The organism is Amycolatopsis sp. lyj-23, from assembly GCF_046549135.1.
GTDB lineage: Bacteria > Actinomycetota > Actinomycetes > Mycobacteriales > Pseudonocardiaceae > Amycolatopsis.
In genome coordinates, this window is the sequence record NZ_JAJPWN010000022.1 from 115,344 (window position 1) to 226,294 (window position 110,951).

The 110,951-nt window shown below is 71.0% G+C and carries 111 protein-coding genes, 1 tRNA gene, 1 pseudogene and 1 riboswitch (1 of these 114 only partly in view); of the genes and pseudogenes, 47 read left to right on the forward strand and 66 right to left on the reverse strand.

Annotation, left to right across the window (positions count from 1 at the left end):
• From ACLJPY_RS42305 to ACLJPY_RS42320, 4 genes are all read right to left on the reverse strand, one after another.
• Window positions 1-197 carry the 5' end (the start) of a lectin gene (locus ACLJPY_RS42305; RefSeq protein ID WP_410596612.1) on the reverse strand. 1,129 nt of this gene lie to the left of the window's left edge, so only the first 197 of its 1,326 coding nucleotides appear in the window; it begins with the start codon at window positions 195-197; the stop codon falls past the left edge of the window.
• A 195-nt stretch (window positions 198-392) separates the two neighbouring features.
• Entirely contained in the window at window positions 393-1,727 is a 1,335-nt protein-coding gene (locus tag ACLJPY_RS42310; protein ID WP_410596613.1) for an NAD(P)/FAD-dependent oxidoreductase, read from the reverse strand.
• Window positions 1,728-1,811: 84 nt separating this feature from the next.
• Window positions 1,812-2,495, reverse strand: a complete 684-nt coding sequence (locus ACLJPY_RS42315) for a uracil-DNA glycosylase (protein ID WP_410596614.1) — start codon at window positions 2,493-2,495, stop codon at window positions 1,812-1,814.
• Window positions 2,492-3,151: an endonuclease V gene (locus ACLJPY_RS42320; protein ID WP_410596615.1), complete on the reverse strand. Its 660-nt coding sequence runs from the start codon at window positions 3,149-3,151 to the stop codon at window positions 2,492-2,494. Before ACLJPY_RS42320 ends, ACLJPY_RS42315 begins: the two co-directional genes overlap by 4 nt.
• Window positions 3,152-3,199: 48 nt before the next feature.
• Here ACLJPY_RS42320 and ACLJPY_RS42325 point away from each other — a divergent pair, with 48 nt between their 5' ends.
• Window positions 3,200-4,693 carry a S10 family peptidase gene (locus ACLJPY_RS42325; protein WP_410596616.1) on the forward strand — a complete coding sequence of 498 codons (1,494 nt, stop codon included), beginning with the start codon at window positions 3,200-3,202 and terminating at the stop codon, window positions 4,691-4,693.
• On the opposite strand, the gene ACLJPY_RS42330 is transcribed toward ACLJPY_RS42325, so the two are convergent.
• The 16 genes from ACLJPY_RS42330 to ACLJPY_RS42405 form a co-directional block, all read right to left on the reverse strand.
• Entirely contained in the window at window positions 4,671-4,913 is a 243-nt protein-coding gene (locus ACLJPY_RS42330) for a hypothetical protein (RefSeq protein WP_410596617.1), read from the reverse strand. The genes ACLJPY_RS42325 and ACLJPY_RS42330 overlap by 23 nt on opposite strands.
• A gap of 565 nt (window positions 4,914-5,478) precedes the next feature.
• Complete coding sequence (locus ACLJPY_RS42335; RefSeq protein WP_410596618.1) at window positions 5,479-5,745, reverse strand: hypothetical protein; 267 nt, start codon at window positions 5,743-5,745, stop codon at window positions 5,479-5,481.
• The gene (locus ACLJPY_RS42340; protein WP_410596619.1) at window positions 5,742-6,167 is read right to left on the reverse strand and encodes a hypothetical protein; all 426 of its coding nucleotides are present in this window, start codon (window positions 6,165-6,167) and stop codon (window positions 5,742-5,744) included. The genes ACLJPY_RS42335 and ACLJPY_RS42340 overlap by 4 nt, the downstream gene beginning before the upstream one ends.
• 28 nt (window positions 6,168-6,195) lie before the next feature.
• Window positions 6,196-9,807 carry an ALF repeat-containing protein gene (locus ACLJPY_RS42345; protein ID WP_410596620.1) on the reverse strand — a complete coding sequence of 1,204 codons (3,612 nt, stop codon included), beginning with the start codon at window positions 9,805-9,807 and terminating at the stop codon, window positions 6,196-6,198.
• Window positions 9,808-10,086: 279 nt separating this feature from the next.
• Window positions 10,087-11,811: a S8 family serine peptidase gene (locus tag ACLJPY_RS42350; RefSeq protein ID WP_410596621.1), complete on the reverse strand. Its 1,725-nt coding sequence runs from the start codon at window positions 11,809-11,811 to the stop codon at window positions 10,087-10,089.
• A 73-nt stretch (window positions 11,812-11,884) separates the two neighbouring features.
• Window positions 11,885-12,922, reverse strand: a complete 1,038-nt coding sequence (locus ACLJPY_RS42355; RefSeq protein ID WP_410596622.1) for an ABC transporter ATP-binding protein — start codon at window positions 12,920-12,922, stop codon at window positions 11,885-11,887.
• Window positions 12,909-13,910, reverse strand: a complete 1,002-nt coding sequence (locus tag ACLJPY_RS42360) for an ABC transporter ATP-binding protein (protein WP_410596623.1) — start codon at window positions 13,908-13,910, stop codon at window positions 12,909-12,911. Before ACLJPY_RS42360 ends, ACLJPY_RS42355 begins: the two co-directional genes overlap by 14 nt.
• Before the next feature lie 4 nt (window positions 13,911-13,914).
• The gene (locus tag ACLJPY_RS42365; protein WP_410596624.1) at window positions 13,915-14,868 is read right to left on the reverse strand and encodes an ABC transporter permease; all 954 of its coding nucleotides are present in this window, start codon (window positions 14,866-14,868) and stop codon (window positions 13,915-13,917) included.
• Entirely contained in the window at window positions 14,861-15,790 is a 930-nt protein-coding gene (locus tag ACLJPY_RS42370; protein WP_410596625.1) for an ABC transporter permease, read from the reverse strand. The genes ACLJPY_RS42365 and ACLJPY_RS42370 overlap by 8 nt, the downstream gene beginning before the upstream one ends.
• A gap of 79 nt (window positions 15,791-15,869) precedes the next feature.
• Window positions 15,870-17,495 (reverse strand): ABC transporter substrate-binding protein, encoded by a 1,626-nt coding sequence (locus ACLJPY_RS42375; RefSeq protein ID WP_410596626.1) that lies wholly within the window; start codon window positions 17,493-17,495, stop codon window positions 15,870-15,872.
• A gap of 325 nt (window positions 17,496-17,820) precedes the next feature.
• A complete protein-coding gene (locus ACLJPY_RS42380; RefSeq protein WP_410596627.1) occupies window positions 17,821-18,774 on the reverse strand; it encodes an exopolyphosphatase in 954 nt (317 codons plus the stop codon).
• A gap of 24 nt (window positions 18,775-18,798) precedes the next feature.
• A complete protein-coding gene (locus ACLJPY_RS42385) occupies window positions 18,799-19,974 on the reverse strand; it encodes a lytic transglycosylase domain-containing protein (RefSeq protein ID WP_410596628.1) in 1,176 nt (391 codons plus the stop codon).
• 139 nt (window positions 19,975-20,113) lie between these two features.
• A complete protein-coding gene (locus ACLJPY_RS42390) occupies window positions 20,114-20,623 on the reverse strand; it encodes a DUF501 domain-containing protein (RefSeq protein WP_410596629.1) in 510 nt (169 codons plus the stop codon).
• A gap of 24 nt (window positions 20,624-20,647) precedes the next feature.
• A complete protein-coding gene (locus tag ACLJPY_RS42395; RefSeq protein WP_410596736.1) occupies window positions 20,648-21,010 on the reverse strand; it encodes an FtsB family cell division protein in 363 nt (120 codons plus the stop codon).
• A gap of 182 nt (window positions 21,011-21,192) precedes the next feature.
• Window positions 21,193-22,479: a phosphopyruvate hydratase gene (gene eno, locus ACLJPY_RS42400; RefSeq protein WP_410572877.1), complete on the reverse strand. Its 1,287-nt coding sequence runs from the start codon at window positions 22,477-22,479 to the stop codon at window positions 21,193-21,195.
• Window positions 22,480-22,544: 65 nt separating this feature from the next.
• Complete coding sequence (locus ACLJPY_RS42405) at window positions 22,545-23,006, reverse strand: VOC family protein (protein ID WP_410596630.1); 462 nt, start codon at window positions 23,004-23,006, stop codon at window positions 22,545-22,547.
• Window positions 23,007-23,078: 72 nt separating this feature from the next.
• Between ACLJPY_RS42405 and ACLJPY_RS42410 the strand changes: the two genes are divergently transcribed.
• Window positions 23,079-23,483, forward strand: coding sequence for a tetratricopeptide repeat protein (locus ACLJPY_RS42410; RefSeq protein WP_410596631.1), 405 nt, complete (start codon window positions 23,079-23,081; stop codon window positions 23,481-23,483).
• Window positions 23,484-23,715: 232 nt separating this feature from the next.
• Here the strand turns inward: ACLJPY_RS42410 and ACLJPY_RS42415 are convergent, their stop codons facing one another.
• Window positions 23,716-24,462 carry a lytic murein transglycosylase gene (locus ACLJPY_RS42415; protein WP_410596737.1) on the reverse strand — a complete coding sequence of 249 codons (747 nt, stop codon included), beginning with the start codon at window positions 24,460-24,462 and terminating at the stop codon, window positions 23,716-23,718.
• 367 nt (window positions 24,463-24,829) lie between these two features.
• On the opposite strand from ACLJPY_RS42415, the gene efeU reads away from it, so the two are divergent.
• The 6 genes from efeU (at window position 24,830) to ACLJPY_RS42445 (ending at window position 30,272) form a co-directional block, all read left to right on the forward strand.
• Window positions 24,830-25,675 (forward strand): iron uptake transporter permease EfeU, encoded by an 846-nt coding sequence (gene efeU, locus ACLJPY_RS42420; RefSeq protein ID WP_410596632.1) that lies wholly within the window; start codon window positions 24,830-24,832, stop codon window positions 25,673-25,675.
• Window positions 25,672-26,817, forward strand: a complete 1,146-nt coding sequence (efeO, locus tag ACLJPY_RS42425) for an iron uptake system protein EfeO (RefSeq protein ID WP_410596633.1) — start codon at window positions 25,672-25,674, stop codon at window positions 26,815-26,817. The genes efeU and efeO overlap by 4 nt, the downstream gene beginning before the upstream one ends.
• Window positions 26,814-28,073: an iron uptake transporter deferrochelatase/peroxidase subunit gene (gene efeB / locus ACLJPY_RS42430; RefSeq protein ID WP_410596634.1), complete on the forward strand. Its 1,260-nt coding sequence runs from the start codon at window positions 26,814-26,816 to the stop codon at window positions 28,071-28,073. Before efeO ends, efeB begins: the two co-directional genes overlap by 4 nt.
• Before the next feature lie 62 nt (window positions 28,074-28,135).
• Window positions 28,136-28,705, forward strand: a complete 570-nt coding sequence (locus ACLJPY_RS42435; protein ID WP_410596635.1) for a TetR/AcrR family transcriptional regulator — start codon at window positions 28,136-28,138, stop codon at window positions 28,703-28,705.
• Entirely contained in the window at window positions 28,702-29,844 is a 1,143-nt protein-coding gene (locus ACLJPY_RS42440) for an SGNH/GDSL hydrolase family protein (protein ID WP_410596636.1), read from the forward strand. The genes ACLJPY_RS42435 and ACLJPY_RS42440 overlap by 4 nt, the downstream gene beginning before the upstream one ends.
• 17 nt (window positions 29,845-29,861) lie before the next feature.
• Window positions 29,862-30,272, forward strand: a complete 411-nt coding sequence (locus tag ACLJPY_RS42445; RefSeq protein ID WP_410596637.1) for a PPOX class F420-dependent oxidoreductase — start codon at window positions 29,862-29,864, stop codon at window positions 30,270-30,272.
• Between the two features lie 59 nt (window positions 30,273-30,331).
• On the opposite strand, the gene ACLJPY_RS42450 is transcribed toward ACLJPY_RS42445, so the two are convergent.
• The 7 genes from ACLJPY_RS42450 to ACLJPY_RS42480 form a co-directional block, all read right to left on the reverse strand.
• A complete protein-coding gene (locus tag ACLJPY_RS42450; RefSeq protein ID WP_410596638.1) occupies window positions 30,332-30,895 on the reverse strand; it encodes a hypothetical protein in 564 nt (187 codons plus the stop codon).
• Window positions 30,892-32,232: a hypothetical protein gene (locus tag ACLJPY_RS42455; protein ID WP_410596639.1), complete on the reverse strand. Its 1,341-nt coding sequence runs from the start codon at window positions 32,230-32,232 to the stop codon at window positions 30,892-30,894. The genes ACLJPY_RS42450 and ACLJPY_RS42455 overlap by 4 nt, the downstream gene beginning before the upstream one ends.
• Window positions 32,229-33,020, reverse strand: a complete 792-nt coding sequence (locus ACLJPY_RS42460) for an ABC transporter ATP-binding protein (RefSeq protein WP_410596640.1) — start codon at window positions 33,018-33,020, stop codon at window positions 32,229-32,231. Before ACLJPY_RS42460 ends, ACLJPY_RS42455 begins: the two co-directional genes overlap by 4 nt.
• 17 nt (window positions 33,021-33,037) lie before the next feature.
• Window positions 33,038-33,862, reverse strand: coding sequence for a zf-HC2 domain-containing protein (locus ACLJPY_RS42465; protein WP_410596641.1), 825 nt, complete (start codon window positions 33,860-33,862; stop codon window positions 33,038-33,040).
• Window positions 33,863-34,148: 286 nt separating this feature from the next.
• Window positions 34,149-34,706, reverse strand: coding sequence for an RNA polymerase sigma factor (locus ACLJPY_RS42470; protein WP_410596642.1), 558 nt, complete (start codon window positions 34,704-34,706; stop codon window positions 34,149-34,151).
• Between the two features lie 54 nt (window positions 34,707-34,760).
• Complete coding sequence (locus ACLJPY_RS42475; protein ID WP_410596643.1) at window positions 34,761-35,684, reverse strand: MazG family protein; 924 nt, start codon at window positions 35,682-35,684, stop codon at window positions 34,761-34,763.
• The gene (locus ACLJPY_RS42480) at window positions 35,681-36,706 is read right to left on the reverse strand and encodes a hypothetical protein (protein WP_410596644.1); all 1,026 of its coding nucleotides are present in this window, start codon (window positions 36,704-36,706) and stop codon (window positions 35,681-35,683) included. The genes ACLJPY_RS42475 and ACLJPY_RS42480 overlap by 4 nt, the downstream gene beginning before the upstream one ends.
• 85 nt (window positions 36,707-36,791) lie before the next feature.
• Here ACLJPY_RS42480 and ACLJPY_RS42485 point away from each other — a divergent pair, with 85 nt between their 5' ends.
• The gene (locus ACLJPY_RS42485) at window positions 36,792-37,199 is read left to right on the forward strand and encodes a hypothetical protein (protein WP_410596645.1); all 408 of its coding nucleotides are present in this window, start codon (window positions 36,792-36,794) and stop codon (window positions 37,197-37,199) included.
• Here the strand turns inward: ACLJPY_RS42485 and ACLJPY_RS42490 are convergent.
• The 4 genes from ACLJPY_RS42490 to ACLJPY_RS42505 form a co-directional block, all read right to left on the reverse strand.
• The gene (locus ACLJPY_RS42490; RefSeq protein ID WP_410596646.1) at window positions 37,183-37,344 is read right to left on the reverse strand and encodes a DUF397 domain-containing protein; all 162 of its coding nucleotides are present in this window, start codon (window positions 37,342-37,344) and stop codon (window positions 37,183-37,185) included. The two genes, ACLJPY_RS42485 and ACLJPY_RS42490, sit on opposite strands and share 17 nt — an antisense overlap.
• Window positions 37,334-38,173 (reverse strand): helix-turn-helix domain-containing protein, encoded by an 840-nt coding sequence (locus ACLJPY_RS42495; protein ID WP_410596647.1) that lies wholly within the window; start codon window positions 38,171-38,173, stop codon window positions 37,334-37,336. Before ACLJPY_RS42495 ends, ACLJPY_RS42490 begins: the two co-directional genes overlap by 11 nt.
• Window positions 38,174-38,297: 124 nt before the next feature.
• Window positions 38,298-41,852 (reverse strand): transcription-repair coupling factor, encoded by a 3,555-nt coding sequence (gene mfd, locus ACLJPY_RS42500; RefSeq protein WP_410596738.1) that lies wholly within the window; start codon window positions 41,850-41,852, stop codon window positions 38,298-38,300.
• Between the two features lie 246 nt (window positions 41,853-42,098).
• Window positions 42,099-43,016 (reverse strand): LLM class flavin-dependent oxidoreductase, encoded by a 918-nt coding sequence (locus ACLJPY_RS42505; RefSeq protein WP_410596648.1) that lies wholly within the window; start codon window positions 43,014-43,016, stop codon window positions 42,099-42,101.
• A gap of 74 nt (window positions 43,017-43,090) precedes the next feature.
• Here ACLJPY_RS42505 and ACLJPY_RS42510 point away from each other — a divergent pair, with 74 nt between their 5' ends.
• Window positions 43,091-43,864, forward strand: a complete 774-nt coding sequence (locus tag ACLJPY_RS42510; RefSeq protein ID WP_410596649.1) for a helix-turn-helix domain-containing protein — start codon at window positions 43,091-43,093, stop codon at window positions 43,862-43,864.
• Here the strand turns inward: ACLJPY_RS42510 and ACLJPY_RS42515 are convergent.
• On the reverse strand, window positions 43,840-44,319 hold the full coding sequence (locus tag ACLJPY_RS42515; protein WP_410596650.1) for a DedA family protein: 480 nt from the start codon (window positions 44,317-44,319) through the stop codon (window positions 43,840-43,842). The genes ACLJPY_RS42510 and ACLJPY_RS42515 overlap by 25 nt on opposite strands.
• Window positions 44,291-44,887, reverse strand: a complete 597-nt coding sequence (locus ACLJPY_RS42520; RefSeq protein WP_410596651.1) for a class I SAM-dependent methyltransferase — start codon at window positions 44,885-44,887, stop codon at window positions 44,291-44,293. Before ACLJPY_RS42520 ends, ACLJPY_RS42515 begins: the two co-directional genes overlap by 29 nt.
• 146 nt (window positions 44,888-45,033) lie before the next feature.
• Here ACLJPY_RS42520 and ACLJPY_RS42525 point away from each other — a divergent pair, with 146 nt between their 5' ends.
• The 3 genes from ACLJPY_RS42525 (at window position 45,034) to ACLJPY_RS42535 (ending at window position 48,038) form a co-directional block, all read left to right on the forward strand.
• The gene (locus tag ACLJPY_RS42525) at window positions 45,034-46,137 is read left to right on the forward strand and encodes a sensor histidine kinase (RefSeq protein ID WP_410596739.1); all 1,104 of its coding nucleotides are present in this window, start codon (window positions 45,034-45,036) and stop codon (window positions 46,135-46,137) included.
• Window positions 46,134-46,790 carry a response regulator gene (locus ACLJPY_RS42530; protein WP_410596652.1) on the forward strand — a complete coding sequence of 219 codons (657 nt, stop codon included), beginning with the start codon at window positions 46,134-46,136 and terminating at the stop codon, window positions 46,788-46,790. The genes ACLJPY_RS42525 and ACLJPY_RS42530 overlap by 4 nt, the downstream gene beginning before the upstream one ends.
• Before the next feature lie 66 nt (window positions 46,791-46,856).
• Window positions 46,857-48,038, forward strand: coding sequence for a PQQ-dependent sugar dehydrogenase (locus ACLJPY_RS42535; protein ID WP_410596653.1), 1,182 nt, complete (start codon window positions 46,857-46,859; stop codon window positions 48,036-48,038).
• A gap of 206 nt (window positions 48,039-48,244) precedes the next feature.
• On the opposite strand, the gene ACLJPY_RS42540 is transcribed toward ACLJPY_RS42535, so the two are convergent.
• Window positions 48,245-48,973: an SDR family NAD(P)-dependent oxidoreductase gene (locus ACLJPY_RS42540; protein WP_410596654.1), complete on the reverse strand. Its 729-nt coding sequence runs from the start codon at window positions 48,971-48,973 to the stop codon at window positions 48,245-48,247.
• A 36-nt stretch (window positions 48,974-49,009) separates the two neighbouring features.
• Between ACLJPY_RS42540 and ACLJPY_RS42545 the strand changes: the two genes are divergently transcribed.
• Complete coding sequence (locus ACLJPY_RS42545) at window positions 49,010-49,402, forward strand: NUDIX hydrolase (RefSeq protein ID WP_410596740.1); 393 nt, start codon at window positions 49,010-49,012, stop codon at window positions 49,400-49,402.
• A 37-nt stretch (window positions 49,403-49,439) separates the two neighbouring features.
• Here the strand turns inward: ACLJPY_RS42545 and ACLJPY_RS42550 are convergent, their stop codons facing one another.
• Both ACLJPY_RS42550 and ACLJPY_RS42555 read right to left on the reverse strand, forming a co-directional pair.
• Window positions 49,440-50,033, reverse strand: coding sequence for a TetR/AcrR family transcriptional regulator (locus ACLJPY_RS42550; RefSeq protein WP_003062116.1), 594 nt, complete (start codon window positions 50,031-50,033; stop codon window positions 49,440-49,442).
• A gap of 95 nt (window positions 50,034-50,128) precedes the next feature.
• A complete protein-coding gene (locus ACLJPY_RS42555) occupies window positions 50,129-51,094 on the reverse strand; it encodes an acyl-CoA desaturase (protein WP_410596655.1) in 966 nt (321 codons plus the stop codon).
• 204 nt (window positions 51,095-51,298) lie between these two features.
• On the opposite strand from ACLJPY_RS42555, the gene ACLJPY_RS42560 reads away from it, so the two are divergent.
• The 5 genes from ACLJPY_RS42560 to ACLJPY_RS42580 all read left to right on the forward strand — a co-directional run bounded on the left by ACLJPY_RS42560 (window position 51,299) and on the right by ACLJPY_RS42580 (window position 56,696).
• A tRNA-Gln gene (locus ACLJPY_RS42560) sits at window positions 51,299-51,370 on the forward strand.
• A gap of 36 nt (window positions 51,371-51,406) precedes the next feature.
• Window positions 51,407-53,161, forward strand: coding sequence for a diguanylate cyclase domain-containing protein (locus ACLJPY_RS42565; protein ID WP_410596656.1), 1,755 nt, complete (start codon window positions 51,407-51,409; stop codon window positions 53,159-53,161).
• A 151-nt stretch (window positions 53,162-53,312) separates the two neighbouring features.
• Window positions 53,313-54,785, forward strand: coding sequence for a bifunctional UDP-N-acetylglucosamine diphosphorylase/glucosamine-1-phosphate N-acetyltransferase GlmU (glmU, locus tag ACLJPY_RS42570; RefSeq protein ID WP_410596657.1), 1,473 nt, complete (start codon window positions 53,313-53,315; stop codon window positions 54,783-54,785).
• Entirely contained in the window at window positions 54,782-55,762 is a 981-nt protein-coding gene (locus ACLJPY_RS42575; RefSeq protein WP_410596658.1) for a ribose-phosphate diphosphokinase, read from the forward strand. Before glmU ends, ACLJPY_RS42575 begins: the two co-directional genes overlap by 4 nt.
• A 64-nt stretch (window positions 55,763-55,826) precedes the next feature.
• Entirely contained in the window at window positions 55,827-56,696 is an 870-nt protein-coding gene (locus tag ACLJPY_RS42580) for a TIGR03621 family F420-dependent LLM class oxidoreductase (RefSeq protein ID WP_410596659.1), read from the forward strand.
• Here the strand turns inward: ACLJPY_RS42580 and ACLJPY_RS42585 are convergent.
• Together ACLJPY_RS42585 and ACLJPY_RS42590 are read right to left on the reverse strand one after the other, a co-directional pair.
• Window positions 56,690-57,331, reverse strand: a complete 642-nt coding sequence (locus ACLJPY_RS42585; protein WP_410596660.1) for an NAD(P)-dependent oxidoreductase — start codon at window positions 57,329-57,331, stop codon at window positions 56,690-56,692. The genes ACLJPY_RS42580 and ACLJPY_RS42585 overlap by 7 nt on opposite strands.
• 98 nt (window positions 57,332-57,429) lie before the next feature.
• The gene (locus ACLJPY_RS42590) at window positions 57,430-58,548 is read right to left on the reverse strand and encodes a hypothetical protein (RefSeq protein ID WP_410596661.1); all 1,119 of its coding nucleotides are present in this window, start codon (window positions 58,546-58,548) and stop codon (window positions 57,430-57,432) included.
• 330 nt (window positions 58,549-58,878) lie between these two features.
• Here ACLJPY_RS42590 and ACLJPY_RS42595 point away from each other — a divergent pair, with 330 nt between their 5' ends.
• The 4 genes from ACLJPY_RS42595 (at window position 58,879) to ACLJPY_RS42610 (ending at window position 60,959) form a co-directional block, all read left to right on the forward strand.
• On the forward strand, window positions 58,879-59,481 hold the full coding sequence (locus tag ACLJPY_RS42595) for a 50S ribosomal protein L25/general stress protein Ctc (protein WP_410596662.1): 603 nt from the start codon (window positions 58,879-58,881) through the stop codon (window positions 59,479-59,481).
• Window positions 59,482-59,490: 9 nt separating this feature from the next.
• A complete protein-coding gene (pth, locus tag ACLJPY_RS42600; RefSeq protein WP_410596663.1) occupies window positions 59,491-60,084 on the forward strand; it encodes an aminoacyl-tRNA hydrolase in 594 nt (197 codons plus the stop codon).
• Between the two features lie 21 nt (window positions 60,085-60,105).
• Complete coding sequence (locus tag ACLJPY_RS42605; RefSeq protein ID WP_410596664.1) at window positions 60,106-60,426, forward strand: DivIVA domain-containing protein; 321 nt, start codon at window positions 60,106-60,108, stop codon at window positions 60,424-60,426.
• Between the two features lie 173 nt (window positions 60,427-60,599).
• Window positions 60,600-60,959 (forward strand): DivIVA domain-containing protein, encoded by a 360-nt coding sequence (locus ACLJPY_RS42610; protein ID WP_410596665.1) that lies wholly within the window; start codon window positions 60,600-60,602, stop codon window positions 60,957-60,959.
• Window positions 60,960-61,019: 60 nt separating this feature from the next.
• On the opposite strand, the gene ACLJPY_RS42615 is transcribed toward ACLJPY_RS42610, so the two are convergent.
• From ACLJPY_RS42615 to metG, 10 genes are all read right to left on the reverse strand, one after another.
• The gene (locus tag ACLJPY_RS42615; protein WP_410596666.1) at window positions 61,020-62,708 is read right to left on the reverse strand and encodes a fatty acyl-AMP ligase; all 1,689 of its coding nucleotides are present in this window, start codon (window positions 62,706-62,708) and stop codon (window positions 61,020-61,022) included.
• Between the two features lie 24 nt (window positions 62,709-62,732).
• Window positions 62,733-63,320 (reverse strand): adenylate kinase, encoded by a 588-nt coding sequence (locus ACLJPY_RS42620; RefSeq protein ID WP_410596667.1) that lies wholly within the window; start codon window positions 63,318-63,320, stop codon window positions 62,733-62,735.
• Window positions 63,317-65,083: an ABC-F family ATP-binding cassette domain-containing protein gene (locus ACLJPY_RS42625; protein ID WP_410596668.1), complete on the reverse strand. Its 1,767-nt coding sequence runs from the start codon at window positions 65,081-65,083 to the stop codon at window positions 63,317-63,319. The genes ACLJPY_RS42620 and ACLJPY_RS42625 overlap by 4 nt, the downstream gene beginning before the upstream one ends.
• 4 nt (window positions 65,084-65,087) lie before the next feature.
• The gene (locus tag ACLJPY_RS42630; RefSeq protein WP_410596669.1) at window positions 65,088-65,495 is read right to left on the reverse strand and encodes an ASCH domain-containing protein; all 408 of its coding nucleotides are present in this window, start codon (window positions 65,493-65,495) and stop codon (window positions 65,088-65,090) included.
• Complete coding sequence (locus ACLJPY_RS42635) at window positions 65,492-66,454, reverse strand: 4-(cytidine 5'-diphospho)-2-C-methyl-D-erythritol kinase (protein WP_410596670.1); 963 nt, start codon at window positions 66,452-66,454, stop codon at window positions 65,492-65,494. The genes ACLJPY_RS42630 and ACLJPY_RS42635 overlap by 4 nt, the downstream gene beginning before the upstream one ends.
• 69 nt (window positions 66,455-66,523) lie before the next feature.
• Complete coding sequence (locus tag ACLJPY_RS42640; RefSeq protein ID WP_410596671.1) at window positions 66,524-67,537, reverse strand: methionine ABC transporter ATP-binding protein; 1,014 nt, start codon at window positions 67,535-67,537, stop codon at window positions 66,524-66,526.
• Between the two features lie 209 nt (window positions 67,538-67,746).
• A riboswitch (SAM riboswitch) is annotated at window positions 67,747-67,837 on the reverse strand.
• 125 nt (window positions 67,838-67,962) lie between these two features.
• Window positions 67,963-68,799, reverse strand: coding sequence for a 16S rRNA (adenine(1518)-N(6)/adenine(1519)-N(6))-dimethyltransferase RsmA (gene rsmA, locus ACLJPY_RS42645; protein ID WP_410596672.1), 837 nt, complete (start codon window positions 68,797-68,799; stop codon window positions 67,963-67,965).
• Window positions 68,800-68,923: 124 nt separating this feature from the next.
• On the reverse strand, window positions 68,924-70,351 hold the full coding sequence (locus tag ACLJPY_RS42650) for a transglycosylase family protein (protein WP_410596673.1): 1,428 nt from the start codon (window positions 70,349-70,351) through the stop codon (window positions 68,924-68,926).
• Window positions 70,352-70,560: 209 nt separating this feature from the next.
• Entirely contained in the window at window positions 70,561-71,397 is an 837-nt protein-coding gene (locus tag ACLJPY_RS42655) for a TatD family hydrolase (RefSeq protein ID WP_410596674.1), read from the reverse strand.
• Between the two features lie 9 nt (window positions 71,398-71,406).
• Entirely contained in the window at window positions 71,407-73,203 is a 1,797-nt protein-coding gene (gene metG, locus ACLJPY_RS42660) for a methionine--tRNA ligase (RefSeq protein ID WP_410596675.1), read from the reverse strand.
• 53 nt (window positions 73,204-73,256) lie between these two features.
• On the opposite strand from metG, the gene ACLJPY_RS42665 reads away from it, so the two are divergent.
• The 5 genes from ACLJPY_RS42665 (at window position 73,257) to ACLJPY_RS42685 (ending at window position 77,629) form a co-directional block, all read left to right on the forward strand.
• A complete protein-coding gene (locus ACLJPY_RS42665; protein ID WP_410596676.1) occupies window positions 73,257-73,853 on the forward strand; it encodes a PadR family transcriptional regulator in 597 nt (198 codons plus the stop codon).
• Window positions 73,854-73,936: 83 nt separating this feature from the next.
• Window positions 73,937-74,914, forward strand: coding sequence for an ATP-binding cassette domain-containing protein (locus ACLJPY_RS42670; RefSeq protein ID WP_410596677.1), 978 nt, complete (start codon window positions 73,937-73,939; stop codon window positions 74,912-74,914).
• On the forward strand, window positions 74,904-75,668 hold the full coding sequence (locus tag ACLJPY_RS42675) for an ABC transporter permease (RefSeq protein ID WP_410596678.1): 765 nt from the start codon (window positions 74,904-74,906) through the stop codon (window positions 75,666-75,668). The genes ACLJPY_RS42670 and ACLJPY_RS42675 overlap by 11 nt, the downstream gene beginning before the upstream one ends.
• Before the next feature lie 79 nt (window positions 75,669-75,747).
• Window positions 75,748-76,362 carry a glycoside hydrolase family 25 protein gene (locus ACLJPY_RS42680; protein ID WP_410596679.1) on the forward strand — a complete coding sequence of 205 codons (615 nt, stop codon included), beginning with the start codon at window positions 75,748-75,750 and terminating at the stop codon, window positions 76,360-76,362.
• Window positions 76,363-76,381: 19 nt separating this feature from the next.
• On the forward strand, window positions 76,382-77,629 hold the full coding sequence (locus ACLJPY_RS42685) for an aminodeoxychorismate synthase component I (protein WP_410596680.1): 1,248 nt from the start codon (window positions 76,382-76,384) through the stop codon (window positions 77,627-77,629).
• On the opposite strand, the gene ACLJPY_RS42690 is transcribed toward ACLJPY_RS42685, so the two are convergent.
• On the reverse strand, window positions 77,606-78,562 hold the full coding sequence (locus tag ACLJPY_RS42690) for a quinone oxidoreductase family protein (RefSeq protein ID WP_410596681.1): 957 nt from the start codon (window positions 78,560-78,562) through the stop codon (window positions 77,606-77,608). The two genes, ACLJPY_RS42685 and ACLJPY_RS42690, sit on opposite strands and share 24 nt — an antisense overlap.
• Window positions 78,563-78,605: 43 nt before the next feature.
• On the opposite strand from ACLJPY_RS42690, the gene ACLJPY_RS42695 reads away from it, so the two are divergent.
• A complete protein-coding gene (locus tag ACLJPY_RS42695) occupies window positions 78,606-79,139 on the forward strand; it encodes a QsdR family transcriptional regulator (protein ID WP_410596682.1) in 534 nt (177 codons plus the stop codon).
• 62 nt (window positions 79,140-79,201) lie between these two features.
• Here ACLJPY_RS42695 and ACLJPY_RS42700 read toward each other — a convergent pair whose 3' ends face one another.
• From ACLJPY_RS42700 to rsmI, 3 genes are all read right to left on the reverse strand, one after another.
• Window positions 79,202-80,176 (reverse strand): hypothetical protein, encoded by a 975-nt coding sequence (locus tag ACLJPY_RS42700; protein WP_410596683.1) that lies wholly within the window; start codon window positions 80,174-80,176, stop codon window positions 79,202-79,204.
• Complete coding sequence (locus ACLJPY_RS42705) at window positions 80,173-80,538, reverse strand: hypothetical protein (protein ID WP_410596684.1); 366 nt, start codon at window positions 80,536-80,538, stop codon at window positions 80,173-80,175. The genes ACLJPY_RS42700 and ACLJPY_RS42705 overlap by 4 nt, the downstream gene beginning before the upstream one ends.
• A gap of 76 nt (window positions 80,539-80,614) precedes the next feature.
• The gene (gene rsmI / locus ACLJPY_RS42710) at window positions 80,615-81,457 is read right to left on the reverse strand and encodes a 16S rRNA (cytidine(1402)-2'-O)-methyltransferase (protein ID WP_410596685.1); all 843 of its coding nucleotides are present in this window, start codon (window positions 81,455-81,457) and stop codon (window positions 80,615-80,617) included.
• Window positions 81,458-81,525: 68 nt separating this feature from the next.
• Here rsmI and ACLJPY_RS42715 point away from each other — a divergent pair, with 68 nt between their 5' ends.
• Window positions 81,526-83,094: a dolichyl-phosphate-mannose--protein mannosyltransferase gene (locus tag ACLJPY_RS42715; protein WP_410596686.1), complete on the forward strand. Its 1,569-nt coding sequence runs from the start codon at window positions 81,526-81,528 to the stop codon at window positions 83,092-83,094.
• On the opposite strand, the gene ACLJPY_RS42720 is transcribed toward ACLJPY_RS42715, so the two are convergent.
• A complete protein-coding gene (locus ACLJPY_RS42720) occupies window positions 83,095-83,808 on the reverse strand; it encodes an AraC family transcriptional regulator (RefSeq protein ID WP_410596741.1) in 714 nt (237 codons plus the stop codon).
• A 77-nt stretch (window positions 83,809-83,885) separates the two neighbouring features.
• Between ACLJPY_RS42720 and ACLJPY_RS42725 the strand changes: the two genes are divergently transcribed.
• Window positions 83,886-84,455 carry a class I SAM-dependent methyltransferase gene (locus tag ACLJPY_RS42725; protein ID WP_410596687.1) on the forward strand — a complete coding sequence of 190 codons (570 nt, stop codon included), beginning with the start codon at window positions 83,886-83,888 and terminating at the stop codon, window positions 84,453-84,455.
• Here the strand turns inward: ACLJPY_RS42725 and ACLJPY_RS42730 are convergent.
• Window positions 84,452-86,224 carry a serine/threonine-protein kinase gene (locus ACLJPY_RS42730; RefSeq protein WP_410596688.1) on the reverse strand — a complete coding sequence of 591 codons (1,773 nt, stop codon included), beginning with the start codon at window positions 86,222-86,224 and terminating at the stop codon, window positions 84,452-84,454. The genes ACLJPY_RS42725 and ACLJPY_RS42730 overlap by 4 nt on opposite strands.
• Before the next feature lie 141 nt (window positions 86,225-86,365).
• Between ACLJPY_RS42730 and ACLJPY_RS42735 the strand changes: the two genes are divergently transcribed.
• Both ACLJPY_RS42735 and ACLJPY_RS42740 read left to right on the forward strand, forming a co-directional pair.
• Window positions 86,366-88,276, forward strand: a complete 1,911-nt coding sequence (locus ACLJPY_RS42735; protein WP_410596689.1) for a propionyl-CoA synthetase — start codon at window positions 86,366-86,368, stop codon at window positions 88,274-88,276.
• Window positions 88,277-88,342: 66 nt separating this feature from the next.
• A complete protein-coding gene (locus tag ACLJPY_RS42740; RefSeq protein WP_410596690.1) occupies window positions 88,343-89,908 on the forward strand; it encodes a beta-N-acetylhexosaminidase in 1,566 nt (521 codons plus the stop codon).
• Between the two features lie 2 nt (window positions 89,909-89,910).
• Here the strand turns inward: ACLJPY_RS42740 and ACLJPY_RS42745 are convergent, their stop codons facing one another.
• The 4 genes and pseudogenes from ACLJPY_RS42745 to ACLJPY_RS42760 all read right to left on the reverse strand — a co-directional run.
• Window positions 89,911-90,504, reverse strand: a complete 594-nt coding sequence (locus ACLJPY_RS42745; RefSeq protein WP_410596691.1) for a TetR/AcrR family transcriptional regulator — start codon at window positions 90,502-90,504, stop codon at window positions 89,911-89,913.
• Window positions 90,494-91,177, reverse strand: coding sequence for an MOSC domain-containing protein (locus ACLJPY_RS42750; RefSeq protein ID WP_410596692.1), 684 nt, complete (start codon window positions 91,175-91,177; stop codon window positions 90,494-90,496). The genes ACLJPY_RS42745 and ACLJPY_RS42750 overlap by 11 nt, the downstream gene beginning before the upstream one ends.
• Window positions 91,178-91,217: 40 nt before the next feature.
• Entirely contained in the window at window positions 91,218-91,694 is a 477-nt protein-coding gene (locus tag ACLJPY_RS42755; protein ID WP_410596742.1) for a YybH family protein, read from the reverse strand.
• Between the two features lie 125 nt (window positions 91,695-91,819).
• Window positions 91,820-92,302 (reverse strand): annotated as a pseudogene (locus ACLJPY_RS42760) (NADPH-dependent FMN reductase); the annotation flags it as partial.
• Between ACLJPY_RS42760 and sigJ the strand changes: the two are divergent.
• The 5 genes from sigJ to ACLJPY_RS42785 all read left to right on the forward strand — a co-directional run bounded on the left by sigJ (window position 92,290) and on the right by ACLJPY_RS42785 (window position 96,411).
• Window positions 92,290-93,147, forward strand: coding sequence for an RNA polymerase sigma factor SigJ (sigJ, locus tag ACLJPY_RS42765; protein WP_410596693.1), 858 nt, complete (start codon window positions 92,290-92,292; stop codon window positions 93,145-93,147). The pseudogene ACLJPY_RS42760 and the gene sigJ overlap by 13 nt on opposite strands.
• 75 nt (window positions 93,148-93,222) lie before the next feature.
• Window positions 93,223-94,020, forward strand: coding sequence for an SGNH/GDSL hydrolase family protein (locus tag ACLJPY_RS42770; RefSeq protein WP_410596694.1), 798 nt, complete (start codon window positions 93,223-93,225; stop codon window positions 94,018-94,020).
• Window positions 93,999-94,586: a TetR/AcrR family transcriptional regulator gene (locus ACLJPY_RS42775; protein WP_410596695.1), complete on the forward strand. Its 588-nt coding sequence runs from the start codon at window positions 93,999-94,001 to the stop codon at window positions 94,584-94,586. Before ACLJPY_RS42770 ends, ACLJPY_RS42775 begins: the two co-directional genes overlap by 22 nt.
• Window positions 94,587-94,604: 18 nt before the next feature.
• Window positions 94,605-95,324 carry a DUF2786 domain-containing protein gene (locus tag ACLJPY_RS42780; protein WP_410596696.1) on the forward strand — a complete coding sequence of 240 codons (720 nt, stop codon included), beginning with the start codon at window positions 94,605-94,607 and terminating at the stop codon, window positions 95,322-95,324.
• Between the two features lie 166 nt (window positions 95,325-95,490).
• Window positions 95,491-96,411, forward strand: coding sequence for a DMT family transporter (locus ACLJPY_RS42785; protein ID WP_410596697.1), 921 nt, complete (start codon window positions 95,491-95,493; stop codon window positions 96,409-96,411).
• Here ACLJPY_RS42785 and ACLJPY_RS42790 read toward each other — a convergent pair.
• Together ACLJPY_RS42790 and ACLJPY_RS42795 are read right to left on the reverse strand one after the other, a co-directional pair.
• Window positions 96,354-98,492 (reverse strand): putative bifunctional diguanylate cyclase/phosphodiesterase, encoded by a 2,139-nt coding sequence (locus ACLJPY_RS42790; RefSeq protein ID WP_410596698.1) that lies wholly within the window; start codon window positions 98,490-98,492, stop codon window positions 96,354-96,356. The genes ACLJPY_RS42785 and ACLJPY_RS42790 overlap by 58 nt on opposite strands.
• Window positions 98,492-98,617 (reverse strand): hypothetical protein, encoded by a 126-nt coding sequence (locus ACLJPY_RS42795; protein WP_410596699.1) that lies wholly within the window; start codon window positions 98,615-98,617, stop codon window positions 98,492-98,494. Before ACLJPY_RS42795 ends, ACLJPY_RS42790 begins: the two co-directional genes overlap by 1 nt.
• 180 nt (window positions 98,618-98,797) lie before the next feature.
• Here ACLJPY_RS42795 and ACLJPY_RS42800 point away from each other — a divergent pair, with 180 nt between their 5' ends.
• The gene (locus tag ACLJPY_RS42800; protein WP_410596700.1) at window positions 98,798-100,096 is read left to right on the forward strand and encodes a cytochrome P450; all 1,299 of its coding nucleotides are present in this window, start codon (window positions 98,798-98,800) and stop codon (window positions 100,094-100,096) included.
• Here the strand turns inward: ACLJPY_RS42800 and ACLJPY_RS42805 are convergent.
• The gene (locus ACLJPY_RS42805; protein WP_410596701.1) at window positions 100,044-101,006 is read right to left on the reverse strand and encodes a helix-turn-helix transcriptional regulator; all 963 of its coding nucleotides are present in this window, start codon (window positions 101,004-101,006) and stop codon (window positions 100,044-100,046) included. The two genes, ACLJPY_RS42800 and ACLJPY_RS42805, sit on opposite strands and share 53 nt — an antisense overlap.
• A 62-nt stretch (window positions 101,007-101,068) precedes the next feature.
• Between ACLJPY_RS42805 and ACLJPY_RS42810 the strand changes: the two genes are divergently transcribed.
• The gene (locus ACLJPY_RS42810) at window positions 101,069-101,911 is read left to right on the forward strand and encodes an SDR family oxidoreductase (RefSeq protein WP_410596702.1); all 843 of its coding nucleotides are present in this window, start codon (window positions 101,069-101,071) and stop codon (window positions 101,909-101,911) included.
• Here the strand turns inward: ACLJPY_RS42810 and ACLJPY_RS42815 are convergent, their stop codons facing one another.
• Window positions 101,912-102,385: a M15 family metallopeptidase gene (locus tag ACLJPY_RS42815; protein ID WP_410596703.1), complete on the reverse strand. Its 474-nt coding sequence runs from the start codon at window positions 102,383-102,385 to the stop codon at window positions 101,912-101,914. It abuts the gene before it with no gap.
• Between the two features lie 88 nt (window positions 102,386-102,473).
• On the opposite strand from ACLJPY_RS42815, the gene ACLJPY_RS42820 reads away from it, so the two are divergent.
• Complete coding sequence (locus tag ACLJPY_RS42820; protein ID WP_410596704.1) at window positions 102,474-103,151, forward strand: response regulator transcription factor; 678 nt, start codon at window positions 102,474-102,476, stop codon at window positions 103,149-103,151.
• The gene (locus tag ACLJPY_RS42825) at window positions 103,144-104,256 is read left to right on the forward strand and encodes a sensor histidine kinase (RefSeq protein WP_410596705.1); all 1,113 of its coding nucleotides are present in this window, start codon (window positions 103,144-103,146) and stop codon (window positions 104,254-104,256) included. The genes ACLJPY_RS42820 and ACLJPY_RS42825 overlap by 8 nt, the downstream gene beginning before the upstream one ends.
• Here ACLJPY_RS42825 and vanX read toward each other — a convergent pair.
• From vanX to ACLJPY_RS42840, 3 genes are read right to left on the reverse strand one after another with little or no spacing between them, the layout of a single operon-like run.
• Window positions 104,220-104,828 carry a D-Ala-D-Ala dipeptidase VanX gene (gene vanX, locus ACLJPY_RS42830; protein WP_410596706.1) on the reverse strand — a complete coding sequence of 203 codons (609 nt, stop codon included), beginning with the start codon at window positions 104,826-104,828 and terminating at the stop codon, window positions 104,220-104,222. The two genes, ACLJPY_RS42825 and vanX, sit on opposite strands and share 37 nt — an antisense overlap.
• Entirely contained in the window at window positions 104,825-105,853 is a 1,029-nt protein-coding gene (gene vanA / locus ACLJPY_RS42835) for a D-alanine--(R)-lactate ligase (protein WP_410596707.1), read from the reverse strand. The genes vanX and vanA overlap by 4 nt, the downstream gene beginning before the upstream one ends.
• A complete protein-coding gene (locus ACLJPY_RS42840; protein WP_410596708.1) occupies window positions 105,846-106,817 on the reverse strand; it encodes a D-isomer specific 2-hydroxyacid dehydrogenase family protein in 972 nt (323 codons plus the stop codon). Before ACLJPY_RS42840 ends, vanA begins: the two co-directional genes overlap by 8 nt.
• A 360-nt stretch (window positions 106,818-107,177) precedes the next feature.
• On the opposite strand from ACLJPY_RS42840, the gene ACLJPY_RS42845 reads away from it, so the two are divergent.
• The 5 genes from ACLJPY_RS42845 to ACLJPY_RS42865 are packed head-to-tail and all read left to right on the forward strand — an operon-like array spanning window position 107,178 to window position 110,919.
• On the forward strand, window positions 107,178-108,122 hold the full coding sequence (locus ACLJPY_RS42845) for a hypothetical protein (protein WP_410596709.1): 945 nt from the start codon (window positions 107,178-107,180) through the stop codon (window positions 108,120-108,122).
• Window positions 108,119-108,766 (forward strand): HD domain-containing protein, encoded by a 648-nt coding sequence (locus ACLJPY_RS42850; protein WP_410596710.1) that lies wholly within the window; start codon window positions 108,119-108,121, stop codon window positions 108,764-108,766. The genes ACLJPY_RS42845 and ACLJPY_RS42850 overlap by 4 nt, the downstream gene beginning before the upstream one ends.
• On the forward strand, window positions 108,759-109,427 hold the full coding sequence (locus tag ACLJPY_RS42855) for a hypothetical protein (RefSeq protein WP_410596711.1): 669 nt from the start codon (window positions 108,759-108,761) through the stop codon (window positions 109,425-109,427). Before ACLJPY_RS42850 ends, ACLJPY_RS42855 begins: the two co-directional genes overlap by 8 nt.
• A gap of 42 nt (window positions 109,428-109,469) precedes the next feature.
• Entirely contained in the window at window positions 109,470-109,853 is a 384-nt protein-coding gene (locus ACLJPY_RS42860; protein ID WP_410596712.1) for a hypothetical protein, read from the forward strand.
• A complete protein-coding gene (locus ACLJPY_RS42865; protein ID WP_410596713.1) occupies window positions 109,846-110,919 on the forward strand; it encodes a hypothetical protein in 1,074 nt (357 codons plus the stop codon). Before ACLJPY_RS42860 ends, ACLJPY_RS42865 begins: the two co-directional genes overlap by 8 nt.
• Window positions 110,920-110,951: the final 32 nt, after the last annotated feature.

Sequence of the window (110,951 nt, forward strand, 5' to 3'; positions counted from 1 at the left end):
GTGTAGAACTTCGTGCCGGTCGCGTTCAGGTCGGCGGCCAGCTGGCCGGCGTCGGCGTCGCTGATCTGCAGGTACGGCGCCGCGTAGTGGGCGGGGAAGGCGCCGCCGGCCGCGGCGGCGGTGGACGGCGGCAGGACGAGGGCGGCGGCGATCGGCAAGGCCGCCGTCAGCGCCGCTTTGGTACGGGAAAACGACATGACGAGCTCCAGGGGACCGAGGGAGGGAGCCGGGAGCGGACTTATTCCGCGTTGTGAAGAAAGGGTTTACCCGCCCACCGGTCCAGTTGTCCAGACCATGTCGCTCACCGGTACACAGCCGGGCATTCCCAGCAATAGCCCCGAAAACGACGAAAGCCCCCGGCCGCAACGGCCGGGGGCTCCGCGAAACGAGCGTCAGGACTTCGAGACGCGCGCGAACTCGTCCTTCGGGTTGTTGATCTGCCCGAGCGAGATCACCTCACGCCGGAACAGGCCACCGAGGATCCAGTCGAACAGGATCCGGATGCGGCGGTTCCACGTCGGCATCGCCTTGAGGTGGTAGGCGCGGTGGAACAGCCACGCCGGGAAGCCCTTGATCTTCAGGTTCAGCGCGTCCGCCACGCCCTTGTGCAGGCCGAGGCTCGCCACCGCGCCGAGGTTCTTGTGGTAGTAGTCCTTCGGCTTGCCGCCGCGCAGGACCTTGATGATGTTCTTCGCCAGCAGGCGGGCCTGGCGGACGGCGTGCTGCGCGTTCGGCGGGCAGGTGGCCGTCGGGTCCTCTTCGGTGCGCGATAGGTCCGGGATGGCCGCGTTGTCGCCCGCGGTCCACACGTCCGGGTGGCCGACGACCTGCATGGCGGCGGTCGCCTCGAGCCGGCCGCGCTTGTCGACCGGCAAGTCCGACTGGCCGACCACCGGGTTGGCCTTCACACCCGCGGTCCAGATGATCGTGTCGGTGTCGAACTCGGTGCCGTCCGAAAGCACGACGTGGCCGTTCTCGAACGACTTCGCCGCGGTCGAGAGGTAGACCTCGATGCCGCGCTTCTCCAGCTGCTCGACCGTGTAGACGCCGAGGGTCTCGCGGACCTCGGGCAGGATCCGGCCGGCGGCCTCGACGAGCACCCAGCGGATGTCGGAGACCTTGATGTTCGGGTAGTAGTTCTCCACCGCGAACCGGGTCATGTCCTCGAGCTCGGCCAGCGCCTCGATGCCGGCGAACCCGCCGCCGACCACGGTGAACGTCAGCAGGCGCTTGCGCAGCTCGGGGTCGAGCGTGCTGGCCGCCTCGTCGAGCTTGGTCATGATGTGGTTGCGCAGGTAGATCGCTTCGCCGATGGTCTTGAAGGCGATGCCCTCCTCGACCAGGCCCGGGATGGGCAGGATGCGCGCGACGGCGCCGAGGGCGACGACCAGGACGTCGTAGCCGAGCTGCTCGATGTGGCCGTCGGCCGCCTCGACCGTGACGGACTTCTTGTCGTTCTCGATCTTGGTGACGCGCGCGGTCAGCACGTGGCAGCGCTTGAGCACCCGCCGCAGCGGCACGACCACGTGCCGGGGCTCGATCGCGCCGGCCGCGGCCTCCGGGAGGAACGGCGCGTAGGTCATGTGGGGCTGCGGGTCAACGACGGTCACGGAGGCCTCGTTGGCCCGGAGCATCTTCTGGAGGCCGTACGCCGTGTAGAGCCCGACGTACCCACCACCGAGGACGAGGATCCGAGTCGGTTCCGACTTCGACTTCGCAGCAGCCATGTCCTCATGGTGACACCTCCGCCGCGACCCCGCTCGGGGGCCCCATCCGGCTGTGACCAGCGTCGCTGCGGTTTCCGTAACGATTCAGTCCGGCCGAGTCACCGAGGTCGCGGCACGGAACACGTCGGCCACCATGGCGTGGGTCACGCGATGAGTCTGGACATTGCGCGGCGAGACGTGATAACAGCCGAAAACACGCAGGTCGCCCAGCTCCAGGACGACTCCGTGGCCGAACGCCGGCCGCGGCTGCGGCACCGGCCAGCCGGCCGCGTCGAGCACGGGCAGTAACGCCTGCCAGCCGAACGCCCCGAGCACCACGATCGCCCGCAGTGTCGGACGTAACAGCGTCAGCTCTTCGGCCAGCCACGGGCGGCACGTGTCCCGCTCGGCCGGCGTCGGCTTGTTCTCCGGCGGCGCGCACCGGACGGGCGAAACGAGCCGGGTGCCGTACAGCTCGAGGCCGTCGCCGATGGCCGTCGACGTCGGCTGCGAAGCGAGCCCGACCTCGTGCAGGACGCGGAAGAGGAAATCACCCGATGGGTCGCCGGTGAACATCCGGCCGGTGCGGTTCGCGCCGTGCGCCGATGGCGCCAGCCCGACGACGGCGAGGGAGGCGTCCGGTGGGCCGAAGCCGGGCACCGGCCGCGCCCAGTACTCCTCGCCGCGGAAGGCCGCCTTGGTGCCCGCGACGCCCTCCCGCCAGGCGACCAGCCGCGGGCAGGCGCGGCAGCCGGCCACCGCGGCGTCCAGCTCGCGCAGGGACCTCATCGCAGCGCCGCCCGGGAGAGCCGGTCGGCGTGGCGGGTGGTCTCCGGCAGCCGGTAGCGCGGGGTCAGCGCCAGGGTGAGCCGGCCGGCGTGGGCCAGGCCGATCCGGTGCCCGGCCGAGACGTACACCGGCTTGACGCCGTCCTGGGTGCGCACGACCGCGCCGACCTCTTCCCCGGCGTCGACCAGCGGCACCGACGCCCCGCGCGACGCACCCGGCTCGTCGTGCGAGCCGACGAACCGCGTCTTGCCGACGCCGAACGCGGGCAGCCCGGTCAGCACGCCGAGGTGGCACGCCAGGCCGAAGCGGCGCGGGTGCGCGAGGCCGTGGCCGTCGCAGACCAGGACGTCGGGCGTGCGCTCCAGCCGGTCGAGCGCGGCCAGCAGCGACGGCAGCTCGCGGAAGGCGAACAAGCCCGGCTCGTACGGGAAAGCGGCCTGCGCGCGGTGCGTCCGCTGCTCGACCACGGTGAGCCCGGCGGTCTCGAGGGTGACGGCCGCCGCGGCGATGTGGCCGGTCTCGTCGTAGGCGACGTCGAGGCCGGTGACGGTCGGCGGCAGTTCGGGGAGGTCGTCGGTGAGGTCGACGAGGCCGCGCAGCCGCTCCTGCACGGCGAGCGCCTCCTCGGCCGTCGCGGGCCAGTCCTCGGTGTGCACCAGGTCACCCTGCCACAGCCCCCCGGCCCCGCCGACTAAGTTGGGGCCATGGCGGACACCACCCCCGAAGAGGCTCCCGAGAAGAAGGCCGCGGAAACCACCGAGATCCCGGCCGAGCCGACCGACGACATCGTCACGACCCAGCACACGCTGACCGTGAAGCGCAAGAAGCTCGCGTACACGGCGAAGGCGGGCCGGGTCGTCCTCCGCAAGGAGGTCGTCAAGGACGGCAAGTCCGAGGGCGTCAAGGCGACAGCGGAGGTGTTCATCACCTCCTACACCCTCGACGACGCCGACCCGGGGTCGCGGCCGGTGACGTTCGCCTTCAACGGCGGGCCCGGCTCGTCGAGCATCTGGCTGCACATGGGCCTGCTGGGGCCGCGCCGGGTGCTTTCGGGCGACGTCGACGACCTGGTGCCGCCGCCGTACGGGCTGGCCGACAACCCCGAGACGCTGCTGGTGCACAGCGACCTCGTGTTCATCGACCCGGTTTCGACCGGTTACTCGCGCGCGTCCGAAGGCGGCGAGACGAAGGACTTCCACGGGTTCAAGGGCGACATCGAGTCGGTCGGCGAGGTCATCCGGCTGTGGGTGTCGCGCCACCAGCGCTGGCTGTCGCCGAAGTTCCTGGCCGGCGAGTCGTACGGCACGCTGCGCGCCGCCGGGCTGGCCGCGCACCTGCAGGACCGGCACGGGCTGTACCTGAACGGCCTGCTGCTCATCTCCTCGGTGCTCGACCTCGGCACGCTGCGGTTCACGGAGGGCAACGACCTCCCGTACTCGCTGTACGTGCCGACGTACGCGGCGATCGCGCACTACCACGGCCTGCACGGCGAACGCCCGCTCGACGACGTCCTCGCCGACGCCGAAGACTTCGCGGCGAAGGACCTGCCGTGGGCGCTGTCCCGCGGCGCCCGGCTGTCCACTCAGGACCGGACGGAGGCGGTGGCCACGCTGGCGTCGCTGACCGGCCTCTCGGAGTCCTATGTGGACCGGGTGAACCTGCGGATCGAGCACGTCCGGTTCTTCACCGAGCTGCTGCGCGACCGCGGCCTGGTGGTCGGCCGGATGGACGGCCGCTTCACGACGTGGGAGCCGGACGGCGGCCGCGAGCACATGAGCGACGACCCGTCGATCTCCCGGGTGATCGGCGCCTACGCGGCGGCGTTCAACCACTACGTGCGCGCGGAACTCGGGTACGCCAACGACCTGCCGTACGAGCTCATCCACGAGGACACGTTCAAGGCGTGGTCGTACAAGGAGTTCGAGGGCCGCTCGGTGTCGGTGGTGGACTCGCTGGGCGCGGCGATGCGCGCGAACCCGCACCTGCAGGTCCACGTGGCGTTCGGCCACTACGACGGCGCGACGGCGTACTTCGCGGCCGAGCACGTGCTGGCCCACCTGCAGATCCCGGAGGAACTGCGGGAGAACATCGACACGGCGTACTACCCGGCGGGCCACATGATGTACGTCCACGAGCCGACCCGGCTGCAGCAGTCGAAGGACCTGGCGAAGTTCGTCAAGAGGGCGTCGAACCGCTGAGGTCCGGGGGCCGGCCGGGGTGCCGGCCCCCGGACCCCGTCCCGTAGCTGCCCGGCGGCAGGTGCCGGTACCGGGCGCGGAACCGGGCGATCGCCCACGTCCCCATCGCCAGGACGAGGTAGCCCATCCGGAGCGTTTGCACCGACGTTTCCGCCCCGGGCGAGTACCAGTGCGCTCCGGTGAGCGGCGGCTCGGCGAGGAACGCCGCCGCGCACAGCACCGCCCACCGACGAAGGTGACGGCCACCGCGCTCAGGGAGCAGTAGCCGACCTGCCGGGCCGCTGCTCGCAGCGAGGGCGGGCGGCCGGGTTCGACGAGACCCTCGGCGACCCGATCGCGGGACTGCATCCGCCGCCAGCGCAGCACCAGGACCACGGCGAACCAGGCGCCCTTGCCCGGCAGGTCCGTCCGGCCGACCACGACCGAGCCGGAGAGCGCCACGAGCGCGGCAGCGACGGCGTAGACCGGTCGTTCGCGCAGCCCGAAGCCACGCGCGCCGATGCGCAGCGCCAGCAGCCGCGTCGGCAGCCACACCGCCACCCCGCGGCCCGCCAGCCACCCCCGCGCGCCGGCGACCTCGAGCACCGTCGGCTCGCCGGGCAGTCTCGGGTCCTTCGGCAGCGCCGGTTCACGAACGATCAACGGACACCCCCAGTCGTACACGCGAACCGCGTCCGGAAGGTTGCCCGGTTCAGGTGCCGAAGTACCGTTCGGGCGGGGGCAGCGCTTCAAGGGAGCGGATGGCGCCGCAGCGCCGACGACCGGTCGTCGGCGACCACCAACGATCATTCCCGCCGGTGAGTTTCGTCCTCCAGTTGCCGGTGGAACTCATCGGTCGGCTCGCGCACGTCCGCCCACGCCGGGCTGACGTGGACGGTCTCCTTGGCCTCGGCCAACGAAGCGCCGGTCAGCACGCGGACCGCCCGGATGCTGTCGACCGGCGAGAAGCCGTCCCGCCGCAGCCGGGCCAGCACCTCGTCGAGCCCGCTGCCCGCCGCGAGCGCGGTCCGGGCTTCCGCCACGAGCCGTTCGTACCCCGCCGGGTCGATCACGCCGCGAACACCGGTCTGCCGCCGGTGCCGTCGAGGAGCACGCTTTCCTTGCCGGTCGAACCGTCCGGGTCGTCCGTCCAGTACACCGCTCCCGCAACCACGTACCCCACCGGCCCGCCGAACGAGCTGCGCAGGACGTAGAGCTTGCGGTCGCCGAGTTCGCAGTTCAGCAGGCCGTGCAGGCCCGCGAACTCGGCGCCGCCGCCCAGCGCCACCTCCAGGGGGTGGTAGCTCTCGGCCACCGCCAGCACCGAGACGTTCTTGAACAGCACGTCGGCCACCGAGTCGTACTTCAGGTACTCGCCGTCGTGGTAGGCACTGCGGCCGCTGCGGAACAGCAGTTGTGCGTGGCTGCTCTCGTACTTCGCCAGGTGGAACTTCCGGTTCAGCACGAGAGGCAGCTGTCCGGGCACGGTCTGCACAGCGGTTTTCCCTTTCCGTCCGGGTGTGCTACCCACCGTACGGGTTCGGGATGCGCACGCCACCTTGGTAGAACTCGACCTTGTCCAGTACTCCGGCGTACTTGTACGTCGTGAGCTCCCACTGGGTCGCGTTGGCGGTTCCGCGCATGTCGGCCACGACTGCCTGGTAGAGGATGTCCGCCGGGGTTTCCCCTTCCAGTCCGTCCAGCGCGAACGACACCTTGATGTCGGCGTCCCCGAGCTTGAGCAGGTCGGCGGAAACCTGCACCTGTTCCCGCCAGTCCAGATCGGACAGCAGGTTGCGGCCGCCGAGCTTGGCCGTCAGGTCCTCCAGCCCGTGGTAGCGGGACCCCAGCACGATGTGGTCGCCGAGCCGGCGGCCCGCGACCTCCTGCGCGGCTTCGGCGAGCCGCGCGTCCTGGCCGACCAGCCGCTCGCCGGTGGCGGCCTCGTTCACCGCACTGGCCAGCTTGCTCGCCTCGGCGGCGACCGAGAGGGCTTCCGCACCTTCTGCCGCGATACCGAGCAGTTCCTCGAACCCGCCGATCGCCGCGGCTTCCCCGGGCGGCCCGATGACGGTCTGGGCGGCCATCGCGGCGGCCGGGTCGGGCAGCGCGTTGAAGTTGGGGTCCCACAGGTTGTTCGGGTCCAGGCACCGGTTGACGAGGTCGTTGTCGCCCGCGTTCAGCCGGCGGCACGCCTGTTGCATGACCCCGAAGATGCGTTCGCGGTCGGCGTCCGTGCCCGTCACCAGCAGGATGCAGTCGGCGGCGCTGACCACGTAGATGCCCTGGGGCTTGCGGTTCTGGCACGCCGTGGTGCGGTCGTCGATGATCTTCTGCTTTTCGGCGTTCGCCTTGGTGACCACGGTCTGCCACGCCTGCTGCGCGGCCAGCTCGGCGGCGTGGGCGTCGAGGCCCGCCTGCACGGCGGCGTCGAACGCGGTGCGGGCCGAGATGGCCGCCTGGGCGGCGTAACCGGCCGCGATGTCCGCCGAATGCTGGGCGGACAACGCCGAACGCGCCGCTCGGTCCGCCGAGGCGACGGCCGAAGCCGCGGCCCGGGCGGCAGTGTCGGCCGACTGCTTGGCCTGCGCCGCCGAGGCAGCCGCGCGAGCTGCCGCTTCCTGGGCCTGGTTGGCGAAGCCGGCTGCCTGGTTCGCCGCGTCCGCGGCCTGGTTGGCGTAGTCCGCGGCCTGCTGAGCCGCGTTGCGGGCCCGCGCGGCCGCGGCCTGGGCGTCGTCGGCGTTGTGCGTCGCTTCGGCGGCCGCACGCGAAGCCTGCGCGAGCAGGCTGTCGATCGCCGCGTAGTGCGCCGCGGTGTTCTGGTCCCGACGGGCGGCCGTGTACTGGCCGACGGTCAGGAACTGGTGCAGCAGCTGGGCCGGCCCGTCCAGCGCGGCCTGGGCCGCGGCGGCCAGCTCCCGCGAGCCCGACGACTGCGCGGCGGCCATGATCTGGTTCGCCGCGACGTGGTCGTCGATGTCCGCGGCGGAGAACTGACCCGTCTCGAGGAACTGCCGCAGCGGCTGGTCACCACCGGCGTCGAGAGCCTTCTGACCGTTGGCGACGACCGTGAGGTGCCCGTCCGCGCGCGCCGCGGCCATGATCTGGTCCACCTGGATCCGGTCGTCCTGCTCGCGTCCCGGGTAGTCGCGGCTGCGCAGGAAGTCGCGGACGCCGGCGTCCGGCCCGGCCAGGACCGTGGCCGCCGCGTCCTTCAAGGCCTGCGTCCCGGCCGCGGCCAGGTCCCCGAGGATCACGCGGTCGTCCTGCCCGGCCGCGGCGAGCAAACCGCCGTTGACGAACGAAACAGCTTCGTCGTCGGACCCGGAGAGGGCCGACTCGGCCGCCGCCCTGGTCCACGGTCCGCCGGTGGTGCTGAGGTTCAGGGCGATCTTCCGCGCGTCGGTCAGCACCGTTGCCCGTTCCGCACCGGGCGTGGTGGCTTCGGTCAGCAACCGGGTCGTCTCGGCGTCCCAGGTGGACGCCTGGTCCCGGTCCCACCGCGGTGTGGCGGGAAGCTGCGCCGCGGCCGCAAGGGCATCGCGGGCCGCGTCGTCCTCCTGCTGCGCCGCCAGTGCGATGCGGTCCGCGTCCGACTGACGCGCCGCGGCGGCGATCTGGGCGGCCTGGTGCGTGGCGTTGGCCGCGGTGGTGGCGGCGGCGGTCGCGGCGTTCGCGTGGTCGGTCGCCTGCTGCGCCGCGTCCGCGGCTTGGCCGGCGTGCGCGGCGGCGTCCTCGGCGGCGGCCGCGGCGTTCGTCGCGTCCGTGCCCGCGGCCCGGGCAGCCGCGGCGGCCTGGCCGGCCTGGTCCGCCGCCTGGTTCGCCCAGGCACGGCTCGCACCGGCCGCGGCGACGGCGCGTGCGGCCTGCGCCCGGGCCCGGGCGGCAGCGGCCTTGGCCTCGCGCGCGTCCGCGCCCGCGGCGGCGGCCTTGTCGGCCGCTTCGGTCGCCGCATTGGCGGCGTTGACCGACTGGGTCGCCGCGTCGTTGGCGGCGTTGCCGGCCAGTCCGGCCTGCTGGGACGCCGTCCTGGCCCAGTCCGCCGCGTTGGCCGCCGTGGACGCGGCGTTGGCGGCGTCCCGGGCGACCTGCGCCGCGAACTTCGCGTCGCCGGCCTTCTTCTGGTCGCCGACCGCGAGCGCAGCGGCGTCGTAGGCGTTGGAGGCCGCACGTCCCGCCGCAGCAGCCGCGGCCGCGGCGCGCGAAGCTGCGGCGGCCGCGGTGTTGGCCGCCGAGGACGCCGCATTGGCCGCGCCGATCGCTTCGCGCGCGGTCGCGGCCGCTTGCTTGGCGGCGAAAGCGGCACGGGACGCGGCGTCGGTGGCCTGCTGCGAATGCCCCTGCGCCGCCGCTGCCGCGTCCTTCGCGGCCTGCGCGGCCGCCTGGGCCGCCGCCGCCTCGGTGACCGCGCGATCGGACGCCGCCTGGGCCGCCTGGGTCTCGGTCGCAGCCGTCGACGCCGCACTGCTCGCCGTCGCGGCGAGCTGGGCGACGTCCGTCGTCTCGGCGTCACGGGCCTGCGCGACCGGCAGGTCGGCGTCCAGGAAACGGTTGTACGCGTCGACGGTCCCGTCGTCGAGCGCCTGCTGCGCGACGGCCTGGACCTCCGGGCCGCCGGCGGCCATCGCCTGGTTGACCCGCAGCCGCTGGTCCGTCGCGAACGGGGCACGCCACCCGGCCTGCAGGAACGCGGTCAGTGCGTCGTCGGTACCGGCGTCGAGCGCCTTCTGCGCCGCCTGCCGCAGCTGCGACCCGCCGACGGCCATCACCTGGTCGACCCGGACCCGCAGGTCACTCGTGTAGGGCGCCTGCCAGCCCGACTGCAGGAACTTGACGAGCGCGTCGTCGGTGCCGGCGTCGAGCGCCTGCTGCGCCGCGTTCCTCGTCGCCGGTCCACCGGCCGCCATGAGCTGGTTGACGTGCACGTCCCGGTCGATGGCGGCATCGCGTTGCCGCAGCGTCGTCAGGAAGGCGGTGACGTCGGCGCCGGATCCGGCAAGGGCCGCGGCGGCGTCGGCCCGGGTGACCGGACCGCCGTACTTCCACAGCACTTCGGCCTGCGCCCGGTCCGGTGGCGGCGCCTCGGCCGCCCCGGCCACCGGGGCGGCGATCGAACCCGCCGTCACGGCGACCACGGCGGTTGTTATCAGGGCAGCACGAAATCGGCTCAGCGCGGTGCGCACAGTGAATGTCCCCCTCGAGCGGATGTCCGAAGAACCGGGTCCCCGACCGCATTTCTCCGCTCCGGACATTTCCCGATCCGCACCCGGCTGTCAACGGCCGGACGGGTCAATGATCACGCTCCCACCACCGGAAACGCCGAAATGCGGCGGAACCGGCGGATCCGGCGGAAATGGACCGAAATACGCGAAACGGCCCACCTTCCGAAGAAAGTGGGCCGTTTCGGGCAAAACCTACTTCAGGTACTGCGACCCCCGGGTCACCGCCGCGTACGCGTCGACCGCGCCGTGGCCGTAGAAGCCGTTGAACGACGGGTCACCCTCGCACGTGGCCGTGAACGTCGCGTCGCGGCCTTCCTTCAGGTAGTCCACCGTGCGCGGGACCGGGCAGGCGATCTTCGCCGCCGTGCCTTCGAGGACGCGCTGGACCTTGTCCGGGTCCAGGCCGAACTCGCCGTGGGTCTTCTTGCCGTACTGGGAAATGATCAGCGCCGCGACGCCGGTGGCGTGCGGGGTGGCCATCGATGTTCCCTGCAGCCACTGGTAATAGCCCACGCGGCCGTCGGGTGCGGTCGCCTTCTCGACGCCCGCCGCCAGGCCCGCTTCGGTGATGTTGCCGTCCGCGTCGATGTTGCCGTCGGCGACGCCCACGTTCTTCGGGTACGTCGACAGGATCTCGTTCTGCACCGTGCGGTACCACGGCGTGCCGAAGCCGTCGCGGAAGAAGCCGCCCGGGGCCGAGACCGAGATCTGCTCGAGGCCGTAGTTCGAGTAGTCCGCCTTCTTCTGGGACGGCCCGAACGAGCTCACGCCGATCGTGTGGTTGCCCTCGACCGGCAGGTTGAGGCAGGTCGAGTTGTCGACCGTGCGCGGGTGCGTGCTGTTGGCCGGGTAGTCGGGGCTCGTGGTGTCCGGCTGCGGCGCGCCGAGGTCGGTGTGCTGGTTGCCCAGCGCGACCACCATCGTGACGCCCTTGCGGTGCGCGTAGTTCAGCGCGCGCTGGGTCGCTTCGATGATCGTGCGCTGCTCGGCCTGCTCGGCGGGCGAGTCCGCCGGGTTGGCCGTGCAGTTGTACAGCCACGGGTCGGTGTAGAACGACATGTTGACGACGTCGATGCCCGCGTCGCCGGCGTAGGTCAGCGCGTCGACGGTCGGCTGCAGGAAGAAGTACCCCGAGTCCTGGCCGGCGCGGATGTTCACCAGCGTCACGTTGGGCGCGACACCGGAAACGCCGAAGCCGTTGGCCGCCGCCGCGATCGTGCCGGCGACGTGCGTGCCGTGGCCGCCGTCGTCGTGGTTGACCGGGTCGACGCAGCCGCGGAACTCGCAGGGGCCGTCGACCTCGACGCCGTTGACGTCGGTCGGGATGTCGCGGGTGAAGTTGCGCGAGTCGGCCTCGTCGAAGTTCGGCGCGATGTCCGGGTGCGTGCCGTCGATGCCGGTGTCGATGACGCCGACCTTGACCTGCTTGCTGCCCGGCTGCTTGGTGCGCGAAAGGTCCGAGCGGACGGACTTCAGGCCCCAGAGCTGGTCGTCCAGCGGGTCCATCCCGACGGCCTTGTTCGCGGCCGCCTTCTTCGAAGCAGCCGCGCCGCGGCCTTCCTTCTCGACGTTGTCGCTCTTGGTCTTCTTGCCGTTCTTCGGCACCGAGCCGATGACCTGCGCCTTGGCCGCGCCGAACACGGCGTGGTCCGTGGTCACGCGCTCGGTGAAGCCGGTGGCCGGCGCGCTGGCCTTGATGAGACCGACCGCGGTGTTGGTCTCCAGGACCGTGCCGCCCGCGGCCTTGATCGCCTGCTGGGCGCTGCCGATGCTCTGGAGGTCCTTGGCGAGCACGGTGAACTCGGTCGCCGGACCGGACAGCGCGGGCTGCGCCGACGCGGCCGGGACCGCGACCGCCGACACCGTGCCGAACAGCGGCACGGCCAGCACGGCGGCCAGAAGCCTGGATCTCTTCACGTTTCTCCTCCTCGCGAAAGCGGTTCCTGCACCGTATAGACCGGACAATGCACGTACAACGGCCAAACGTACGTTATGGAACAACCGACTTCTGTTCGGCGAAGTGACAAGCTGACAAGTGCCCGTCCGTCCGGGGCACCAGCTCCGGCACCTCGGTCGCGCACCGGTCCTGGGCCTTCCAGCACCGCGTGCGGAACCGGCAACCGGACGGGGGATCCAGCGGGCTCGGCACGTCCCCGGTCAGCCGGATCACCTGACGGCGTCCGCGCACCGCCGGGTCCGCCACCGGCACCGCGGACAGCAGCGCCTGGGTGTACGGGTGCGAAGGCCGTTCGTAGATCTCCTCGTCGGTGCCGAGCTCGACGATCTTGCCGAGGTACATCACCGCCACCCGGTTCGACAGGTGCCGCACCACCGACAGGTCGTGCGCGATGAAGACGTAGGACAGGCCGAACTCGGTCTGCAGGTCGCCGAGCAGGTTCATCACCTGCGCCTGGATCGAGACGTCCAATGCGGACACCGGCTCGTCGCAGATGATGACCTTGGGCCGCAGCGCCAGTGCCCGCGCGATGCCGATGCGCTGGCGCTGGCCGCCGGAGAACTGGTGCGGGTAGCGGTTGAGGTGCTCGGGGTTGAGCCCGACCACCTCCAGCAGCTCCCGCACCTTGCCCGCCCGCGAACCCTTCGGCGCGACTTCGGGGTGGATCTCGAACGGCTCGCCGATGATGTCGCCGACCGTCATCCGCGGGTTGAGCGAGGTGTACGGGTCCTGCAGCACGATCTGGATCTCGCGCCGCAGCTTCCGCAGTTCGTTGCCGCGCATGGCGAAGATGTCGCGGCCCTCGAACTTCGCCGTGCCGCCGGTCGGTTCCTCCAGCCGCATGAGGACCTGGGCGAGCGTCGACTTGCCGCAGCCGGACTCGCCGACCACGCCGAGCGTCTCGCCCGGCATCAGGTCGAACGAGACGCCGTCGACCGCCTTGACCTGGCCGATCGTGCGCTTGAACAGGATGCCGGTGCGGACCGGGAAGTACTTCTTCAGGTCGGTGACCGAAAGGATCGGCTCCGCCGACGTGCTTTTCCCAGCGGAGGCGGCCTCAGATACTGCCACGCGAACTCACCACCTCTTCGGCGAAGTGGCACGCGCTGGTCCGGCCGAAGCCGATCGCGTGCTGCGGCGGAACCTCTTCGGAACACCGCGCTTCGGCCCGCTTGCACCGCGGGTGGAACGGACAGCCCGGTGGGATGTTCAGCAGGCTGGGCGGCAGGCCCTTGATGGTTTCCAGCGTCTGTCCTTTGAGGTCGAGCCGGGGCAGGGAGTCCATCAGCGCGGCGGTGTACGGGTGGGCCGGCGCGCGGAACAGCTCGACGGCGTCGGCCTGCTCGACGATCCGTCCCGCGTACATCACCGCGATCCGGTCCGCGACCTCGGCGACCACGCCCAGGTCGTGCGTGATGAGCACGAGCCCCATCTTGCGTTCGGCCTGGATCTCGTGCAGCAGGTCCATGATCTGGGCCTGCACGGTGACGTCGAGCGCGGTGGTCGGCTCGTCGGCGATGAGCAGGTCCGGGTCGAGCGCCAGCGACATCGCGATCATCGCGCGCTGGCGCATGCCGCCGGAGAACTGGTGCGGGTAGTCCTTGATCCGGCGTTCGGCCGCCGGGATGCGGACGGTGTCGAGCAGTTCGACCGCGCGCTTCCGCGCGTCCTTCTTGGACATCCCGAGCCGGACGCGCAGCTGTTCTTCGATCTGGAACCCCACGGTGAACACCGGGTTCAGCGCGGACAGGGCGTCCTGGAAGATCATCGCGATCTCGCTGCCGCGCACCTCGCGGCGGCGTTCCTCGGACGCGGTCAGCAGGTCCTCGCCGCGCCAGCGCACCGCACCCGCGGTGATCACGCCGGGCGGCGTGTCGAGGATGCCCATCACCGTCTGCGCCGTGACGCTCTTGCCGGAGCCGGATTCGCCGAGCACGGCCAGGGTTTCCCCGGCGTGCACGGTGTAGCCGACGCCGTTGAGCACGTTGGCCACGCCGTCGGACGTCCGGAATTCGACGTGCAGGTCTTCGACCTCGAGCAGCAGTTCGTTGTCGGACAAGGACTTACCTCGACTTCGGATCGAGCGCGTCGCGGATGCCGTCGCCCAGCATCACGAAGGCCAGCACGGTCAGGGTGACGAAGGCGCCGGGGAACAGCAGCATGTGCGGGTCGTTGCGGAAGTAGTCCCGCGAGTCGCTGATCATCACGCCCCAGGAGATCACCGGCGGGCGCACGCCGATGCCGAGGTAGGCCAGCGTCGCTTCGGCGCCGATGAACGCGCCGAGCGCGATGGTCGCGTACACCAGCACCGGGGCGACCGTGTTCGGCAGCAGGTGCCGGAAGATGATCCGCGGGGTGCTCGCGCCGAGACCACGGGCGGCCTTGACGTAGTCGAGCTGCTTGGCCACCAGCGTCGCCGACCGCATGATGCGCATGGCGACCGGCCAGCTCAGCACCGCGATCGAGCAGACCACCTGGACGATGATGGTGACCACACCGGGGTTCGAGCCGGGCGCGTTGAACGTCGTCAGGATGACGATCGCGCCGAGCACGAACGGCAGGCCGGCGAAGATGTCGCCGAAGCGCGACAGCAGGCTGTCGACGAGCCGGCCGTAGTAGCCGGCGAGGATGCCGACCACCGAGCCGATGAGGACGGTCAGCAGCGTCGCGAACACCCCGACCAGCACCGAGGCGCGGGTGCCGTAGATCGTGCGGGCGTAGACGTCCTGGCCCTGGTTGTCGTAGCCGAACCAGGCGTCCGCGGACGGGCCTTCGTTGGCGTGCGCGAGGTCGCTGAAGCCCGCCTCGCGCGAGCTGAACAGGCCGGGCGCGACCGCGATCAGCACGATCAGCACGATGATCACGGCCGAGGCGACGAACGCGGGCTTGCGCCGCAGCTGGCGCCACGCGTCGCTCCACAGGCTGCGGGGCCGCTGCGGACCGGTGGCGGAATCGTCCACACGGGACAGTTCCGCCGCGTCGGCCCCGCCGCCGGCCACCAGGTTCGGGTCAGTCATAGCGGATCCTCGGGTCGAGAACGGCGTAGAGCAGGTCGACGATCAGGCTCATCAGCAGGTACACCAGCACCAGCAGGACGACGACGCCGACGACGGTGGCGCTCTCCCGGTTCTGGATGCCGCGGAAGATGAGCCCGCCCAGTCCGTTGATGTTGAACACGCCTTCGGTGACGATCGCGCCGCCCATCAGGGCGCCGAGGTCGGTGCCGAGGAACGTCAGCACCGGGATCACCGAGTTGCGCAGCAGGTGGACGAGGACGACCCGACTCTGCGGCTGGCCCTTCGCGATGGCCGTCCGGACGTAGTCGGCGTGGCGGTTCTCGGCGATGCTCGTGCGCGCCAGCCGGGCCACGTACGCCATGGACAGGCTGCCGAGCGCGATGCCCGGCACGATCAGTTCGCCGATGCCCGGGTCGTCCGAGACGCTGGCCTCGATCAGGCCCAGTCCGTTGGCGCCCAGGGCCAGCTGCAGCACGATCGCGGTGACGAACACCGGCAGCGAGATCAGGAACGTGGTCGAGACCAGCACGAGGTTGTCGAGGAAACCCTTGCCGCGCAGGCCGGTCAGCACGCCGGCGGTCAGCCCGATGACGGCTTCGATGACCACCGCGATCACGGCCAGGCGCAGCGTGATCGGGTACGACGTGGCGATCAGGTCGCCGACCGAGGTGCCGTTGAAGGTTTCGCCCCAGTCGCCGGTGAAGAGGCTGCCGAGGTACTTGAAGTACTGGACGAAGATGTTGTCGTTCAGGTGGAACTTCTCGGTCATCTGGGCGATGTAGGCCGGTGGGCAGACGACCTGCCCGCACTTGCCGGAGAACGGGTCGCCGGGCACGGCCCAGACCAGGACGTAGATGAGGAACGTGGTGCCGAAGAACACCGGGACCAGCTGCAGCAGCCGTCGCAGGACATAGCGGATCATGACGAGTTCCTAGTGCGCGCCGGGCGCCGTGGGCGGGGGTGCGTCCTCGCCCACGGCGCCGTGGTGGTGGGAGCCGCAGCTACTTCTTCAGGACCTCGATGGACGGGTAGTCCGGCATGCGGCGGAAGTCCAGGGCCGCTGCCTTGAGGTTCTTCGACTTCGCCGCGACACCCTTCTCGTCCCACACCGGAATGGTCGGCAGGTCCTGCGCGATCAGGTCCTCGGCCTGCTGGTACAGCTTGACCGCGGCGGCCTTGTCGGCCGTCGAGTCGGCCTGGGTGAGCAGGGCGTCGACCTTCGGGTTCGAGTACGTCGAGTCGTTCGAAGAGCCGCCGGTCCGGAAGATCGGGTTGAGGAAGTCCTCGATGGACGGGTAGTCCGCCGACCAGTCCGAGCGGCCCATGCCGGTCAGCTTGTGGCCGGTCACGATGCTGCGCCACTGGCCGAAGTCGGTGGCGGGCACGAAGTCGCACTCGACGCCGAGGGTGTTCTTGATGCTGTTGCACGCCGCGACCAGCGGTTCCTTGCGGCCGCCGTCCGCGTTGGACGCGATGGTCAGCTTGCCCTTGAAGCCGGACTTCTGGAAGGCGTCCTTGGCCGCCGCCGGGTCGAAGTGGCAGAACTTGCAAACGCCTTCGCGCGCACCCTGGATGCCCTGCGAGATGTAGCCGTCGGCCGGCACGTAGGTGTCGTTCATGACGGTCTTGGTGATCTGCACGCGGTCGATCGCCATCGAGATGGCCTTGCGCAGCTCGAGGTTGTTGTAGCCGGGCACGTAGTACGGGATGTTGATGGTGCTGATCCCGAGCAGGTGGCCGGTGACGAGCCGGTCGCCGAGGTCGTTCTTGTACTTCCCGCCCGCGACCGCCGACGGCGGCAGCGCCTCCATGAAGTCGAGCCGCCCGCTCAGCAGGTCCTGGTAGGCGGTCTCCTGGCTGGAGTAGATCTTGATGTCGAGGTTCTTGAAGTGGACCTTGTCGTCACCCTTGTAGTCGTCGAAGCGGGTGAGCTTGATGTCCTGGTTCGGCGTCCGCGAGACGAACTTCAGCGGGCCGTTGCCGATCGGGTGCTGCTCGAAGCCCTTGGGGTCCTTGAAGAACGAGTCGGGCAGCGGCGCGAAGGCCTGGTAGCCGATCTTGACGTCGAAGACGGAGAAGGGCGCGTTGAGCGTCACCTGGAACTCGTAGTCGCCCTTGGCGACCAGGCCGGACATCTTGTCCGTGGTCGGCTTGGCGTTTTCGGCCTCGGGGTGGACGTCCTGGTAGCCCTGGATGTTGGCGAAGAAGTCGGTGTTGAGCTGGCCGTTGGGCGCGTAGGCGCCGTAGTTCCAGGCGTCGATGAAGTTGTGCGCCTTCACCTCGGTGCCGTCGTGGAACTTCCAGCCCTGCTTGATCTTGATGTCGTAGACCTTGGAGTCGGTCGTGGTGATCGAGTCCGCCATCAGGTTGAAGGGCTGCGCGTCCGCGCCCTTGAAGCCGACGAGCGTGGCGAACATCGGCTGGACCGCCTTGGTGCCGCCGAGGTCGTTGATGTTGGTCGGGACCAGCGCGTTCTGCGGTTCGGTGCCGTAGACGCTGACGGTGCCGTCCGGGTCCGTCCCGCCGGCGCCCGCGGAGCTGCCCGAGCCACCGCCGCACGCGGCGAGCGCGAGCGCCAGCGAGGTCATCACCACCGTGGGTCCCCAGAGCCTGCGCGAACGACGCATGATCCCCTCCATTTCCGGTGTGTCCGAAAGGTGAGACGCACGCTATCGGGGCCGGTGAAGCCGATCACAGGACTGCGGTGTTGCAAATGTGTGACGGTCGTCGGGACCACCTGGTTGGAGCACAACAAACGTAGGAATCCGGATACTCCGGACGGCCCAGCGCGGACAGCAGGTAATAGCGCGCTCACCCACGGTTTGCTTGCGGCGCAAGCCCTTTCGGGCGGCCGAACGGTCGGTCAGGCAACCCAGCGCTGATCACGCGTGATGCCCCTCGGCGCACGCGTGATGCCCCGCTGATCACGCGAGATGCCTCGGCGGGCCGCTCTCAGGCGAGGGAGAGGGCGATGCCGTCGAGGATGTCGTGTTCGCTGACCACCAGCTCGGTCGGGCCGCCCCGGGCCGCCAGTTGCTCCGCGAGGGTCTGGACCACCACCGCGCCGCCGCCGATCACGTCGACGCGGCCCGGGTGGATCACCGGGTTGGCCGCGCGCGTCGCGTGGTCCTCCGACAGCAGGCGGGACGCCAGGCTGTCGATGTCCGCCGCGCTCAAAGTGGACAGGTGCACCCGGTCGCTGTCGTACTCCGGGAGGCCCAGCGCGATCGCCGAGAGCGTCGTCACCGTTCCGGCCACACCGACCCACGTGCGGGCGCGGGACACGTCGACGACGTCGAACGCCTCCGTCAGCACCTTGCCCGCCAGGTCGCGGGCCGTCGCGATCTCGCTCGCCGTCGGCGGGTCGCCCTTCAGCGCGCGCTCGGTGATGCGGACGCAGCCGATGTCCACCGACTTCGCCGCGAGCACCTCGGCCTTCTTGCCGTCCCACGTGCCGAGCACCAGCTCGGTCGAGCCGCCGCCGACGTCGGCGACCACGAACGGGCCGTCGTCCGGGTCCTGCTCGCCCACCGCGCCCGTGAACGACAGCCGCGCCTCTTCGTCGCCGCTGATCACCTCGGCCTCGACGCCGAGGGTTTCGCGCGTCATGCGGAAGAACTCGTCGCGGTTCCTCGCGTCCCGGGTCGCCGAGGTCGCGACCATGCGGACCTTCTCCACGCCCTTGCGCCGCGCGGCGATCGTGTAGTCGGCGAGCGCGACCCGGGTCCGCTCGAGCGCCTCGGGGGCCAGCTCGCCGGTCGCGTCGACGCCCTGGCCGAGCCGGACGACCCGCATCTCGCGGTGCAGGTCCCGCAGGTCGACCGTGCCGTCGTGGCGCGGCGTCAGCTCGGCGACGAGCAGGCGGATGGAGTTGGTCCCACAGTCGATCGCGGCAACACGAGGCATGCGATCACCCTAACCGGCGCCCGCTCAGCCGGTGGTGGTCGGCGGCAGCGTGGTCGTGCTCACGACGACCGTCGTGCTGATCTGGGTGACCACCTCGCCGCACGTCGGGTCCGCCGGTGTGGGCTTCGTCGGCGTGGTGGTCTCGCTGGCGGGTGTGGTGGTCGGCGACGGCACGGTCGTGACGCTGATGACGGTCGTCGGGATCACCGTCGTCGTCGGCGGCTTGGTGCACGACGGCGACTCCGTCGTGGCCGGCGGCGTCGAGGTGCCCGTCGTCGGCGGCGGCGGGGTGGAGACCGTCGTCGTGGGGACCGGCGGAGGCGGGATCGACGGCGGTGCGGGCAGTGCGGCCGCGTTCGGGGCGCCGACCGGCACCGTGCTGTCCGGCACCTGCATGATCCCGTTGCGGTAGGCGTCCGCCCAGAGGACCACCGTGTTCACGTACGTGTCGGAGTTGTTGTACCGGTAGACGGCCCCGCGCAGCTGGTCCGGCTTCGCCAGGTCGAACCCGCCCGAGCACAGGTACCGGCCGGTGGCCAGCGCCGCGTCGAAGATGTTGTTCGGGTCCGACTTGCCGTCGCCGTTGCCGTCGGAGGCGTACGCGCGCCAGGTCGCCGGGATGAACTGGGTCGGCCCGACCGCGCGGTCCCACACCGGGTCCGTGTCGAGCTCGCCGTGGTCGGTGTCCGGGATCGCGGCGAACCCGCCCTGGCCGTTGAGCTGCGGGCCGAGGATCGGCTCACGCGTGGTCCCGGCGCTGTCGACGTACCCGCCGCGGGCGTGGTTGGACTCGATCCGGCCGATGCTGGCGATCAGGGCCCAGTCGATGTGGCACGCGGGCTGCTCGCGGCCGAGGATGCCGGCGGCGTTCTTGTACGCGGCGAGCGCGGTGGCCGGGATGCCGAGCGGGCCGTCCGGCAGCTCGTAGGCCGGCAGCGGCAGCGGGGTGGGCGCGCCGGGGAGGGTGCCGTCGACGGCGACCTGCTGGATGGCCGCCTGCGCGGGGTCGTAGCCCTGGCCGAGCGCGGCGTCGCGGGTGTGGTCACCGCTGCCGCCGAGCCAGCCGAGGGTGCCACCGCCGGCGACCAGCGCCGGGACCACGGCCAGGATGCCGGTGATCAGGGGGTACGCGGCGCGGTGGCGGATCCCGAACCTCCGGGTGTAGCTCCCGACTGCGTCTGGCAGCCGCCGCACACGCATGCTCAGAGCCCTCCTGGCCGGATCTCTCACGCTTTCGGGTGACAGCCTGCCGCAAGTGCGGCGAGGTTTCAGCCCATCGAGAGTCGTGATCGAGCTTTTCGCTCACCCGGACCAGTTATCTGTTCACAAGGCGCGAGTGTTACGCGGCGCAGTCCCCCGAAGGCCACCCGTTGGCCTTAAGCATGGCGAGCGTCTCGTCACCGAACGGATTCACGCCAGGGCCGGCGGCGAGGGCGTGGGCGACGTGCACGTGCAGGCACTTGACCCGGCCGGGCATGCCACCGGCGGTGACCTGGTGGCCCAGCGGCTCGATGGCGTCGCGCTCGGCGAGGTAGGTCTCGTGGGTGCGCTGGTACTGCGCGGCGAGCTCGGGATCGGTGGTGAGCCGCTCGGTCATCTCCTTCATGATCCCGGACGCCTCGATGGTGCCGATCATCGAGTTCAGCTTCGGGCAGGTGAGGTAGTAGAGCGTCGGGAACGGCGTGCCGTTCTCCAGCCGCGGGCTGGTCTGCACCACGGACGGGTGCCCGCTCGGGCACCGCGCGGCGATGGCGCGCAACGCCCGCGGCGGCCGCCCGAGCTGCTCCGCGATGATCTCGCGGTCGGCGTCGGTGACGGGCTCGAACCGGTGCTGCTGCGCGTTGTTCACGCGGTCAAGGTTAGAGCGTGCCCCTCAGCCGCCGGAGACCTGGTTCCAGAGGTTCTCGTACCACGAGGTGCCCGCGACCTGCTGCGGCCCGGACGGCGGAGCCGCGTCCGGCGCTTTGTCCTCCGGCAGCTGGACGATGTACGGCGTCTCGCCCGGCTTGACGTACCGCAGCCGCCGCCGGGCTTCGGCCTCGATCTGCGCGGGGTCGCTCAGCTCCGCCTTGCGGCCTTGGAGCTGAGCGACCTCCTGCTGCAGCTGGGCCTGCTGCGCCTGCTGTTCGCGGACCTCGGTCCGCTGGGAGAGGTACGTGCGCAGGGGCACGGCGATGGTGAACGCCAGCGCGCACACCACGATCGCCACCACCGCCGCGCGGCGGGTGGTGGACATGCCGAGCACCTTCGCCGCCCCCGACGCGCGCTTCGCCGCCAGGCCCCGGCGCAGCCGGGCCCTGGTGGTGTCCGCGTCGGCGCTGCGGCGGCGCGCCGCTTCGGGGCGGCGGGCCGGTGCGGGCCGATCGGCCCGCGGTGCCCCGCCGCCGGGGCGGCCGCGCGTCCTCCCCCGGTCCGCCATCAGGCCTCGGCGGTGAACCGCGGGAAGGCCAGCTCGCCGGCGTACCGGGCGGCGTCACCGAGGGTCTCCTCGATGCGCAGCAGCTGGTTGTACTTGGCGATGCGCTCGCCGCGGGCCGGGGCACCGGTCTTGATCTGGCCGACGCCGGTGGCGACCGCCAGGTCCGCGATGAACGTGTCCTCGGTCTCGCCCGAGCGGTGGCTCATCATCGACTTGTAGCCGAACGACGTGGCCAGCGAAATCGCGTCGAGCGTCTCGGACAGGGTGCCGATCTGGTTGACCTTCACCAGCAGCGCGTTGGCGGCGCGGCGGGTGATGCCCTCCTCCAGGCGGTCCGGGTTGGTGACGAACAGGTCGTCGCCGACGATCTGGACCTTCTCGCCGACCTCGGCGGTCAGGGTGACCCAGCCGTCCCAGTCGTCCTCGCTCAGCGGGTCCTCGATCGACACGAGCGGGTAGTCGCGCAGCAGTTCGGCGTAGTACGCCGACATCTGCTCCGCGCTCTTCTTGCTGCCTTCGAAGGTGTACGCGCCGTCGCCGAAGAACTCCGTCGCGGCGACGTCGAGGGCGAGCGCGACGTCGCGGCCCGGGGTGTAGCCGGCCTTCTCGATGGCCTGCAGGATCAGGTCGAGCGCCTCGCGGTTGTTCGCCAGGTTCGGCGCGAAGCCGCCTTCGTCGCCGAGGCCGGTCGACAGGCCGCGGCCCTTCAGCACCGACTTCAGCGAGTGGTAGACCTCGGTGCCCCAGCGCAGGGCCTCGCGGAAGGTCTCCGCGCCGATCGGCGCGATCATGAACTCCTGGATGTCGACGTTGCTGTCGGCGTGCGAACCGCCGTTCAGGATGTTCAGCATCGGCACCGGCAGCACGTGCGCGTTCGGGCCGCCCAGGTAGCGGAACAGCTCCAGCTCGGCCGACTCGGCGGCGGCCTTCGCGACGGCCAGCGAGACGCCGAGGATGGCGTTCGCGCCGAGGCGGGACTTCGCCGGCGTGCCGTCGAGGTCGACCAGCTTCTGGTCGACGATCCGCTGGTCGACGGCTTCGATGCCGACCATCTCCGGGCCGATCTCGTCGAGCACCGCGGCGACCGCGCGCTCGACGCCCTTGCCGTTGTAGCGGCCGGTGTCGCCGTCCCGCAGCTCGACCGCTTCGTGCTCACCGGTCGACGCGCCGGACGGAACCGCGGCCCGCGCCAGGGTGCCGTCGTCGAGAGCCACCTCCACCTCGACCGTCGGGTTGCCACGCGAGTCCAGAATCTCGCGCGCGCCTACCTGCTCGATGAGAGCCACGCCATGCTCCTCGGGTGAATCGTTCCTGCCTGCGGTGACGCGCCCAGCCTAGCCGTCGCCGCGGTTCACCCGTTGGAGGACTCACCGCCCGCGCGCACCTCCTGCCAGCCGGGCGGCAGTTCGACGGTTTCCGACGTCTGCTGCCAGAACGTCCAGCTGTTTCCGCCGAGATCGGCGACGGTGAACACCCGGGCGCCGTACGGCTGGTCCTGCGGCGGCTCCAGCTCGCCCTCGTCGCCGAGGGCGGCCCCGATCCGCTCGTAGGCCTCGTCGACGTCGTCGACGTAGAGGATGTTGAGCTGGCCGACCGGCCCGTCGACGCCCTTGGCCTGCCAGTAGTCCGGCCCGACGCCCGCGAGCTGGATCCGCGCGTCGCCCGCCCGCAGCGTCGCCTGGAAGACCTCGCCCGCCGCGTCGCAGAACCGGACTTCCTCGGTGAACCCGAAGACCCTGGTCAGCCACGCGAGCGCCGCCGTGGCGTCGGAGTAGTAGAGGTAGGGCGCCAGGCCCCGGTACCCGCTGCTCATGGCGGGACAGTCCATCACGTCCCGTTCGGAGGCGTGTGCATCACCCTCCCCGGGGGTAACGTGGGAGTGACCATGACGGACGCCGCAGCTGCTTCGCAGCCTCCCGAGGAGTCGCGGTTCCATGCCTTCCGCCAGGCCGAAGACCTGGTCGGCCGCCGTCGTCCGCTCGACGCGCTGAAGGCGCTCCAGCCGCTGCTGGAATCCGAAACGGACAAGCCGTCGGTGCACCTGCTCGCCGGGCGCGCGTACTTCCACTCCGCCCAGTTGCGGCGCGCCGAAGAGGCGTTCACCCGCGTGCTGGAGCTGGACCCGACGGACCACTACGCGCGGTTCGTCCTGGGCCGGACGCTGCAGCGGCTCGGCCGGTTCGTCGAGGCCCTGGGTCAGCTGCGGATCGCCTCGGCGATGAACCCGGTGCCGGAGTACCTCGAAGCGATCAGCGAGGTCAAGGCCCACATCGCCCTGCGCGAACCCTGAGGCGAACCCTGAGCCGGCAGGGCCGAACGGCCCGGGTCACCTCAGCCTTTCGGCCGATCGGAACGGGCCCCTCGACCGATCCGCGGCACCCCCGCCACCGGCGATGCTGGGTGCAGACCGAAAACCGGAGGGACCACGATGTCGATCTTCGCCACGCTGGGTGCGTACGCCGGGCTACTGCTGCTCGTGCTGATGGCCGTCACGCCGCTGTTCGCCGACCGGGAGCTCTGACTCAGGGCGCGACGCTCGCCTCCGCGTAGGCGTCCGCCGCGCTGAAGACGTCCTGGCCGTAGGACACGGCCTGGTTGTAGAACAGGATCGCCCGCCACCAGCCGGACGGCGTGCCGAGGTCGTCGCCGCCGGAGCAGAGGAAGCGGGCGGCCGTGAAGGCCGCGTCGTCGATGTTCTGCGGGTCCGGGGTGCGGCCGTCGCCGTTCGCCCGCTCCTGGTACTTCTTCCACGTCGACGGCAGGAACTGCAGGGGGCCGATCGCGTGGTCCCACGACTTGTCGCCGTCGAGCTTGCCGCCGTCGCTGTCGCGCACGGCCGGGACACCCGGCGAACCGTCCAGCGGCGGGCCGACCACCGGCTTCGCCAGCCGGCCGTCCGAGCCGACCGCGGCGAGGTCGAAGTCCCCGCGCCCGGTCTCGACCCGGCCGATGCCCGCCAGCGTCGCCCACGACAGGTGGCACGTCGGCTTCTGGCGCTGCATCCACATCTCCGCCCGGCCGTAGGCCGCCAGTACGCGCGCCGCGACGTGCGTCTTGTCCGCCACGCGGGTGGCCCACGCGTCCAGCTCGGCCCGGTCGGACACCTGCGGCCGGTCGACCGGCGCGGCCAGCCCGGCCCGCGGCGCTTCGGCGCCCGGCTGCGGACGCTGTTCGGGGATGGCGAGCGCCGGCTGGACCGGCGGCGACGCGGTCGGCGCGTCCGGGTTCCGGACACCGATGGTCACCAGGAGGAGCACGCCGGTGACCACCAGGCCGAGCGCGAGCGCCACCCGGCCGAGGTACCGCCTGGGCGGGCCACCCGAAGGCGACGACGAAGGCGTGACGGTCGGCTGAGCGGTATCGGCCACTCGAACAGGTTACGGAGCCACTCAAGAGGGTGGTCCCGAGCCGCCGAGCAGGCAAGCGGACGGTAAACCCGGAGCCGCTGCCTGCGACATCACAAATTTCGTTATCGAGTCGACGCGCAGGCCGCTGACCTGCGGTTACCCTAACCTAACTTCTTTTCGCCGTCCCTTTTGTCCGGTTGGCTTGCTCCGAGTCGCGCGGCGCACACTGGACTTACAGGTGAGCCTTACCTAAAACCATCACGGAAGCAGAACTCAGGGAGGCGGACCGGTGTTGTTCTCGAGCGCGCTGATCGGGCTGCGCGAAGGCCTGGAAGCCGCGCTGGTCGTCAGCATCCTGGTGGCCTTCCTGGTGAAGACCGACCGCCGGCACGCGCTGCGCTGGGTCTGGCCCGGCGTGGGCGCCGCGGTGCTGCTGTCGATCGCCGTCGGCGCGATCCTCACCTTCACGACCGCGCAGCTGTCCTTCGAGCACCAGGAGCTGCTCGGCGGGAGCCTGTCGATCGTCGCCGTCGTGTTCGTCACGGCGATGATCTTCTGGATGCGCAAGGCGGCCAAGAGCATCGCCGCCGAACTGCGCGGCAAGATGGACGACGCGCTGGACGTCGGCCCGGCGGCCGTGCTGCTGCTGTCGTTCCTCGCGGTCGGGCGCGAGGGGCTCGAGACCGCGGTGTTCTTCTACTCGACCGTCCAGGCCGCGCAGACCGACACCGTGCAGCCGCTGATCGGTTTTTCGGTCGGCATCGCGGCCGCCGTCGTGCTCGCCTGGCTGCTCTACCGCGGCGCGGTGCGGTTCAACCTCTCGAAGTTCTTCACGATCACCGGCGTGCTGCTGGTGTTCGTCGCCGCCGGCGTGCTCGGCTACGGCCTCCACGACCTGCAGGAGGCCGCGTTCCTGCCCGGCATCGGCACCCTCGCGTTCGACGCTTCGGCCACGCTGCCCGAGACGTCCTGGTACGGCGCCCTGCTCAAGGGCATCTTCAACTACTCGCAGCAGACGACCGTGCTCCAGGCCGTGGCCTGGGTCGCCTACGTCGCCGTCGTGCTGCCGCTGTTCCTCAAGCCCAGCAAGAAGACCGCGCCGGCACCCGCCGTCGCGGCCGCCTCGAAGGAGTGACCGTGCGCAAGACCCCCTCGCTGGCCGTGCTGGCCGGCGCCGCCGTACTGGTGACGCTGGCCGCGTGCGACAGCAAGAGCGACACTTCGGGTGCCGCGGCCGCCGGCGGGCCGATCAAGGTCGCGGCGTCCGACACCGCGTGCGAGGTCTCCGCCACGACGGCCGGCGCGGGCAACCTGACCTTCGAGATCACCAACAAGGGCACCAAGGTCACCGAGTTCTACCTCTACGCCGAGGGCGACCGGATCATGGGCGAGGTCGAGAACATCGCCCCCGGGCTGAACCGGCGGCTGATCGTCGAGGTCGCCGACGCCGGCAAGTACCAGACGGCGTGCAAGCCGGGCATGGCGGGCACCGGCATCCGCGGCGACTTCACCGTCACCGGCGGCGCCGCGAAGCAGAACGACAGCAACGCCCAGAAGGCGCAGGCCACCAAGAGCTACGCCGGCTACATCGCCAACAACACGTCCGCGCTGCAGGACGAGACGGTGAAGTTCGCCGACCTGGTCAAGGCGGGCAAGGTCGACGAGGCCAAGGCCGCGTACGCGCGCACCCGGACCTACTACGAGCGGATCGAGCCGGTCGCCGAGAAGTTCGGCGACCTCGACCCGGCCATCGACGTCCGCGAGGCCGACCTCGAGCCGAACCAGCAGTTCACCGGCTTCCACCGGCTGGAGAAGGACCTGTTCAAGACCGGCCTGCAGCCCGACAGCGGCCAGATCGCCGACAAGCTCGTGACCGACGTCAAGACCCTCGTCGCCAAGACGAAGACGCTGGAACTGTCCGCCCTGGACCTGGCGAACGGTGCGAAGGGCCTGCTCGACGAGGTCGCCACCGGCAAGATCACCGGCGAGGAAGAAGCGTTCTCGCACACCGACCTGTGGGACTTCCAGGCCAATGTGGACGGTTCGAAGGGCGCGATCGCCTCGCTGCGGCCGATCCTGCAGGCCAAGGACGCCGCGCTCGTGTCCACACTGGACAAGGAGTTCGCGAACGTCCAGGGCCTGCTCGACAAGCAGCGGGCCGGTGACGGCTTCAAGTCCTACACCGACCTTTCCCAGGACCAGGTCAAGGAGTTCGCCTCGGCCGTCGACGCGCTGAGCGAACCGCTGAGCAAGGTTGCGGAGGTTGTCTCGAAGTGACGTCCACAGAGGGCACGCGCGTCTCGCGGCGGAAGCTCTTCGGCCTGGCCGGCGCGGGTGTCGCGCTCGCCGGGGCCGGCGCCGCCGCCGGCATCGGGATCGACAAGGCGACGAGCGGCAACGCCGAAGCCTCGACGAACGTGGTCGACTTCCACGGCGAGCACCAGGCCGGGATCGCCACGCCGGCGCAGGCGAACCTGCACTTCGCGGCCCTCGACGTCACCACGAAGGACCGCGAGAAGCTGCGGCAGCTGCTCAAGACGTGGACCGACGCCGCCCGCCGGATGACCGCGGGCCAGGAGGTCGTCGCGAACGGCGCGGTCGGCAGCGGCGCGTACGCTCCGCCCGGCGACACCGGCGAGGCGCTCGACCTGCCGCCGTCCAACCTGACGCTCACCATCGGGTTCGGGCCGTCGCTGTTCGACGGCCGGTTCGGTCTCGCGGGCAAGCGCCCGGCGCAGCTGATCGACCTGCCGCTGTTCCCGAAGGACAAGCTCGACCCGGCCCGCAGCGGCGGCGACCTGTGCATCCAGGCCTGCGCGGACGATCCGCAGGTGGCGGTGCACGCGGTCCGCAACCTGGTGCGGCTCGGCTTCGGCGTCACCGAGGTCCGCTGGTCGCAGCTCGGGTTCGGCCGCAGCTCGTCGACGTCGCGGGCGCAGCAGACCCCGCGGAACCTGTTCGGTTTCAAGGACGGCACGAACAACATCAAGGCCGAGGAACCCGACGTGCTGCGCGACCAGGTCTGGGCCGAGGCCGGCGACGGGCAGGCGTGGATGGCCGGCGGCACGTACCTGGTGGCCCGCCGGATCCGGATGCACATCGAGACGTGGGACCGCGAAACCCTCGACGGCCAGGAGAAGATCATCGGCCGCACGAAGGGCACCGGTGCCCCGCTGGGCCAGACCGCGGAGTTCGACGAGCTGGACCTCGACGTCGGCGGCGCGGGCGGCGAGAAGCTGATCCCGGAGAACTCGCACGTCCGGCTGGCCTCGCACCAGTCGCTCAACGGCGTCCGGATCCTGCGTCGCGGCTACAACTTCGTCGACGGTTCCGACGGCGTCGGGCACCTCGAGGCGGGGCTGTTCTTCCTGGCGTTCAACCGGGACACCCGCAAGCAGTACGTGCCGATGCAGCAGGCGCTGTCGTCGAAGGACGCGATGATGGAGTACGTCCAGCACACCGGCTCCGCGCACTTCGCGGTTCCGCCGGGCGTGACCCGCGACTCGAGCTGGGCGGACGCGCTCTTCGCCTGACCCCGGTTGCCTAAAGCCTTTAGGTTGATCTACTCTGGCTTTAGGTGAACGGGAGAAGGTTGATGGTTCGAGCGGGCTTGACCACGGAACGCGTGGTGCGCGCCGGCGCGGAGCTGGCCGACGAGGCGGGTTTCGACCGGCTGACGCCGTCGGAGCTGGCCCGGCGGCTCGGTGTCCAGGTCGCCAGCCTGTATTCGCACGTCAAGAACGCCCAGGACCTGCGGGTCAAGGTCGCGCTGCTGGCGCTGGACGAGCTCGCCGACCGGGCGGCCGCCGCGCTCGCGGGGCGGGCCGGGCGAGACGCGCTCGTCGCCTTCGCCGACGTCTACCGCGACTACGCCCGCGAGCACCCGGGCCGGTACGCGGCCGCGCAGCTGCGGCTCGACCCGGAGACCGCCGCGGCGAGCGCCGGCCCCCGGCACGCCGAGATGATGCGCGCCATCCTCCGCGGCTACGACCTGACGGGCCCGGACGAGACGCACGCCGTACGGCTGCTCGGCAGCGTCTTCCACGGGTTCGTCGGCCTCGAAGCCCAGGGCGGGTTCGACCACAGCTCACCCGCGGCGCCCGAGAGCTGGGTCCGCATCCTCGCCGTCCTCGATTCCCTTCTGCGTGATTGGCCACGGTCGTGATCGACATCCCCCTGACCGGCGACGTCGTCCGCGGCGCCCTCGAACTCGAACGCACCGGGCGCGGCCTGGTGCCGCACCGGCTGCCCGCTCGCGCGCGGACGCAGAACAGCGATCCGCGGCTGGCCATGGCCGAGGCGCAGCCCGCGGGCGTGCGGCTGCGGTTCCGGACCCGGGCGGACGTCGTCGAACTGGAGACGCTGCCGACCAAGCAGGTGTACGCCGGTGCCCCGCCGCGCCCGGACGGCTTGTACGACCTGCTCGTCGACGGTTCGTTGACCGCACAGGCGAGCGTGGCCGGCGGCAACGTCCTGAACGTCGACATGACGACCGGCGCGTCCTCGATCACGGCGGGCTCGCCCGGTGTCGTGCGGTTCGCCGGGCTCGGCGGGCACGCCAAGGACGTCGAGCTCTGGTTGCCGCACAACGAACTCACCGAGCTCATCGCCCTGCGCGCCGACGCACCGGTCGAGCCCCTGCCCGAGCGCCGGGTCTGGCTGCACCACGGCAGCTCGATCAGCCAGGGCTCGAACGCGGCGAGCCCGGCGACGACGTGGCCCGCGCTGGCCGCCACCGCGGCCGGTGTCGACCTGGTGAACCTCGGGTTCAGCGGCAACGCGCTGCTCGACCCGTTCACCGCCCGCGCCCTGCGCGACGCGCCCGCCGACCTGATCAGCGTCAAGCTGGGCATCAACGTGGTCAACGCGGACCTGATGCGGCTGCGCGCGTTCGGGCCGGCCGTGCACGGGTTCCTCGACACGATCCGCGACGGCCACCCGGACACCCCGCTCGTGGTCGTCTCACCGCTGTACTGCCCGATCCACGAGCGCACACCGGGGCCGGGCGACTTCGACCACGAGGCGCTGGCCCGCGGCGAGGTCCGTTTCCGCGCGACCGGCGACCCGGCCGAGCGGGCGGCGGGCAAGCTGACGCTGGAGGTCATCCGGGCCGAACTGGACCGGATCGTCACGCAGCGGCAGGTGTCGGACCCGCACCTGCGCTACCTCGACGGTTGTTCGCTGTACGGCGAGGCGGACTGTGCCGAGCTGCCCCTGCCGGACGACCTCCACCCGAGCCCGGCGGCCCACCACCGGATCGGGGCCCGGTTCGCCGCGCTGGTCCTTGACTTCAAGGCCGCTTGAAGTTGGAGGCTTCGGGCATGTTCACCGAAGCAGAGCTCGCCTACCTCGCCGCCCAGCCGCTGGGCCGGCTGGCGACCCAGCAGCCGGACGGGACCCTCCAGGCCAACCCCGTCGGCTTCCGCTACAACCCGGACGAGCGGACGATCGACGTCACCGGGCACAACCTGCGCAACAGCAAGAAGTTCCGCAACATCGCGACGCACGACCGCGTGGCGTTCGTCGTCGACGACCTGCCGTCGACGAACCCGTGGCGGGTCCGCTGCCTGGAGATCCGCGGCCGCGCGGAGGCGCTCGTCGGGGTGAACCTCCCGGACAACCACTTCGACGACGCGGTGATCCGGATCCACCCGGAACGCATCCTCGCCTTCGGGGTCGAGGACTGGGACCGGGAGCCCCTGGAACTGGAGACGAACATCCGCAACGTGTGAGCCGCGGCCCGGCTGGCGGACGCGCCACACGTCAGTCGCACGGGCGGCCACGGCGACCGCTACCGGCGGCCGCCCCAGGTCGTGTACGCCGCCGCTCCGGTGGCCGCCAGGAGCACCGCCGTCCAGGTGGCGGCCGGGGTTTCGGGAGGTTGCAGGAGCCAGGCCGCGACGCGGCTCAACGTGGAGCCGTCCTGGGGGACGAACGGGCTGACCAGCGAACAGGCCAGCGGCAGCGTCCAGCCGAACTGGCCGCCCGCGAGCGTGGCCGCCAGGCCGGCCAGCCCGGCCAGACCGGCCGCGTCGCGGATGATGACCGACCCGGCGACCGCCGACGGGCCCAGTTCCTGCACCCCCAGCACGACCGCCCCGGCCACGACCGCGACCAGCGCCAGGTGGGCGAGCCGCCGGACCGGCCACGGCCGGGCCGCGGTCCGGTCGAGGTCGGGGTCCTGGCCGCTGAGCCCGACCGCCGCCAGCGCGACCGCCACCGCCAGCGCCAGCGCGGCGAGGAGCTCGCTCCAGGCGTCCCGGCCCAGGAACCACACCCCGGAGGTCGCGACCAGCACCGCCGCGAACGCCGCCGGCAGCTGCCGCGAGCGGGCGTACAGCATCGCCCACCTCATCGGGGCACCAGCGTTTCGAGCGGGTCGCCGTGGCAGGTCAGCAGCACCTGGCGCAGGGCGGCGATCCGGGCGGACTGGACGTCCGCGGGCAGGGCGCGGAACCGCGTCCAGGCCTGTTCGATGGGGCCCAGCTGGCTCCGGAACCACCGCCCGGAGTATTCGGGCAGGAGTTTCAGCTGCCCGGTGAAGTAGGCCGCCGCGATCATCCGGGCGCCGGTGTCGGACACGCTGGGTGCGCTTGGCCGTTCGCAGGACGGCACACCGACCCCGGACAGCACCGCCACCCGCAGGTCGCTCGCGTCCGCCGTGAGGAGCGCGTCGTTGCGCTGGAAGTCGAGCAGGACCACCCCCGGGTCACGCTCGGGACGGTCGACCGGGGAACTGGGCCCCACCTGCTCCTCGACCCGCGTCGGCGCGCCGGGGACTTTCGCCAGCATCGCGAGTGCTTCGCGCGCGGGGCCGGCCAGCGCGGCCAGCCTGTCGCGGTGCAGTTCGGCCACGCAGACGGGCCCGTCGCACACCTTCCGGGCGGCGACCGAGTCGGCCGTGAAGATGTCCACGGGGAACAGCGGCAGCGCGACGGCGACCCCGGCGGCCAGCGGCAGCAGGCTCAGCAGCCGCGCTCGCACGGAGTGCACCGACAGCAGCAGGAACCCGGTGACGGCGAGGCCGAGGAACCAGACGGCCTGCCCGGCGTCGAGTGCCCCGGCGGCCGTCACCATCGAGCCCCGTGGCTCGGCCAGCGCCGGCGCCAGCGGACCGGCCCGGCGCGGCAGGACGGCGTAGAGGTCTTGTTCGAGCGATATCCCGCAGAGGACCGACCCGACGAAAGCGAGCAGAGCGAGACCGGGCGCGGTCAGCGGGTGCGGCAGCAGCCGCCCGACGGCCAGCCCGAGCCAGCCGCCGGCGACCACGCCGAGCACCCCGACGAGCAGGACGGGGACGAAGGCGGCCGAGACGAACCCGTCGTGGGCCAGCACTTCGCCGACGCCGACGCCGAACACGACCAGGTAGCCGAGCCCGGTCAGCGCACCGACGGCACCGGCCAGCCGGACCGCCCGCTGCCACGCGGGCCGCGGGGTCGTCGCGAGGAGTTCGGTCATGCCGGAGCGGCTGTCGCGCATGCCCTGGATGGCCCCGGCGCCGATGACGACGGGCCAGAGGAACTGCAGCAGGTACCGGACCCACAGTGCGGTCGTGGTGGTGTTCGCGGTCCAGGCGGCGGGGATCTTCCACCACGGCCCGGTGAGGAGGAAGAGGTACGCGAGCGCGAAGACGACGAGGGCGAGGCCGGCCCAGGGCGCGATCGAGCGCCGGAGTTCGATGCGGAAGATCACCACGCCCCCTGGCCCGGATCGTGGTTCAGCAGCGCGGAATAGCCCCGCTCGATCGGGCTGTCGCCGACGTCCTCGAGGGTGCCCGCGGCCGCCAGTTCGTCCGGCGTGCCTTGGAACACCAGCTTCCCGGCCGCGAACAGCACGACGTCCGTGCACGCGGTGGCGACGTCCTCCACCAGGTGCGTCGAGATGAGCACGCAGGAGTCGCGGCCCAGTTCCTGGACCAGCTCGCGGAAGCGGACCCGCTGCGCCGGGTCGAGGCCGGCCGTCGGCTCGTCGAGGAGCAGGATGTCCGGGTCGTTGACGATCGCCTGGGCGATGCCGACCCGGCGCACCATGCCGCCCGACAGCGTCTTCATGCGGTCGTCCGCGCGGTCGGCCAGGCCGACCCGCTCCACCGCCCGCTGGACCGCGCCCGGGATGTCCTCTTTGGACATCTCCTTGAGCCAGGCCAGGTACTCGACGAACTCCCGGACGGTGAACCGCTTGTAGTACCCGAAGTCCTGCGGCAGGTACCCGATCCGGCGACGCAGCTCGCGCCGGCTCCCCGAATCGCCGAGCAGCGAGAGGCGGCCCGACGCCGGCCGGAGCACGGTGGCCAGTGCCCGGATCAGGGTCGTCTTGCCGGCGCCGTTCGGGCCGAGCAGCCCGTGGACGCCCTTGCCGAGGGACAGGTCCAGCCCGTCCACGGCCATCGTCCGCCGCCCGACCCGCACCTTCAGCGCTTCCGCCTGGATTTCCCAGGCGTAGCCGGTCGGTGCGACCTCGGCGGCCCCCACTGCGCGCATGATTCCTCCCTGAAGAGCTAGTGACGGGCACCGAGCCGGGTGAAGGCCGCCCCGCGCAGGGCGACGACCACCGTGGTCAGCACGAAGATCCCGGCCCAGACCGGCAAGGCGCCGGTGCCGAGCGCAAAAGCCTGTTCCCGCTGGACGAACGCGGGCACGACGATGATCGCCACCCACACCGCGACCAGCGCGTACGCCGCCCGGCTGACGCCGATCAGCCCGCCGAGCGCGAGCGTGCCGCTGGTGAAGGCCAGGCTCGGCAGCAGCCAGAGCGCGGCCGCGGTCCCGCTCAGCCACCCGGCGACCCCGAGCACCGGCAGGACGACGGCGAGCACGGCGACGGTCCGCCGGGCGACCAGGTAGAGCCCGGCCCGCGGAGTCGCGGTGACGACCTCGTAGGCCGGATCGAGCCCCCGCGCCCACGACGCGGCCACCCCGAGAACGGGAAGCACGGGCGCGAGGAGCTGGACGGCGGTCACGTCGAGGACGGCGTGCCAGACGCTGTCGAGGACGACCGCGGCCAGCGTGACGGCCACGATCATCGCCAGCCACGGCGCCATCGCCGGGGTGATCCAGGTGTCGAGCCACCGGATCCGGCGGCGGCGGCGCTGCGGGGCGGGCGGGGTGTAGGGCTCGTGGAAGGGGCCGCTCGGGAGCACGAATTCGACCGAGAGCCGGTTCCAGACCAGGTCGACGACGGGCTGGACCGGCGCGACTTCGGCGAGCCTGTCCCGGCAGGGCCGGCACGTGTCGAGGTGAGCTTCCAGACCCCACAGCTGGTCACCCGGGAGGTCATCGCCCGCCACGTAGGCGGCGATCAGCCGCTCCGGCGCGTGGTTCACGACAGTGCCTCCCGCATCACCGGCAGAACGAGAGGCGCGTCGAGCACCGACGTCTGCAACACCCGCGCATGGTCCATGACGGGAACCCGCAACTTCGAGTGGATGGCGGCCTCCCGCCACGCGCGCCGCCCGTCCCGCCGCACGCTCCCCACGACAGCGACTCCCGCAACGCGTGCCGCCCGCCCCGGCACGAGCGCAGCCTCCCGCAACGCGCGCCGCGCCTCCCGCCGCACACTCCCCACGACAGCGACTCCCGCAACACGCCGCTCCTCTCGCCGCACACTCCTCATGACAGCGCCTCCCGCAACGCGATCCGGGCCCGGCGGGCGCGGGTCTTCACCGTTCCCTCCGGCAGGCCCAGCAGGACCGCCGTCTCGCGGACCGTCAGGCCGTCCAGCACCATCGCCTGCAGCACCGCCTGGAGCTCCGGGGCCAGGTCGCGCAGGGCCGATCCGACCTCGTCGCCGATCGTGGCCGCCAGGAGTTCCTCCTCGGCCGCCGCCACCGGGGCGACGTCGAGGGCCACCTCCGGGGGTGGCTGGGCGTGGTGGGCCCGGCGGCGGAACGCGTCGACCAGCCTGCGGGCGGCGATCGTCCACAGCCAGCCGACCGCGCTGCCCCCGGTGGCCGCTCCGGCGAACGACTCCGCCGCCCGCCAGACCGCCAGGTACGTCTCCTGCATGACCTCCGCGACGATCTGCTCGTCGGCGCACCGGCGGCGCAGGCGCACGGCGAGCCACGGCGACGTGCGGCGGTAGAGCTCCTCGAACGCCGCGCGGTCGCCACGGGCCGTGCGCCGGACGAGGTGCTCCTCGTCTGCGGTCTCCAGTGACGTCTGCCTCACACCCAGCTAGACGCCGGATGATCGGAAACGGTTCTCAGACGAATGTGACCTGCGTCACATGGGCCAGAACTTCCGCCAGCCGTCGGCTTCCAGGGTCGTCGGCTCGAGCCCGGCGTCGCGGGCGGCCTGCTCGGCGGCCTGGATGTCCTTCGCGAACTGCTTCGCCACGGCCCTCAGCTCGCCCTCGGCGTCGACACCCGCCCGGCGCGCGGTGGCCGCGATGCGGAACAGCTGCGCCGGAGCCGCGGCGCCTTCGGGGAACAGGTCGAGCGGGATGCCCGCGCGCCCGGAGCGCTGCCCCAGCTTGCCCGCCAGCGCGACCGCCGGCTGGCCGAGCGCCACGCCGTCCACAATGGACATGCGCTGCTTCTCGCGCTGCTTCAGCTCTTCCCACTTGACGTTCTGGTGCTCGACGGTGTGCACCTCGTCGGCGCCGGCGAAGACGTGCGGGTGCCGCCCGACCAGCTTCGCGACCAGCGCCGCGGCGACGTCGTCGATGTCGAACGGGTCGTCCGCGTCCTCCGCCGCCACCCGGGCGTGGAAGAGCACCTGGAGCAGGACGTCGCCGAGCTCTTCGCGCAACGCCTCGCGGTCGCCTTCTTCGATGGCGTCGAGCAGCTCGTAGGTCTCCTCGACCAGGTACTGCCGCAGCGAATCGTGCGTCTGCACCGCGTCCCACGGGCAGCCGCCCGGCGAGCGGAGCCGGTCCATCACCTCGGCGGCCTCGACCAGCGGCGGCACGGGCGTCTCGATGACCTCGGCGCCGGTCGCGATGAGCAGCGACGCCGCGGGTTCGTCGCGGGACGCGGCGAGCAGCACGACGTCCTTCAGCGAAGGTGCTTCGATGACGGGCGGGACGCCGAACGCGGCCGGGTCGACGTCCGTGGCCGCGTACACGGCCGGTGATTCACGCAGGACCTTCAGCGCCGCGCCGGGCAGCGTCGTCCCGCGGACGACTACGACGACACCCGTGCTCACTGCTGCGCGCGCGCAGCACTGCGAATGGGCAGCACGACGCCCTGGGCGGCGCCGGAGTTCGGCACGAGGTTCATGCCCACAACATCCCACACGCCGTACCGCGGGTTGACGCGCAGGCCGCTCTGGCCGAGGTACGGCTGCAGCAGCCGGGTGCCGATCGCGGTCAGCTGCGCGTCGGTCGGCTTCTGCGCTTCCTGGTCGGCCGGCACGGCCTTGTCGGTGCCGCGGGCGCGGATGACGAAGACGAACCAGTCCGGGCTCTGCGGCTTCTGCGCCTGGAAGACGACGACGCTGTTCTTGTCGGAGCCGAACAGCGCGGTCTGCGCCAGGCCGGGGTACTGCGCGGCGCCGAACAGTTCGGTGAGCTGGCCCGCGGAGTACCCGCCGGCGGCGGGCGCACCGGTCTGCTGGGCCTGCTGCGCTTCCTTCTGCGCCTCCTGGACGACCCCCGGGACCTTGCCGGGGTCGTCGGCGAACTCCTTCGCGAGGTCGAACGCGCGGGTGCGGGCCGCCTGGTCGTTGTCGGCGGTCGCGCTGATGCCGACGTAGTCCGCGCCGACCGCCAGCTTCGGCAGCACCTTGCGGGCGAGCTCCTGCTCGAGGACGACGTCGCCCGCGACATCGTTGCGGTCGCGCAGCTTCGAGACGATCTGCGTGATGGCGACCTGGTCGCCCTGCCCGGTGTCGGTGACCGGCGCGGGGGTCAGCTGCGCGGCCAGCCCGGCGACCTTCGCCTGGTCGGCGACGAGGTTTTCCTGCGCGGCCGCGCGGGTGGTGAGTTCGTGGAGGACGTCCTGCCGGACGATCTCGCGGCCCAGCACGTCGAGCTTGTGCTCGCGCGCGAGCTTCTGCGCGTACGGGTGGTCACGGACGGCCTGGTCGATCATCGACTGGACCTGGTCGATGGACACCGACCGATCGCCGACGACGACGGCGCTGCCGACCTGGCTGGGGCCCGAGCCGCACCCGGCGAGCAGAAGTGCACCGGCAACGACCGCGACCAGCGCGCGAGGGCGCCCCATGATCCGCATCACAGGCCATAGCCTCTCACACCATCGCCCCCGAAACGCAACACCCATCGGGTCGCGGCGGCGGTAATGTCGACTTATGGACCATTGGCTGACCATCGAAGTGTTCGACGGGGAGCATTCGGCTTCGCAGTGGCGCCTGGCTCAAGGGGACGCGCTCACCGAAGCGGCGCTGACGAACGGCGCTGAGCAGTGGGTTTGGCACGAGCACCGGTGGGGCGTGGTGCTGGAGATCGAGTTCGCGACCGAGGAGCGCCGGGACGCGTTCCGCGAGCTGCCGGTCGTGACGGCGGCTCTCGACGCGGTCCCGGACCCGACGCGCGGGCTGCTCGTGTACCCGGGCCGGGGTGGGGGCGCGGGGTCGCGGATGCCGCGGAGACCCCGGCCGTTGCCGATGGCGGGGGCCGGGGCGGTTCCGGTGCCGGTCGAGTCGGTGCGGATGGGGTTGGCGGAGGCGTTGCCGCCGATGTTCAGCGAAGTTTGCTGAGCAGTTCGCGCCAGGTTGCGGTGGAGGCGGTGAGGGTGCCGCCTTCACGGTCCTTGGTGTCCCGGATCAGGACGGGGCGGTCGAGGGCCACTTCGACACAGTCGCCTTGACTGCTGTAGGTGCTCTTGCGCCACTTAGCGAGCATCTGCTCCTCCGATGAGGTCGGCGATGAATTGCTTCGATTTTGCCTCATCGAGGGCCTTGGCTTCCAGGCCGCGCAGCACTTTCCGGTAAGCCTTGATCTCCCGCGGTTCTTCCAGGTACAGCGAGGTCACCTCACTTTCGATGCAGACGACCGGCTGGTACGAGCCCGACTCCATCATCTGGAAATGCCCAGCCGATGCGGCATGCCCACCCAGCTTCGCGGGGACGATCCGGACAGTTGTGTTCTGCTGAGCGGATACCCGCAAGAGCTGCCTGAGCTGGCCGGTCATCACGCTGGAAGAGCCGACCGGGAGGAGAAGCACGAATTCGTGCAGGAAGAACCGGAACCGCACGTGCGGCCGGGCGAGGATCGCCTGCCGTGACAGCCGGGCGAATATGTGCTCATCGAGCTGGTCGGGATCCGGCTGGTTGCCCATCTCGATCGCCAAGTTGCGGGCGTAGTCGCCTGTTTGCAACAATCCCGGCACCACATTCGCCTGGAAAACCGCGATGGCATCGGCATGCTCCTCGAGACCGATCAGAGTACGGATGTTCTCAGAGCGCTCGAGCAGGCCCGGCTTGCGCATTTCGTCGCCCATGGCCATTAACTCACGGTATTCCTCACCCCGGAACCCGAGAACCGTCAAGAACCGAGCGAGCTTGACCGGGTCGGGCCGGGCGCGGCCGCGGGTCACCGACGATACCCACTGCGCACTCATCTCCAGGCGCCGGGACATTTCCCGGACGCCCCAGCCCTTCTCCGCCATGCGCTCGAGGAGCCGTTCGCCCAGCTGCCGGGCCCGGATGTTCGGCTCGCGATATTCCGCCATGCGCGGAACCTAAAACCTCCGCGGCGAGAAACCCACACGCCACAACGGAAAGTCCCCCGATGTGGCGCCGGGTGTCCAGCGCTCCTTACACCGTAACCCTGAACAGCCGACCTAAACAGCCGACCTAAACAGCCGCCGGTTTCTTCGTCAGCTGGAGCAGCAGCTTCGTGCACCACTCCAACAGCTCTTCGTCCCGCAACGTCGGCGCGCCGATCCGGCCGCCGGCCGGCCCTTCCGTCGGCTTCGGCACCGACACCGTGTTCGTCACCGCCTTGTACACCGCCTTCGGGTACAGCCGCTTCAACCGGACCATCTGCGAGTCCAGCAACGGCAGCGGCGCGAAGCGGATCGTGTTGCCCTGGACCGCCACCTCCGTCACGCCCGCCTCACGGCACGTGTGCCGGAAGCGCGCCACCGCCAGCAACCTGTTGACCGGCGCGGGCGGCTGGCCGTAGCGGTCGATGAGCTCTTCGCGGACCGCGTCGAGCCCCTCGGTGTCCGGCGCCGCCGCTATCTTGCGGTACGCCTCCAGGCGCAACCGCTCCCCCGGCACGTAGTCGTGCGGGATGTGGGCGTCGATCGGGAGGTCGACGCGGACTTCCGCCAGTTCCTCCTCCTCCGTCGGCTCCGCACCCGCGTGCCGCCGGAACGCGTCGACCGCTTCACCGACCAGGCGCACGTACAGATCGAACCCGACGCCCGCGATGTGCCCCGACTGCTCCGCGCCCAGGATGTTGCCCGCGCCGCGGATCTCCAGGTCCTTCATCGCGACCGCCATGCCCGCGCCGAGCTCGGTGTTCTGGGCGATCGTCGCCAGGCGGTCGTGCGCGGTCTCCGTCAGCGGGGCTTCCGGCGGGTACAGGAAGTACGCGTACCCGCGCTCCCGCCCTCGTCCGACGCGGCCGCGCAGCTGGTGCAGCTGCGCGAGACCCAGCAGGTCACCGCGCTCGACCAGCAGCGTGTTGGCGTTCGAGATGTCGAGCCCGGTCTCGACGATCGTGGTGCACACCAGGACGTCGTACTCGTTCTCCCAGAAGCCCTGGATGATCTTTTCGAGCTTTTCCTCGTTCATCTGGCCGTGCGCGGTGACGACTCGCGCCTCGGGCACGAGCTCGCGGATCCGTCGCGCCGCCTTCTCGATCGACGACACGCGGTTGTGGACGTAGAAGACCTGGCCGTCGCGCAGGAGCTCGCGGCGGATCGCCGCGCCGACCTGCTTGTCGTCGTACGCGCCGACATACGTGAGGATCGGGTGGCGGTCCTCCGGCGGGGTCAGGATCGTCGACATCTCGCGGATGCCGGCCAGCGACATCTCCAGCGTGCGCGGGATCGGGGTCGCCGACATCGTGAGCACGTCGACGTGCGTGCGCAGCGCCTTGATGTGCTCCTTGTGCTCGACGCCGAAGCGCTGCTCCTCGTCGACGATCACCAGCCCGAGGTCCTTGTAGCGGATGCCCGTCTGCAGCAGGCGGTGCGTGCCGATGACGATGTCGACCTCGCCCGCGGCCAGCTGCTCCAGGATCAGGTCGGACTCGGTCTTGTTCGTGAAGCGGGACAGGCCCTTGATCGTCACCGGGAACGAGCGCATGCGCTCGTGGAAGGTGTTCAGGTGCTGCTGGGCGAGCAGGGTCGTCGGCACCAGCACCGCGACCTGCTTGCCGTCCTGGACCGCCTTGAACGCCGCCCGGACCGCGATCTCCGTCTTGCCGTAGCCGACGTCACCGCAGATCACACGGTCCATCGGGACGCCGCGTTCCATGTCGGCCTTGACTTCGTCGATGGCCGCGAGCTGGTCGTTCGTCTCCGTGAACGGGAAGGCGTCTTCCAGCTCACCCTGCCACGGCGTGTCCGGGCCGAACGCGTGGCCGGGCGCGGCCTGGCGCGCCGCGTACAGCTGGACGAGCTCCGCGGCGATCTCCTTGACCGCCCGCTTGGCCTTGGCCTTGGTGTTCTTCCAGTCCGAGCCGCCGAGCTTGTTCAGCGTGGGCAGCTCGCCGCCGACGTACCGGGAGACCTCGTCGAGCTGGTCGGTGGGGACGAACAGCCGGTCACCCGGCTGGCCGCGCTTCGACGAGGCGTACTCCAGGAGCAGGTACTCGCGGGTGGCGCCGGCGACGGTCCGCTGGACCATCTCGACGAACCGGCCGATGCCGTGCTGGTCGTGCACCACGTAGTCGCCGGCCTTGAGCGCCAGCGGGTCGACCGCGTTGCGCCGCCGGGACGGCATCTTGGTGTTCAGGTCCTTTGTGGACGTTCCGGCGCCCGCGCCGCGGCCGGTGAGGTCCGCCTCGCTCAGCACGACCAGGGCGCGCTCCGGCGAGACGAAGCCGTCGGTGAGGCCGCCGCAGGTGACCGTGACCATGCCCGCGGCCGGTGCGTCCTGGAGGCCGTCGCCGGCCTGGGTCGCCGGGACGTCGGCGCCCGTGAGCTGTTCGACCGCGCGGCTCGCGGTGCCGTGCCCGGCGACGACGAGCACCGCTGTACCGCCCGAGGCCGTGTGGGCGCGCAGGTCCGCCATCGCGCGCTCGAGCTCGCCGCGGTAGGCGGGCGCGGCCTCGACCGAGACGCGGTAGACGTCCGGGTCTTCGCTGGTCAGCTGGGTGAGCGTCCACCAGGCGCGCTTGGTGTCCTGCGCGTGGGAGGCGATCTCGTCGAGCCCGCGGTACGCCGACGCGCCGAGGTCGATCGGGGCCTGGCCGCCCGCCGCGGCCGTCGTCCAGGACGCTTCGAGGAACTCCTGGCCGGTGCGGACGAGGTCGGCGGCGCGGGCGCGGATCTTCTCCGGGTCGGTGAGCAGGACGTGGGTGCCCGCCGGCATCGCGTCGGTGAGCAGCTCCAGCTCACCCTCGCAGAGGACCGGGATGAGCGCCTCCATGCCCTCGACCGGGATGCCGTCGGCGAGCTTGGTGAGCATCTCGGCCAGGTGCGCGTCGGCTTCGTACGTCTTGGCCAGCTCCGCGGCCTTCTCCTTGACCGGCCGGGTGAGCAGCAGCTCGCGGCACGGCGGCGCGGTGACCCGCGGGATGTCGCCACGCAGGGACCGCTGGTCGGAGACGGCGAACGCGCGGATCTCGCTGACCTCGTCGCCCCAGAACTCCACCCGGACGGGGTGCTGCGCGGTGGGCCCGAACAGGTCGAGGATGCCGCCGCGGACGGCGAACTCGCCGCGCTTCTCGACCATGTCGACGCGGGTGTACGCCAGCTCGACCAGGCGTTCCAGCAGTTCGTCGAACGGGGTCTCCTCGCCGACGACGAGGTCGATCGGCGGCAGCGAGCCGAGGCCGGGGGCCATGGGCTGGATCAGGCTGCGGACGGTGGCGACGACGACGCGCAGGTCGTCTTCCTGCGTCTTCAGCCTGTGCAGCACCTCGAGACGGCGGCCGACGGTGTCCGCGCGCGGCGAGAGGCGCTCGTGCGGGAGGGTCTCCCAGCTGGGGAAGTCGGCGACCCGGCCGTCGCCGACGAGGGCCTTGAGGGCCGCGGTCAGCTCGTCGGCCTCCCGGCCGGTGGCCGTGACGGCGAGGACGGGCTTGGCCGCCCCGGCGTCGGCGGCGATGGCGGCGGCCACGAGCTGCCGGGCGGCGATCGGGCCCTGCAGCTCGAGCAGCGGCGCGCCGGCGCGCTCGACCACGCCGCGCAGGGCCGGGTCGGGGAGGATGGCGGTGAGGAGTCCGGACAGTGGAGCGTCGGTCACGGGTCCCAGCCTACGTGCCACCCCCGACAGTTTTCCGATCACGGCGCCTCCGCACCCCGATGTCACCAGGTCGCGCCCCGAGCGCCCCGATGTGGCCTTGGTTGCGTCAGACGCACCGAAGGCCGCCTTGGGTGCGTTGAACTAGCACTGCGGTGCGAAGCGCCTCCTTTGAGGGCGGCGGTGGGGGCATGGGAGGAGCACCGAAGGCCGCCTTGGGGTGCTGGCAGCTGGTCAAGAGCGCAACAGGTTCACCACCTCCGCGAGGCGGGGCAGCTGCTCGTCGAACACCTTTGGGTCGGTGCTCGCGATGCGCAGCAGGAAGTGCTCCACGCCTTCGTACTCGCGCAGCTGCGCGGCCACTTCCGCGGCGCTGCCGCACACCTGCATCTGGATGCCCTGCACGAACGCCGCCGGGCGGCCGTAGTTGCGCAGGCAGTACTCCTCCAGCAGCTCGCTCCCGCGGTCCGGGTCGTCCTCCACCAGGACCGTCGCGAACAGGGCCGGGGTCACCGGGCGGGACGCCGTCGCGCGGATCCGGGCCAGGCCGGTGCCGTAGTCCGCCGGGTCCGGCGGGTAGGGCAGCCAGCCGTCGTACAGCCGGCCGACCCGCTCCAGCGCGCCCGGCGTGTACGCCGCCAGCCACACCGGCGGGCCGCCCGGCCGGGCCGGGGCCGGGAACGCCGGCAGCGAGTCGTGGTGCAGCACCGAGCCGTGGAAGGACTCCGCCCCGCTCCACGCGGCGCGCCAGAGGGCCACGATGTCGTCCAGCCGGGCACGGCGGCGCTCCCACGGGACGCCCGCGAACGCGAACTCCGGTTCGCTGCGCCCGGCGAACCCCGCCCCGACGGCCACCGTGAGCCGGCCTTCGCTGAGCAAGTCGATCGACAGCAGCTGGTTCGCCGTCAGGATGGGGTTGCGCAGGGCCGGGAGCAGCGCGGCCGTCCCCAGTGTCACCCGGGACGTCCGGGCGGCGAAGGCGGAAAGGACCGCGAGCGCGTCCAGCGGCGCCCGGGCGAGGGTGTCGCCGACCCAGACCGAGTCGAGGCCGAGTTCTTCCGCTTCGACGGCGGTGGCGACCAGCTCGGGCGCGGTCCGCCCGGCGTCGAGGATGGGCTGGTAGGTCGGGATGACCAGGCCGTAGTTCGTCATGGCCGCAGCGTCGCGGAAGCGGGGTATGCCCTCAATTCCCCGCGGGGAATGGCCGCCGCGAGCAGGATGGACCCGTGGACTTCGGAACGGCGCTCAAGGACTGGCGCACCCGGCGGCGGCTCAGCCAGCTCGACCTGGCGTTGCGCGCGGGCACGACGCAGCGGCACGTCAGCTTCATGGAGAGCGGGCGTTCGGTACCCGGCCGGGGGATGGTCCTGCGCGTCGCCGAGTCCCTCGAGCTGCCCCTGCGCGAGTGCAACGGCCTGCTCCACGCGGCCGGGTACGCACCGACGTACCCCGAAACACGCCTCGACGACCCGGCGGTCCGCCCGGTGATCGACGGCCTGCGGCGGCTGCTCGACGGCCACCGGCCCTACCCCGCGATCGTCGTCGACCGGTACGGCGTGCTGGTCGCGGCCAACGACGGGTTCCGGCTGCTCACCGAGGGGGTGGACCCCGAGCTGCTGCGCGAACCGGTGGACACGCTGCGGCTGGCGCTGCACCCACACGGGATGGCACCACGCGTGGCCAACCTCGACGACTGGGCGCGGCACATCCTCGAGCGGCTCCGCAACGACCTGGCCCGAACACCGGACGACCGGCTGGCGGCGCAGCTCGCCGAGCTGGAGGGGTACCTGCCACCGGCGTCCCCGCCGGGCCCGGAGCACCTGGGGTTCGCGGTCCCGGTCCGGCTGACGACTTCCGTCGGGGAGCTGCGGCTGATCACCGCGATCACGACGTTCGCGACCGCGGCGGATGTGACCGTGTCGGAGCTCAAGCTGGAGACGTTCCTGCCCGCGGACGCCGAGACCGCGGAACGGCTTCACAGCACCAGCGCCGTCGTGTGACCCACCAGCAGCTCCACGCTCGCCCACACCACCGCCGCCACCACGCTCGCCGGCGCGAAACGGCCGTACGGCATCGACGCCGAACCTGCGGCGCGCGGGACCAGCGTCCGGGCGCCCGCCAGGCAGCGGCCCGCGATCACCGCCGGGACGCCGTAGCGCGCGACTGCCCGCTCCGCTCGCTTCCACCCGTTCCGGTGAGACAGCCGCGGCCCCCAGCGGCGGCCCTCGAGGTACGCGAGCTGGTCGCCGAGGACCGCGGCCGCGACCGCCACCGTCCAAGCGATTCCGAGGTCGAGCGTGCCGCGCTCGGCGAGGAACCCCATCAGCAGCAGCGCCGACAACGTCGGGAGCACGATCCCCGGCAGCAGGGCCGTTTCCGCCATGACCAGCAGCGCGCAGACGAGGTAGACGACCACCGGGGGCGCCTCAAGCAGGGGCCGCAGCAGGGTGTCCACGCCAGGTCCTCCCCACCGCCACCGGGAGCGCCGCGCGGTACACGAACGCCGGGGGCAGGTTCCGCCACACCACCTTCGTTCTCTCCACCACCGCGAAGCGGCTTCGCAGCGTCGCCGCGAAACGGCGGGCGGGTGGCGTCCATGCCGTGTGGGTGTACGCGAACGTCGTGAACCGGCCGTTCGGGGCCAGGGCCGCCGTGACCGCGGCCAGGGTGCGCTGCTGCCGGGCCGCGGTCATCGCCGTCCACGGCAGGCCCGAGACCACCACGTCGACGTCCTCGAGAGCCAGGTGTTCCGCCGCACCGGTGACGACGTCGACCTGCGGGAAGCGCTCGCTCAAGGACGCCGCGAAACGCGGGTTGATCTCGAAAGCCGTCAAGCGCGCTTCGGGAGACAGCAACGCGAGGATCGCTTCGGTGAACACGCCCGTGCCCGGGCCGAGCTCCGCGACGCACGACGCGTGTTCCAGGCCGAGGCCGGCCGTCATCTCTTCGGCCAGCCGCGGCGAGCTCGGCGCGATCGCGCCGGTCAGCACCGGGTGGCGGAGGAATTCTCTGGTGATCGACATGAGCCCGACGCTAGGAACGGCCCGGGTCGCCGCGAATCCGCCGGATCGGCCGTCCGCGTCCTCCCGCAGGAGGATGAGAACCGGCCGCACGACCGACGCCAGGGGCGGGGTTCCGGCGTTACGTTCGGCGGGTGGAACGACTCGTGATGTGGGTGCGCCGCCACCGGTGGACGGTGGATCTGCCGCTGTACGGCGTGTTCCTCTTCCTCGCGCCCCACTGGAACGGCGCCGGTCCGTACCCCGTCCGGATGCTCCCGATGCTGTTCCTGCTCCCGCTGCTGCTGCGCCGCCGGTACCCCCGCACGGTGGCCGTGCTGATCATCGCCGGGGCGGTGGCGGTGTACTCCGACGAAGTCTGGGCCTACGACCGCGGCCGCACCGAACTGGCCCTGGCGGTCGTGCTCTTCACGCTCGTGAAGCTGCGGTACCGGTGGTTCGCCGGGCTGACCGTCTTCGCGACCGTCGTGCTCGACGTCCAGTGGAGCACGCTCTGGGGGCCGCACACCGAGAACCCGACCCTGACGATGGTCGCCACCTTCCCGCTGCACATCGCGGCGTGGGCGCTCGGGGAGTTCTTCCGCAAGCGCGAAGAGCTCACCACGGAAGAGAAACGGCGTGACGACGCCCAGACCCGGGCCGCCGTCGCGGAAGAACGCACCCGGATCGCGCGCGAGCTGCACGACGTCCTGGCGCACAGCATGAGCGTCATCGTGCTGAACGCCGAAGGCGCGAAGCTCGCCCGGCACCGGGATCCCGGCGCCGTCGACCGCACGCTCGACACGATCGCCCACACGGGCCGCGACGCGCTGGCCGAGCTGCGGCGGCTCCTCGAAGTGCTGCACGCCGGCCAGGCGGTGCGCAGTCCCCAGCCGACGCTCGCCGAACTGCGCGAGCTCGTCGACCAGTCCGGTCGGGACGTCACCCTCGACGTCACCGGCGACCCGGGCACGCTGCCCGCGAGCGCCGCGCTGCAGGCGTACCGGATCGTCCAGGAGGCGCTGACCAACATGATCAAGCACGCTCCGGCCGACGCGACCGGCCGCGTCGGCGTCGCCTACGAGCCGCCCGAGGTCCGGATCGAGGTGACGAACACCGGCGGTCATTCGCCGCCGGCACCGGCGCTGCCGTCGTCCGGGCGCGGGCTCGCCGGGATGCGCCAGCGCGTCGAGATGTACCACGGCGAACTGACCACCGGCCCGCTGCCCGGCGGCGGGTACCGCGTGCGCGCGAGCCTGGTGGTGGGCCCGTGACCACCCGGATCCTGCTCTGCGACGACCAGCAGCTCGTGCGCGTCGGCCTGCGGATGATCGTGGAAAGCCAGGACGACCTCGTGGTCGTCGGCGAAGCGGCCGACGGCGAGGAGGCCGTCGCGCTGACCCGGCGGCTGCGGCCCGACCTGGTGCTGATGGACGTCCGGATGCCGGTGCTCGACGGCGTCACGGCGACCGCGCGGATCTGCGCGGATCTGCCGGACGTGCGCGTCCTGATCATCACGACCTTCGACCTCGACGAATACGCGTACGCGGCCTTGCGCGGCGGGGCCAGCGGGTTCCTGGTGAAGGACGCACCCTCGGAGGAAATGCTCGTCGCGATCCGGGGCGTGCTGCGCGGCGACTCGATGGTCTCGCCGTCGGTGACGCGGCGGCTGCTCGACCGGTACCTCGCCGACGACCGCGACGCCGTGGACGCCGCCCGGCTCGCGGTGCTCACCGAACGCGAGAAGGACGTGCTGGGCCTCATCGCGCGCGGGCTGTCGAACAGCGAGATCGCGGCGAAGCTGTACATCGGCGAGACGACGGTGAAGACGCACGTCGGGCGGATCCTCGGCAAGCTGCGGCTGCGGGACCGGGTGCACGCGGTCGTCTTCGCCTACGAGTCCGGGCTGGTGCGGCCGGGGTCCTGAGCGCGCCCCGCCGAGCCGGCCTGCGGACGACACGACGATTTCACCACTCGGTGGCAGGATGACCCCATGCGGCGTTCGCTGGGTCTCCTCGGTGCGGTGTCCCTGCTGGTCCTGGGCTGTTCGGGAGCGGCGAGCGAACCGGTGCAGAGCGTCCCGCCGGCGGCCACGCCGTCCGCCGCGAGCGGGAAGTTCAAGGTCGAAACGGTGACCGCGGGGCTGGAGCACGGCTGGGACGTCGGCTTCCTGCCCGACGGCGGCATCCTCGTGCCGCAGCGGCCCGGCAAGCTCGCGCTGGTCCGGAACGGGCGGGCGGCCGAGGTGCGCGCCGACTTCTCCGACGTCCTCGTCAAGGGCGAAGGCGGGCTGCTCGGCATGGTCGTCAGCCCCGACTTCGCGACCAGCCGCGAGTTCATCACCTGCCAGGACCACCAGGAAGGCGGCAAAGCCGTCGACATCCGGCTGGTCACCTGGAAGCTGGCCGACGACGGCACGAGCGCGTCGAAGGTGAAGAACCTGCTGACCGGGCTGCCGGTGAACCCGAGCGGGCGCCACTCCGGCTGCCGCCCGACGTTCGCCCCGGACGGCGCGCTGCTGGTCGGCACCGGCGACACGGCGAAGTCGACGGTCTCGCAGGACCGCCACTCCCTCGGCGGCAAGGTGCTGCGGCTGGACGCGAAGACCGGGGAACCGTTGCCGGACAACCCGTTCATCACTTCGAGCGATCCGCGCGAACGGCTGATCTACACCTACGGGCACCGCAACGTCCAGGGCGTGGCGATCCGGCCGGGCAGCGGGCAGGTGATCACCGCCGAGCACGGGCCCGCGTTCGACGACGAGGTCAACCTGCTGAAGCCGGGCGGCAACTACGGCTGGGACCCGTCGAAGGGCGGCACCGACTCGAGCTACGACGAGAGCGTGCCGATGACCGACCTCAAGCGCTTCCCGGACGCGGTGAGTCCACTGTGGACTTCGGGGAAGATCACCGAGGCGATCAGCGGCGACGCCTTCCTGACCGGCGCGCAGTGGGGCAAGGACGACGGCGCACTCGTCGTGGTGGCGCTCAAGGGCCAGAAGCTGCTGCTGTACCACCTGGACCCCGCGGGCAAGGTCCTCGACGTCACGCTGCCGCCGGAGTTCGACGACAAGTTCGGTCGCCTGCGCGCCGCCCGCAGCGGCCCCGACGGCGCCCTGTACGTGACCACGTCGGACGGGACGGACGACAAGCTGCTGCGGGTCACCCCCGCCTGACCGTGAGAAAACCACGGCCACCGGGTGCCGTGGACACTTACGCCGGGCCGGCGGATCGCGGAACATGATGGGTACCAGAGGTTTCGTCCGCCCCCCGACGCGTGTTGGACGCGGTCCGAAGAGAGCGTTCCCGCGGCAGCACCGCGCCGGCCCCCGGGCGCCATCGCCGATCTGGCGCCCGGGGTCCGGCATCCACGTGCGGGTTCCTACTTGCCCAGGTACGCCCCGCCGTTGACGTGCACGACCTGGCCGGTGACGTGGCCGGCGGCCGGGCTCGCGAGGAACGTCACCACGGCCACGACGTCCTCCGGCGTGCCGGGGCGCTTGTTCATCGTGTTGCCGATCAGCCATTCGCGACGGCGGTCGCTCAGCTGCCCGTGGAAGAACTCGGTGTCGCCGATCAGCCCCGGCGCGACGACGTTCGCGGTGATCCCGCGCGGCCCGAACTCCCGGGCCACGCTGACGTTCCAGCCCTCGACCGCGGCCTTGGCGGCGCCGTAGGACCCGGCGCCGGTGTGCGCGGCGATCGACCCGACGGTGATGACCCGGCCGCCGTCGGCGAGCCGGTCGCGCAGGGCGTGCGTCACCAGCGCGGCACTGACCACATTGGACCGCAGGTTCCGCTCGAACGCCGCCGCGAAGCCGGCGAGGCCGGTTTCGCCTTCGCCGTCGAGGAAATCCGTGTTGCCACCGGCGTTGTTGACGAGGACGTCGACGCGCTCCGGCAACTCCCCCAGTGCGGCTTCGACGGCCGCGGGATCGGCGGCGTCGAACACGACGGGCCGCGCACCCGCGAGCGTCGCGGCCTCGGCGAGCACCTCTTCCCGGCGCCCGGTGATGGTGACGCGCTCACCGGCCTGCGCGAACGCCGCCGCCACGGCGTAGCCGATGCCCGTGCCGCCGCCCGTCACCACGATTTCCCGGTTGTCCGCCATGGCCTCGACCCTAGTGCTTAGGATCGGGGCATGAGCGTGATCGACAAGATCGCCTGGATCCACGTGGCCGACGGCCGCGTCCTGGCGGCGCGTTCCCGCGGCAAGGACAAGTTCTACCTGCCCGGCGGCAAGCGCGAACCGGGCGAGTCCGACGCCGAGACGCTGGTCCGGGAGGTCCGCGAGGAGCTCGGGGTGGAGATCGACACCGAGTCGATCACGCCGGCGGGGGTGTTCGAAGGCCAGGCCCACGGAAAAGCGGAAGGCACGGTGGTCCGCACCACGGCCTACTCGGCGGCGTACCGCGGGGAGCCGCGGGCGTGTGCGGAAATCGAGGAGATCGCTTGGCTCGGGTACGCGGACCGCGGCCGGGTTTCGCTGGTGGCTCAGCTGATCTTCGACCACCTGCGCGGCACCGGGCAGCTGCGGTGACGGGCGGCGCTCACCTGCGCAGCCCTCAACACCACACCTAACCCAGCCGCAGCTTCGGCTTGTGCTCCAGGTGGGACAGCCCGTTCCACGCCAGGTTGACCAGGTGCGCCGCCACTTCGTCGCGCTTCGGCTTGCGCGCGTCCAGCCACCACTGGCCGGTCAGCGCCACCATGCCCACCAGGGCCTGTGCGTACAGCGCGGCCAGCTTCTCGTCGTAGCCGCGGGCGGCGAACTGCTGGGCCAGGATGTGCTCCACCTGGCTCGCGATGTCGTTCAGCACCGTGGAAAACGTGCCCGTCGAGCTCGCCACCGGGGAGTCGCGGACCAGGATGCGGAAGCCGTCGTGGGAGTCCTCGACGTAGGACAGCAGGGCCGTCGCCGCCTGCTCCAGCATTGCCCGGGGGTGGCCGCCGTGGAGGGTCGAGACCATCCGGTCGAGCAGCAGCTGCGTCTCGCGGTCGACGACCACCGCGTAGATGCCTTCCTTGCCGCCGAAGTGCTCGTACACCACCGGCTTCGACACGTTGGCGCGGTGGGCGATCTCTTCGATCGACGTGCCGTCGAAGCCCTTTTCGGCGAACAGCGCGCGAGCCACGTTCAGCAGCTGCTGCCGCCGCTCGGTGCCGGTCATCCGGACCCGGGTCACCGGGGCGGCCGGACGCGCCCCGGTGACCTGCTGTTCCCGCTTCGAACGTCGTCTCCCCGCCATCGGGGCAGCCTAGTTGACTAGGCTTTTTCGGTCGCGATACGGGCCAGGCGCTGCGGCGTCGGCCAGCGCACGTCGTGCACCCAGCCGAACTTCTCGAAGATCCAGATCAGCCGCGCGGAGATGTCGATCTGGCCGCGCTTGACGCCGTGGCGGGCGGACGTCGGGTCGGCGTGGTGCAGGTTGTGCCACGACTCGCCGAAGGAGAAGATCGCCAGCGGCCAGAAGTTGGCCGACTTGTCGCGGGCGGCGAACGGGCGCTCGCCGATCATGTGGCAGATCGAGTTGACCGACCACGTCACGTGGTGCAGCACGCAGATGCGGACCAGGCCGGCCCAGAAGAACGCCGTCACCGCGCCCCACAGCGACCACGAGATCAGGCCGCCGAGCAGCGCCGGCAGGGTCAGGCTGACCAGCGCCCACAGCCAGAACAGTTCGTCGACCTTCTTGATGGCCGGGTCCTTCACCAGGTCCGGCGCGAAGCGCTCGGCGTTGGTCTGGTCGCGCTCGAACAGCCAGCCCATGTGGGCGTGCCAGAAGCCCTTGGCGATGGCCCACGGCGAGGTGCCGAACGCCCACGGCGAGTGCGGGTCGCCGTCGCGGTCGGAGAACGCGTGGTGGCGGCGGTGGTCGGCGACCCAGGTGATCACCGGGCCCTGCAGGGCGATGCTGCCCGCGATGGCCATGAACACGCGCAGCCACTGCTTGGCCTTGAACGAACCGTGCGTGAAGTAGCGGTGGTAGGACACCGTGATGCCGAGCCCGCTGATCGCGTAGAACAGCACGAAGATGCCGACGTCGACCCAGCTCAGTCCCCAGCCCCACGCGAACGGCACCGCGACCAGCAGGGCCACGAGCGGCGCGATCACGCCGAAGTAGACCGACAGCTGCACGCCGATGCCCCGCGTGCCCTCTGTGACTGGTTTCGGGCCCTTGGGGGCCGAAGGTTCTCCGGCGGGCTGAGAACGGTCGAGCGTGGCCGTCATACGCTTCACTTCTTCCTACACGGGCACACTTCTGCCAAGGGCGCCCTAACCTACGATGCCGTAAGTTACGGTACAGGAGGTTCGGGCGGCTGGGGAGAGCCCGAACTCACACCGCTGTCCGCAACCCGGGTACCCGGCGAAGCGGCGCCTAACGCATCCCCCGCGCGGACGACACCCGATCGTCGCTATCCTGACCAGGTTCGATCCGCCGTAGTGTAATCGGCAGCACTTCAGATTTTGGTTCTGACAGTTCAGGTTCGAATCCTGGCGGCGGAGCAGCAGAAGGAACCGGAAACCCACGACACCGGGAGGTTGGCGCTGACCGACGAGGCGACCGACCCGGTGACGGCCAGGCGGCCCGCGCTGGCCGAGATGTCCGACGCCTGGATCGTCGGGCGCGCGCGGGAGCTGAACGCCGCGGTCCAGCGGCACGAGTACACCCAGCAGCTCGAGATCGTCGCGATGCTGGACGAGCTGCTCGACGAGACCCAGCGGCGCGGCGAGCCCCTGCTCGTGGCCCAGCTGCTGCGCTCGTCCGCCCTCGCCCGGCTGGCCACGAAGGGCCTGGCCGCCGAAGCCGAGCCCCGGCTCGACGAGATGCTCGCGCACACCCGCCGCCACGGCATCGCCCTGCTGCGGGCCGACGCGCACGCCCTGCGCGGGCGCCGGCTGGTGATCGCCGCGCAGGAGGACGCCGCGCTCACCGAGATCGCCAGGGCGCTGGCCATCCTCGACGACTCGACCATCCCGGACCGCCAGGTCGGCCTGCGCAACTGGAACCGGCTGCTCGCCTCCACGCTGATCGACTGCTGGCTGGTGCTCAACCAGCTCGGCGTCTACGAAGCGGCCGAAGAGGTGATCGGCCGGGCCGCCGCGGCGATCCGCGAGAGCGCGAGCCCGCACGACATCGCCCTGCAGCTGATCAACCGGATCAAGATGCTGCTCGGCTGGGGCCTGCGGCTGGAGCGCATCGACGAGTACGACGAGAGCGCCGAGAAGTTCCGCACCGCGGCGTCGATGGGCGCGGCCGCCGAAGGCCCGTTCGCCGAGTCGCTGTTCCCGCGCAAGGCGAACGTCGCCGCGATCGACCAGGTCGGCGTGCTGGCCGCGGCGCCGGCGCTGAACCAGCCGGGCGCCGAGCACGTCGAGCGGCTGCAGCAGCTCTACACCGAGCGCGCGTTCGGGCACGACCGGGAGATCGTCGCGATCGCGCTGGCCCGCTGCCTGGACAAGGAGGGCCGCCGCGAGGAGGCCCTGTCGGTCCTGCGCGAGACCCGCCAGTTGATCTCCGAAGACTCTTCGCAGCCGTCGATGCGGCTCAACATCGCCCGCGAGCTGGCCCGGCTCGACACGAGCCCGGACTACGGGTCCGGCGCGAGCGAGTCGCTGATCGACTACGCGCGGCGCCTGGAGTCGGAGATGTGGAGCCTGCGCGAGTCGCAGATCGCCACGCTGAACGCCCGCCGCGAGCACGAACGGCTGTCCGCCGAGCACGGCGCGATCACCCAGCAGGCGCTGCAGGACCCGCTCACCGGCCTGCCGAACCGGCGGGCGTTGGACGAGAAGCTGCGTCAGCTCGCTTCCTCGGCCGACGCGCAGCCGCTGGCGGTCGCGCTGGTCGACCTCGACGGCTTCAAGGGCGTCAACGACAAGCAGTCGCACGCCGAAGGCGACAACGTGCTGCGTGTCGTGGCGAGCACGCTTCGTGACGCGTTGCGCGGCGACGACCTGGTGGCGCGGTACGGCGGCGACGAATTCATCGTCCTGCTCCCGGGCACGCCGGCGTCCGCGGCGAAGATGGCGCTCGGGCGCGCGGTGAAATCGGTCTCCAACCTGCCGCACCACCTTTCGCACGGCGTGACGCTGTCGATCGGGCTGGTGTCGCTGCGGCCGCAGGAACGCGGCGAGCAGGTCCTCGCCCGCGCGGACGCGGCCATGTACCAGGCGAAACGCGGCGGCGGCAACCAGGTGGCGTCGGCCAACTCGATGGCCGCCGACCCGGCCGGCGCGTGGGCCAGCGAGGCCCCTCCCACCGACCCGGCGTGGGACGCTGAGGAGCACAGTTAGCAATCCGGCCCGAAAGCAGGCGGACACGGGCGGTGAGCTAACCGCTCATCGGCACCTTTCCGCCGTGACTGCCGGTCGGATTGCTGATAATCGGCACAGTTAGGATCGGTGCCCGACAGAAGCCACCCATTGGTAACCGTTGGGAGCGCCGTTGACCGGCCCGCTGAGCACGTTGATCCTGGCCGCGGGTGAAGGCACCCGCATGCGTTCCTCGACGCCGAAGGTGCTGCACCCGATCGCCGGGCGCCCGCTGGTCGAGCACGCCGTGCGGGCCGCCGCCGGCCTGAACCCCGAACACCTCGTCGTGGTCGTCGGGCACGGCCGCGAGCTCGTCGGCGAGCACCTCGCGCAGCTCGGGACCGCGCTCGGCCGTCCGGTCGGCACCGCGGTGCAGGACCGGCAGAAGGGCACCGGCCACGCCGTCTCCTGCGCGCTCGCGACGCTGCCCGCCGACGTCACCGGCACGGTGATCGTCAGCTACGGCGACGTCCCGCTGCTCGACACCGCGACCCTGGGCGCGCTGCTCGACGAGCACACCGAAGCGAAGAACGCGGTCACCGTGCTCACCGCCGTGGTCGCCGACCCGACCGGCTACGGCCGGATCGTGCGCGACAGCGAGGGCAAGGTCACCGGGATCGTCGAGCACAAGGACGCCACCCCGGAGCAGGCCGGGATCACCGAGATCAACTCCGGTGTCTACGCCTTCGACGCGGCGGTGCTGCGCGACGGCCTCTCGCGCCTCTCGACCGACAACGCGCAGGGCGAGCTCTACCTCACCGACGTCCTCGGCATCGCGAGCGGCGACGGCCTGCACGTCGGCGCGCTGGTCGTCGAGGACCCGTGGCTGACCGAGGGCGTCAACGACCGCGTCCAGCTGTCGGTGCTCGGCGCCGAGCTCAACCGCCGGATCGTGCAGCGCTGGCAGCGCGAAGGCGTCACCGTCGTCGACCCGGCCACCACGTGGATCGAGGCCGGGGTGACGCTGGCCCGTGACGTCGTCATCGAGCCCGGCGTGCAGCTCAAGGGCACGACGTCGGTCGGCGAAGGCAGCACGGTCGGGCCGGACAGCACGCTGACGAACGTCACGATCGGCGCGGGCGCCTCGGTGGTCCGCGTGCACGGCTCGGACTCGGAACTCGGCGACGGTGTCAACGTCGGCCCGTTCACCTACCTTCGGCCGGGCACGAAGCTGGGCGCCAAGGCGAAGCTGGGCGCGTTCGTCGAAACGAAGGCGGCCGAGATCGGCGCCGGCACGAAGGTGCCCCACCTGACCTACGTGGGTGACGCCACGATCGGTGAGCACAGCAACATCGGCTGCTCCAGCGTCTTCGTCAACTACGACGGCGTCAACAAGCACCGGACCGTTATCGGGTCGTATGTCCGGTTGGGTGCGGACAACACCTTCGTCGCCCCGGTGCACATCGGTGACGGCGCTTACAGTGGTGCAGGTGCCGTGATCCGCGAAGACGTCCCGCCGGGCACACTCGCGGTGTCGGCGCCGCCGCAGCGCAACATCGAAGGCTGGGCGATCCGGCGCCGGCCGGGTACGCCCGCGGCGGAGGCGGCCCAGGCCGCGCTCGACGCCGAGTCAGCAGCAGGAACCGACGGGGAGTCGCCAGCATGAGTCCGAAGCAAGGGACGCCGAAGAAGAACTTGATGCTCTTCTCCGGACGCGCGCACAAGGAGCTCGCCGAAGAGGTCGCCCAGCACCTCAACGTGACGATCACCCCGCAGACGGCGCACACGTTCGCCAACGGCGAGCTGTTCGTCCGGTTCGAGGAGTCCGTCCGCGGTACCGACGCCTTCGTCATCCAGGCGCACACCACGCCCATCAACGAGTACGTGATGGAGCAGCTGATCATGGTGGACGCGCTCAAGCGGGCGAGCGCCAAGCGGATCACCGTGGTCATGCCGTTCTACCCGTACGCGCGCCAGGACAAGAAGCACAAGGGCCGCGAGCCGATCTCGGCGCGGCTGATCGCGGACCTGTTCAAGACCGCGGGCGCCGACCGGATCATGACCGTCGACCTGCACACCGCGCAGATCCAGGGCTTCTTCGACGGCCCGGTCGACCACCTGATGGCGCAGACCGTGCTGGCCGACCACATCAAGGCCACCTACGGCGACGCGGACATCACCGTCGTCTCGCCGGACTCGGGCCGCGTGCGGCTGGCCGAGAAGTGGGCGGCGCAGCTGGGCGACCGCCCGATCGCGTTCATCCACAAGACGCGCGACCCCGACAAGCCGAACCAGGCCGTGGCCAACCGTGTCGTCGGCAAGGTCGCGGGCAAGCTCTGCGTGCTGATCGACGACATGATCGACACCGGCGGCACGATCGTGAAGGCGACCGAGGCCCTGATCGACGAGGGTGCGGCGGACGTCGTCATCGCGACGACCCACGGCATCCTGTCCGACCCGGCGACCGAGCGCCTCTCGCAGTGCAAGGCGCGCGAGGTCATCGTGACGAACTCGCTGCCGATCCCGGAAGAGAAGCGCTTCCCGGGCCTGACGGTGCTGTCGATCGCCCCGATGCTGGCCGAAGCCATCCAGCAGGTCTTCGAGGACGGCTCGGTGACGTCCCTCTTCGACGGCAACGCCTGAGGTTCCCGTCCGCCGGGCGCGAACTCCGCGCCCGGCGGGGGTTCCCGGCGCTAGCGTCGCCGGCATGGGGAACTTCAAGTTCGGCGTGAGCCTCCGCGGGATCGGCAGCCGGGAGGCCTGGATCGCCAGGTGCCGGCGGGCCGAAGAGCTCGGCTACGACGTCATCACCGTGCCCGACCACCTCGGCACCGGCCGGTTCGCGCCGTTCCCGGTGCTGGCCATGGCCGCCGCCGTCACCGAGCGGCCGCGGCTGGGCACGCTCGTGTCCAATGTGCCCTTCTACAACCTCGCGCTCTTCGCGCGGGAGGCGTCCACCACGGCCGCGCTGCTCGACGGCCGCCTCGACCTCGGCCTCGGCGCTGGGCACATGAAGAGCGAGTTCGACGCCGCCGGTATCCCCTGGCAGCACGCCGCCACCCGGATCGGCCGCCTCGAAGAGAGCCTCGCCCACCTGCGCAAGCACTTCGCCGACGAGGGCATCGACCACCCGCGGCTGCTGATCGCGGGCAACAGCGACGGGGTGCTGGAGCTGGCGGCCGGGCACGCGGACGTCGTCGGCTTCGGCGGCCTGAGGCAGCAGCCGGGCAAGCCGCCGGGCACCTTCAAGCTCGACAACGCCGAGGCGATGGACGAGCGCGTCGCCCACTTCCGGGCCCGCGCCGGGGCGCGCGAGGTCGAGTTCAACATGCTGGTGCAGCACGTCGAAGTCACCGAGGACCGGCGTGCCGCGGCCGAAGCGTGGCACGAGAAGACCGAGCGCAGCACCGTCCCGGACGCCCGGGAGCTCCTCGACGCGCCGCAGCTGCTGCTGGGCACGGTCGAGGAGATCGCCGGGCAGCTGGTGGACCGGCGCGAGCGGTACGGGTTCTCGTACATCACCGTGTTCGAGCCGTACCTGGAAGCTTTCGCGCCGGTGCTGAAGGAGCTTCAGTAAGCGACGGTGAAGCGCGCGCGGCGGTGCTTCGGCTGCTCGATCTCGTCGACGTAGGCGATCGCGAAGTCGTCGCCGCCGATGAAGGACCGGCCGTTCTCGTCGGTCAGCAGGACGTCGCCGCCGACGCGGAACTCGCCGGTGCGCTCGCCCGGGACCCACGCGCCGAACTCGGCGGCGGGGCTGACGTAGAACCAGTCGAGGCTCTCCGGCTGCTCGCGCAGCAGGCCGAGGACCTCGGCGTGGTTGCCCGCCTCCTCCTTGTACTCGGCCGGGAACTCCGGGGTGTCGAACAGCCGCGGGCCGCCCTCGGCCACGTGCAGGCTGGCCGCGCCGCCGACGAACGACAGCCGGGTGCCGTGCTCGCTCGCGATCCGGGCCAGCGCGGGGACGGCGTCGATCAGCTTCTTGCCGTCGATCTCGCGGGCCGGGGTGGCCACCACGATGACGTCGGCGTCCTTCGCGACCTCGGCGACGAAGTCCTCGTCGTGCAGCGAACCCTGCCGCTCCTCGACGCCCTCGGGTACCGAACCCGCGTGGCGCGCGACCCCGACGACCTCGTGCCCGCGCCGCAGCGCCTCGGCGCCGATCTTGCCACCGGCGTACCCGGTGCCCCCGAAAATGACCAGCTTCGCCATGTCTCTTCTCCCGTTCGTTCGGCTGTCCGCAGCCGATGCTAGGAACGGGAGATCACCTACTTCAACGGAAGCAACACACCTGGGGGTAGGTGTCCAGGTCAGCCGCCGAGGCCCGCGAACTCCGCGGCCACCTTCTGCTTGACCGCGGCGGCGTCGAGGCCCGCGCGGACCTCCGCGGTCGCGTTCGGCTTGGAAAGCACCTGGTAGCTGGCTGTGCGGTTGGGCAGCTTGAACTTCACCGCGCAGGACAGCTGGATCGTCTTGTACGGCTCCGCGTCCCCGGCCGCCGTGCACGTCTGCGCCCCGAGCGACTCGGCGCTGACCTCGACCGAGAGGGTGATGTGGACGACGCTCTTCTCGCCCGACGCCGGCGTGCCGACGACGCTGTTGGAGACATCGGCCGTCGTCGTGCAGGAGCCGACGAAGTCCTTGCAGTCCAGGTGGTCGTTGGTGACGACGGCGCTGGCCTGCACGAGCCCCTCGAACGGCTGGCCCAGGCCGTCGACGGCGGCGTCGAGGTCGGTGTGGAAGGCCTTCACCGCGTCCCCGGTGAGCGCGGCGACGGCGAACTCGGCGCCGTACTTCGGCCCGTTCTGCGGGTCGAGCAGTGCGGGAGCGAAGCTCACCACGCGGTTCGGCTTGGCCGTCGTCACGCGCAAGACGCTCGGCGCGGCGCCGAGCTGGTAGACCTCGGTGCCGTCCGGCAGCTTCGCCCGGACCGGCTCGCCCATCCGGTCGAGCCCGGCCAGCGTCTTGCGCAACCCTTCGGCCAGCGCCGGCGGCGCGAACCGGGCCGCCGGGTCGAAGGGCAGTTCGGAGCCGAGCGAACGCACCCAGCTGGTGCCGAACTGCGTGCCCTCGTCGATGGCGTGGGCCTTCCAGTAGTCGGCGTCGGCCTGCAGGTAGAACTGGCCGGCGGCCGCCGTCACCTGCACGACCCGGCCTTCCAGCGGCAGCGCGCCGACCGCGTTGCCGCCGCGGGTGACCCGGAACTGCTGCTCGGCGCCCTTGAGCGTCGACTTCAGCGCGACCGCGGGCGCCTGGCCCAACGCGGTGAGGGCCGCGTCGACCGCGGCGCGCTGCTCGGCGCGCCGGTCGGCCGTCGCCTGGTCGGCCGCGGAGACACCGGCGGTGCCGGCGACGGCCACCTGGCAGCCGGACAGCAGGCCGCCCAGCAGCAGCACCGCCGCCGCCACCCTGCTCCGTCGAGCCCGCATGTTCCGCCCCCTGCTCTCCCGCAACCGAGCACACCTCGGCCGGCGTCGTCCCGCCACCGGATTTGTGTCGTCACGCACCGGGGTCCAGGAGGTTCTAGCCTGGGCCGGGCACCCGCCGCAACCCACCGTGATGAGGTTGGTTTACACTCTTGAGGTTGTCTCGGCGAGGCGGGGCCCTTCTGGGGTGCCCGGCGTGATCGACGCGGCGGCTCGAGTAGCCCCCGTCGTCGTGCACGCCCGGAAACTCGCCGCCGGAACTTCCTTGAACAGAACACACATCGGCTCTCCCCGCCGCAGCACGCTGTCTTTGACTTGAAGGAGTGCAACACCGTGTCCGAGGTACGTCTGTCCGTCGAGCCGCGCACCGAGTTCGGCAAGGGCGCCGCGCGCCGCACGCGTCGCGCCGGCAAGATCCCCGCCGTCCTGTACGGCCACGGCTCGGACCCGCGGCACTTCGCGCTGCCGGCCATCGAGTTCGCCCGCGTCGTCCGCGAGAACGGCTCGAACGCCGTCATCACGCTGGACCTGGAGGGCTCGGACGAGCTGGCCCTGACCAAGACCATCGTGGTGCACCCGCTGAAGAACTACATCGAGCACGTCGACCTGCTGGTCGTCAAGCGCGGCGAGAAGATCGTCGTCGACGTCCCCGTCGTCGTGACCGGCAACCCGGGCCCGGGCGGCCTGGTCAACCAGGACGTCGACACCCTGCAGGTCGAGGTCGAGGCGCTGCACATCCCGGAGCAGTTCGAGGTCTCGATCGAGGGCCTCGAGATCGGCTCCCAGGTGCTGGCCGGCCAGGTCGAGCTGCCCCAGGGCGCGACCCTGGTCACCGACCCCGAGGCGCTGGTCGTGGCCGTCAACGAGCCGCAGCGTGAAGAGGGCGACGAGGCCGAGGGCGGCGAGGCCGAAGAGTCCGCCGAAGCGGCCGAATAACATCACCGCATGACGGAAGACCTGCCCGGGGCCGGCGAGCTGATCCTGCTCGCCGGCCTCGGCAATCCCGGACCCCAGTACGCCGGAAACCGGCACAACGTCGGGTTCATGGTGCTGGACGAGCTCGCCGCCCGCGTCGGCGGCAAGTTCAAGTCGCACAAGACCGGCGGCGAGGTGCTCGAGGGTCGGCTGGCCGGCCGCCGCGTGGTGCTCGTGAAGCCGCGCTCGTACATGAACCTCTCCGGCGGGCCGGTGGCCGGCGCGGCGAAGTTCTACAAGGTGCCGCCCTCCGGCGTGGTCGTGGTGCACGACGAACTCGACGTCGACTTCGGAGCGCTGAAGCTGAAGTTCGGCGGCGGCGACAACGGCCACAACGGGCTCCGGTCGATCACGAAGTCGCTGGGCACCCGCGACTACTACCGGGTGCGGTTCGGCATCGGCCGCCCGCCCGGACGGCAGGACCCGGCGGACTTCGTGCTGAAGGACTTCTCGACGGTCGAGCGCAAGGAACTCCCGCTGGAGGTGGACCGGTGCGCGGACGCGACCGAAGCCCTGGTCGGCACCGGCCTCGCGGCCGCGCAGAACGCCTTCCACGCGGGCTGACACGGGTGGCAAGGTGAAGCCATGACCCCCGACGAAGTCCGGGCGATCGCTTTCGGCAAGCCCCGGTTCGGCCGTCGCGGCTACAACGAGGACGAGGTCGACGCCTTCCTCGACCTCATCGCGGAGGCGCTGGCCGGGCGGAACATCCTCACGCCCGACGACATCCACTACGTCGAGTTCACGATCATGCCGGTCGGCATGCGCAGCTACGACCAGGCCCAGGTCGACCTGTTCCTCGACGAAGCCGAGGCGGCGCTGGTGGCGCTGCGCAACCCGCGACCGGCGGTAGCCGAGGAGCCCGCGCGGCCAGAAGCTCCCCGGAAGTGGTTCGGGCGCAGCTGACCACCCTGTGAAGTCGGACACACACCGCTCGGTAGCGCTGTTTCACCCGAAGGCGGGCGCGAGGCCGCCCTTCGGGGTGAGGTTGGGGGTCGCCCCTTCCGGGGGAACCCGTCCGCGGGTTAGGACGGTGTACGGGAGTTCGCACCCGCCCAACCCCGGAGACGGAGAGTTCCATGTCGTTCACCGCCGAAGACCTCGCCGAGGTCACCTTCGGTAACGCCCCGATCGGCCGCCGCGGTTACGCGAAGGACGACGTCGACGCGTTCGTCCGGCGGATCGCCAAGACGCTCACCGGCGAAGACGACCTGACCGCCGCCGAAGTGCACCACGTGATGTTCGCGAAGCCGCTGATCGGCAAGCGCGGCTACGACGAGCAGGAGGTCGACGAGTTCCTCGACGTCGTGGAAGACCAGCTCGCCGCCCGCACCGGCCAGGCCCCGGACCTCCCGGGCGCCCGCAAGTCCGAGGAAGCCACCGCCGAGCGCGCCACCCCGCCCCCGACGATCCGCGCGGTCCGCGTCCAGCAGCGCTGACCGGGCACTTTCACGTGAAAGTGCCCGCTCGCAGGGGCACTTTCACGTAGAAATGCCGGTTCAGGCGTCGGCGTTCTTCTTGATCTTGTCCGCGAACTGCTGCGCCGTCGCCGCGCGCTTGACCTTGCCCGACGGCGTCTTCGGGAGGCTGCCCGCCGGGAGCACCACCACCGCGTACGGCCGCATGTCGACGGCGTCGCGGACGCGGGCCGAGACCTGCTTCATCAGGTTCTTCTCGGCTTCGGCGTCACCCGCCAGCTTCGACTCGACCACCACCGCGAACCGCTCGCGCCGGCTGCCCGCGTCCAGCCGGACCGCCACCGCGTTGCCCGCGCGGACTCCTTCGACCGACGTCGCCGCCCGCTCGATGTCCGTCGGGTACAGGTTGCGGCCGCCCATGATGATGACGTCCTTGCGGCGGCCGCAGATGACGATCTGGCCGTCGACCAGGTACCCCAGGTCGCCCGTGTTGAGCCAGCCGTCGGCGTCCTGGGTCGCGAGCGGACCGTCCATGGTCAGGTAGCCGGGCGTCACGGCCTCGCCGCGCAGCCGGATCTCGCCGACCTGCCGCTCGCCCAGCCGCGCCCCCGTCTCGTCGACGATCTCCGCCTCCAGCCCGTCCAGCGGACGGCCGAGCAGCGCGAACGACCGGACGCCGTCGGTCCCGCGCCGCGGGTCGCCCTCGGGCACCGGCACCGCGCGGTTTTCCGCCTCCAGCGCGTCGGCCTCGACGACATCCAGCGTGAGGCCGGTGAACAGCGGCGCGAACGACACCGCGAGCGTCGCTTCCGCCATGCCGTAGGCCGGGAAGACGCACTCGGCCGGCATCTTGAACCGCGCGCCGGCGTCCACGAACGTCCGGACGGCGGTCTCGTCGATGGGCTCGGCGCCGTTCAGCGCGATGCGCAGCTTCGACAGGTCGAAGGCGTCGTCTTCGTCGACGCGGGCCATCCGGCGCCCGACGATGGCGTAGGCGAAGTTCGGCGCCGCCGTCGTGGTGCCGTGGTACTTCGTGATCAGCTGCGGCCAGATCAGCGGACCGGAGAGGAATTCGACCGGCGTGATCTTGACCAGCTCGACCCCGAAGGTCATCGGCACGGTCAGGAAGCCGACCATGCCCATGTCGTGGAAGGTCGGCAGCCACGAGACCATCACGTCGACGTCGAAGTCGAACTCCGCGCGCTCGACCATGGCCTTGACGTTGGAGTACAGGTTCCCGTAGGTGATCCGCACGGCCTTGGGGTCGGCGGTCGAGCCGCTGGTCAGCTGCAGCAGCGCGGTGTCGCCCTCGTCGGTGACGACGACGTCCGGGAGTGGTTCCGCCGCGGCGAGCTCGGTGATGAGCTTGAACCCGATGCCCTTCTGCTCGAGCACCGGCGCGAGCTGGTCGAACGGCTCGCCCAGCAGCACGAGGTCGGACCCGATCATCCCGAGCACCCGCACGGTGTCCTCGGCCCACTCGGCCAGATCGGTGCGCGGGGTCGGCTGGTGCAGCATGGTGACGCTGCCCCCGGCCAGCCAGACGGCCTGCACGGTCGGCGCGATCAGCACCGGCGCGGCGGCCAGCACCGCCACGGCACCCCCGCGCTCGAACCCCCCGGCCACGAGCCCACCGGCGATCCGCCGCGCTTCGGCGTGCACCTCGGCCCACGTCCGCCGGACCGGCTCCTTCGGCTCCCCGGTGACCATGCCGCGCTGCTGCCCCCGCTTCGTCGCGGTGGCGACGAGCGTGTCCACGAACCTGCTCATAGCGGGAACATTACTGTCTGGGTGTCAACGCCCGCCGAGCAAAGCGGAAACCGGCCCCCGCAGCCAGCGGTCGACTTGGCGTTGCCCCCGCAGCCGGACGACGACGAGACCGGGGTGGCGGTTCTCGTCGATCACCTGCCGGACCCGCCGCCGCATGATCGGGTGGTACCGCCACGCGACCCGGACGATGTGCTCGCGGTCGGTGAAGAACGTGTACAGCGGCCCTTCCACATTGCCCGCAGCGATCTTCGAACCCCGCCCGACGCGGCGCAGCAGCGTACGCCGGACGACCCGGGCCGCCGTCAGCGCACGCGGGTGGTCGAGCCAGACCAGCACTTCGAGCCGGGCGGTCATCCGCTCGCGGACCGCTTCGCCCTGCCACTCGATGGCCCAGACGTCGTTCTCCAGGTACTCGAGGACGTCGGCCTGCCAGGTCTCCCGCACCGTCCAGCCGGGGCCGTGGAAGAACGATTCGAACTCGACGTACGGCACGCCGAGGCGTCCGCACAGCGTGCGCGCGAAGGTCGACTTGCCCGATCCCGCCGGGCCGGCCACGGCGATCCGCCGGAGCTGCCGCACGCCGAGCGGGTCGTCCGCGCCGACGACCCTCATTCCAGCAGCTCGGAGGTCTCCAGCCAGCGGCCCTCGACGTCCTCGATCTCGCCCTGCACGCCCTTCAGCTCCGCGTTCAGCTCCATCAGCTTCGCCGGGTCCGTCGCCGCCGCCAGGAGGGATGCGTGGAGCTTCTGCTCCTTCGCGTGCAGCTGGTCGAGCTTGCGCTCCAGCCTGCCCAGCTCCTTCTGGGCCGCGCGCAGGTCCGCCGCCGACTTCTTCGCCTCGGCCTTCTCCGCCGTCGGCGCCACCGCGGCCGCCGGTTCCTTGGCGAGTGCGCGGCGGTTCAGGTACTCCTCGATGCCGCCCGGCAAGTGGGTGATCCGGCCGTCGCCGAACAGCGCGACGATCGTGTCGCACACGCGCTCCACCAGGTAGCGGTCGTGCGAGACCACGACCATCGTGCCCGGCCAGCCGTCGAGAAGGTCTTCGAGCTGCTGGAGCGTGTCGATGTCCAGGTCGTTCGTCGGCTCGTCGAGCAGCAGCACGTTCGGCTCGGCCATCAGCAGCCGGCACAGCTGCAGCCGACGGCGCTCGCCGCCGGAGAGGGCCGCGACCGGGGTCCACTGGCGGGCCGCCGGGAAGCCGAGCTTCTCGCCCAGCTGCGACGCCGTCATCTCCTGCTTGCCGAACACCACGCGCCCGGCCACCTGCTCGATCGCCTGCAGCACGCGTAGGTCGCCGGGCAGGTCGTCGAGCTCCTGGCGCAGGTGCGCGAGCGCGACCGTCTTGCCCTCGATTCGGCGGCCGGTCGAGCCCTCGACGTCGCCGCCGAGCAGCTTCAGCAGCGACGTCTTGCCCGAGCCGTTGACGCCGACCAGGCCGATCCGGTCGCCCGGCCCGATCCGCCAGGTCACGTGGTCGAGCAGCGTCCGCTCGCCGACCTGGTAGGTCGTGTCTTCCAGTTCCAGCACGGTCTTGCCGAGCCGCCGCTTCGCGAACGCCTGCAGCTCGACGGAGTCGCGCGGCGGCGGGACGTCGGCGATCAGCGCTTCGGCCGCCTCGACGCGGTAGCGCGGCTTCGACGAGCGCGCCTGCGGGCCGCGGCGCAGCCACGCCAGCTCCTTGCGGGCCAGGTTCTGCCGCTTCTCCTCGGCCGTCGCCGCCAGCCGCGCCCGCTCGGCGCGCGCGAAGATCCAGTCGGCGTAACCACCTTCGTACTGCTCGACGCGGCCGTTCGCGACCTCCCACGTCAGGGTGGCGACGGTGTCGAGGAACCACCGGTCGTGCGTGACGACCACGACGGCGATCTTCCGGGCCAGCAGGTGGTCGGCCAGCCAGCGGACACCTTCGACGTCCAGGTGGTTGGTCGGCTCGTCGAGCACGACCAGGTCGAGCTCCCCGGTCAGCGCGGCGGCCAGCGAAACCCGGCGCCGCTCGCCACCGGAGAGGTTGGCCGTCGGCGTGTCCAGCCCGATCGCGGTGATGCCCAGGCCGTCCACAATGGACCGTACACGGGCGTCGGCGGCCCACTCGTGTTCGGCGCCGTAGCGTTCGAGCACGACGTCGCCGACCGTGCTGCCGTCGGGCAGCTCCGTGCGCTGGGTGACCACCGCCATCCGCAGATCACGGACGTGGCTCACCCGCCCCGAGTCCGGTTCGGACAGTCCGGAAAGGACTTCCAGCAGGGTCGTCTTGCCGCCGCCGTTGAGGCCGACGACGCCGATGCGCTGCCCGGCCGCGACGCCGAGGGAAACGCCGTCCAGCAGCGGCTTCACCCCGTAGGACTTGCTCACCGCCTCCAGGTTGACCAGGTTGGCCATCCGCTCAGCCGTTCCTTTCCACGATGACGAACCGAGTCGCCACGACCGGGGTCGTGTCGTCCACGGTGAATTCCGGGTCCTCCAGTGCGGCGCGCACCTCCGCGCCCTGCCAGAACTTCTCGTGCTCGACGCGCCACTCGGCGACGCTCGTGAAGCCCTCGCCTTCGCCGACTGCGTGCTCGATGTCCACTTCGGACAGCGGAAGCACGCGCACCTCGGCGGTTTCGATGACCGCGACCCCGGCACCGGAAGAGTCGAGCACCAGTTCCCGCTCGCCGACCGAAGGCAACGCTTCGCCGGCTCGCTCGTATTCCGCGAGCAGGGCCGAGGTCGTCGTCTTCTCCCCGGCCAGGATCGCCGCGACCAGCTTGTCCCGCAGCGGGCCCGGGAACGCGAACTCCGCGTGCTTCATGCGTGTACCCGCGGCGGCGTCGGCCGGTTCGCGTCGTCGCCGCCGACCACGCGGGCGCCCGGGACCGGGCCGTGGGCCACGCGGACCGTGCGGCACACGCCCGCGCCCGACAGCTCGGCCGCGACCGCCACCGCCGACTGCGCGTCTTCGCAGAGGAACGCGCACGTCGGACCCGAGCCGGACACCGTGCCCGCGAGCGCGCCCGCGTTCACCCCGGCCCGGAGCGTGCGACGCAGGCCGGGGCGCAGCGAGACCGCCGCCGCCTGCAGGTCGTTGCCCAGCAGCAGGGCCAGCTGACGCGGGTCGCCCGAAGCCAGCGCCTCGACGACCGGCGTGTGCGAGCCGATCCGGGGCGGGTTGCCCGCCGCGCGCAGGCGGTCCAGTTCGCCGAACACCTTCGGCGTCGACAGCCCTTCGGCGTCGAAGGCCAGCACCCAGTGGAACGTGTGCCGCGACAGCACCGGGACCAGCTGCTCGCCGCGGCCGGTGCCCAGCGCGGTGCCGCCGTAGAGCGCGAACGGGACGTCGCTGCCCAGGCCGGCGGCGATCTCGGCCAGCTCGTCGCGGGTGACGTCGAGGTTCCAGAGACTGGCCAGCCCGACGAGCGTCGCCGCCGCGTCGGCGCTGCCGCCCGCCATGCCGCCGGCGACCGGGATGCCCTTGCGCAGCACCACCCGGACCTTCGGCTCACCGGTGCGCCCGACGTGCGCGGCCAGCGCCTCGACGGCCCGCCAGGCGAGGTTCTCCGGGCCGGTCGGGACCGAGCCTTCCCCTTCGCCGTAGACCTCGATGCCGGGCTCTTCGGTGACCGCGACGGTCACTTCGTCGGTCAGTGACAGCGCCTGGAACACGGTCACCAGCTCGTGGTAACCGTCTTCGCGCGGGTCGCCGACCGACAGGTGCAGGTTGACCTTGGCCGGGACCCGGACGGTGACTGGGGGCGGAACTACGGCGAGCACCCGACCAGCCTACGTGCCCGCGGAAACGCCCCGATGCGACGTGCGCATCGGGGCGTCTCTCGAGCCGGGTCAGGCGGCCGCGACACCTTGCGGGCCGCGCGCGGTGTGCGTCACGTGGCCGCCGCGCTCGGCGACCCACGCCAGGGCCGCGTCGGCCCGCTCGCCGCGGACACCCAGGCGGAAGCGGCCGACCGGGGTGTCGCCGATGCGGGTCAGGCCGCCGCCGATGGTGGCGAACTCGACGTCGAAGCGGCCCGCGGCCTCCGGCAGCAGCGCACCGACCGAGGCGAAGCCGACCAGCACGACGTCGGCCGAGCGGTCGTAGCGCGCCGTCTGCCCGCGGGTGGTCTCGATGGCCGGCAGCAGCGCCTGCGCGGTGCGGCTGGCCGGGTTCGAGATCAGGTCGAGCACCGTGCCGCGCTCGACGACCGTGCCGTCCTCCAGCACCGCGACGTCGTCGCAGACCCGGCGGACCACGCCCGCGTCCGGCGTCGTGACGACGATGGTGGTCCCCAGCTCCGAACGCGCCCGGTCGAGGACGGCGAGCACCGCGCCGGCCTCCTCCGGGTCGACACCCGCGGTCGGGTCGTCGGCGAGCAGCACCGCGGGCGCCGCCGCCAGGGCCTTCGCGAACGCGACGCGGCGGAGCTGCCCGGCGGACAGCTCGCCGGGACGCTGCGCGGCGCGCTGCGTCAGGCCGACGAGGTCGAGCAGCGAGCCGACCCGGCTGCGGCGCTGCGGGCCGTCGACGCCGAGCTGCTCGAGCGGGGAGGCGATGTTGCCGGCGATGGTGCGCTCGGCGATCAGCTCCGGCTTCGTCGAGACGATGCCGAGCTGACGGCGGATCTCGCGGAGGCGGCGGCCGTCGAGGGTGCCGGTGTTGAGGCCGTCGAGGCGGACGACGCCGCGGTCGGGGCGCTCCTGCAGGGCGATGCACCGGGCGAGGACGGACTTGCCGGACCCGGCGGGGCCGACCACGCCGAACAGCGAGCCCGCCTGGACGTCGACGCTCACGTCCCGCAGCGCGACGACGGAGTTTCCGTTGGTGGCAAAGGTTTTGGACAGGTTTTCGACGGTGATCACGAAGGCTCCAGAAAACGGGGCGCGTGCACGGCACAGCGCCCGGCCGCAAGCGAGTTCCGTCCTGTTCGGACGGTGCGTGAAGAAGAGGTGGACCGGCTGGGACTAGCTCAGTTGGAGCGTCGACACGCGGTCACGGAGCGGCGGCCTTCGTCGACTACGCGACGCCTGGTCAGGAGCAGGGGGCGAGCTACCCTCTTCATCGAAAACGGCCTCCATCGGTCCTGGCGGTAGCACCTGCCCTGCGGAGGGTGGTTGCTGCGACTTCGGCGAGCCAGGTCTCTCAGTCGCTCGGGATGGACGTACTGAGTAAAACCGATCCCGAGGAGCGAAAGCAAGCCCGTTGGGCCAGATCACACGAGTGGAGGTGTCCGGATCGCGGGATCGGGGGCCGCGGGGGCGTATTTTCCGCTTCCACAGTGGAGCGGCTAGCGCGCGGCGGCGATCCGGACGAAGTCGTGCACGTCCAGCTGCTCGCCGCGGGTCCTCGGGTCGATCCCGGCCGCGGTCAGCAGTTCGCCGGCGCGCTCGGCCGACCCCGCCCAGCCCGCGAGCGCGGCCCGGAGCGTCTTCCTGCGCTGTGAGAAGGCGGCGTCCACCAGACCGAAGAGCCGGTCCCGGTCCGCGGACGCCGTCGTGTCGCCGCGTTCGAACGCGACGAGCGCGGAATCGACGTTCGGCACGGGCCAGAACACCGAGCGTGGCACGGCGGCGACCTTGCGTGCGGTGCCGTACCAGGCGAGCTTGACGCTGGGCACGCCGTAGATCCGGCTGCCGGGGCCGGCGGCCATCCGGTCGGCGACCTCGGTCTGCACCATGACGAGCCCGGCCTTCAGGGACGGCACCTCGGCGAGCAGGTGCAGCACGACCGGGACGGCGACGTTGTAGGGCAGGTTGGCGACGAGGGCGGTCGGCTCGCCCAGCTCCGCACGCGTGACGCGCAGGGCGTCGGCGCCGACGACGGTCAGCCGTTCCACGGCTTCGGGGCCGCGCTCGGCGACGGTCTCGGGCAGCCGCTCGGCGAGCTTGGGGTCGATCTCGACGGCGACGACCCGCGCGCCGGTGGCGAGCAGCCCGAGCGTCAGCGACCCGAGCCCGGGCCCGACCTCGAGGACGACGTCGTCTTCGGCGACGTTCGCGAGCTCGACGATCCGGCGGACGGTGTTGGGATCGTGCACGAAGTTCTGCCCGAGCTTCTTGGTCGGCCGGACGTCGAGTTCGGCCGCCAGCCCGCGGATCTCGGCCGGTCCCAGCAGTTCAACCACCGGTGGAGCTTACCCAGGGGGTCGGTTCGCGTACCTGGACGGTCGGTTCGCGTACCTGGCGGGTCGGACGGCATGCGAAACGGCCCCCGTCCGAGGTGGACGGGGGCCGATTTCGAAAACGCTCTCAGGCCTTCTTGCCGCAGACCGGCCAGGCGCTGTAGCTGCCGCCGCGGCCGGCCTTGACCTTCTCCGCGACCGCGATCTGCTGCTCACGCGTGGCCTGGTTCGGCAGCGGGGCGTACTGGTCGCCGCCGTAGGCGTTCCACGTCTGCTTGTCGAACTGGAGGCCGCCGTAGTAGCCGTTGCCCGTGTTGATGGCCCAGTTGCCGCCCGACTCGCACTGCGCGATGCGGTCCCACGCGGAGCCGTCGCCGATGTCCGGGGTCGGGGCCTGCTTCGTGCCGACGTGGACGATCTTCGGCTTCGGCTGGGTGATGACCTGCTCGGAGATGCTCTCCCGGCCGACCTCTTTGCCGTTCTTCTGCGTGACCTTGTAGGTCACCATCTTCTCGCCGGGCGTGCCGGGGTCCTCGACGGAGGTCTTGCCCTTGGCCAGGTCCGGGTCGTCGACGCGCTGCTCGGGCGGGTCGATGCTCTCCTTCTGCGTGACCGTCGAGACGCCGGTGCGGCTGATGTGCACCTCGGCGCCGTCGGTCAGCTTGACGTCCAGACCGCCCTCGGCCTGGTCCTCCGGGCCCAGGGTGAGCTTGTACTCGCCCAGGAACTCCTTCGTCGTGACCGCGGTCGTCTTCACCTGCTTCGGCGCGTTGGCGCCGTCGTACAGGGTGATGTTCTTCAGGGTCTTGATCTCGACGGTGGCGCCCTGCAGCGGCAGCTCGCCGTCCTTCGGCATCGACATCCACGTGCCGGGCTTGTCCAGCTCGGTCATGCCGAGCTGGCCCAGCGCGTCGCCGAGGTGGGTCGCGCGGACCCAGGAGGTGTGCTCCGCGCCGTCGACGATCATCTTGAGCTGGCGGCCGCGCTCGAGCTTGATGACGCCGCCGTCGCCGACCTCCGCCTGCGGGGACGGGGACAGCGAGTCGTGCGCGCCCACGGACAGGCCCGCGTCCTCCAGCACCTCGCCGACGGTGTCGCCGAACGAGTGCACGGTGGTCTGCTGGCCGTCGACGTCGACGGTGATGCTCTTGTTCATCGCCAGCGCGGCCGCGCCGCCGCCGGCGACGCTGATCATGACGCTGAGCACGGCGCCCTTGAGGAAGCGGCGCTTCCAGACCTTGGTGGTCTGGCGGAGGCCCTCGTCCAGAGCCGCACGGCGCGCTTCGGGGGAAGCGGTGCGGTCCTCCTCGAGGCCGTCCGGGATGACGATCGGCGGCAGGTACGTCGTCTCGGCGTTGATCAGCCGGATCAGCTCGTCGACGTCGACGTCGATCTCGGCCATCATCGCGTCGGCGTCCGGGCCGAGCGCGGCGAGGATGTCCTGCTGCGTGATGTTCGGGTCGTCGGAGAAGTCGAGCTGGCCGTATGCCGTGTCCTCGAAATGACCGCGTTCGAGGACGGCGGAGCGCGCTCCAGCCTGTCTGCTACCTGTCACCGGGGATCGTTCCCTTTCACGAGACGACGGTCGGGGGCGCCGTCTCTACGACTGGGCGTGACGTTCGGCAACTGCTGAGCGCAGGTCCGACCGGCACGATCACGGGACAGTAACGGGTCGCGGCGGGTTGCGCAAACACCCCCCGGAGTGTCGTGATCTGGGTCACTCCATCAAGTGGACGATCAAGGAACCCTGATGTCGCAATGCGTTCAACCCGTTGTGACACTGGGGAGTCGGTAGACCCGCTCGGCGGTGGTCCGGACCGCTTCGGCGACTTCGTGGACAGCTTCGCCCCTGAGCGCCGCGAGGTGACGGACGGTGTAAGCGGCGCCGAACGGCTCGTTCGGCCGCCCACGGAACGGGTGGGGGGTCAGAAACGGCGCATCGGTCTCGACGAGGTACTGGTCCGGCGGGCAGAGCCGGGCCGCCTCGTGGAGGCCCTTCGCGTTCTTGAACGTCACCGTGCCGGCGAAGGAAAGGACATACCCCGCGTCGACGCACTTGCGGGCCATTTCCGCGTCGCCGGAAAAACAATGGAAAATTACGGCATCCGGCGCACCCTCTTCGGCCAGGATGCGCAGCACGTCGTCGTGGGCCTCGCGGTCGTGGATCATCAGCGGCTTGTCCAGCCGCTTCGCAAGGTCGATGTGCCAGCGGAACGCCTCCTGCTGGGCGTCGTGCGGCGAGTAGTCCCAGTAGTAGTCGAGGCCGGTCTCGCCGACGGCGACCACCCGGTCGGCCGCCGCCAGGCGTTCCACCTCGGCCCGCTCCGCCTCGCCGAACTCCTTGGTCCGGGTCGGGTGGATCGCGACCGCGGCCCAGACCCGGCGGTCCCAGTTAGCGGCCTCGGTGGCCCAGCGGGCCGAGGCGAGGTCGTCCGCCACCGTGACGACGCGGGCGACGCCGGCGCGCTCGGCGCGGTCGACCATGGCCGTGACATCGGCCGCGGTGACCGCGCCGCACGCGTCGAGATGGGTGTGCGCGTCCACCACCGATACCGGGAGCCGGTCCGGGACCGGCGGCAGCTCGCGCTTCTCGTCACCCATGCAATACCTCTAGTCCTTCGTGATCGGCGCCCACTCCGGGCCGGTTTCGCCGAGCGCCGGGTCGAGCTTGGTGAACAGCGGCGACGGCTTCTGCAGGGGCTTGCCGACCTCGATCGGCGTCGACGCCCACTTCGCCTGCTCGGCCGCGTAGTCACCGGTCAGGATCGGGTTGACCCGGCCGGCGACGTCGAGGTCGTCGACCTCCTTGAGCTCCGGCTGGGCGGCCCACACGCCGGTGCCGCCGAGTGCCTCGTGCACCTTCTGCGCCGAGTGCGGCAGGAACGGCGTCAGCAGCGTGTTGGCGTCGCTGACGACCTGCAGCGCGGTGTGCAACACGGTGTCGCGCCGCGCGGGGTCGTCCTTGAGCTTCCACGGCTCCTGGTCGGAGAGGTACTTGTTCGCCGCGGTGACGACCTTCATCGCCTCGCTCGCCGCCAGCTTGAACCGCGACCGGGCCAGGTGCGCGCCCGCGGTGTCGAACGCCTTGCGGGACAACGCCTTCAGCTCTTCGTCGGCCGCGGTCGGGGCCTCCGGGCGCGGGATGGCGCCGACGTTCTTGTGCGCCATCGAGATGGACCGGTTGACCAGGTTGCCCCACTCGTTGGCCAGCTCGAAGTTGGTCCGGCGGACGAACTCGTCCCAGGTGAAGTCGGTGTCCTGGGTCTCCGGGCCGGCGACCGAGATGAAGTACCGCAGCGTGTCCGGGCCGAAGTCGCGCAGGAAGTCCTCGACGTAGATCACGCGCCCGCGCGAGGTCGAGAACTTCGAGCCGCTCATGGTGAGGAACTCGCTGGAGACGATCTCGTCCGGCAGGTGCAGTTTCCCGTACTTGCCGGGCTCGCCGCCCTTGTCGCCCTCGCCGTTGTGGCCGAACAGCAGGGCCGGCCAGATCTGGGCGTGGAAGGTGATGTTGTCCTTGCCCATGAAGTAGTAGGACCGCGCGTCGGCGTTGTTCCACCACTCCTGCCAGGCGTCCGGGTTGCCGGAGCGCCGCGCCCACTCCACGCTGGCCGAGAAGTACCCGATCACCGCGTCGAACCAGACGTAGAACCGCTTCAGCGGCTGGTCGCGCCAGCCGTCGAGGGGGATCTTGACGCCCCAGTCGAGGTCGCGGGTGATCGGCCGCGGCCGCATGTCGTCGATCAGGTTCTTGGTGAAGTTCAGGACGTTCGGGCGCCAGTCGGTCTTGGTCGACAGCCAGTCGCCGAGGGTCTTGGTGAACGCCGGCAGGTCGAGGAAGTAGTGCTCGGTCTCGACGAACTTCGGCGTCTCGCCGTTGATCCGCGACTTCGGGTTGATCAGCTCCGCGGCGTCGAGCTGGTTGCCGCAGTTGTCGCACTGGTCGCCGCGCGCGCCGTCGTACCCGCAGATCGGGCAGGTGCCTTCGACGTAGCGGTCGGGCAGCGTGCGGCCGGTGGACGGGCTGATCGCGCCACGGGTCGTCTTGGGCACGACGTAGCCGTTGCGGTGCAGCGCCAGGAAGATCTGCTGCGTCACCTCGGCGTGGTTGCCGGTCGTGGTCCGGGTGAACAGGTCGTAGGAGAGGCCGAGCCCCTGCAGGTCGGTGCCGATCTGGCGGGTGTACTTGTCCGCCGTCTCCTGCGGGGTCGAGTTCTCCTTGTCCGCCTGGACGGTGATCGGGGTGCCGTGTTCGTCGGTGCCGGACACCATGAGCACCCGGTTGCCGGCCATTCGCTGGTAGCGGGAGAAGACGTCGGACGGGACGCCGAATCCGGACACGTGGCCGATGTGGCGGGGGCCGTTGGCGTAGGGCCAGGCCACCGCGGTCAACACAGGGGTGCTCATACCTTATTAGCCTACGGAGGGCGTCACGCGCTTTGTCGGGAGGGAGGCCCCGGTTGTCGACGACACGCCTGCTGGTGCTCGGGGTGGTGCGGATGTACGGCCGCGCGCACGGCTACCAGGTGCGGCGCGAGCTGTTGAGCTGGTCGGCGGACAAGTGGGCCAACGTCCAGCCGGGGTCGATCTACCACGCGCTGAAGAAGATGAGCGCCGAAGACCTGCTGGAACAGGTCGACGTCGAGCCGGGCGCCGGCCCGGACCGCGTCGCCTACCGGCTCACCGAGGACGGCGAGCAGGAGTACCAGGTGCTGCTGTCGAAGGCGCTGTCCGACCCGTCGCTCAACCACCCGGACCTGTCGGCGGGGATCTCGCTGATGACGTCGTTCCCCCGGGCCCGCGTGATCAACCTGCTCCGGCACCGGCTCGTGCACCTGGAGGCCGAGCAGCGGCAGGCCCGGATGATGCTCGAAGAGGTGAAAGCGAGCATGGAGCTGGGCACGCCGGAACACGTCGGCGAGCTGTACCGGCTGTGGGGCGGCATCACCGACGCGAGCCTCAACTGGCTCCAAGGCTTGATCGCGCGGCTCGAAGCGGGCGAGTACGTGATGGCTGATGAGCGTGAGGACGCCTTCGGCACACCCCCGGCCTGGTAATCAAGTTTGACTAGCGCACCTTTCTCGGGCACGCTGTGCGCCTCAGCTAGTCAAGGTTGACTACCTTTCGAGAGGGGTTCTTCATGATCACGGCACGCGGTCTCGAGCGGCGGTTCCGCCGCAGAGGCCGCACTGGGGGCGAAGTACACGCGGTGAAGGGCGTCGACCTCGACGTCGAAGCGGGCGAGCTGGTCGGCTTCCTCGGGCCCAACGGCGCCGGGAAGACGACCACGCTGCGCATGCTGACCACGCTGCTGAAGCCGACCGCGGGCACCGCGACCGTGGGCGGCTGCGACCTGCTGGCCGATCCGCTGGGCGTGCGCAAACGCATCGGGTACGTCGCCCAGGGCGGCGGTACCGCGCCCGAAAGCAAGGTCGCCGACGAACTGGAGCTGCAGGGCAGGCTCTACCGGATGAGCAAGGCCGCCGCAATCGCGCGCGGCGCCGAGCTCGCCGAGCAGCTGGACCTGACCGGGCTGGAGCAGCGGCCGGCCAAGACGCTCTCGGGCGGCCAGCGGCGGCGGCTCGACATCGCACTGGGGCTGATCCACTCGCCGGGGCTGGTGTTCCTCGACGAGCCGTCGACCGGCCTGGACCCGCAGAGCCGGGCCAACCTGTGGGACCACATCCGCCGGCTGCGCGCCGAACAGGGGGTCACGGTCTTCCTGACCACCCACTACCTCGACGAGGCCGACGCGCTGTCGGACCGGCTGATCGTCATCGACGACGGCCGGATCGTCGCCGAAGGGACGCCGGACGCGCTGAAAGCCCGGGTCAACGGCGACCGCGTCGAGGTCGGCGTCGACCCCGAGCAGGCCGCGGACGCCGCGGAGATCGCGGGCCGGCTCGCGGGCGCGCAGGAGCTGTCCGTCGACGGCGGGGAGGTCCGGTTCCGGGTGCCGCGCGGCGACGTCGCCCTGCCGGAGCTGCTGCGGGCGCTGGACGCCAAGGGCATCGCGATGCTCTCGGTCCAGGTCCACCGGCCGACGCTCGACGACGTCTTCCTGACGCTGACCGGGCGTTCCCTGCGGGAAGCGGAGGAGGCCGGCCGTGCTGCGTGACACCTGGCTGATCTTCCGCCGCGAGATGACCGCGGCGCTGCGCAACCCGACCTGGGTCCTGATCGGGGTCATGCAGCCGCTGCTGTACCTGTTCCTCTTCGGGCCGCTGATGGTGCGGACGGTGCAGGACCAGGGCCTGTCCGAAATGGACGGCTGGATGCTGCTGACGCCGGCGCTGATCGCCCAGCTGGCGCTGTTCGGCAGCTCGTTCGTCGGGTTCGGGCTGCTGGCCGAGTTCCGCTCCGGCGTCGTCGAACGCTTCCGGGTGACGCCGGTCAGCCGGGTCGCGCTGCTGCTGGGCAAGGTGCTGGCCAGCGCCCTGCAGGCGGTGGTCCAGGCCGTGCTGATCATCGTGCTGGCGACCCTGGTGTTCCCGCTCGACGCCCCCGCCGGCGGCGTGCTGCTGAGCCTGGTGATCGTGTTCCTGCTGGCGGTGTCGCTGGCGTCGTGCTCGTACGCGCTGGCGTTGACGCTGAAGAGCGAGGAGACGTTCCCGGCCCTGCTCAACGCGGTGCTCATCCCGCTGTTGCTGCTGTCGGGGATCCTGCTGCCGATCACCGCCGGGCGGGCGCCGGACTGGCTCTACACGGTCTCGCGGATCAACCCGTTCCGGCACGTCGTCGACGTCGAGCGGAACAGCTTCAGCGGCGACTTCTCGATGGACGCCCTGTTCACCGGCAGCGTCGTGGTGCTGGTGATGGCGTTGTTGTCCCTGTGGTGGGGAACACGCACCTTCCAGAAGGAAAACGCCTGATCAACCGCGCGTGTGTTCACTGCGGGTCCGCTCCCGGCGACGTATGGTGTGCTCTCCACCGACGCGCCGGGGGCGGACCGTGACAGAGCCGGAGAGTGAGCTCGGCATTTCGCTGTCGCACCGCGAGCGCGTGACCGACTGGCAGGCCGTGCGCGCCGCCCAGACCCGGTTCGTGTCGGTGACGATCAGCGAGAACGTCAACTGGAGCAATTCCGCCGCCGAGCGCAACCTGACCGGCGCGCAGGAGGCCGGGCTGCACGTCGGCGGGCGGCACTACGCACGGCCCGGCGCGGTGCACGACCAGGCGGACTTCTTCGTGCGGACGGCCAGCAGGCTGGGCGCGTTCGCCCCCGGCTCGCTGGCGCCGGCGCTGGAGGTGGCGGCGCCGAGCGTCGACGACCGGTTCGTCAAGGCGTGGATCAAGCACGTCCGGCACGCGGCGCGCATCGAGCGGGTGCTCGTCTACGCCGACTACGACTGCTGGCAGCACCGCCTGCACCCCGACCGCTGGGCCGACAGCGAGGTCGTGCTGTGGCTGGTCCGGCACAACGGGATCCCGGGGCGGGCGGGCTGGTTCCACTCGCGACTCGGGGTGCACCAGCACGCGTACGCCCCGGACGTGCCCGGCATCGCCGCGCCGGTGGAGCAGAACGCCGTCGTGTACCCGTTCACATTGGGTGACCTGCTGCTCTGACGTGTGGTGGTATGTCGCCATGCGCGTGACGAGCACCCCGATCCGGACGGATCTCACGCCCGCGCGCGCTTTTTCGGTACTCGCTCACCACGCCGCTTCCCGCGGGTTGCCGCCACCGGCGATGCTGTCGGGCGACTGGTTCTCCGCCCAGGCGGTGATCGCGCCCTCGCTCGCGGTGGTCCCGGCTGAGTTCCCGTCCGGTGCGGACGTCGACGCCCCGCCGGGCGTGATCGGCGGCGGGTGGTTCGGGTACCTCTCGTACGACTCGGCGGACCCGTCCGGCCGGACCGGCGCGCTGCCCGCGTCGGCGTGGGGCTGGGCGGACCACGTGCTGCGGTGGTCCGCGTCCGGGACGTGCCACCTGGAGTCCCTCGACGGCGGCGGGCCGTCGGTGTCCACAATGGAGTCGCTGCTGGCCGCCCCGGCGCCGGCTTCGGCGTGGACGGCGGGGCCGTTGCGGCGTCCGCTGCCTTCGGAGCACCGGGACGCGGTGAAAGCGTGCGTGCACGCGATCGAGGCCGGCGAGCTGTTCCAGGCGAACATCTGCTCGCGGTTCACGGGTTCGTTCTCGGGGGCTTCCGCCGCCTTGTTCGCGGCCGGGGTTTCTTCGTTGTCCCCGCGCCGGGCGGCGTTCTTGTCCGGCTCGTGGGGGTCGGTGGTCTCGTTTTCGCCGGAGTTGTTCCTCGCCCGGCACGGGCGTTCGGTGCGGTCGACGCCGATCAAGGGGACGCTCCCCCGGCGCGGGCCCGCGGACGACGGCAACGCGGTGTTGCTGCGTCAGTCGGTGAAGGACGTCGCGGAGAACGTGATGATCACCGACCTGGTCCGCAACGACCTCGGGCGGGTGTGCTCCGTCGGGTCGGTGACGGTGCCGTCCCTGCTGCGGGTCCGCCCGGCGCCAGGGGTCTGGCACCTGGACTCGACGGTGACGGGGGTGCTGCGCCCTTCGGTTTCGCACGCGGAACTGCTGGCGGCGACGTTCCCGCCCGGCTCGGTGACGGGCGCGCCGAAGATCCGCGCGCTGGACCTGATCGCGTCCTTGGAGCCCTGCGGCCGCGGGGTGTACACGGGCGCGATCGGGCTGCTGTCACCGGTGGCCGGGCTGGAGCTGAACGTCGCGATCCGGACGTTCGAGATCGCCGACGGCACGGTGTCACTGGGTGTCGGCGGCGGCATCACGGCGGATTCGGACCCGGAGGCGGAGTGGCAGGAGTGCCTCCACAAGGCGGCACCCCTGGAACGCCTACTTGCCGGGGTCGAGCAGTAGCTTCCCGACGGTCTTGCGCGAGCGGAGGGCCTCGTGCGCGCCGCGGGCGTCCGAAAGCGCGTACTCGCCGCCCGGGATCGCCTTGAGCTTGCCTTCTGCGACGAGCTCGAACAGCTCGGTGAGCGCGGTCCCGAAGACGTTGCCGGGCAGCCGGAAGACGTGGGGCAGCCACATGCCGCTGATGGTGGTGCTGTGGCCGAGGATGTTGCGCAGCTCGACGGGCTTGGGGTTCTCGCGGCCGGCCATGCCGTAGAAGGCCAGCCGCCCGAACGGCGCGAGGGCGGCGATGCTCTGGTCGGTGGTGGCCCCGCCGACCATGTCGAGCACGACATCGACCCGGCGGCCACCGTTCGCCTCGAGGAGGGCGGCGGTCATGTCGTCCGAGCGCGAGTCGACGGCGACGTCCGCACCGAGCTCGAGGGCGAGGGCGCGCTTCTCGTCGCTGCTGGCGGTGGCGATGACGCGCCCGGCACCCCAGGCCTTGGCGAGCTGCACGGCCACGGTCCCCACCCCACCGGCGGCCGCGTGCACGACGACCGATTCGCCCTTTTCGAGGTGGGCGTTCTTCTTCAGCAGGACCCAGGCGGTGGTGCCCTGGACCAGCATGGAGAGCGCGGTGAGGTCGTCGATGCCGTCGGGAAGGGGGAAGGTGGTCGCTGCCGGGGCGACGGCCTTCTCGGCGTACCCGCCACCACCGTTGAGCAGGGCGACCACCCGCTTGCCCTGGTGGGTGCCGACCACTTCACCGCCGGGCACCAGCGGGAGCTTGCTGGGTGCGAGGTAGGAGTTCTCGGCCTGGTGGGTGTCGGCGTAGTTGACGCCGATGCGCTCGACGTCGATGAGCACCTCCCCGGGCCCGGCCACGGGATCGGGCAGCTCGACGGGGACGAGCACCTCGGGGCCGCCGAACTCGGTCACCTGCACTGCACGCATGTCGCTGTCCCTCTCCGTACTTGGGTGTGAGACATTCTGGCATATGTCTCAGGAGTTCGAGCGGGCGCGTGAGTGGTTCCTGTCCGGCCGCCGGGTGGACATGGGCGAGCTGGCGGAGGAGCTGTCGATCAGCCGGGCAACACTGCACCGCCGGGTCGGCTCCCGGGACCGCCTGCTCGGAGAGATCTTGTGGTCGCTCTCGTCGGCTTCGATCGCCCGGCTGTGGCCTTCGTGCGTCGGCCGCGGCGCGGCGGGAGTGGCGGACTTCGTGAGCGGGTATGTCCGGTTCGCGAACGACTCACCGCCGTTCCGGGACTTCTTGCGCCGTGAGCCGGAGCGAGCGTTGCGGCTGTTGACGACGCGGGCAAGCGTTTGCCAGCAGAGGACGACGGCCCGGCTTGCGGATCTGCTGGCCGGGGAGGTGGCAGGTGGGCGATTGGAGCCGCCCTTGCCAGTGGCGGATTTGGCTTATCTGCTGGTGCGGATCGGGGAGTCGTTCGTGTACACGGACGTGATCACCGGGGATGCGCCTGATGCGGAGAAGGCGCATGCCGCGGTGACCGCGTTGTTGACGTGAGGGCGGAGGAGCCGTGTAGTCGCGACTCAATTCCGCGCGCCTTGATCGGCGCGCTCGCCAGGTCAGCGGATCAGCGTGAGGTCCGGATCCCACAACGCGTCGACGCGACCGTCCCAGTCCGGAATCACTCCGGCGAGCGAATGGCCGGCTGAACCGCCGATGTCCGGATAGGCGAACCACCCGAGCTCCCCACCCAGAGGCAGATCGGCCTCCTCCGCATGGCGGACACCACCCAGGAAGACGACGACCTCGAGCGCCGACCCGACGTCGGCCTGCGGCCGCGCGACGACGACAACGGGCTCCTCGTCGCCCAGTTCGACACTGATATCCGGCAGTGCACCCCGGCGGGGTGTCCACTTGATCCGGGTGTCAGGTAAGGCCGCCACGGCCGTACCCGGCAGCCGCTGGAGCGTCCAGTCGAGTGGACCGGCGCCGTCGAGCAGGTGCCAGCGTTCTCCGCCCGGCCCGTTGGCCCAGCGCTCCAGCAAGATGATCGATCGGCCGGTACTGCACAACTGCTGCACCTCCGGCAGGAACCGGTCGCCGAGCGTGCCGAGCACCCCGTCGTCCATCTCGAACCACGCCCAGTCACCGGTCTGGTACACGTGCAGCCCGAAGCGCAGAGCGGACTCCGCGATCTTCCCTTCGTCGGCTTGCACCGAAAGGTAGAAGTCGGTCTCGACGCTGAGAGTCAGAGCGTCGCCGGCGCACAGCACGCAGGAGACGTCGCCGATCCGGAGCATGCGGCGGACGAGCTTCAACGCGGTTTCCGAATCGACCACCAGGCCACTTCGCAACACCGGAACCCACGGAGGCAGCGACTTCGTCATCATGGGGGCTCGGATCACGAACTCGGTAACGCCGCACGCGGTCGTCAGCGCCCGGACGAAGTCCACATAAAGGTCCTCGACCCGGTAGTACTCGGTGGGCGAGAGCACTTGACCCGCGAACCGGCCGCCGATGTCGTCGTTCGACGTCCAGTCCTCGACATCCCCCTGGTGTGCCGCCTCGTCGTACTTGGCGACGAGCACCGTCATTCGCCCACCTGTCGCCACTGGGCCTCGAGCTCCTCGTTCCCGAAGTTCTCGAGCACCCCGTTACCCGGGCGATTCGCGAAGGAATCGATGTCCGCCAGGGCATCTTCGACGATCCCCGCGAGGGCAGGGTCGTCAGCCAGCTCGTGCAGCCTGCCCAGCAAAGCCGGACCGACCTCGCCGTCCAGGCGCGCGACGTGCCCGGCGCAGGTGACCGCCAACGCCCGGACCTGCTCGTCGACTCCGGGATCCAGGCACTCCAGGATGAAATCCTGAAGCCAGCGCCTGTCCGGCTCGTCGTAGGTGAGTTCGAGCAACGCGTCCGTCGCTTCCTCGACATTCCCCCTTCGGACGAGCTCGACCATTCTCGAATGCCACACCTCTTCGATCATGTCAGCCGCCCGCGGCAACCGGCCTTCGCCTGCGAGGTACCTCGCTCGGTCACCTGGTCGCCTTGCGGGCCGCGAGCACGGCGTCGTAAAGCTCCTTTTTGGACACTCCCGCCGCCTCGGCGACCTCCGCCGCCGCCGACTTCAAGCGCTCTCCCGCCTCCACGCGCGAGGTGACCTCCGCCACCAGGTCAGTCACCGCGACCTCCCGTGGCTCCGCCCCGGACAGCACCACCGTGATCTCTCCCCGGACCCCATCAGCGGCCCACGAAGCCAGCTCGGCGAGCGTGCCCCGCTTCACCTCTTCGTACGTCTTCGTCAGCTCGCGGCACACCGCCGCCCGTCGCGAACCGCCCAACACTTCCACCGCGTCCGCCAGCAGGGATCCCAGCCGGTGCGGGGACTCGAAGAACACCGCCGTCCGTGGCTCGTCGCGCAGGGCCGACAGCCACTTCGCGCGCTCGCCCGGCTTGCGCGGCGCGAAACCCTCGAAACAGAACCGGTCGCACGGCAGACCGGACAGCGCCAGCGCCGTCGTCACCGCGGACGGTCCCGGCAGGCACGTCACCGGCAGGTCCTCCGCGACGCAGGCCGCTACCAGGCGGAAGCCCGGGTCGGACACGCTCGGCATGCCGGCGTCGGTCACCAGGACCACCGACTCGCCCGCGTGCAGCGCCTCCAGCAGCTTCGGCAGGCGTGCCGACTCGACGTCCTCGTAGAAGCTCACCACCCGGCCGCGCGGGGTCACCTCCAGCGCGGAGGCCAGCGAGCGCAGCCGGCGGGTGTCCTCGGCCGCGATGACGTCGGCCTCCGCCAGCGCCGAGGCCAGGCGCGGGGAAGCGTCGCGGACGTCGCCCAGCGGGGTGGCGGCGAGGATCAAACGGCCGGAAGTCACCCGGCCAGCCTAGGCTGATCAGCGGATCCGCCACGACGTGCGCCCCGTTCCGCCCGTAGGATCGCCCCGTGACCGCCGTGCTGACCCGTCCCGACGACGAAAGCGTCCGGCCGGACCCGGTCGAGGCGCTCCGGCCGCCCACCGACCGCGAACTGACCCTGCTCGGCCGCGGCATGCCGGCCGACCGGCTGCGCGGGTGGGTCGTCACCCTCGTGCTGACCCTGATCGGCGGCATCGTCCGCCTGCAGAACCTCGGCGACCCGACCGACAAGGGCAGTCCGGTCTTCGACGAGAAGCACTACGTGCCGCAGGCCTGGCAGGTGCTGCGCAACGGCGGTTACGAGGACAACTACGGCTACGAACTGGTCGTCCACCCGCCGCTGGCGAAGCAGCTGATCGCGATCGGCGAATGGCTGTTCGGCTACAACGGCTGGGGCTGGCGGATCATGCCCGCGCTGGCCGGCACGCTGCTCATCTTCCTGACCATCCGGGTCGCCCGCCGCCTGACGCGCTCGACGCTGCTCGGCGGCATCGCCGGCATCCTGGTGATCAGCGACGGCGTCCTGCACCTGCAGTCGCGCATGGGCATGCTCGACATCTTCATCGCGCTGTTCGTGCTCGCCGCGTTCGCCTGCCTGCTGGTCGACCGCGACCAGGTGCGCGAGCGGCTCGCGACGGCGGTCCGCGAGGGCTGGGTCAACGAGTCCGTGTGGGGTCCGAAGCTCGGGTTCCGCTGGTGGCGGTTCGCGACCGGCCTGATGATCGGGCTCACCTTCGGCGTCAAGTGGTCGGCGCTGTACTACATCGTCGCGTTCGGGCTGCTCTGCGTCGGTTTCGACGTCGCGGCGCGGCGCGCGGCCGGTGTCGAACGGCCCTGGCTGGGCACGCTCCGCCGGGACGTGCTGCCGGCGCTGTGGGCGATCCTGGTCATCCCGTTCCTGATGTACTTCGCCGCGTACTGGGCCTGGTTCGCCAGCGAAACCGCGACCGACCGGCACTACACGGAGATCAAGGACATCGCGCCGGGCTTCTGGTCGTGGATGCCGCCGGCGCTGCGTTCGCTCGGCGACTACACGGCGAACGTCCTGCACTTCCACGAAACGCTGGTCACACCCAAGGACAACCCGCACCCGTGGGAGTCGAAGCCGTGGACGTGGCCGATGGGCCTGCGACCGATGCTCTACAGCTACAACGGCGAGGTCACCGGCTGCGGCGAGGCCCGCTGCATCAGCGCGACGATGCTGATCGGCACGCCGGCGATGTGGTGGCTGGCGATCCCGATGCTCGGCTGGGCGGCCTGGCGCTCGATCTTCCGCGCGGACTGGCGCTACGCGGCCGTGCTGGTCGGCTACCTCGGCGGGTACGTCTTCTGGTTCACCAACATCGACCGCCAGATGTACTTCTTCTACGCGACCCCGCTGGCGGCGTTCCTGGCGCTCGGGCTGACGCTGTGCCTCGGCCAGATCCTCGGCAGCGCCCGGCGCGGGTTCGAAAGACGCGGGACCGGTCTGCTCGTGGTGTCGCTGTACGTCGGGCTGGTGGTGGCGAACTTCGCCTGGCTGTGGCCGATCCTGAACGGCATCGCGATCACGAACGGCCAGTGGGAGGCCGAACGCTGGCTGCCCTCCTGGCGGTAGTCAGCCCGCGAAGTACGCACCCGGCGTGACGCCGACGGCCCGCCGGAAGGCCGCGACGAACGCGCTCGCCGAGCTGTACCCCACGCGGCGGGCCACCGTCTCGATCGGCGCACCCTGGGCCAGCAGCGGCAGTGCCGCACGCAGCCGCACCTGCGTGCGCCACGTCCCGAACGGCATCCGGCAGTCCCGGACGAAGATCCGCGCGAGCGTCCGCTCCGCCGCGCCGACGTCCCGGCCGAACTCGGCCAGCGTGCGCGGGTCCGCCGGGTTCGCCAGCACCGCCCGCTCGACGTCGCGGGCGCGCGGGTCGGACGGCGACGGCACCACGATCGGCACGACGTCCAGGGGTTCCAGCAGGTCGAACGCCACGGCTTCGGCGCGCAGCCGGGCGTCGGACGCGACGCTGTCGCCGGTCAGGTACTCCAGCAGCTCCCGCAGCAGCGGCCGGACGGCGACCATCCGCGGCTGCGGCCACGACACCGGCGACCGCGCCGCGTCGGCGTAGATGCCGCGCAGCTGCGCCCGCCCGAGCGCGCCCGTGCGGTGGCGGACGCCGGCCGGTATCCAGAGGGCCCGGGTCGGCGGCAGGACCCAGCCCGCGTCGCCCACCTTGACCGCGACGACGCCGCGGGCCGACCAGACCAGCTGGTGCGCCGGGTGCTCGTGCCACGGGAACCAGGTGCCCGCGGGCAGGTCGAACGCCCCGAGCAGCATGGCTTGGCTGGTTGGCGACATCGGTTGGCAGCGTATCGGCTACCGGTCACCCGCGCACCGCCCCTAGCGTCGGGCGCATGCCGATGAACCTGATCCACCGCAAGATCTGCAGCTCGGACAAGTGGGCCGCGACGGTCGAAGAACGCCTGACGCCGTGGCTGGCGCAACGCGACCTCGGCGACGACGTCCTCGAGATCGGCCCGGGCTTCGGCGCCACCACGAACGTGCTGCTCAAGGCGATGCCGAAGCTGACGGTCCTGGAGATCGACCACGCGTCGAGCGAGCTGCTGCGGGCGAAGTACGGCAACCGCGCGGAGGTCGTCGAGGGCAGTGGCGCGCGGATGCCGTTCGAGGACGGCCGCTTCTCCGCCGTCGTGTGCTTCACGATGCTGCACCACGTCCCGACGGCGTCGCTGCAGGACGCGATCTTCGCCGAGGCCGCGCGGGTCCTGCGCCCGGGCGGCACGTACTGCGGCAGCGACGGCCAGCTGAACCTGAAGTTCCGCCTGCTGCACATCGGCGACACGATGAACGTCATCGACCCGGCGACGTTCCCCGCGAGACTCGAGAAGGCCGGGTTCGCGCAGGTCGACGTCCAGGTGGAACCGAAGCAGCTGGTGATCTTCTCGGCCGTGAAGCCCGGTTAGCGGCGGGGCAGCTGGCTCCCGGGCTGCCGCGGCACGACTCGCGTCACCGGGCCGTCGGCCGACTTGCCCGCCCGGGACAGCCACCCCTCGACCTCGCGCCGGACGGCGTTCAGCGTCGGGCGGCGGCGCGGCTCCGGGTCCAGCGAAGCCGCCAGCAGCCGCGCGTGCGCACTGCGCTGCGGCAGCCGCGACACCGGCTCGGCCCGGGCCGCCGCCATCAGCGCCGCCATCGGGGTCTCGCGCGTTCCTCGCGGGGGCTGGCCGGACAGCGCGTAGCTGATCGTCGCCGCCAGCTGCCACGCGTCGGACGCCGGGGACGCCGGGGAGCCCATCGCCTGCTCCGGGGCGACGAAGTCGGGCGTGCCGATCATCATCCCGGTCGCCGTCATCTTCGAATCGCCCTGGCTGCGGGCGATGCCGAAGTCGATCAGGTGGGCCAGGCCGCTCGGGTCGAGGACGATGTTCGACGGCTTGATGTCGCGGTGCAGGACGCCCTTCTCGTGCGCCGCCGCCAGCGCGCCCGCCATCGTCGCCCAGAGGCGGCCCGCGGCGACGTCGTCCAGCGGACCCTGCCCGTCGACCAGCTCGGCCAGCGGGCGGCCCTCGAGGTACTCCATCACCAGCGCCAGGCCGTCCGGCTCCTCGGCCAGGTCGTACACCTTGACGCAGTTCGGGTGGCTGACCACGGCGAGCGCGCGGGCCTCGCGTTGCATGCGCTCGGCGGTGTCGCGGTCCGGCGCGTGCGCGATCTTCAGCGCGACCGTGCGGTTCAACTGGGTGTCGACGGCCTGCCAGACCGTGCCGAACCCGCCCGCGCCGAGCTGCCTGACGCGGCGGTAGCGGCTGCCGCCGGCGTTGCGCGAGCCGGGCGGCGGCGGGATCGGGCCGGGAGCCGCGGCCAGCATGCCGCCCGGCGGGGACGGTGGCTCGGGCGCGGACGCCAGGGCCGTCTTCGGGTACGGGCGGTTGACCGGGCGCGGCGGCGGAGGCGGCGGGGTCGGGCGCGGCTGGACCTGCGACGGCGGCGGGCCCTGCGGTTCGAGTTCGCGCCGCGGCGGCGGCGTGTCCGACCGGTCCGACCGGTTGATCACCGACCACGGCGGCGGGCCGACCATCGCGACCGGGATCAGGCCCAGCACGCTGAACGGCAGGAAGCCCAGCCAGAAGTGCAGCGCGGTGTTCGCCTCCATGCCGACGCTGAACACGAGCATCGCGGCGAACGGGATCCAGAAGAGCCGCGACGGCCACTTCGGACCGCGGCGGAAGGCCGTCCGCCCCTGCAGCATGACGAAGAACAGCGAGCCGGCGCCCAGTACGGCGAACGCCAGCAGGTAGACGAAGAACGGGATCTCCTTGCCGTGCTGCGAGGAGAACACGTCGAAGACGGTCTGGCCGCCGCCCAGGTACTCCCGCTGGTTGTCGACCCAGCAGCCGCCGGCACCGTTCAGCGTCGAGAGCTCCGTCGCGGACAGCCCGGTCTTCTCCTTGGCGTACGCCGCGCGGTAGACGCCGGAGACGCCGTTGGAGAGCAGCCACGGCATGACCAGCGCGCTGAACAGGCCGATCGCCGCGAAGACGCCCAGCGTCGTGGCGTCGTAGCGGTTGCCGGTGCCCTTCCGGATGATCGACACGGCGACCGCGCCGATCGGCGGGAGCAGCGCGACCAGCGCGCCGGCCGCACTCGTGGCCCAGACCCAGTCGCCGGGGCAGAAGCCCGGGCCGAACAAGGAATGGGCTAGCGAGAGCAACGCGCTCGCGAGTCCGTTCACCGCCGGGCTCCCCTCACTGTCTGTGTCCACTTCGTGCCGTCACGCGGCGTTTCCCCGCGGTCCAGCTTAGGACGCTCCCGGGCTCCCCGAGGTTGCCGGGTCTTTCCGCGAGGCATCCGGCGCGCCCGCCGCGCCCGCGCCATGATGGTGATCGGCGGAACGTCCGACGCGAAGGAGCGGAGCATGGGCGCGTACTCCGAAGCCTACCGGCGCAGCCTGGCCGAGCGGGACGCGTTCTGGCTGGCCGCGGCCGAGTCGATCAGCTGGACCCGAGCGCCGGAGCGGGCACTGGACGACACCCGCCCGCCCTTCTACCGGTGGTTCCCGGACGGCGAGCTGAACACCTCGTACAACGCGCTGGACCGGCACGTCGAGGCCGGCCGCGGCGGCCAGGCCGCGCTGATCTGGGACTCCCCCGTGACCGGGCGGGCTCGCACCTACACCTACGAAGAGCTCCGGGACACCGTCGCTCGCTTCGCCGGGGCGCTCAGCTCGCTGGGGGTCACGAAGGGCGACCGGGTGATCGTCTACCTGCCGATGGTGCCGGAGGCCGCGATCGCCATGCTGGCCTGCGCGCGGATCGGGGCGGTGCACTCGGTGGTCTTCGGCGGGTTCGCGCCGAAGGAGCTGGCCGCGCGGATCGAGGACGCGAAACCCAAGGTCATCCTGGCCCCCTCCTGCGGCATCGAGCCGACGCGGATCGTCGAGTACCAGCCGATCATCGAGGCCGCGCTGGGGATGACCGAGCACCAGCCCGACCACGTCGTCATGCTGCAGCGCGAGCAGGCGCGGGCCACGGCGGGCCGCCACTTCGACTGGCGCGACCTGGCGGCGGGCGCCGACCCGGCCGACCCGGTGCCGGTCGCGGCGACCGATCCGCTCTACATCCTCTACACGTCCGGGACGACCGGAAAGCCGAAGGGCGTCGTCCGCGACACCGGCGGCCACGCCGTGGCGCTCGCCTATTCGATGGACGCCGTCTACGACGTCCACGCCGGAGACGTCTGGTGGACCGCCTCCGACGTCGGCTGGGTCGTCGGGCACTCCTACATCGTGTACGCGCCGCTGCTGGTCGGCGCCACGACGGTCATGTACGAGGGCAAGCCCGTCGGCACGCCGGACGCGGGCGCCTTCTGGCGGGTCATCGCCGAGCACGGCGTCCAGGCGCTGTTCACCGCGCCGACCGCGCTGCGGGCCGTCAAGAAGGTCGACCCGGACGCCCGTGAGCTGCAGAAGTACGACCTGGAGCAGTTCCGGACGCTGTTCATGGCCGGCGAGCGGCTCGACCCCGAGACCTACCACTGGGCGCACGAGAAGCTCGGCGTCCCGGTCGTCGACCACTGGTGGCAGACCGAGACCGGCTGGCCGATCGCCGCCAACCCGCGCGGCCTGGAACCGATGGACGTCAAGGCGGGGTCCGCGACCAAGCCGGTCCCCGACTGGGACGTCCGCGTCCTCGACCAGGCCGGCGAGGAGCTGCCGCCCGGGCGCGAAGGCGCCATCACGGTGAAGCTGCCGCTGCCGCCGGGATCGCTGCCGACGCTCTGGGGCGACGACGAGCGGTACCGCGAGGCCTACCTCTCGCGCTACGAAGGCCACTACCTGACCGGCGACTCCGGCTACTTCGACGAAGACGGCTACCTGTTCGTCATGGGCCGGACCGACGACGTCATCAACGTCGCCGGGCACCGGCTGTCGACCGGGTCGATGGAGGCCGTGCTGGCCGCGCACCCGGCGGTCGCCGAATGCGCGGTGATCGGGGTGGCCGACCAGCTCAAGGGGCAGCTGCCGCGCGGGTTCGTGGTGCTGAAGGCGGGCGCGGACGTCGACGCCGGCCGGCTGCGCGACGAACTCGTGGCGATGGTGCGCCGGGACATCGGCCCGGTCGCGGCGTTCCGTGACGTGTCCATTGTGGACGCTTTACCGAAGACGCGGTCGGGCAAGATCCTGCGCAAGACGATGCGGGCGATCGCCGACGGCCGCGAAGAGGCGGTGCCCTCGACGATCGAGGACCCGGGCGTCCTGGACGCGATCCGGGCGGCCCTTCGTTAAGAGTTGTTCCAAATGCCGCGGCTGGTCTGTACCTTTGCAGGGAGTCCCCCGACCGGAGGTGCTTCGATGCGCTTGTCCAGAGCCGTTCTGACCGCGGCCGTCGTGAGTCTCACGGCCGCCGGCCTGCCCGCGTCCGCCGCGGCCGCCCCGGCCGCGCCCGAACGCAGCGTGACCGACGTCGTCCCGGCGCCCGTCTCGGCGAAAGCCGACCCGCGCGGCGACTTCCGGCTCACGCAGCTCACCGTGATCGCGGCCGACCGCGGCGCCGGCCAGGTCGCGGACTACCTGCGCGACCTGCTCCGCCCGGCCACCGGCTACCCGCTGCCGGTCGTCCCGCACGCGGCGGGCCTGCCCGCCATCGCGCTGAAGCTCGGCCACGACCCGCGGACCGGCACCGAGGGTTACCAGCTGAAGGTCGCCCGCGACGGCGTCACGGTGCAGGCCAACACCGCGGACGGGCTCTTCGAAGGCGTCCAGTCGCTGCGGCAGCTGCTGCCGTCGGCGATCGAGGCGCACCGCCTGCAGCACCGGACGTGGACCGTCGCCGGCGGCACGATCCTGGACTACCCGCGGTTCGCCGAGCGCGGGGCGATGCTCGACGTCGCCCGGCACTTCTTCCGGCCCGACCAGGTCAAGCTGTACATCGACCAGATCGCCCAGTACAAGGTCAACACGCTGCACCTGCACCTGGCCGACGACCAGGGCTGGCGCATCGAGATCAAGAGCTGGCCGAAGCTGGCGACGGTCGGCGGCCGAACCGCGGTCGACGGCGACCCGGGCGGCTACTACACGCAGGCGCAGTACCGCGACATCGTCGCGTACGCGGCGTCGCGGCACATCACGGTGATCCCGGAGATCGACATGCCGGGCCACACGAACGCGGCCCAGTCGACGTACGCGGAACTGAACTGCGACGGCAAGGCCGTCCCGGTCCGCACGGACACCGAGGTCGGCTACAGCTCGCTGTGCATCTCCTCGCCGGTCACGTACAAGTTCGTCGAAGACGTCGTGCGCGAGCTGGCGGCCATCACCCCCGGCCCGTACCTGCACATCGGCGGCGACGAAGCCCACTCGACGCCGCCCGCGGACTACATCGCCTTCGAGCAGAAGGTGCAGCCGATCGTGGCCAAGTACGGCAAGAAGGTGACCGGCTGGCACGAAATCGCGAAGTCGGACCCGCCGGCGTCGGCGGTCCCGCAGTACTGGGACTTCGGCGGCGACAACCCGAGCGTCGCGGCCGCCGCGGCGCGCGGCAGCAAGATCCTGATGTCACCGGCGAACTACGCGTACCTGGACATGAAGTACACCGAGTCGACCCCGCTCGGCCAGGACTGGGCCGCGCTCGTCGAGGTCCGCGACGGCTACGACTGGGATCCGGCGTCGCTGGTGACCGGTGTCGGCGAGAGCCAGGTCGCGGGCGTCGAAGCGCCGCTGTGGACCGAGACGATCCGGACCAGCAACGACATCGAGTACATGGCGTTCCCGCGCCTGCCGGGCATCGCGGAGATCGGCTGGTCCCCTCGGAGCACCCACAACTGGGACGCTTACCGGCTGCGGCTGGCGAAGCAGGCGCCGCGCTGGGTGCTGCAGGGGATCGACTTCTACCGTTCGCCGCAGGTGGACTGGAAGTAGCGTCAGCCGGCCAGGCGGGCGTGGATCGCCCGCCTGGCCAGCGCGTACGCCTGCGTACCGCCGTGGAGGACCGCGTCGGCGTTGGCCGCGCGGCCCAGCGCGTGCAGTTCGAACGCCAGGACTTCCGGGTCCGCGTCCACGTGGCCCATCGCGACCGCTTCGCGAGCCGTCTCCCGGATGAACCCGGCGAACGCGCCGCTCGCGGAAGCCACCGCGTCGTGCACCCGGCCGGGCCGCGCGTCGAACTCCGCGCCGACGTTGAAGAAGAAGCAGCCGCCCGGGAAGATCCGGCGTTCCGAGTAGTCCAGCCACTTCTCGCAGACCGCCCGCAGCCGCGGCCGGCCGGGCGGCACCGCCGCCGCCGGTGTCACCACGTGCGAACGGAAGATCGCCAGCGCCGCCTCGATCGTCGCGAGCTGCAGTTCCTCCTTCGAGCCGAACAGCGCGAACACGCCGCTCTTGCTCAGCTCCAGTTCCGTCGCCAGCCGGCCGAGGGACAGCCCGGCCAAGCCGTCGACGGACGCGACGTCCACCGCCCGGCGCAGCACCAGCCGCCGGGTCGCGTCACCGCGGGCGACGCGGCCGTCAACCGGCACGCCGGGCCCGCCAGCGGTCCACAGTGGACTGGACGCCGGCGCTCCACGACTCCGAGAGGGCCGGGGTGGCGAGGACGCGGTCGGCGAAGTCCAGCGCCGCTTCGACGCGGTCCTCCGGCAGCTGCCCGTAGTTCGCGAAGGACACGACGTAGACCTCGGCGATCGTCGGCCCGTCCGCGCGTTCGACCAGCTCGACCGCGCCCGACGTCGGTACCGTGCCCGGCCGCAGCACGCGCAGGTACCAGCCGCTGCGCCCGCTGTCGATCATCAGCGGCGTGACGTCCTTGCGGCCGGTCTTCATGGCCAGCTTGAAGCAGGGCGACCGCGGCTGCGAGACCTGCACGAGCGCGTCACCCCAGGCCCAGACGTCCCCGATCCGGACGTCGTCCTCGGTGACCCCGCTCAGCGAGACGTTCTCCCCGAAATCGGCCACCGCGGCCTCGAAGCCGTCCTCGCGCCAAGCCGGGTAGTGCTCGGCGGGGTAGACGTAAACCGCTTTGTCGACCCCGCCGTGCACGGTCAGGTCCGCCTGCCGGTCGCCGTCGAGGTTCAGCTCGGTCAGGGGCAGCTCCGGCGCCGTGACCCGGGCCTTCGTGATCGCGCTCAGCACCGGCCGGTCCCGCCGGTACCCCAGGACGCTCGGTTCCCCCACGAACACGCCGTCGACGTTCATCAGCCGAAGGTAGCACGACCGTTCGTACAGTTCGACGTCGTCAGGGCTCGAGGTCGGTCACGCCCCGCCCGCTCGCCAGGTCGACCGGCACGGACGCCTGGTCGTGGACGATCACCCAGCCGTCGCCGAGCTGCCGGAAGACGAAGGTCGCCCGGACCCACACGCCGGCCACGGCCGCCCCGGTCGGCAGCGTGCCGCTGACCCGGCCGAAGCCGTGCCCGACGGCCAGGCCTCCGCTCACCGTGACGGTCAGGTCGCGCAGCTCGTAGTCCACCTTCTCGAACCGGGTGAACACCTTCGCCCAGTTCTCCAGCTTCGCGTCGGCACCCACGTGCTGCAGCGGCGGTTCGACGTCGAAGGACACGACGTCCGGCGCGTAGACCCCGCGCAGCGCCTCGAGGTCCTTGGCCCGCAGCGCCTCGACGACCTCGTCGAGCCGGCTCCTGACGGCGGCCTCCGCCGCACCGGCCCGCAGCGGCGCCAGTGCGGTGCTCCAGGCGACGACGTGGTCGAGCAGCGTGTCAGCGCGGCGAGCTGGTGGTCACCCGGCGCGAAGACGCCGTCGCCGAATTCCGTTGTCAGCGGCAGGGTGACCTGCGGGGCCACGTCGGCCAGCTGCAGCGCACCGCAGACCAGCCGCAGCTGCTCGACCGACCGGGCGCCGCCGGCCCCGCCGTACGAGACGAACCCGGCCGCCTTGGTGTTCCATTCCACGTAGACGTGGTCCAAGGCGTTCTTGAGCACCCCGGGAAGCGAATGGTTGTACTCCGGCGTCACGAAGACGAACCCATCGCAGGAAGCGACGACGGCGGCGAAGGCCCGGGTGCGTTCGTCCCGGTACCGGCCGGAGAACCCGGGCGGCTCCTCGAGGTGGGGCAGCGGGTGGTCGCGCAGGTCGAGCACGGCGTACTCCGCGTCACCCCGGCGCACGGCCCGCTCGTGGACCCACCGGGCCACCTGGTCCCCGACGCGGCCCGGGCGGGTGCTGCCGAGCACGATTCCGATCTTCACGGTCGTTCTCCCCTGTTCGGTGGGCTTCGACCGGTACGACGAACCAGGCCGCCGGAACGTCAGGGCCTGACGTTCCGGCAGGCCGGTTCGTCGGAGGAGACATGACAACACCACCGGAACCGGTCGTCGCCGAACGACGTCACCTGGTCAACCTCGCCTACCGCCTGCTCGGCTCGCTGACCGAAGCCGAGGACGCCGTCCAGGAGACCTACGCCCGCTGGTACGCCCTCTCGCCGGAGCAGCAGGCCGCGATCTCCTCGCCCGGTGCCTGGCTGACCACGGTGGCCGGCCGCATCTGCCTGGACGTCCTCGGCTCCGCGCGGGTGCGGCGCGAGCGGTACGTGGGTGAGTGGCTGCCCGAGCCGCTGCCCGACCAGCCGGACCCGGCCGACCGGATCACCCTGGACGAGTCGGTGAGCATGGCCTTCCTCGTCGCGCTCGAGGCGATGACCCCGGCGCAGCGCGTCGCCCTCGTCCTGCACGACGTCTTCGGGTACGCCTTCGCCGAGGTCGCCGGGATCACCGGCCGGACGCCGTCGGCGTGCCGCGAACTGGCCTCCGCGGCCCGGCGCCGGATCCGCACCGGCCGGCCCGAGGCACCGGCGGCCCGGCAGGCCGGCCTGGTGCGGGAGTTCAAGGAGGCCTGGGCCGCCGGGGACATCGCCACCCTGGTCTCGCTCCTGGACCCGGCGGCGACCCTGACGGCGGACGGCGGCGGCCGGGTCCGCGCCGCGATCGCCCCGATCGTGGGCGGCGAACCCGTCGCCCGGTACGTGGCCGAACTCGCCGCCTGGGGCGCGCTGACGTTCGAGGAGCGGACGGTCAACGGCCGCCCGGGCCTGGTGCTGCGCCGCGGGGACGAGCTCGCCGCCGTGTACGCGTTCGCCGTCGCGGACGACCGGATCACGCACCTGTGGGCGATCCGGAACCCCGACAAGCTGCGATTCTGGCTCGGGTGAACCCGAAGTAGACACCGTCTACACAAGTTTGATAGACAGTGTCCCCCAGGTGAACCACGGGTTACGGAGATCGGGATGAGCTACCACCGTTTCGTCGTCCTCGGCGACAGCTGCGCCGAAGGACTCGACGACCCGTACCCGGACCAGCGCCACTACCGCGGCTGGGCGGACTTCGTCGCCGCGCGGCTGGCGGAGGACCAGCCGGGCTTCCGCTACGCGAACCTCGCGGTCCGCGGGCGGCGGCTCGACCAGATCGTGCCCGAGCAGGTCCCGGCGGCCACGCGGCTGGCACCCGACCTGATCGCCCTCTTCGGCGGCGGCAACGACGTCATGAGCCGCGGCTGGGACGCGCGCACGGTGGCCCGGCGGGTCGACGCCGCCATCCGCGCGTGCACCGAGATCGCGCCCGTGGTCGTCACGTTCACGCTCAGCGACGTCTCCCGCCGGATGCCGCTGGGCAGCCGGATGCGGCCGCGGATCGTCGCGCTCAACGAAGCCATCCGGGAAGCGGCCGTCAGCTACGGGGCCCGGCTCATCGACCTGTGGCCGGACCAGGCCGTCACCGATTCGCGCTACTTCGGCGCCGACCGGCTGCACCTGTCCGCCCACGGCCACCGCCGGCTCGCCGCCTACGTGCTCGCCCGGCTCGGCCTCGACCACGACCCCGCGTGGCTCGCGCCGCTGCCCGGCTCCGCGGCGCCCGGCAGCCGGCGCGCCGACCTGCAGTGGCTGGTCCGGGAGGTCCTGCCGGTCGCGGTGACGCGCACGCGCAACCGGCTGGTCGGCCGCCAGCCCGGCGACGGCTTCTTCCCGAAGCGTCCCGACCTGCTCCCGGTGACACTGGACGAGGCGTGGGCACCCGGCAACGCCTGATCACGACGGCGTCGGAGCTGCTCGCCAACGAGGGCGTCGGCGCGGTCACGCTGCGCGGGATCGCCAAGGCGGCCGGGGTTTCGCACGGCGCGCCGTTGCGGCACTTCTCGGGCCGGGCCGAGCTGTTGTCCGCCGTCGCGACCCGCGGGTACGCCGAGCTGCTCGCCCGCCGGGAGACGCTGCCGGGCACCTCACCGCGGGAACGGCTCACCGCGGCCTGCCACAGCTACCTCGACTTCGCACTGACCAACCCGGCGATGTTCGAGCTGATGTTCCGCCGCGACCTGGTCGATCCGGACGACCCGGCGCTCTCGGCCGCGGCGAGCGCGGTGTTCGACACCTTCGCCGTGCTGGTGGCGGCCGTGCCGACGCCGGTCGCGCGGTCCGGCGCCGACCTGCGGCTGGTCGCGGCGTCGTTGTGGGCGGCCCTGCACGGCCTCGCCCAGCTGTGGCTGTGGGGCGGCTTGGCGGACGCGAGCTTCGCACCATCGCCGGAAGCGGCACTGGCCGTCACGCTCGACGCCTACCTCGACACGCCGACCCGGTCCACCCGCCCGAACACCTGATCGAATACCCTTCCGGGCATGACCGAGTCAGACCCGCAGCTCGAGCGCATCCGCAAGCTGCTGGCGAAGGCCGAAGACCCGGCGGTCACCGAGGCGGAAGCCGAGGCGTACAACCAGAAGGCCGCCGAACTCGTCGCGCGGTACGGGATCGACCAGGCGATGCTCGCCGCGTCCGGGGCGAGCTCCGACGAGATCGGCACGCTGAAGATCCCGATGGACGACCCGTACAGCCGCGACAAGGCGAGCCTGCTCACCTCGGTCGCGTACCCGCTGCGTTGCCGGACGTTGCTGCACCGCGTCGGCCAGAAGGTCGAGAGCGTCACGGTGTTCGGGTTCCGCTCCGACCTCGGCCGGGTGGAGCTGCTGTTCACCAGCCTGCTGCTGCAGGCGAGCACCCAGCTGACCCGCGTGCGCCCGGGCGGCTTCTTCCCCGGCGAATCCCTGGCGGCGTACCGCCGAACGTGGCTGCACGGCTTCGCCCGCGCGGTCCACGAACGGCTGTCCCACGCCGAGCAGGAAGCGGTCCGCACGGCGGTCCGCGGCGAACGATCGGCGGAACTTGTGGTCCGCGACCGCGCGCAGATGGTCCAGCACGCATTCGACTCGGAGTACGGCGACCTGCGCGCCGCCGCACCGCGGCGCCTGTCCGGCAGCGGCTACCTCGACGGCCACGACGCCGGCACCCGCGCCAACCTCGACCCGGCCAGCCTGACCCGGCGCCGGAAAGCCCTGCGCTGAACCGGACCCCGGCTTCCGCTCAACCGAGCGCAAAGTGGGTCACCTTCTCGACGCGGCAGCCGGCTGATCGGCCCGGCTTTGGCGCAGCGACGCTGTAGAAACCCTTAACACTCAGTCCAGAACTCTTCACTTGTCCTGACAGATCTTTCTCGGCACCGTTGATCGCATGAACGGTGGACGGGGCGCCACGGCCCGCATGGTGGTCCTGGCCCTGCTGTGGGGCTCGGGCTTCCTCTGGATCAAGCTGGCCCTGACCGGGCTGAGCCCCGTCCACCTCACCCTCGTCCGGTGCGCCCTCGGCGCGCTGACGCTGCTGGGCCTGGCGTTCGCGGCCCGGCAGCGGCTGCCGCGGGACCGCCGGACCTGGGCACGGCTGGTCGTCGCCGCGTTCTTCTGCAACGCGCTGCCGTTCGCGTTGTTCGGCATCGGGGAACGCACGGTCGATTCCGGCGTCGCCGGCGTCATGAACGCCACCACCCCGCTGTGGTCGCTGCTGATCGGCGTCGCGCTCGGGGCGGAACGGCGGCTGAACCCCGCGCGGCTGCTGGGGCTGGCCCTCGGTTTCGCCGGCATCGTGGTGATCTTCGCACCGTGGCAGCGGGCGGGACTGCTCAGCGCGGGCGCGCTGGCCCTGCTCGGCGCCGGCCTCAGCTACGCGGTCGCCTTCGCTTACCTGGCCCGGAAACTGCCGCCCGACGGCGCCCCGCTCGCGCTCTCGGCCGCGCAGCTGGTGACCGCCACCGCGTTGACCGCCCTCGCGCTGCCGGTCGCGGCCACGGCACCGCGGCTGACGCTCACCGCCGTCGTCGCCGTGACGATCCTCGGCGTCTTCGGGACCGGGATCACCTTCTACCTCAACTACCGGATCATCACCGACGACGGCCCGACGGCCGCGGCGACGGTCGGCTACCTGCTGCCCGTGGTGTCGGTCGCGCTCGGCGCGGTCTTCCTCGGCGAACCGCTGACGCCAAGGGTCGTCGGCGGCATGGTGGTCGTGCTGGTCGCCGTCGGCCTGAACCGGTGGCGGCCTCAGGCGCCGGCGAACTGCGCGGCGAGTTCGGCCGGTGGCCTGGCCACCCCGAAGTAGTCGCCGGTCGCCAGGTCCGCGCCGGCCGCGCGCCACCAGTCCGCCTGGTCCTCGGTGTGGATCCCGTCGACGACGAGCGTCGCGCCGACCTGGCGCACCAACGGCACCAGCGCGCCGAGGAACGTCGAGTCCGACCACGCCTGCCATTCGGCGAGCCGCTGGTCGACGCGCACGATGTCGACGGGCAGATCCTCGATCGCCCGCAGGTCGTCGGGGCCCAGCCCGAACTCGTCGAGCATGACGTGGACGCCGAGGTCGGCCAGCGCGGTGACGTTCTCGATCACGCCGGACACCGGGAGCGCCCCGGCCGGGACGCCGACCAGCAACTGGCCGGGCGGCAGGCCGGTGTCCCGCAGCAGCCGCGTGACGCGCGTGCCGAGCGCGTCGTCCGACACCTGGTGCCCGGTCAGGCCGGCGACGACCGGAAGCCCGAAACCCGCGCGCTGCCGCCACCATTCACCCTGGCGGCTCGCGGCGCGCAGCAGCCAGTCGCCGAGCGGCAGCATGAGCCCGGTCGACTCGGCGAGCTCCACGCAGCACTCGTGCGAAAGCGCCGTGTCCTCCGGCCGGTTCCAGTGCAGGCGCGCCTCGACGCCGGCGACTTCGCCGTCGGCCAGCCGCGCCACCGGCCGGTAGCGCACGCCGATTTCGCCGTGCTCCCAGGCACCGGCCATGCCGACGGCCACCGCCTGCGTCCGCCGGTCGTGGGCGTCGGCCTCCCGGTCGAACATCTTCCACTGGCCGCGCCGCCGCGCCTTGGCGCGCCGCAGCGTCTGATCCGCCTGGCGCAGCAGTTCGAGCGGATCGATGCCCTTCGCGGGCCGGTGCACGACCCCGGCGCTGGCCGACAGCGCGAGCCCGTGGCCGTCGACGAAGAACGGCTCGGCGAGCTCGTCGTTGATCGCGCGCACGATGGTGTCGATGTCCGGCGTCGACTCGGTGTTCTCGACCAGGATGCCGAACTCGTCGCTGTGGAACCGCGCGATCATCGCGTTCTCGCGGGCCATCACCGCCTTGAGCCGCTGCGCGAAGTGCACCAGCAGCTGTTCGCCGACGCGACGGCCGAGGCTGTTGCAGACCATGCCGAACGCGTCGAGGTCGACGTGGAACAGCGTGACGCCGTACGCCGGATCGGCGCGCCGCAGTGCCGTCTCCAGGTGGGTGCCGAAGTACTGGCGGTTCGGCAGGCCGGTGAGGACGTCGTGCAGGGCCTGGCGGCTCAGCTCGCCCTGCAGCAGCATCAGCTCGGTGCCGTCCTCGATGACGACGACGAAGTGGGCGGGCCGGTCCTCGGCGTCGCGCAGCAGCGACGCGGTGAGCGAGATGCGGACGACGTCGCCGTCCTTGCGCAGCAACCGCTCCGACTGCCGGATCCGCTCCTTGCCGCCGTCCAGGAGCGCCATCATCGCGGCCCGGAGGACCTCGACGGACTCGGGGTGGACGACGTCGTAGAGCACCGAGCCGGCCAGTTCGCCGGCCGGGTGCCCGAGCATTTCGGCGAGCGCCGCGTTGGCCCGCACGATCCGGCCGTCGAGGGCGACGACCGCGATCCCGCTCGCGGACGACGTCACGACCTCTTCGAAGCGCGCTTCGCTCTGCTTGAGGTTCCACTGCGCGTCCCGCACCGCCTTGAGCAGCGACAGGTGCATGATCTCCTGCTGGTCGAGGACGCTGCGCTCGTGCGCGAGCAGGAACCCGCAGGAGAGCGCGCCCAGCGCGGCGACGATCCGGTCCGCGGCGCCCGCGACCGCCTGGAGTTCGGGCAGCGCGGGCAGGCCCTTCCCGAGGACCTCGAGCGTGCACCGCAGCCCGGGCTCGCCGACGTAGCCGAGCGCCACCAGCCGCGCGCCGATCCGCTCGGCCGGGCTCAGGTCCGGCGGCGCGCGGTGCAGGGTTTCGCAGAGCTCGTCGAGCAGGCCGTGGAGCTCCACGTCGAGCTCCTCGCGGCTCAGCGACACGACGGTCACCCCGCTGAGCAGGTACGCCCATTTCCGGGCCAGCACGCTCCGCCCGCGGCCCGCACCGGGTGCGACGGGTTGGTCCGGCTCGGAATCGATCATCGGCACGGGTGGCGTCCGCATCAGATCTCGCGGCCGGTTCCGGCGTTCACCGCGACCACGCCGCCGTCGGCCCGCTCGGTGGCCCGCTCGATGGCACGGACCGGGAAATCGATACCCGGCGGATCCCATTCCGGTGATCGTGTCACGGAGAACACCTTCTCAATCTGATCGGACCGGAAAGAGCTTAGCGATTCCCCACGGTTCGGCTACTGGGCCATCCGCGTGAGCCCGCACCACCCGATCGGGCACTGTCCCGTTCGACCGGACGCGCCTACCGTGAGCCGTCTCGTTGGTAAATCCACACAATGGCGCAACGAGGAGTATGCATGAGCGTCCCCGTTGCCCCCGGCCGCCGTCCTTTTCTCGGGCACACCCCGGCACTGCTGAGGCAACGCTTCGCATTCACCGACGCATTGCCCGCCCACGGCGAGATCGTGAAGATCTATCTCGGGCCGGCGCCCGTCTACTTCGTCGCGAGCCCGAGATTGGCGCACGAAGTGCTGGTCAACGAGGGACCGAAGTTCCGCAAGGGCGCCATGTTCGACAAGTTCCGGCCGTTCGTCGGAAATGGCTTGGTGCTTTCGAACGGCGACTTCCACTTGCAGCAACGCCGGCTGATGCAACCGGCGTTCCACCGCGACCGGCTGACCGCGTACGCGGAGATCATGCGACGCGCGGCGGCGGACCTGAGCGGCTCGTGGCGAGCCGGCGAAGTCCGGCCGATCGACGACGACATGCAGAGCCTCGCGGTGACGATCGTCGGCGAAGCGCTGTTTTCCACCGAACTGGGGAAAGCGGCGATCGCCGAAGCCCGCCGGTCGATTTACGTGATCATCCAGCAGGGAATGATTCGCGCGTTGTCCCCGAAGTTCGTCGAAAAGCTGCCGGTGCCCGGCAACCGCCGCTTCGACGAGGCGATCGCCCGGATGCAGGCCATCGTCATGGAGGTGATCCACGACTGGCGACGCGACGCCACCGACCGCGGCGATCTGCTCTCGACGTTGCTGCTGGCGGGCATGACCGACGAGCAGGCCCGCGACGAGGTGCTCACCCTGCTCACCGCCGGCATCGAGACGACGGCGCTGGCGCTGGCTTGGACGTTCCACGAGCTCGGCCGCAACCCGGACATCGAGGCCCGCGTGCACGCGGAGCTCGACGAGGTGCTGGACGGCGCCCCGGTGACGATCGAGAACCTCCCCCGGCTGACGTACGTCCGGCAGGTGGTCGACGAGGTCCTGCGGCAGTACCCGCTGTGGATGCTGATGCGTCGCACCCTGACCGAAGTCGACCTCGGCGGCACCCGCCTGCCGGAGGGCGCCGAGGTGATCGTCAGCCCCCACACCCTCCACCACGACCCGGCGTCGTTCCCGGCCCCGAACCGCTTCGACCCGGACCGCTGGACCCCGGAGCGGGCGGCCGCGATCCCGAAGGGCGCGTTCGTACCGTTCGGCGCGGGCACCCGCCAGTGCATCGGAAACCGCTTCGCCCAGAACGAAATCGTCATCTCACTGGCAACGGTGGCGGCCCGCTGGCGGCTGGTCCCGGTGCCGGGCCGCCCGGTCCGGGTGAAGTTCACGTCGGCCGCGTACCCCGAAAGCATGCCGATGACGGTGGTGCCCCGATAGCCGCTCGACCGAGCCGCCGGCGCAGCGTCTCCAGCGCCGCACCGAGTTCCGCCGAAGCCTCCTCAACCTCGAAGTCCGCGTCCAGCATCAGCAGGTTGAGGGCGAGCGCCTCCGGCGATTCACCCGTCGCGTGCACCCGGCAGCGCCGCTCGTCCACCCACTCGACCGGCACGGTCGAGGGCACCCGCGCGGTGATCCGCGCGGCCGGCGCGGCCACCAGGACGACGGCGCGGTGCCGGGCGAAGACGGCGTCGAGGCCCCGCACCACGTCGGCCGCGGACGGTGCCTCGCGGGGGACGAACTTCGGCCCTTCCGGGCGCTGCACCGTCATCCGGTCGAGCCGGAACTGCCGCCAGCCGTCGCGGGCCGGGTCGAAGGCGACCAGGTACCAGCGCCGTCCGACCTGGACGACCCGGTGCGGCTCCACCTCGCGGCGGCCACCCTGGTAGGCGAACCGCACCCGGCGGTGGTCGCGGCACGCGCCCACGAGGAAGACCAGCAGGTCGGGGTCGACGCCCGCCCCTCGCGCCGCCTCCGTGTACCGGCGCATCGCCGCGACCCGAGCCCGCAGCCGCCGCGGTAGCACCTGTTCGAGCTTCACCAACGCGGTCGCCGCGGCTTCACCCAGCTCGGTGCTGCCGGTGGCCATCCGCAACGCGATGACGACAGCCACGGCTTCGTCGTCTTCCAGCTGCAGAGGCGGCAACGAAGTCCCGGCGCGCAGCCGATAGCCGCCGGCCACCCCGGGCACCGCTTCGACGGGGTAGCCGAGGTCGCGCAGCTTCTGCACGTCGTAGCGCACGGTCCGGGCGCTGACGCCGAGCCGCTCGACCAGTTCCGGGCCGGTCCACGACGGCCGCGTCTGCAGCAGGGTCAGCAACACAAGCAAGCGGGACGTCGGGTTCGGCATGCCGTCATGATGCTCCGGATCAAGGCAAGGATCCTGCCGCAATACCCGCCACGATCGACGTCATGACCACCACCACCAAGACCGTCCTCGTCACCGGAGCCACCGGCACCATCGGCCGTCACCTCGTCGGCGAACTGCTCGCCCGCGGGCACCGCGTGCGGGCGCTGACCCGCTCGCCGGACAAAGCCGAGCTGCCCACCGAGGTCGAGCTGGTCGCCGGCGACCTGGCCGCGCCACCGCCGGCCGGCCTGTTCGACGGCGTCGACAGCGTGTTCCTCTTCCCCGCTCCGGGAGTGACCGGGTTCCTCCAGGCGGGCGTCCCCCACCTGGTGCTGCTCTCCTCGCTCGCCGCCGCCCTCGAGCACGAGCGCGACCGCGGGTCGGCCAGCCAGGTGCACCACGCCGCGATCGAGGACGCCGTCCGCGGCACCGCGGCGAGCTGGACGATCCTGCGGCCCGGCACGTTCGCCACCAACCTGCTGACCTGGGCGCCGCCGATCCGGTTCACCGGCGGCGTCCGCGGGCCCTTCCCGACGTCCGCCCAGGCCCCGATCCACGAAGCCGACATCGCCGCCGTCGCCGCGGTGGCGCTCACCGAGCCGGGGCACGCGGGCCGGCACTATCCCTTGACCGGCCCCGAGTCGCTGACCAGGGTCGAGCAGCTCGGCGCGATCGGCGCGGCCATCGGCCGGGAGTTGCACTTCACCGAAAGCACGCCGGAGGAGTTCCGCGCCGAAATGCGGTCCTACGGCGTCGGCGACGACATCGTCTCGATGCTCCTGCGCTACTGGTCGGACACGGTCGAAACGCCCGACGCGGTCCGGCCGGCCGTTGCGCAGCTGACCGGCAAACCCGCGCGCACGCTCGCGGAGTGGGCGCGTGACCACGCCGCCGACTTCGCCTGACTACCGCATCCGCGGGTCCTGCGACGGATCGGCGTAGAGGGGCGGGCAACCGTTTTCGACGGCTTCGGGCCGCAGCTCGTAGTGCCACGGCTCGTTGCGGTAGATCCGGCACAGCCCGTACCGGGCGCCGTGTTCGGCCAGCCACGCCCGGGCGGCGGGCGGCCCGATGTCGACCGCCTGCCCCCGCACGTGCGCGGACTTGTCCGCGGTGGTCACCCAGCGGGCCGCTTCGGCTTCCGAGCCGTGCTTCGCGACCTCCTGACGCCGGAGCTGCTCCTGGTACGCCCAGGACCGCCAGCCACCGTTGACGACGAACGCCACGCCGTCGGCCGCGGCGTCCGCCGCGGCCGAGCGCAGGGCGTCGAGCAGGCCGGGATCGAGGTTGGCCACCGCCGGGGAGTCGTCGAAGACCGGCAGACCGTCCGGGACGGCGCCGTGCGCCCGGCCGAGGGACGTGCGTTGGCTGGAGGTCATGGCGGCCAGCCAAGGCCGCGCGGTGTTGCCGTCGCGTACGCGGTTTCCGATATGCAGCCGATAGGCGCCCGCTCGTAGCATCGGAAAGGTGCGTGTCTTGATCGTCGAGGACGAGCCCTACCTGGCCGACGCCATCCGCGACGGCCTCCGGCTGGAGGCCATCGCGGCGGACACCGCCGGCGACGGCGACACCGCGCTGGAACTGCTGAGCGTCAACAGCTACGACATCGCCGTCCTCGACCGCGACATCCCCGGCCCGTCCGGGGACGAGATCGCCCGGCACATCGTCGCCTCCGGCAGCGGCCTGCCGATCCTGATGCTCACCGCGGCCGACCGGCTCGACGACAAGGCCACCGGGTTCGGCCTCGGCGCGGACGACTACCTCACGAAGCCGTTCGAACTGCGCGAACTCGTGCTGCGGCTGCGGGCCCTCGACCGGCGGCGCGCGCACAACCGGCCGCCCGTGCACGAAATCGCCGGCCTGCGCCTGGACCCGTTCCGCCGCGAGGTCTACCGCGACGGCCGGTACGTGGCCCTGACGCGCAAGCAGTTCGCCGTGCTCGAAGTCCTCGTCGCGGCCCAAGGCGGGGTGATCAGCGCCGAAGAGCTGCTGGAGCGCGCGTGGGACGAGAACGCCGACCCGTTCACCAACGCCGTGCGGATCACGGTTTCCGTGCTGCGCAAGCGGCTGGGCGAACCCGGGATCATCGCGACCGTCCCCGGCGTCGGCTACCGCATCGACACCGGGGACGAGCACCGTGGATAGGGAACCGGGGCTGAGCGCGCGGCTGAAACTGACCCTCAGCTACGCCGGTTTCGTCATGCTCGCGGGCGTCCTGCTGATGGCCGCGGTGCTGGCCTTCTACCTGTACTTCCTGCCCAGCGGCTGGATCGTCACCGAGGGCAACTTCAAGATCAACCGCAGTGTCCTGGTCCGCGCGTTCGTGCCGTTCATGGCCGCCGTGCTCGTCTTCCTGCTCGTGTTCGGGCTGCTCGGCGGGTGGGTCCTCGCCGGCCGGATGCTGGCGCCGCTGACGCGCATCACCGACGCCACCCGCGTCGCCGCGAACGGGTCGCTCTCCCACCGCATCCGGCTGCCCGGCCGCACCGACGAGTTCCGCGAACTCGCCGACGCCTTCGACACCATGCTCGCCCGGCTCGAGGCGCACGTCGCCGAGCAGCGGCGGTTCGCCGCCAACGCCTCCCACGAACTGCGCACGCCGCTGGCGATCACCCAGAGCCTGCTCGACGTCGCCCGCAACGACCCCGAGCGCGCCACCGGGGAGCTGGACGAACGCCTTCGCGTCGTGAACGCCCGGGCGATCGAACTCACCGAAGCGCTGCTGCTGCTCAGCCGGGCCGAACAGCGGTCGTTCAGCCGCGAGCGCGTCGACCTGTCCCTGGTGGCGGAGGAAGCCGCCGAGACGTTGCTGCCGCTGGCCGAGAAGCGGGGGGTCACCGTCGAGACGTCCGGTGACCTGGCGGCCACCCTCGGCTCCTCGGCGCTCCTGCTGCAGCTGACGACGAACCTGGTGCACAACGCGATCGTCCACAACCGGCCCGAGCGGGGCGCGGTCTGGATCACGACGGGCACGGAGCCGGGGAGAGCGGTGCTCACCGTCGAGAACACCGGCGAACACCTCGCTCCCGCCCTGGTGAACACCCTCGCGGAGCCCTTCCGGCGCGGCACCGAGCGCATCCGCACCGACCAGGCGGGGGTCGGTCTCGGCCTCGCCATCGTCAAGAGCATCACCCAGGCCCACGACGGGACGCTCACCCTCACGCCGCGGCCGGCCGGGGGCTTGCGCGTCACCGTCCGGCTGCCCATCTCGGTCTACGCGACGGGGAAGTCGAAGTACGTGTCCGGGTAGGGCTCGTCCCGCAGCCCGTAGTGCCACCATTCGCGTTCGTAGGCGGCGAACCCGCAGTCCTCCATGATGGACTTCAGCAACCGGCGGTTCTCCGCGTCGAGGCGCGAGACCCCGGGTGCGTCGTGGTGGGAAATCGGGTCCATCAGGTCGTGACCGCCGCCCATGGACGCGAGTTCGCCGGAGGCGAGGTGGTAGAGGGTCAGGTCGACGGTGCTGCCCCGGCTGTGGCCCGACTCGGCGGCGACGTACCCCTTGGCGAACATCGCGCGCCGGTCGAGGTTCGGGTAGTGCCACAGCTTCGTCCGGCCGTCCTCCGGCTGGTCCACCCAGCGCAGGAAGCAGTCCACGGCGCGCCGCGGCCGGTAGCCGTCCCAGAGGAGCAGGCCGAAGCCGAGCGACGCGGCCTTCTCCTGCGCTTCGCCCAGGGCGGCGCACAAGGTCATCGTGCCGGCGATCCGGTTGACGAGGTAGCCGTCCACGGGTTTGCCGGTGAAGTTGTCCCAGGTGGCGTACTTGGCGTCCCAGCGGATGCCGGGCACCACCTCGTCCACGAAGGCGAAGTCGTCGTTCACCGTGCTTTCCCGTCCAGGGCCAGCGAAAGCACCCGATCGATCAGTTCGGACAGCGAAACCCCGGCGGCGGCCATCATCCGGGGGTAGCGGCTGTAGGACGTCAAGCCGGGCAGGGTGTTGACCTCGTTGAGCACCACCGTGCCGTCTTCCTTGAGGAACATGTCGACGCGAGCCAGCCCCTGGCACCCGAGAGCGCGGTAGATGGCCTTCGCGGTCTCCCGGACTTCGTCCCGGGTGCCGGCCGGGATGTCGGCGGGCACGATCGGCGTCGAGTTCTCGGAGCCGCTTTCCGGAGCATCTTCCTGGTGAATGCGGAAGAAGCCGTGGGAGAGGGCGATCCGGTCGACCGCACCGGCGAACAGCTCCCGGCCGTTCCCGAGCACGGCGCACCCGACCTCGCTCCCGGCAACGGCCTCTTCGACCAGCACCTTGGAGTCGTACTGCGCGGCGGCCTCGACCGCGGCCGCGAGTTCGCCTTCGTCCGTCACCTTGCTGACGCCGTACGACGAGCCGGACCGCGCCGGCTTCACGAAGACGGGGTAGGTGAGCCCGTCGAGGTCCTCCCCCGCCCGGACGACCCGGAAGTTCGGCGTGGCGATACCCGCGCTCCCGACGACGACGTAGGCGAGTGATTTGTCCATGCACAGAGCGGAACTCGGGACATCGCAGCCTGCATAAGGAATACCGGAAAGCTCCAGCAACCCCTGGAGCACGCCGTCTTCGCCGAACTTGCCGTGTAGCACGGGAAGAACCACGTCCAGGCCGATGGTTTCGTACTTCCCGTCGTCCAGGACGAGCAGACCGGGAACGCTCCGATCCGGCGACAGCACGACGGGCCGCCCGTCCTGCCAGTCGCTTTCGGGGCCGTCACAGAGTTTCCAGGCACCGTCCCGGGTGATCCCGATCCAGACCGGTTCGTACTTCCCGGCGTCGAGGTGCCGCGCGACCTCTCGCGCGGACTTCACGGAGACGGGGTGTTCTTCGGAAGGGCCACCGAAGATGATCCCGGTCCTCACCCTAGTCATGCTGCTTCCCACTTTCGAATTCCAGGCAGTTGACGATGGAGTTTTCGACGATGTCGCTCAGTGCGTGGCCGGTGTAGTAGGCGGTGTGGGGGCTGACGAGCACGTTGGGCAGCTTCTGCAGCCGCTGCAACAGGTCGTCAACGGCCCGCCCCCGGCAGTCGGCGTAGAAGGTGCCTTCTTCCCCTTCGAGGACGTCCAGCGCAGCGCCCCCGAGCCGGCCGTCTTCCAGCGCTTCGACGAGCGCGGCGGTATCGAGCAGCGGCCCGCGCCCGGTGTTGACGACGAAGGAGCCGGTTTTCATCAGCTCGATCCGCCGCCGATCCAGCAGGTGCCGCGTTTCAGCGGTGAGAGGCGTGTGAAGCGTGACGATGTCGCTAAGCCGCAGAAGTTCATCGAGCCCGACGTAGTCGACACCGCCCCGAGGACGACGGTCGAAGGCAAGGACGCGAGCACCGAACCCCCGCAACCGTGCCACAACGGCGGCCCCGATCCGCCCGGTCCCGACAACCCCGACGGTGAGATCGCGAAGTTCTTTCCCGCGAACATCGTTCAGCCGGTAGTCGCGGTCATCGGCCCGCCGCAGAACCGACTTGGCATCCCGGACCAACATGAGCATCAGCATCAAACTGAAGTCGGCAACGCTGTCGGGCGAATAGGCAACACTCCCCACAGAAATCCCGACACTGGCGGCGTACCCGACATCAATGTGGTCGTACCCGGCACTCCGAGTGGAGAGGTACGCGACCCCAACCCGCCTGAGCGCAGCAAGAACCTCACGCGAGACGACGGTCTGGTGCCCAACACTGACACATCGACTACCGGCGGCAAGCACCGCGTTGCCCACCGAAACCGGCTCATCGATGAGGGTAGGAGTCACCCCGAACCGAGGCGCAACCTCCCGAAAAAGAGCGGCCTCATCAGGAGCACACCCATAGACGGTGATCCCCACCGCCGCTTCGTCCATGCCCCCATTGAAGAGAGCAGGGCGTTGCCCCCAGGTATCAGCTTTTCAATACACCCAGCATAACTTACCGGCGAGTAGAACACTCGAAAGTCGACTGCGGTCTTCGCCAGCGTTGCGACGGTCAAGTTGAACGTGCCAGGCACCGCGTCTCCTGGCACGGGGCGTTCCAGGAGAGTCGCGCCACGATGGCGAGGGCCCCGGCGGCCGTGCCCAGTGAGTCCATCCCCGTTGTCGATCACACCCCGGCGCAAACCTGCTCGGCGCCCTACGACGCCACCGCAAACCTGGACGCGCCAAGTAACATCATCGTTGCCCACGGCGACTGAGGGATCACTTCGGCCAAGGAAACGAGGTGGAGTTGTGGCCAACGACCTCCCGCGCCCCACATCTTCCCGAGACAACTGGAGACAGCTGCTGGGGATCGCCCGTGACCCGTTGGTCGAACGGTTCGCCGAGGACTTGACGCGACAATCCCGCACCTCCTGGAACGGAATCGGCCTTCCCGCGAATTACGCAGAGCGACAGTTTCGCTTGCACCTGCCGGCACTGAGCAGGGACGCCATCGCGGGTTCTTCCATGAGGGCGGCCCGCATCCTGGCGACCCGGTTGCACTCCCGCTTCGACCGGACCGCCGGTGTACACCGCGCAATCGCAGCGAGCAACCGGCCATCAGCCGCGGTTCGGGGACCGGTACACACCGGCGAACCGGTCTTCCGACGAGCCCCGGACGAGGTCGGGCTGTGGTTGCATCGCGAAGTGCATTACCTGCATTGTGAACGATCCGACTCCATCGTTCACGTCGGAGCCTTCGTCGGCAACGCGGACGTGCCCGCGCTGTGCCTTTCGTTTTCTCAGTGCGACCGGCCGTATCTCCTCGAAGCCCTGGAGAATGCGGCTACCCCGACGCCTGAACCGGCGTCGATCGTCGTCTTGACCAGAGCGGCTTCGACGATGCCACTTCCCAGGAACCTCGTAAGCAGGCTCGTCGCCTGGGCGGCTCGCGAACTGCGGATTCGCACGGGCGCCACACTCTGCGTGACTGCCATCAACCCACTACTCGGCTTCGACGGCGCCTCGTTCCGCGCCGCAGGCTTCGTCCCGTTTGCGATGAGCCCCATGACGTACCAGTACGACCGGCAGGGCCTGTACGTGACCCGCCGGATGGCGACGGTGTCATACGGGCAGCTACTTGATACCCCGCCGATCGTGTGGTTAGTTCGCACTCTCGAACCGCGCGCCGCGCCGATCGTCCACCGGATTGTTACGGTTCTTCCACCCGCTTACCGCCGTTCGGAGGGCGCATGATGCCGAAAGGGCCGAAGGCCGCACCGACCGCGGAGTCTCTGATCCAACTACTGGGCGACGTCGTGTTGCCCATGTACGGCATCGAGCGCACGATCCTCGCGCCGACCAATCCGCCACGGCTGGAGAACGACGCGGAGCACTCCTTCTCGCTGGGCATTGCCGCGTGCTGCTTCGCACCGTTGGTAGACCCGCTGCTGGAAGTCGGGTTGGTGGCGCAGTACGCGCTGGTCCACGATCTCGTCGAGGTGTATGCCGGAGACACCTCCGTCTACGCGGATGCGACCGACCGAGCTGCCAAGGTCGAACGCGAACGGGCTGCGTTCGACCGCATAGTCATGGAGAATCAGAACCGCTGCCCCTGGCTGACCGAGCGCCTGGATGCCTACATAGCGGCCGCCGACCCGGAAGGCAGGTTCGTCCATGCCATGGACAAGCTGCTTCCGCACGCCGTTGTACTCCTCGCTGACGCGCATCCCCTGCGCCGCACTTGGGACGACTACTTGGAATCGGAACGGGTCGCCGCCGCGAAGATCTCTCGATACTTCCCCGCTCTGCTACCGCTGTTCACGCAGCTCTGCCGGATGTTCGCCGAACGCCCACACCTGTTCAGCGATCGGTCCGATGCCGAGGCTTCCGATGAGTGATCAGAACTCACCCGTTGTCAGCCTTTGGCTTGAGTGGCTATTGGAAACCCCGCGGTTCACTTGTGCAAACGACTTCTTTCTCCTCCTGCCTCCAGGGCAGGCGTTCGTCACGGGGGGTGCGATCCGCGACTTTGTCTTGGGCAGACCATCGGCCGAGGTGCGAGACCTCGATATCATCTACACCGGCGACCTCAACGATCTTGTCCGCCACCTTGGCACTCGGTACAAAATGACCCCGACGCTGTTCGGCAATCCCAGCGTGGTGCTGTCCGCCGAAGTACGAGCAGACATCTTTCCGCCCGCTTCGCCGCGCGGAGTTCGCTTGCCGCTGGCCGAGGCGCTGGAGCACGCGGACATGTCGGGAAACGCACTGGCGATGCCGCTCGACGGGGGGCACCTCTTGGATCCAACCGGCGGCCGCGCAGATCTCCTCGACGAACGAACGCGGTTGCTCGAACCGGGCTGGGACGCGCCGCCGGAGATCATCGCACACCTCCTGCCGCGCGTAGTGGAGCAAAGCAGTCGGCTCGGCCTCTGCGTCGATGAGCTCCACGTCGCGGACACCGCGTGTACGATCCTGGCGGATCGAGCGGAGAGGAACGGAGATCTCCACTTGGCCGCGGTAGCCGAAACCTACTCAGCGTGGCGGGCGCAAGTCTGATCTTCAGCCGGTTGCGCCTTTGCGCCGCCGTATACTTGCGCTGTGGTGGAAGACCGTAGCGAAGCCCGCAGGCAGGTGCTGTTCGACGTGCTGCGCCATAGCTGGTGTGCTGCGACTTCCATCGACCGCGCCTGGTCGCCGGCCAATCCGGCCCTCGGACAGTGCGCTGTCACCGCACTGATCGTGCAAGACCACCTCGGAGGTGGACTGGTGCGAGCTGCGGTCGGTCAGGTTTCGCACTACTGGAACCGGTTGCCGAGCGGCGACATCGACTTGACCCGGGAGCAGTTCGCCCGGTTCGCGCCGACCCGGATCAGCATCGAGCGCAGAGAGCGACTGCTGGCCAACTCGGAAACACGAAACCGCTACGAACTGCTCCGAACCGCGGTCGAGGCGGAACTCGCACTGAAGGAACATGTTGCCTGACGATCCCGGACAGCGCTGGCTGCATCTCTTCACCTCAAACATCCGAGAGCTGTACATCAGCGATGCGATCGATCTCCTGGCCGCGCCTGAAGGTGTGCACTACCGCTTCCGCTACGAGGCGAAGTACATTTCCGACGAGGCCCGGGTACTGTGGGAACGAGCGGACCACCTCCAGAGGCGGCAGGTCATGGTTCACTTTTCTCTGCAGCACCCGGCTAACTTCCACCCCGCCGTGTTCATGCCGCTTCGCCAGGGCGAGGTGGTGCGGACGCTGTTCGAAGGCAACACCTATGTCGTCTACTTCAGACTGTCGAGGTACCTTCCGTTAGCGGACCGACCGCAGTACTCGGCAAGCGATCGCGCGCAGGCAGTGCAACGGTATTCGGCAGCTTTGCGCGATCTGCTACCCAACGCGACTCCCGACCACGCGGTCCACGCGACCACCGGCGCCTCGCCGGAGCCCCTTGTCGCTCCCACGGACAGTGCGGGCCGAGACTTCGAGACCCTGGTCCGGTTTGTGACTCCCTCGCTTCCGGCACACCAGCGCACGTACTTCCGGGTCGCCTCGATTGAAACCAAGTCGGGCAAGCAGGTCAAGCCGGACCAATCCGGGGTTATGCCGCTTATCGCGGGCACCGAGTACACGCTGAACCTCGCCCATTACCACTACGAGCCGCTAGCGGAACCAGCCACGATCTCGGTGGTCGCGCCGGATTCGCTTTCCGTGGTTGGTGACCGAGATATTTTGATCCGCTCACGATACGACGTCATCCCGATCAGGTTGTTCCCACCGTTCCGGGAGAACTCCGTCAGCGATGAGCTCGCGATCAAGACGGTGGCACCGGCCTTCGGGCCAACCGTGCGACTTCCGCTGGTCGTCAACCCCGCAACGTCAGTGGCGTTGTTCGGCCCAGCTCTGGGATTCGGCGCAGCCAGCGCCATCGCGCTTCCGCCAATCCTCGCGAGTGGTCAGAACACGGTGCTGAGGATTGCCTTCGCCGTCTTGGGCGCGGCTGCGGTCGGTCTTGGACTTTGGTGGCGCCGCAGCCGCGGCCTCGGCTCGTGATTCGCTTCGTCTTTGGCTGTCACTTGAAGGCG

What these genes read in the sequence shown, in the direction of transcription:
- ACLJPY_RS42685 (WP_410596680.1), top strand. Translation starts at nt 76,382, where the DNA reads ATGCGCGTGACGAGCACCCCGATCCGGACGGATCTCACGCCCGCGCGC.
- ACLJPY_RS42580 (WP_410596659.1), top strand. Translation starts at nt 55,827, where the DNA reads ATGGGGAACTTCAAGTTCGGCGTGAGCCTCCGCGGGATCGGCAGCCGG.
- ACLJPY_RS42365 (WP_410596624.1), bottom strand. Translation starts at nt 14,868, where the DNA reads ATGACTGACCCGAACCTGGTGGCCGGCGGCGGGGCCGACGCGGCGGAA.
- ACLJPY_RS42460 (WP_410596640.1), bottom strand. Translation starts at nt 33,020, where the DNA reads ATGCGCGCAGTGGGGGCCGCCGAGGTCGCACCGACCGGCTACGCCTGG.
- ACLJPY_RS42630 (WP_410596669.1), bottom strand. Translation starts at nt 65,495, where the DNA reads ATGAAGCACGCGGAGTTCGCGTTCCCGGGCCCGCTGCGGGACAAGCTG.
- ACLJPY_RS42485 (WP_410596645.1), top strand. Translation starts at nt 36,792, where the DNA reads ATGGACCATTGGCTGACCATCGAAGTGTTCGACGGGGAGCATTCGGCT.
- ACLJPY_RS42450 (WP_410596638.1), bottom strand. Translation starts at nt 30,895, where the DNA reads ATGAGGTGGGCGATGCTGTACGCCCGCTCGCGGCAGCTGCCGGCGGCG.
- ACLJPY_RS42410 (WP_410596631.1), top strand. Translation starts at nt 23,079, where the DNA reads ATGACGGACGCCGCAGCTGCTTCGCAGCCTCCCGAGGAGTCGCGGTTC.
- ACLJPY_RS42480 (WP_410596644.1), bottom strand. Translation starts at nt 36,706, where the DNA reads ATGGGGCGCCCTCGCGCGCTGGTCGCGGTCGTTGCCGGTGCACTTCTG.
- ACLJPY_RS42655 (WP_410596674.1), bottom strand. Translation starts at nt 71,397, where the DNA reads ATGGGTGACGAGAAGCGCGAGCTGCCGCCGGTCCCGGACCGGCTCCCG.
- ACLJPY_RS42445 (WP_410596637.1), top strand. Translation starts at nt 29,862, where the DNA reads ATGTTCACCGAAGCAGAGCTCGCCTACCTCGCCGCCCAGCCGCTGGGC.
- ACLJPY_RS42590 (WP_410596661.1), bottom strand. Translation starts at nt 58,548, where the DNA reads ATGCGGGCTCGACGGAGCAGGGTGGCGGCGGCGGTGCTGCTGCTGGGC.
- ACLJPY_RS42625 (WP_410596668.1), bottom strand. Translation starts at nt 65,083, where the DNA reads ATGGCCAACCTGGTCAACCTGGAGGCGGTGAGCAAGTCCTACGGGGTG.
- ACLJPY_RS42705 (WP_410596684.1), bottom strand. Translation starts at nt 80,538, where the DNA reads ATGGTCGAGCTCGTCCGAAGGGGGAATGTCGAGGAAGCGACGGACGCG.
- ACLJPY_RS42620 (WP_410596667.1), bottom strand. Translation starts at nt 63,320, where the DNA reads ATGAGGGTCGTCGGCGCGGACGACCCGCTCGGCGTGCGGCAGCTCCGG.
- sigJ (WP_410596693.1), top strand. Translation starts at nt 92,290, where the DNA reads ATGACAACACCACCGGAACCGGTCGTCGCCGAACGACGTCACCTGGTC.
- ACLJPY_RS42325 (WP_410596616.1), top strand. Translation starts at nt 3,200, where the DNA reads ATGGCGGACACCACCCCCGAAGAGGCTCCCGAGAAGAAGGCCGCGGAA.
- ACLJPY_RS42805 (WP_410596701.1), bottom strand. Translation starts at nt 101,006, where the DNA reads ATGCCGAACCCGACGTCCCGCTTGCTTGTGTTGCTGACCCTGCTGCAG.
- ACLJPY_RS42385 (WP_410596628.1), bottom strand. Translation starts at nt 19,974, where the DNA reads ATGCGTGTGCGGCGGCTGCCAGACGCAGTCGGGAGCTACACCCGGAGG.
- ACLJPY_RS42695 (WP_410596682.1), top strand. Translation starts at nt 78,606, where the DNA reads ATGTCTCAGGAGTTCGAGCGGGCGCGTGAGTGGTTCCTGTCCGGCCGC.
- ACLJPY_RS42810 (WP_410596702.1), top strand. Translation starts at nt 101,069, where the DNA reads ATGACCACCACCACCAAGACCGTCCTCGTCACCGGAGCCACCGGCACC.
- ACLJPY_RS42535 (WP_410596653.1), top strand. Translation starts at nt 46,857, where the DNA reads ATGCGGCGTTCGCTGGGTCTCCTCGGTGCGGTGTCCCTGCTGGTCCTG.
- ACLJPY_RS42540 (WP_410596654.1), bottom strand. Translation starts at nt 48,973, where the DNA reads ATGGCGGACAACCGGGAAATCGTGGTGACGGGCGGCGGCACGGGCATC.
- ACLJPY_RS42850 (WP_410596710.1), top strand. Translation starts at nt 108,119, where the DNA reads ATGATGCCGAAAGGGCCGAAGGCCGCACCGACCGCGGAGTCTCTGATC.
- ACLJPY_RS42735 (WP_410596689.1), top strand. Translation starts at nt 86,366, where the DNA reads ATGATGGTGATCGGCGGAACGTCCGACGCGAAGGAGCGGAGCATGGGC.
- ACLJPY_RS42700 (WP_410596683.1), bottom strand. Translation starts at nt 80,176, where the DNA reads ATGACGGTGCTCGTCGCCAAGTACGACGAGGCGGCACACCAGGGGGAT.
- ACLJPY_RS42490 (WP_410596646.1), bottom strand. Translation starts at nt 37,344, where the DNA reads ATGCTCGCTAAGTGGCGCAAGAGCACCTACAGCAGTCAAGGCGACTGT.
- ACLJPY_RS42720 (WP_410596741.1), bottom strand. Translation starts at nt 83,808, where the DNA reads ATGCTGCTCGGGGCGTTCGACCTGCCCGCGGGCACCTGGTTCCCGTGG.
- ACLJPY_RS42610 (WP_410596665.1), top strand. Translation starts at nt 60,600, where the DNA reads ATGTCGTTCACCGCCGAAGACCTCGCCGAGGTCACCTTCGGTAACGCC.
- metG (WP_410596675.1), bottom strand. Translation starts at nt 73,203, where the DNA reads ATGAGCACCCCTGTGTTGACCGCGGTGGCCTGGCCCTACGCCAACGGC.
- ACLJPY_RS42380 (WP_410596627.1), bottom strand. Translation starts at nt 18,774, where the DNA reads ATGCCTCGTGTTGCCGCGATCGACTGTGGGACCAACTCCATCCGCCTG.
- ACLJPY_RS42815 (WP_410596703.1), bottom strand. Translation starts at nt 102,385, where the DNA reads ATGACCTCCAGCCAACGCACGTCCCTCGGCCGGGCGCACGGCGCCGTC.
- ACLJPY_RS42615 (WP_410596666.1), bottom strand. Translation starts at nt 62,708, where the DNA reads ATGAGCAGGTTCGTGGACACGCTCGTCGCCACCGCGACGAAGCGGGGG.
- ACLJPY_RS42520 (WP_410596651.1), bottom strand. Translation starts at nt 44,887, where the DNA reads ATGTCGATCACCAGAGAATTCCTCCGCCACCCGGTGCTGACCGGCGCG.
- ACLJPY_RS42550 (WP_003062116.1), bottom strand. Translation starts at nt 50,033, where the DNA reads ATGACCGGCACCGAGCGGCGGCAGCAGCTGCTGAACGTGGCTCGCGCG.
- ACLJPY_RS42725 (WP_410596687.1), top strand. Translation starts at nt 83,886, where the DNA reads ATGCCGATGAACCTGATCCACCGCAAGATCTGCAGCTCGGACAAGTGG.
- ACLJPY_RS42770 (WP_410596694.1), top strand. Translation starts at nt 93,223, where the DNA reads ATGAGCTACCACCGTTTCGTCGTCCTCGGCGACAGCTGCGCCGAAGGA.
- ACLJPY_RS42605 (WP_410596664.1), top strand. Translation starts at nt 60,106, where the DNA reads ATGACCCCCGACGAAGTCCGGGCGATCGCTTTCGGCAAGCCCCGGTTC.
- ACLJPY_RS42785 (WP_410596697.1), top strand. Translation starts at nt 95,491, where the DNA reads ATGAACGGTGGACGGGGCGCCACGGCCCGCATGGTGGTCCTGGCCCTG.
- ACLJPY_RS42670 (WP_410596677.1), top strand. Translation starts at nt 73,937, where the DNA reads ATGATCACGGCACGCGGTCTCGAGCGGCGGTTCCGCCGCAGAGGCCGC.
- ACLJPY_RS42840 (WP_410596708.1), bottom strand. Translation starts at nt 106,817, where the DNA reads ATGGACGAAGCGGCGGTGGGGATCACCGTCTATGGGTGTGCTCCTGAT.
- ACLJPY_RS42435 (WP_410596635.1), top strand. Translation starts at nt 28,136, where the DNA reads ATGGTTCGAGCGGGCTTGACCACGGAACGCGTGGTGCGCGCCGGCGCG.
- vanA (WP_410596707.1), bottom strand. Translation starts at nt 105,853, where the DNA reads ATGACTAGGGTGAGGACCGGGATCATCTTCGGTGGCCCTTCCGAAGAA.
- ACLJPY_RS42495 (WP_410596647.1), bottom strand. Translation starts at nt 38,173, where the DNA reads ATGGCGGAATATCGCGAGCCGAACATCCGGGCCCGGCAGCTGGGCGAA.
- ACLJPY_RS42575 (WP_410596658.1), top strand. Translation starts at nt 54,782, where the DNA reads ATGAGTCCGAAGCAAGGGACGCCGAAGAAGAACTTGATGCTCTTCTCC.
- ACLJPY_RS42690 (WP_410596681.1), bottom strand. Translation starts at nt 78,562, where the DNA reads ATGCGTGCAGTGCAGGTGACCGAGTTCGGCGGCCCCGAGGTGCTCGTC.
- ACLJPY_RS42370 (WP_410596625.1), bottom strand. Translation starts at nt 15,790, where the DNA reads ATGATCCGCTATGTCCTGCGACGGCTGCTGCAGCTGGTCCCGGTGTTC.
- ACLJPY_RS42525 (WP_410596739.1), top strand. Translation starts at nt 45,034, where the DNA reads ATGTGGGTGCGCCGCCACCGGTGGACGGTGGATCTGCCGCTGTACGGC.
- ACLJPY_RS42505 (WP_410596648.1), bottom strand. Translation starts at nt 43,016, where the DNA reads ATGACGAACTACGGCCTGGTCATCCCGACCTACCAGCCCATCCTCGAC.
- ACLJPY_RS42780 (WP_410596696.1), top strand. Translation starts at nt 94,605, where the DNA reads ATGACCGAGTCAGACCCGCAGCTCGAGCGCATCCGCAAGCTGCTGGCG.
- ACLJPY_RS42585 (WP_410596660.1), bottom strand. Translation starts at nt 57,331, where the DNA reads ATGGCGAAGCTGGTCATTTTCGGGGGCACCGGGTACGCCGGTGGCAAG.
- ACLJPY_RS42750 (WP_410596692.1), bottom strand. Translation starts at nt 91,177, where the DNA reads ATGAACGTCGACGGCGTGTTCGTGGGGGAACCGAGCGTCCTGGGGTAC.
- pth (WP_410596663.1), top strand. Translation starts at nt 59,491, where the DNA reads ATGACGGAAGACCTGCCCGGGGCCGGCGAGCTGATCCTGCTCGCCGGC.
- ACLJPY_RS42555 (WP_410596655.1), bottom strand. Translation starts at nt 51,094, where the DNA reads ATGACGGCCACGCTCGACCGTTCTCAGCCCGCCGGAGAACCTTCGGCC.
- ACLJPY_RS42405 (WP_410596630.1), bottom strand. Translation starts at nt 23,006, where the DNA reads ATGAGCAGCGGGTACCGGGGCCTGGCGCCCTACCTCTACTACTCCGAC.
- ACLJPY_RS42740 (WP_410596690.1), top strand. Translation starts at nt 88,343, where the DNA reads ATGCGCTTGTCCAGAGCCGTTCTGACCGCGGCCGTCGTGAGTCTCACG.
- ACLJPY_RS42800 (WP_410596700.1), top strand. Translation starts at nt 98,798, where the DNA reads ATGAGCGTCCCCGTTGCCCCCGGCCGCCGTCCTTTTCTCGGGCACACC.
- ACLJPY_RS42395 (WP_410596736.1), bottom strand. Translation starts at nt 21,010, where the DNA reads ATGTCCACCACCCGCCGCGCGGCGGTGGTGGCGATCGTGGTGTGCGCG.
- ACLJPY_RS42375 (WP_410596626.1), bottom strand. Translation starts at nt 17,495, where the DNA reads ATGCGTCGTTCGCGCAGGCTCTGGGGACCCACGGTGGTGATGACCTCG.
- ACLJPY_RS42310 (WP_410596613.1), bottom strand. Translation starts at nt 1,727, where the DNA reads ATGGCTGCTGCGAAGTCGAAGTCGGAACCGACTCGGATCCTCGTCCTC.
- ACLJPY_RS42315 (WP_410596614.1), bottom strand. Translation starts at nt 2,495, where the DNA reads ATGAGGTCCCTGCGCGAGCTGGACGCCGCGGTGGCCGGCTGCCGCGCC.
- ACLJPY_RS42855 (WP_410596711.1), top strand. Translation starts at nt 108,759, where the DNA reads ATGAGTGATCAGAACTCACCCGTTGTCAGCCTTTGGCTTGAGTGGCTA.
- ACLJPY_RS42790 (WP_410596698.1), bottom strand. Translation starts at nt 98,492, where the DNA reads ATGCGGACGCCACCCGTGCCGATGATCGATTCCGAGCCGGACCAACCC.